Source organism: Streptomyces sp. NPDC025638 (assembly GCF_055558775.1).
The window spans coordinates 1-115343 of record NZ_JBVHLX010000001.1 but is presented as its reverse complement, the minus strand read 5'-3'; the positions used below and the strand labels follow the sequence as shown (position 1 = coordinate 115343).

Below are 115343 nucleotides of genomic sequence, written 5' to 3'. Positions count from 1 at the left end.
GTACGTTCGTTTGGAGATCGGCCAATACTGCGGCCAGTACCGTCGGCCAATCCTGTCGGCCGGAGGCCGACGCCCTCGGCCGGTACCGGAAGGTGAGGACCCCATGGACGCCTGCACGCTCGGCGACCTCCTGGACGTCATCGGCGGTCCCTCCGTACGCCTGCACACCGCCCCCGCCGGACTGACCGTGCCGGTCACCGAGGCGGTGCTGTACGACGCCCACGCCCCGCTCCCGCAGTTGCCCGGCGCGCTGCTCCTCGCGGTCGGGGTGCGCGCGGCGGCGGCCGGGCCGCTGGTGCGGGCGGCCGCCGAGGCGGGGATGACCGGGGTGGTGGTGCGGGGGGCGGACGGTCCGGTCGGCGAGGCGGAGGCGCGGGGCGTGGCGCTGCTGTCGGTCGACGAGGACGCGGCCTGGCACCACATCCATCTGCTGCTGGCGTCCGCGATCGGTGCCCGGCCCGCCGCTTCCGGCAGCGGGCTCGGCGATCTGTTCGCGCTGGCCGACGCGATCGCCGCGGCGGCCGGCGGGGCCACCGCCATCGAGGACACCCGGCAGCGGATCCTGGCCTACTCGACCGTCCCCGGCCAGGTCGTGGACGAGGACCGCCGGCAGGGCATCCTGGGCCTCCAGGTGCCGCCCAGCTCGGAGAACACCGAGCAGTACCGGGTGCTGTTCGCGGCCGACCGGCCGGTGCGGCTGCCCGCGCTGCGGGACGCGGACCTGCCCCGGCTGGCGATGCCCGTCCGGGCGGGCGGCGAGACGCTCGGCTCGGTGTGGGTGGTCGACGACGGCATGCTCGCGCCCGACGCCGAGGAGACCCTCGCGCAGGGCGCCTCCACGGCCGCGCTGCTCCTGCTGCGCGCCCGGGCCGCGCAGGAACTGGCCCGCCACCAGAACAGCGATCTGCTGCGCCGGCTGCTGGAGGGCACGGCCGACGCGTCGACGGCCGGCCACCGGCTGGGGCTGGAGGGCGCCGTGCGGGTGGCCGCGTTCGTCCTCGACGCGGCGGCGAGCGTGCCGGACTCCGAGCGGACCGCCCTGCGTCTGCTGGACGTCGTACGCCTGCAGTGCGAGGCGCGCTACGGGCGGCACGCGTGCGTGCTGGCCGACGGGGTGGTGTACGCGCTGCTTCCGGCGCCCGGAGCCCGCCACAAGAGGTTGGCGGAGGACATCGTGCTGCGGGCCGGGCAGGCGCTGCGGGTGCCGGTGCGGGCGGCACTGGGCGAGGTGGTGCCGGATGCCGGCGGGGCGGCCGACTCGCGGGCGGACGCGGACCTGGTGCTGCGGGTGCTGGGCCCCGAGCTGCCGGTCGCGACGGTGGACGAGGTGCGCCCGCGCATCACCCTGCTGCGGCTGAGGGAACTGCTGGGCGAGCGGCGGGAGTTGAGCGCGGGCGCATGGCGGCGGGTGCTGGCGTACGACGCGGAGCAGGGCACGGACTATGCCCGCACCCTGGTCTGCTGGTTCGACGCGGGCTGCGACATGGCGGGCGCCGCCAAGCTGCTCGCCGTGCACCCCAACACCTGCCGCTACCGGCTGAAGCAGGCCCAGCAGCACATCGGGATCGACCTGGACGATCCCGACGAACGGCTGGTGCTGTGGCTCCAGTTGAGGGTCCTCGCGGGCCTCAGAGGAGCCACTTCCTGAGGCGGTCCTCGCACTCGCGCAGGTGCGCCACGGGGACGTACTCCCCCGCCGTGTGCGCGAGTGACGGGTCCCCGGGACCGTAGTTGAGCGCGGGCACGCCCAGCGCGGCGAACCGGGCCACGTCGGTCCAGCCGAGCTTGGGCCGGGGCTCGGCGCCGAGCACGGCGACGAGGTCACCGACCTGCTCCAGGCTGGGCAGCGCCCCCGGCACGACCTCGGTGACCCGCACCTCGTACCCGGGGAACAGCCCGCGGACGTACGCCTCCGCATCCTCGGCCGAACGGCTCGGTGCGAAGCGGGAGTTGACCGTGACGACACACTCGTCGGGCACGACGTTCCCGGCGACCCCGGCCCGTACGGCCACCGCGCCGAGCCCCTCCCGGTACTCCAGTCCGTCGATGACGACGCGCTCCGGCACGTGGTCGTCGAGCCGCTGGAGGACACGGGCGGCCTTGTGTGCGGCGTTGACGCCCTTCCAGGCACGGGCGGTGTGGGCGCGTTCGCCCCGTACGACGATGTCGGCGCTGAGGATGCCCTGGCAGCCCGCCTCCACCCCGGCGTCGGAGGGCTCCATGAGGATCGCGAGGTCGGCCTGTTCCAGGAGGCCGGGCCGTTCGGCGGCGATCCGGCCGAGCCCGTTGCGCTCGCCCTCGACCTCCTCGCACTCGTAGAAGACGTAGGTGAGGTCGAGCGCCGGGTCCGGGACGGTGGCCGCGAGCCGCAGCGCCACGGCCACCCCGCCCTTCATGTCGCAGGCGCCGAGTCCGTGGACGCGGTCGTCGGCGAGCCGGGAGGGGAGGTTGCCGGCGGCCGGGACGGTGTCCAGGTGCCCCGCGATCACGGCCCGTCGGGGGCGGCCGAGCCCGGTGCGGGCGACGACCGAGTTCCCGACGCGTTCCACGGTGAGGTGGGGCAGGGCGGCCAGGGCCCCCTCCACGGCGTCCGCGATCGCGGCTTCCTCGCCGCTCTCGGAGGGGAGGTCGACGAGGGCCCGGGTCAGGTCGACGACGTCGGCGGTGAGATCCAGGGAGGTCATGCGAGGTCATGCGGGGACTGGTTGAGATGGTCGAGCTGGTTGAGCTGGTTGAGCTTGGAGTGCCGGATGCCGTAGCAGCCGTAGACGACGAGGCCCACCGCCATCCACACCCCGAAGGCGATCCAGGTGTCGGCGCCGAGGCTGAACAGCATGTAGGCGCAGAAGCCGACGCCGAGCAGGGGCGTGACCGGGGAGAAGGGGACGCGGAAGGAGCGGGAGGCCCCGGGGCTGCGCCGGCGCAGGATGACGACCGCCAGGTTGACCAGCATGAAGGCGAAGAGGGTGCCGATGCTGGTGGCGTCGGCGAGGCTGCCGAGCGGGACGAGCGCGGCGAGCACCGCGATGAAGCCGGAGACGATGACCGTGTTGGCGCGCGGCACTCCGGTGCGCGGATGCACCTTGGCGAACAGCGGTGGCACGAGACCGTCCCGGGCCATGGCGAACAGGATGCGGATCTGCCCGTACTGCACGGTCAGCACGACGCTGGTGGTGGCGACGACGGCACCGATGGAGAGCAGGACCGGCCAGACGTTCCCGCCGCCGACGGCGTGCACCAGCACCTGGCTCAGTGTGGCCTCGGTGCCCTCGAACTTCGTCCACGGCATGGCGCCGAGCGCGGCGACGGCGACGAGGACGTACAGGGCGGTGACGAGGACGAGGGACAGGATGATGGCGCGCGGCAGGTCCCGCTGCGGGTTCTTGGCCTCCTCGCCCGCGGTGGAGGCGGCGTCGAAGCCGATGTAGGAGAAGAACAGGGAGGCGGCACCGGCGCTCATGCCCGCGGCGCCGAGCGGGAACAGGGGCTGGAAGTTGCCGGCGTGGAACGCCGTGAAGGCGACCGCGCAGAACATCACCAGGGCGGCGATCTTCACCGCGACCATGATCGTGTTGGCGACGGCGCTCTCCTTCGCGCCGCGCAGCAGCACGACCATGGCGAGGACGACGATGAGGGCGGCGGGGATGTTGAGCGTGCCGCCGAGTCCGGGCGGGGCACTGAGCGACTCGGGCAGGGTGACGCCGAGGGTGAGGTCGAGCAGTTCGTTGACGTACTGCCCCCAGCCCACCGCCACGGCGGCCACGGACACCCCGTACTCCAGGATCAGACACCAGCCGCACACCCAGGCGACGAACTCCCCGAGGGTGGCGTAGGCGTAGCTGTACGACGAGCCCGAGCCCGGGATCATGCCGGCCAGTTCGGCGTAGGAGAGGGCCGAGAAGAGCGCGGTCACCCCGGCGAGCACGAAGGAGACGACGATGGCCGGGCCCGCTTCGGGGACGGCCTGCCCGAGCACGACGAAGATGCCCGTGCCGAGGGTCGCGCCCACGCTCAGCAGCGTGAGCTGTGCGACCCCCATGGTCCGCCTGAGCGGGCTGCCCTCGGCCTCACCGACGAGCGAGCCGACGGCCTGCCGCCGGGCGAGGCGGCCTGCCGGCCTCGTTTCCTGTCCGGCTCTGGGCCGTGTTCCGACTGTCTCCACCGTGTCGTTCCCTCCGCCGTGGGGCTGTTATGGCCCCTGATGATGCGGAGGGACGACGAAGCCGGGGTGAGGGGATCGGCCAAAGGTGGAGCGGGCCTATTTGTGGATCGGCCAAAGAATTCACGCTTGCCGTGCCGGGAGGATCCACTAGCGCAACGCTTCGGCAACCTCCCGGGCCGCGTCCACGACCCGCGGCCCCACCCGCTCGGGCACGGAGTCCGCCAGCATCACGACACCGACGCTGCCTTCCACGCCCGTGACGCCGAGCAGGGGCGCCGCCGCCCCGCTGGCACCCGCCTCCAGCTCACCGTGCGTCAGGGTGTATCCGGGCTCCGTCAGCGGCGACTGCCGTGCCGAGAGGATCGCCCGGCCCGCGGCTCCCCGGTCCAGCGGATGCCTGAAGCCCGCGCGGTACGCGACGTGATAGTCCGTCCACGTCGGTTCGACCACCGCGACGGCCAATGCCTCCGTGCCGTCGACGAGCGTGAGATGGGCCGTCGCCCCGATGTCCTCGGCCAGTGCTCGCAGGGCGGGCAGTGCCGCCTCGCGTACCAGCGGATGCACCTGCCGGCCCAGGCGCAGCACTCCCAGCCCGACCCGGGCTCGCCCGCCCAGATCGCGCCGTACCAGCGCATGCTGTTCGAGCGTGGCCAGCAACCGGTACACGACGGTCCGGTTCACGCCCAGTTTGTTGGAAAGCTCGGTGACGGTCAGCCCGTGGTCCGTGTCGGCCAGCAGCTTGAGGACGCGCAGTCCCCGGTCGAGCGTCTGAGAGGTCTCCGCGGTCACGACGCCCACTCCTTAAGTGGTGAGGTCGGCAACCCCTTCGCGGCGGATGCGTCGCAGAGTCCCGTCGGCGACGCGCTTCAGAGGCCGCCGATCGGCATGGCGGCCCGGAGGCTCCGGGCCAAGTCGCTTCACGGCTGCGCTCCGCGGCGGCGCTGCCACGGGGCGTGTGCGTAGCGGGACATTAGCGAAGCCGGTTCGCTGAGCGGAAGCCTCCGTCCAGAATCCGGGCAAGACCAGATCCGGCCTGCCTACATTCGTCCGGATACGCACACGGCTCCGCGCGGCAGGGGTTCGGGGCGAAGCCCCGTCACGATCACCTCTTGACCCGCCGAGACGGGCGAGTACGTGGGAAGAATCGCTGAACCCAGCGGAGCGTCACCGCATGCGGGTGGCCCACTCCTGCACCTTGGCGATCCGCTGCCTCAGCTGCCCGGCCGTCGCCTCGGCGCTCGGCGGCCCCCCGCACACCCGGCGCAGCTCGGTGTGGATCACCCCGTGCGGCTTGCCGCTCTGGTGGACGTAGGCGCTCACCATCGTGTTGAGCTGCTTGCGCAGCTCCATCATCTCCTTGTGGCTGACCACCGGCCGCCGCTCGGCGGGCAGTTCGAGCAGGTCGGCGTCGGAGTCGGGCTTCTTGCGGCTGTGCGCGATCTGCCGGGCCTGCCGCTTCTGGAGCAGCAGCTGCACCTGGTCGGGTTCGAGGAGCCCCGGAATGCCGAGATAGTCCTGCTCCTCCTCGCTCCCCGGGTGAGCCTGCATGCCGAACTCGGCGCCGTCGTAGAGCACCCGGTCGAAGACGGCATCGGATTCGAGGGCCTCGAAGGGGAGCATGTCCTGCTCGCCGGTGTCCTCGTCCTGCTCCTTGTTCGCCTCCTCCATCTCCTTCTCGGACTCGGCGTACGGGTCCTCCTCGCCCTCCTTCTTCGGCTTGTCGAGGGCGTGGTCCCGCTCCACCTCCATCTCGTTGGCGAAGGTGAGCAGGTCGGGGATGGTCGGCAGGAAGACGGAGGCGGTCTCGCCGCGCCGCCGGGACCGTACGAAACGGCCGACCGCCTGCGCGAAGAAGAGCGGTGTGGAGATGGTGGTGGCATAGACCCCGACGGCGAGCCGGGGCACGTCGACGCCCTCGGACACCATGCGGACGGCGACCATCCAGCGGTCGTCGCTCTCGCTGAACTCGTCGATCCGCTTCGAGGCGCCGGTGTCGTCGGAGAGGACCAGCGTGGCCTTCGAGCCCGTGATCTCGCGGATCAGCTTGGCGTAGGCGCGGGCCGAGTCCTGGTCGGAGGCGATGACGAGGGCGCCCGCGTCCGGGATGCCCTTTCTGACCTCGGTCAGCCGCTGGTCGGCTGCGCGCAGCACGCTGGGCATCCACTCGCCGCGCGGGTCGAGGGCGGTGCGCCAGGCCTGGCTGACGGCGTCCTTGGTCATGGGCTCGCCGAGCCGGGCGGCGATCTCGTCACCGGCCTTGGTCCGCCAGCGCATGTTGCCGCTGTAGGAGAGGAAGATCACCGGCCGGACGACATGGTCGGCGAGCGCGTTGCCGTAGCCGTAGGTGTAGTCGGCGGCGGACCGCCGGATCCCGTCCGTCCCCTCCTCGTACGTCACGAAGGGGATGGGGTTGGTGTCGGACCGGAAGGGCGTACCGGTGAGCGCGAGCCGTCGCGTGGCCGGCTCGAAGGCCTCCAGACAGGCCTCGCCCCAGGACTTGGAGTCACCGGCGTGGTGGATCTCGTCGAGGATCACGAGGGTCTTGCGCTGCTCGACCCGGTTGCGGTGCAGCATCGGGCGCACGCCGACACCGGCGTAGGTGACCGCGACCCCGTCGTAGTCCTTGCCGAGCGGTCCGGCGCTGTACTCGGGGTCGAGCTTGATCCCGATCCGCGCGGCCGCCTCCGCCCACTGCTTCTTCAGGTGCTCGGTCGGCGCGACCACGGTCACCTGCTGCACGACGTGGTGGTGCAGCAGCCAGGAGGCGAGGGTGAGGGCGAAGGTCGTCTTGCCCGCGCCGGGGGTCGCGACCGCGAGGAAGTCGCGCGGCTGCTCCTGGACGTACCTCTCCATCGCCCCCTGCTGCCAGGCACGCAGCTTGCTGGCGGTGCCCCAGGGAGCGCGGCCCGGGAAGGCCGGGGAGAGGTGGTGGGAGTGGGAAGCGGCGGTGGTAGTCACGGTCTCCGTGGGAAGGTTGGGCGGGTCGGCTACGTATGACAACCGGGCCACCCTACCGGCGGCCCCTCGGTGTCAACGCCCGGACGAGGCCCGGTCCCCCGTGGGTGGGATCCACGTCACAGGGCACGCAACCGCCGCGCGATCACCGCGACATCGCTCTCCTCGCCGGAGGCAACGTCGATGACCAGCTCGTACGCCGCGTCCTGGTCCACGCCGTCGAGATCGACGCCGTTGACGGCCAGGAAGGTGGCCGCGGCCAGCCAGGCGGTGCGCTTGTTGCCGTCGACGAGGGGGTGGTTGGTGGCGACGGCGTGGAGCAGCGCGGCGGCCTGTTCGTACCGGTCGCGGTAGGCCGCCGTACCGAACATCCGGGCGCGGGGCCGGTGTACGGCCGAGGCGAGCAGCCCCGGCTCCCGGGCCTCGGGCGCCCGTCCCCCGAAGGCGACCTCGGCGAGCGCGGTGACCTCGGCGACGGTGAGGTGACGGGTCATTCGCCGAGCCTCCTCAACAGCTCGGCGTGCGCCCCGGCCAGCCGCTCGGCGACGGCACGCACGGCGTTCTCCTCGTCATGGAGATGCCTGCGTACGGCGTCCAGCGCGACGTCCTCCGGCGTGCGCCCCTGGGCGTCCGCGAGGTCGTCGAGGGCCTGCCGGGTGACGGGGTCGAGGGGGAGGGTCAGCTCGGGCCGGTGCATGCGGGGAGGGTAGGCCGGGAGGTCGGGGCCGGGCGATCGGTTTACGACTGCTGCCAGGCGATCGGTTTACGGCTACTGCCGGGCGATCGCTTTACGACTGCTGCCGGGGCGCCCGCCACGTACGGCTGCGGAGCGCCCGCCAACGTACGCCTGCGGGGCGCCCGCCACGTACGGCTCACTCACCGCTCCCGCAGCCGTGTGGTCACCCACGCCCCGATCAGGGCCACCCCGGCCATGGGCAGGAACACGGCGGCGAAGGCTGCCGGATGCGACCCGGAGCCGTCGCCCGCCGCCGTGGCCGTGGCGTGTGCCGCGCTGCCGCCGCCCAGGGTCGCGAACGCCGCGCCGGCCACCGCGAGGAGGACGACATTGGAGAGGGCGTCGGAGATCTGCAGGGCGGCGGAGTTGGCGCCGGCCTCCTCCGGGGCGGAGAGGTGCAGCAGGAGCACCCCGGCGGAGGCGATCACCAGCCCCATGCCGAAGCAGCCGAAGGCCCAGGCGACGGCGAGGATCCACACGGGCACGGTGTGGATCAGCACACTGGGCGCAGCGGCGATCGCGGCCGCGACCAGCACCATCCCCACGGTCATCAGCCGCTCCCGGTACGGCTCCACCCGCGGCCGCGACTGCACCCACGACCCGAGCGCCCAGGTCACCCCGCCCGCCGCGAGCGAGAACCCGGCCAGGGTCGGCGACAGCCCCCGTTGGGTCACCAGCATCAGCGGCACGAACGACTCCGCGGCGATGAAGGACCCCGCGGCCACCCCGCGCAGCAGCACGACGGACGGCAGCCCGCGCGCGGCCCGGTAGGTACCGCGCGGCAGGAGCCCGAGCACGGCCGGCACGAGGAGGGCGGCACCCGCGAGCGCGGGGAGCACGGAGAGCCACCGCAGATCCTGCGCGGCGTACTGGAGCAGCCCGGCGCCGAGCGAGATCCCGAGGGCGAGCCGGATGCGCCGCCGGTCGAACGAGGGACCAACGGCTTCCGCCGCGCCCGCGTCGACCGGCCCTCCGGCCCGCTGCCGTATCTGCGGCGTGGCGAGCGCCAGCGGGAACACGACAAGCACCGGTATCCCGATGAACACCCACCGCCACCCGAGATGCTCGGTCACGGCCCCGGCCGCGAGCGGCCCGACGATGGACGGCACGACCCACCCTGCGGCGAACGCCGCCAGGATCGCGGGGCGCAGCCGCTCCGGATAGGCACGCCCCACGACGACGTACAGCGCGACGATCACCAGGCCGCCGCCGAGCCCCTGCACGGCGCGCCCCAGGATGAACAGCCACATCGCACCGGCGGTCCCGGCCACGACCAGTCCGGCGGCGAAGGCCGCGATGCCTGTGGTCAGCGGCCCCAGCGGGCCCCGCCGGTCCGACCACTGCCCCGAGAGCACCATCCCGAACAGACTGGTGGTGAAGTACCCGGAGAAGGCGAACGCGTACAACGCCAGCCCGTCCAGTTCCCGCGCCGCGACCGGCATCGCCGTCCCCACGGCGGTCGCCTCGAAGGCGATCAGCAGGACGACGGACACGATCCCGATACTGAGCGCACGGTACGACCGCCCCAGCACACTCTCGTCGGCTCTGTCGGCGGGTTCCTCGGCGACTTCGGCGTCGCGCGGCTCAAGGGCGGTCATGGTCGCCAGGGTAAGCCGCACAGCCCCGCTTTGCCCCTGTCGCGAGCCGCCCCCGACCTCGGACCTTGGTCCTGGACCCCTCGTTCATGAACGCCACATGGCAGTCCCATTGCAGCCCCCACGCTTCCCTTGAACCGCCCACGGACCCCGCCCTACGTTCATCCCACGCACACGGCCGTGTGCCCGAGTGGATCAGGGGCTCGCCTGCACTGCATCCATCAGCGAGCTCCGCCCGCGGGGAGTTACGTGGGTTCGAATCCCGCCACGGCCTCTGAATTCCGTGTCGTGCGGCGTGCCCACAGCCAGGGCGCCAGTTGGGCGGCGCCGAATGCCGTTTCCGCGGTGAAGAAGATCCACAGGAGGTCGACGCCGCCGTGGGTCGCGGCGTAGGACTGCCACAGGGCGAACAGGGTGCGGGCCAGGCCGTCCAGGAGGCCGTGCAGTGGGAGGGGGCTGGTGATCCGCAGGAGGGCCCAGACGACCACCACCGAGCCCAGCAGGTTGGCGTACAGGGTCTGCATCGGGTCGAGGGCGGGCAGGGTGCCCAGGCCCGTGGCCTCGCCCAGCGAGGACAGCGCGTCGTGCAGCAGGGCGTAGGTCCACGGTGTCGCGAACCCCGCCGTGATGACGAGGTCGTACCAGGCGCTCGCGCGTACGAGGCGCAGATAGGCGGGGTGGGACGGGGAGGGGAGTCGGTGTCGGTGCCGATTTCGGTTTCGGTTTCGGTTTCGGTTTCGGTTCACGATGACCGACGCTAAACAGTGGAGTACTGTCCAAGGTCAAGCCCAACAAGCCCACCAGCCCGTCGAGTCAAGGATCCGGGGGAGGGTCGTGCGTATCGGGGAACTGGCCGCACAGGCCGGTATGACCAGGGACACCATTCGCTTCTACGAGAAGATCGGCCTTGTTACGGGGCGGCGGCTGGCCAACGGCTACCGTGACTTCCCGCCGGAGACGGTGCCCTGGCTGTACTACGTCCGTACCGCCCAGACCCTCGGCTTCTCCCTGGCCGAGATCGCCCGGCACGGCGAGGAGTTGCGTGACGCCCCGGACTCCGCCGAAGCGCTGTCTGCGCTGTTGGAGGAGAAGATCCGGGTCATCGACGCGCGGATGGCCGAACTCGCCGCCCTGCGCGCCGAACTGGACATACGAGTCGGCACCGGCTGCCCCCTGCGGGCGGCCGACGGTCAGAGGACGCCGCCCGCCTCGTCCTGGAACAGTTCCGTCCAGTAGTGCCAGTCGGCGTCGGACGCCGTGCCCGTCGGGTCGACCGCCGACAGCACCTGGATCATCGTCGCGGCCAGCTGGTCGTAGACGTCGGTGGTCAGTTCGCCGCCCAGGTCCGCGTCGATCGCCCGCTCGCGGTGCAGCAGCCAGAGGGTGAAGGCGAGGGTGGAGACGTCCGTGTTGAGCGGGTAGAGGGTCGCCTCGGGCTCGCTGAAGTTCAGCACCGCGCCCGTCGTGCCGTCCACCACAAGGCTGTTGTCCTCGACCAGGTAGCCGAGGCGTATCAAGTGGTCGGAGTGCGCGGGGAGTTCGTCGAGCAAGTACTCGTCGGCGCGTTCGTCCGTGTAGTACTCCGTCAGCGTCGGCAACGGCACGTCCGTGTCGAGGTGGAAGAGGACCGCGGCCTCGGGCAGGCCCGTCTCGCGCAGGAAGCGGCGGGTCGGCTCGTGGGTGAGCGTGGCGGGGAAGTCGACCTCCTCGAAGCGGGCCACGCGGCCGTGGCCGAACTCCTGGTCCAGAAGACGCGTGGGGACGTCCAGGGTGAGGGCGGAGTCCTTGCCGGGGCCCGCCGCGAGCGCCAGGGGGCGGATCAGCGCGGCCGCCTTCCAGTACGGCGGGACATCACCGTCGGTGTCCTCCTCGAAGAGGGCGAGGAGCCGGCGGGACGCCTCGGTCGCCGTCTTGGTGCCGTAGTGGCCCGCGAAGGAGGCGAACCGGCCGCGCAGACCGGCCAGTTCCTCGGTGACCGCGGCGAACCGCAGCAGCGTCGTCAGGGAGGGCGCGAGCGGGCGGCTGTCCGACGGGTCGACGAGGTACGTGGTGGTGATCTCGCCGGTGCCGCCGTCGAGCAGGATCGACTCCGTCTCCATGCCCGCCGGGCCGAGCAGTTCCCCTATCACCAGCCGGTCCCGCAGTTCCTCCGCCAGCCGGGCCGGGCCGTCCGTGGCGTCGGCGAGCGTGCGCAGACCGGCCGTGCGCAGCGATGCGAACGTCAACAGGTCGCCGTCGCACGGCAGTCCGGGACCGGTCAGCAGGCCGCGCGTCGGGACGTGCGTGACGTAGGGACCGAGCTCGTGCTCGGTCAAGGTGATCGCCGCGACACCGGCGTCGGTCGTGCTCATCGCTCCCCCGCGATTTTTGTAGTACAGCGTCGTACGGCGGTGTGTCCGCCCGACAGCCCCCACTGCCCAGAACACTACGCCGCACCACTGACAACGGCCCGCGGATAAAGGACGTAGGACGCCCCCGGCCCGTTCCACCCTCAGGTGAAGTACACGCCGCCCAGCACGACGAGCACCGCCGCGAACACGAACAGCAGGATCCAGATCAGCAACTTGCCGATGCTGGGCGGCGGTTCGTAGCGCGGCTCGTCCTCGGGCCCGCTCACTGGCCCGTCACCACCGCGGCCTGCGGGCGGATCGGGAGGCGGTTCACGGGGCGGCCGGTCGCGGCACGTACGGCGGAGGCGATCGCCGCCGGTGAGGTCACCACCGGCACCGCGCTGACGGCCTTCGCCCCGAAGGGGGCGACCACGTCCCGCTCCTCGACCAGCTTGACGATCCGGATGTCCGGCACGTCCAGGGCGGTGGACAGGGCGTATCCGGTGAGGTCGGGATGGCGGACCAGGCCGCGCGCGGTGCGCAGGTTCTCGGTGAGGGCGATGCCGACGCCCTGGGTGACGCCCGCCTCGATACGGGCAGCGAGCTGCACCGGATTGAGGACCCGGCCCACGTCCTGGGCGACGGCCAGCTCCACGACCCGTACCGAGCCGAGTTCGATGTCGACGTCCACCACAGCGCGGATCGCGCAGAAGGCGAGGCCGACGAAGGCATCGCCCTGGCCCTCGGCGTTCAGCGGCTCGGTGGGGTGCGGGCGGCACTGTGCGGTTGCCCACAGTTCCTTGCCGTCCATCGCCTCGGTGACGGTGGTCGACAGCACACCGTCGTACGACGTGATCTTGCCGTCGGTGATCTGCAGCAGCTCGGTGGACATGCCGAACTTGTGCGCCAGGGGCTGGAGCAGCTGGGTGCGGACCATCTTGGCCGCCCGTTCCACCGCGCCGCCCGAGACCCAGGTGTGCCGGCCCCGGCAGCCCGCGCCGGCCGGGGGCTGGTCGGTGTCGACGGGCGCGACGTGCACCTCGTCGATGCCCAGGGTCTCCTGGACGATCTGGCGGGCCAGCGTGGTGAAGCCCTGGCCCGTTTCCACGGCCGCGCACAGCACGGTCGCGACACCGTCGTGGACCTTCACCGTCGCCGTGGAGACCTCGTCGGCGCCCTCCGCGCCGAGCATGTGCACCATGCCCAGGCCGTAGCCGACACCCCGGCGCACCGCGCCCGGCTCGCCCGCGCCCTCGGGGCCGCCGGGCAGCAGCCACTCGTCCTCGGGGGTGTCCTTGGGCAGCGGCGGAAGCGGGAAGTCCCGTACCGCCTGGAGGAGTTCGGCCACGGGGGCCGGGCAGGTCACCGTCTGGCCGATCGGGAGTACGTCCCCGGTGGCGAGCACGTTGCGCAGGCGCAGCTCCGCCGGGTCCAGGCCGAGCTTCTTGGCGAGCTTGTCCATCTGTGCCTCGTAGGCGGCGCACACCTGCATGGCGCCCTCGCCGCGCAGATGGCCGGAGGGCGGGTTGTTGGTACGGACGGCCCAGCCCTCGATGAAGGCATTCGGGACGACGTACGGGCCGCAGGCGAAGGAGACCGCGGCGGCCAGGGCCTCCGAGGAGGTGTCGGCGTACGCGCCCGCGTCGAGCAGGATCTGCGCCTCGACCTTGACCAGATTGCCCTCGGCGTCGGCGTGGTGGCGGTAGCGCAGGAGGGTGGGGTGCCGGTGGACGTGGCCGAGGAAGGATTCCTCCCGGGTCGCCGTCAGCTTCACCGGGCAGCCGGTCTTCAGCGCCAGCAGGCCGAGCGGGAGCTGGAAGCCCTGGTCCTCGCGGTCGGCGGTGGCGCCGGGGACACCGGTGACGACGATCTTCACTCGGTCGGGGGTCAGGCCGTAGACCGCGGCGGCGGTGTTGCGGTCGGTGTGCGGGTCGGTGGAGGCCAGATAGAGCTCGACGCCGCCGTCCGGGCGGGGCACGGCGAGGCCGGCCTCGGCGCCGATGGGGGCGGGGTCCTGGCGGCCGATGCGGTACAGGCCCTCGACGACGATCTCGCCGGCCGCGTCGGGGTCGCCGTGGCGCAGCGGGATGTGCCGGATCAGATTGCCGTCGGGGTGCAGCGGCTCGGCCTCGAAGGCCTGCTCCGGGTCGGTCACCGGATCGAGTACTTCGTACTCGACGATGACGGCCGCCGCTGCCATCCGCGCGGTGTCGGGGTGGTCGGCGGCGACGGCCGCGATGGGCTCGCCGTGGTGGCGTACGACCTCGGAGGCGAACACCGGGCGGTCGGGCGTGCCCCGGCCGTACCGGGGGGTGCCGGGCACGTCCTCGTGGGTGACGACGGCCCGTACGCCGGGCATCTCGCGCGCGTGGGTGGTGTCGATGGACAGGATGCGCGCGTGCGGGTGCGGGGAGCGCAGTACGGCCGCCCACAGCAGGCCCTCGGCCCACAGGTCGGCCGCGTACGGGAAGGTGCCCTCGGTCTTGGCGCGGGCGTCGGCCGGGAGCAGGGAGGCACCGAGGCCGTGCGGCAATGGCTCGGGGGCGGGGGCGGCCTCCGCGGCGCCGGCCGCGGTGGCGGCTTCGTTGCTCACGCCTGGCCTCCGTCCTGTCCGTAGGACTGGTCCTGTCCGTAGGACTGGTCGTGCCCGTAGGACTGGTCGTGCCCGTAGGACTGGTCGTGCGGGACCGGCGGTCCGGACGCCTCGAACGCCGACGGGTTGACGCCGCCGGCACCCGGGCCCGCCTGGTGCGGAATACGTGCCTCGTCCGCGTCCGTCTCGGCCTCCGCCGCGGCGTGCGCCTCCCGTTCGGCGACGACGTCCTGGACGGCGTCCAGGACGCCCCGGTAGCCGGAGCAGCGGCACAGGTTGCCGCACAGCGCCTGGCGCGCCTCCATCTCGGTCGGCGCCGGGTTGCCCGCAAGGAGGTCGTGCACGGTCATGGCCATGCCGGGCACGCAGAAACCGCACTGCACCGCACCGCACTTGGCGAGCGCGCGCTGTACGTCGGAGGGCTGGCCGTCGACGGCGAGCCCCTCGACCGTGCGGACCTCGCTGCCGGCCGCGGTGACCGCGGGCACCAGACAGGAGGCGACGAGTCGGCCGTCCACCTGGACGTTGCACGCCCCGCACTCGCCCTGCGAGCAGCCGTCCTTGGCGCCCGCGAGGCCGAGCCGCTCCCGCAGGACGTACAGCAGGGACTCGCCGATCCAGGCGTCGGTGACCGGGCGGTCGACGCCGTTGACGCGGAGGACGAAGGAGGCGAGGGGGTGGTCGTCGTGCGCGGGCGCCCGGTCCTGCGGGGCCGCGTCGTCGTCGCCCGTGGCGGCCGTCTCCCGGGCTTCCGGGGCGGGTTCGGCATCGGCGGTGGCGTCGTGGTCCGCGGGGCTGCCGGTGGGCCCTTCAGGGGCCTCCTCGGCCCCGTGGGCGTCCTCGGCCCCGATCCCCTCGGCCGGTTCGGCGTCCTCGGCCGGCTCCGACGTCCCGTCGGCCTCGTGCGCGGCGTACGCGGGCGCGGGCCGGGACGCGTGGTGGGCGTCGGGTTTTTCGCCGGGTGCCGCCGGGCTGTCGGCGTCGTGTCCGGCCCGGGTTCCGGTGTCGTGGTCGGTCGGCGGCTCGGGGTATCCGACGCCGGTCGCGCCGCCTTCCGGGACGGACCGGCCCGGAGCGCCCGGGTAGCCGCCGTCGGGTGCGCGGTCCGGGTGCTCCACGACGGCGTGTCCGGTGCCCGCCCGGGTCTCACCCGCCTGCGGGCCCGCCGTCTGCTGCCCCCAGGGCTGCCCGGCGCCCTCCGTCGCCCAGGGCGCGGGCGCGCCGCCGGGGAGGGTGGCCGGCGGGGTGCCGCCCCACTGCTCGACCAGGGAGGACGTGGTGAACTCGCCCGATTCGTCCGGAAGATCACCACCGGCGACGGGGATGGACCACCGGCCGGTCACGTCGTGACCGGGACCGGACGCGGCAGGCGCGCCGGGCGCGGCGGGATCGTCGAAGGTCCACTGCTGCGTGGACATGGGGTTGTACGTGAACCGGTCGTCCCCGCCCGCCTCCTGGGGCATGGCGTTCGGGTCGGGCCACTGCGCGCCGTCGGCCGGGATGGACCAGGTGCCCGTCGCCCCCGGGTCGGTCACGGCGTCCGGGCCGGGGGCCACCGCTATCTGCGGCGGTACGTAGCCGTGACCGGGCGCGGCGAGCGGAGTGTCGCCGGCCAGGAGGGCTTCGATGCCCCCTTCGGGGAGTTTCACGAAGGCGGTGGCGCCGTCGTCGTAGTCGCCCTGGGGCAGCGGGTCCCAGCGGCTACGGCCCCGGGACGCGCCCTCTCCGTGCTGGTCGTCGGTCACGACAGCGCCCTCCCCAGTGCTCGTCGGGCCAGTGCGGCAACGGTGCGCCGCAGGTGCAGTACGGCGGGCGGAAGCGGTGGTACGGAGCCGTCCTCCTCCGGGGCCGGGTCGGGGATGCAGGCCGCGGCGACGTACTCCCCGAAGGCGTTGAGCGCGTCGGGGACGATCGCGCGGTCGTTGTCCCAGTCGATGAGCCGGGAGACCCACTGCTCGGCGTCCAGGGGCCGGAGCGGCATCGGCGCTATGGCCCCGACGGCGCATCGCACCCCGCGCCGGGCGGGGTCGAGGACCAGGGCCACGGAGGCGGTCGCACGGCCCGGTCCGGTCCGTCCGGTCGCCTTCAGGAAGACCTGCGGGGCGTGCAGCAGCGGCACGCGCACGTAGCCGATGAGCTCACCGGCGCGCAGCATCTCCATGCCCGCCAGCAGGTGCGACACCGGGATCTCCCGCCGGGACCCGCCCGGGCCCGCGACGATCAGCGCCGCCTCCAGGGCGGCGAGGACCGGAAGCGCGTCCCCGGTGGGCGCGGCCGAGGCGATGTTGCCGCCCAGGGTGCCCGCGTTGCGGATGTGCGGCGGGCCCGCGGCGCGCGCGGCGGCGGCGAGCGCGGGGATCAGGGCGGCGAAGTCGGGGCGGCCCATGCGCGCGTGCGTGAGGCCCGCGCCGAGCAGCGCGTGGCCGTCCTGGTACTGCCAGCCGCGGATCTCGCTGATCCGGCCGAGGCCCACCAGGGCGGCGGGCCTGAGCTGGCCGGAGTTCACGGCCGCCATGAGGTCGGTGCCGCCCGCCACGGGAACGGCCGCGGGCATGGCGCAAAGCGCTGCCACGGCCTCGTCCAGAGTCGTGGGCAGCGTGACGGCCTGCGCCGCCTGCGGTGCGTGCGTGGTCAAACCGGCTGCCCCTTCCCGCTGCCCCCTGGTCCCACCTGTGTGGCCGTACGGTACGTGCTCACAGGGCGGACGTGGCAACTCTGGCACATCATCGCAACACTCGAGCGCGGGGGTCCGCTAGGAGCCGTTCGCCCACTTCATCGGGTAGATGGTCCGTTTTCATACCCCATCGCCACCGAGGGCCGATTGACACTCTTCGGTGACACTTGGGGCCTTTTTCCATCACTTGTTCGGAGGCGTCCCGTCGACGGGACGGCCGGGCACACCGGGGCGCCGCTGCCAGGGCCGGGGCCCGGCGGGCGGGCGGTAGGCGACACCGAGGGCGTCAAGTCGCGGATAGTGCACGGCCATCCGGTGTTCGAAGGCGGCGAAGTCCCGTTCCCCGGGGGCGGGCAGACGGCTCCAGGCCACCTCGGCGAAGGCGGCGAGGCGGGGAAACGTCTGGTAGTCCACGCGTGCGTGGTCCTCCATCACCTCGGTCCACACGTTGGCCTGGGCCCCCAGGATCCGGCCTCTTTGCTGTTCGTCCAGTTCCGGCGGAACCGGCTCGAACCGGTAGACGTCCTCCAGGGTGCGCACGTACCCGATCGGTACGGGCTCGTCCGCGCCGGCCGCCTGCCGGTGGTCCAGGTAGACCTGCTGCTCGGGGCACATCACGACGTCGTGCCCGGCCCGCGCGGCGGCGACCCCGCCCTCGTAGCCGCGCCAGGACGACACGGCCGCGCCGTCCGGAAGCCCGCCTTCCAGGATCTCGTCCCAGCCGATGAGTCTGCGCCCGCGCGCGGAAAGCCACTTGGCGAAGTGGCCGATGAACCATGACTGCAGTTCGTCCTCGTCGGCGAGACCGAGTTCCTTGATGCGGGACTGTGCCGTGGGCGACTGCTTCCACTGGTCCTTGAGGCATTCGTCACCGCCTATGTGAAAGAACGCCGAGAACTCGGCGGCATCCGCGGGGAAGAGACCGAGGAGTTCCTCGAAGACCCCCTCGTAGAAGCGCAGCGTGTTGTCAGTGGGGGCGAGTACGTTCGGAGAGATCCCCCAGTTGTCCCAGACGGAGAGGGCGGTGGTGTCGATGACGTCGGTGTTGCCGAGTTCCGGATACGCGGCGATGGCCGCCTGTGAGTGGCCCGGTACGTCGATTTCGGGGACGACGGTGATATGCCGCTCGGCGGCGTAGGCGACGATCTCCCGGATGTCGTCCTGGGTGTAGTGACCCCCGTGCGGCTTCTCCTCCCAGAGCGGCGAGGCCCGGTGTCCGAATTTCGTGCGCGCCCGCCAGGATCCGGTCTCGGTCAGCTTCGGGTACCGCTTGATCTCGACGCGCCAGCCCTGGTCGTCCGTCAGATGGAAGTGGAAGACGTTCAGTTTGTGCGCGGCCATCAGGTCGAGGTACCGAAGGACGCCTTCCTTGGGCATGAAGTGCCGGGCGACGTCGAGCATCAGTCCACGCCAGCGGAATCGGGGCGAGTCCTGGACATGGATCAGCGGCAGCCGCCAGGGGCCGGAAATCGGGGCTCGCCGGAATGCGCCGGGGCCGAGCAGTTGACGCAGCGTCTGGGCGCCCCAGAAAAGCCCGGCAGGACCGCCGCCGACCAGATGCACGCCGGTCGGCATGACGGCGAGACGGTAGCCCTCGGCGCCGAGATCCTTGGTGACCAGCGGATGGATGGACAACCGAATGACATCGTCCCCACTCGACTCCTTCGATGCGAGCGGCAGCCCGGTAGCCGCCCCCAACGTCGCCCGCAGCCAGCGCTCCGTCCGCTCCGCACCCTCACCGGCCGCCAGTCCGGTTCCGGGGCCCAACGCGAACCAGTTGGCGCCGTAGGCAGTCACATGACGGGGCTCGGGAATCAGATCCACCACGCCAGTAAACATGTTCTGGCGAGCGCCGAGGTGACGATCTCAGGACTGTCCGAGTTTCCCACCTCACCCACGAAAGGAAGCCAGAACCAAATTCCGCCGACCGTGTGCTTCCTCGCTCGGGCTCGTATGTCCCCCGCGTACAGCACTGGCCGCGGCCCCCGCAGGGGCACCGCGGCCATGCTTCGGCCCGTGGTGCGGTCTGTGCGCGTCGGCGCGCCGTGCCGGACCGGGTCGGCGTGCTACTTGTCGCCGCCCTTGCCTTCGTCGCCGGCGCTGCCCATGGAGTCGTAGATCTCCTTGCACATGGGACACACCGGGTACTTCTTCGGGTCGCGGCCCGGCACCCACACCTTGCCGCACAGCGCCACGACGGGCGTGCCGTCGAGAGCGCTCGCCATGATCTTGTCCTTCTGGACGTAGTGGGCGAAGCGCTCGTGGTCGCCGTCGCCGTGGGACACCTGCGGCGTCGGCTCTACGAGGGTCCCCGTACCAGTCCCGCGCTCGGGCTCGAGAGTGCTCATATCGCCAAGAATACTGAAGCTCGCACGTATCAGTTGAGCGACGGGTCGTCCGGATACGTCGCCACCATCGCCAGCTCGTTCCGCTGGCGGCGCAGCACCTCGCGCCACAGTCGCTCCGGGGCCGGGGACGAGACGTCGCCCGGTTCCGATTCCACGACGTACCAGGCGCCCTCCACCAGCTCGTCCTCCAGCTGTCCCGGCCCCCAGCCGGCGTACCCGGCGAAGATCCGCAGCGAGCCGAGAGCCGAGGCAAGCAGCTCCGGCGGGGCCTCCAGGTCCACCAGCCCGATCGCACCGTGCACCCGGCGCCAGCCGAGCGGGGCCCGGTCGCCGGACGCGCCGCCGGGGATGACCGCGACACCGAGCGCGGAGTCCAGCGACACCGGACCGCCCTGGAAGACGACACCGGGCTCACCGGCCAGCTCCGCCCAGCCCTCCAGGATGTCGCCCACGTCCACCGGGGTCGGACGATTGAGGACGACACCGAGGGAGCCCTCCTCGTCGTGGTCGAGAAGGAGCACCACCGCACGGTCGAAGTTCGGGTCCGCCAGGGCGGGCGTGGCCACGAGCAGCCGCCCTGTGAGCGAGGACACCTCGGTCATGCCAGACATGATCCCGCATCTTCCCTTCGTGTGGGGAGCCAATGCGGGTACGGGAGTGAATGCAGCTCAGGGCGCACCGGTGCGCCCCACGCGCACAACCGCGCCGGTGACCCCATGTGCCCGGGAGCGAACGGTTCGTGTTGTGACAGAGCTGTGGCGATGCTGGGTGGTACTTGGACTTACGGCAGGGGGGCGGTGGGCGATTACCCTGTCTCTCCGGCCCCTGCCCAACTCCACGGAACGCGAGATTCATGACCGTCAACGACGATGTCCTGCTTGTCCACGGCGGAACCCCGCTGGAGGGTGAGATCCGTGTCCGCGGTGCGAAGAACCTCGTGCCGAAGGCGATGGTCGCCGCCCTGCTGGGCAGTGCGCCGAGTCGACTGCGTAACGTACCCGACATCCGCGACGTTCGTGTCGTACGCGGCCTGCTGCAGTTGCACGGGGTGACGGTCCGTCCGGGTGACGAGCCCGGTGAGCTGGTGCTCGATCCGACGCACGTGGAGAGCGCCAACGTTGCTGACATCGATGCCCACGCGGGTTCCTCGCGCATCCCGATCCTCTTCTGCGGCCCCCTGCTGCACCGCCTCGGCCACGCGTTCATCCCGGGCCTCGGCGGCTGCGACATCGGCGGCCGGCCCATCGACTTCCACTTCGACGTGCTGCGGCAGTTCGGCGCGACGATCGAGAAGCGTGCCGACGGCCAGTACCTGGAGGCGCCGAACCGGCTGCGCGGTACGAAGATCCGGCTGCCGTACCCGTCCGTCGGCGCGACCGAGCAGGTGCTGCTGACGGCCGTACTCGCCGAGGGCGTCACGGAGTTGTCCAACGCGGCCGTCGAGCCGGAGATCGAGGACCTGATCTGCGTTCTGCAGAAGATGGGCGCGATCATCGCGATGGACACCGACCGGACGATCCGCATCACCGGTGTGGACAAACTCGGCGGCTACACCCACCGCGCCCTCGCGGACCGCCTGGAGGCCGCGTCCTGGGCGTCGGCGGCGCTGGCGACCGAGGGCAACATCTACGTCCGCGGCGCGCAGCAGCGCTCGATGATGACGTTCCTCAACACCTACCGGAAGGTGGGCGGTGCCTTCGAGATCGACGACGAGGGCATCCGCTTCTGGCACCCCGGCGGCCAGCTGAAGTCCATCGCGCTGGAGACGGACGTGCACCCGGGCTTCCAGACCGACTGGCAGCAGCCGCTCGTCGTGGCCCTCACGCAGGCCACGGGCCTGTCGATCATCCACGAGACGGTCTACGAGTCCCGGCTGGGCTTCACCTCCGCCCTGAACCAGATGGGCGCCCACATCCAGCTCTACCGCGAGTGCCTGGGCAGCTCCGACTGCCGCTTCGGAGCGCGCAACTTCCTGCACTCCGCGGTCGTGTCGGGCCCCACCAAGCTCCAGGGCGCCGACCTGGTCATCCCGGACCTCCGGGGCGGCTTCTCGTACCTCATCGCCGCGCTGGCGGCCCAGGGCACGTCCCGGGTCCACGGCATCGACCTCATCAACCGCGGCTACGAGAACTTCATGGAGAAGCTCGTGGAGCTGGGCGCGAAGGTGGAACTGCCGGGCAAGGCGCTCGGCTAGTACCCGGTACGACAATGGGGCGGCCCCTGTGGAAAGGGGGCCGCCCCGTTTGTCGTTGTCCGCATCCGCGGCGGACGCGCCCCCGAAGGGGCGCGGGACTGTGTCGATCTGCGGCTCCGCCGCGCGGGCGCGACCAGCCACGACGGGCGCTCAGTCACCCACTGCGCCCTCAGCGCCATGACCATGGGGCGGCCCCTGGCGAAAGGGGCCGCCCCATCGTGATATGTCCGCGCCCGCCGCGGACGCGCCCCGCAAGGGGCGCGGGGAACTGCGCGACCAGCCACATGCGGCGCGCAGTTACCCACCGCGCTCTCAGCGGAGCGCTTACTTGCCCTTGGCCGCTTCCTTGAGCTTCGAGCCCGCGGAGACCTTCACGCTGTAGCCGGCCGGGATGTTGATGGGCTCACCGGTCTGCGGGTTGCGCGCGGTGCGAGCGGCACGGTGGGTGCGCTCGAAGGTCAGGAAGCCGGGGATGGTGACCTTCTCGTCGCCCTTGGAGACGACGTCGCCGACGACCTCGGCGAACGCGGCCAGAACGGCGTCGGCGTCCTTGCGGGTCACCTCGGCGCGGTCGGCCAGCGCGGCCACCAGCTCACTGCGGTTCATGTTGTTACTCCCGTGTTCTTCTTGCCGTTGGGGTGTGCCAGGCGGCGGTGCCGCACTCTGGCACAGCGAAGCCGATGCGCTCGCGCCCGTGGACGCATCCTGCCCCTACCTGCGGCGGGAAAGCCAATCCGGCACCCGCAGGAGTCGTGAGAACACCCTAGGGAGTCACACGAAAAGCGCCTGTCGGCCGTCACCCTAGAGGGCGCCCGGCGGTAGGGGGTTCCGCGACGCGCCGCTGTGAGGGGCCGCCGTGGCGATCCTCACAGCACTTGCACACTACGGCACGGTGGGGTGCGCCGCCGCCCCGGCCGCCTTCGCCGCGTCCCGCACCGCACCCGCCACCGCGCCCGCGACCTTGTCGTTGAAGACGCTCGGGATGATGTAGTTCGGGTTCAGCTCGTCCTCGGTCACCACGTCCGCGAGGGCCTTCGCGGCCGCGAGCATCATGGCCGTGTTGACGGTGCGGGACTGCGCGTCCAGCAGGCCGCGGAAGACACCCGGGAAGACCAGCACGTTGTTGATCTGGTTCGGGAAGTCGGAGCGGCCGGTGGCCACAACTGCGGCCGTCTGGCGGGCGATTGCGGGGTCGACCTCGGGGTCCGGGTTCGCGAGCGCGAACACGATGGCACCCTCGGCCATGGCGGCCACGTCGTCGCCGTCGAGGACGTTCGGGGCGGAGACGCCGATGAAGACGTCGGCGCCGCGCACGGCCTCCTTGAGCGTGCCGGTCAGGCCCTCGTGGTTGGTGTTGTCGGCGATCCAGCGCAGCGGCGAGTCCGCGGCGGCGTCCACCAGGTCCTCGCGGCCGGCGTGCACGACACCGTGGATGTCGGCGACGACGGCGCTCTTGACGCCCGCCGCGAGCAGCAGCTTGAGGATGGCCGTACCGGCCGCGCCGGCGCCGGACATCACGACGTGGATGTTCTCAATCGCCTTGCCCGCGACGCGAAGTGCGTTCGTCAGGGCGGCGAGGACGACGATCGCCGTGCCGTGCTGGTCGTCGTGGAAGACGGGGATGTCGAGGGCCTCGCGCAGCCGGGCCTCGATCTCGAAGCAGCGCGGCGCGGAGATGTCCTCCAGGTTGATGCCGGCGAAGCCCGGGGCGATCGCCTTGACGATCTCGACGATCGCGTCGGTGTCCTGGGTGTCCAGGCAGAGCGGCCAGGCGTCGATGCCGGCGAAGCGCTTGAAGAGGGCCGCCTTGCCCTCCATGACGGGCAGTGCGGCCTTCGGGCCGATGTTGCCGAGGCCCAGCACCGCGGAGCCGTCCGTCACGACCGCAACGGAGTTGCGCTTGATGGTGAGGCGGCGGGCGTCCTCGGGGTTCTCGGCGATCGCCATGCAGACGCGGGCCACACCCGGCGTGTAGATCATGGAGAGGTCGTCACGGTTGCGGATGGGGTGCTTGGACTGCATCTCGATCTTGCCGCCGAGGTGCATCAGGAACGTACGGTCGGAGACCTTGCCGAGCGTGACGCCCTCGATGCCGCGCAACTGCTCGACGATCTCGTCGGCGTGCGCGGTGGAGGAGGCCGCGATGGTGACGTCGATACGGAGCTTCTCGTGGCCGGACGCAGTGACGTCGAGGCCGGTCACCGAGCCTCCGGAGGACTCCACGGCGGTGGTGAGCTGCGAGACGGCGGTTCCGCTCGCGGGCACCTCCAACCGGATGGTCATCGAGTAGGAGACGCTGGGCGCCGTTGCCATGGCCGACTTCCTCTTTCACCGTGTCGCGAAGATGTGCCGTCCGATCGTCGCACCTACCGTCGAGTAGGCGTTAGCCGGTCCTGAATTGCGAACGTTTTGTTCGCGGGGCCTGCCGAAAATGTCGCGGGGCACTGCCAAAAAAGGAGACCCACGTCACGGATGACGTGGGTCCCCTCACCGTTCATGACACCGACCCGCCATGCTCGCCTCGCGGCAAGTGGTCGCTCGTAGCGACAATGGTTGGGCCCGGGGGCTTGGATCGAGCCGGTGCCACAGCCAGGCTAACAAACCGATCGCGTGGAACCATTCCCGTACGGAGAGTTCACAGGATTCACCCCCGTGATTCAGTCCCTGAGCAGATCGGGCACTCCGTCCGCGTCCGGCTCGTCGCGTTCGTCCGAGACCACCGTCAGCTGCTGCGTGGCCCGGGTCAGGGCGACGTACAGCACCCGCAGGCCCGCCGGCGACTCGTCGGCGATCTCCGCGGGTGAGACGACCACCGTGGCGTCGTACTCCAGGCCCTTGGCCTCCAGGCTGCCGAGCGCCACCACCCGGTCGCCGAGCCCGGCGAGCCAGCGCGCGGCCTCCTCGCGCCGGTTCATGGCGACGACCACGCCGACCGTGCCGTCGACCTGGTCGAGGAGCCGTTCGGCCTCCGCCCGCACGGTCTTCTCCAGCGAGCCCCGGACGACCGTGAAGCGCGGTTCGACCCCGGTGGAGCGTACGGCCGACGGGGACTTCGAGCCGGGCATGGCCAGGGCGAGCACCTTGCCGGCGAGCTCGGCGATCTCCGCCGGGTTGCGGTAGTTCACCGTGAGCTCGAAGCGGCGCCGGGGGCGGGTCCCCAGGGCCTCGTCACGGGCCTCGGCCGCCTCGTCGGGGTCGGACCAGGAGGACTGGGCCGGGTCGCCGACGACCGTCCAGGTGGCGTGCCGGCCGCGGCGGCCCACCATGCGCCACTGCATCGGCGTGAGGTCCTGGGCCTCGTCCACGATGACGTGCGCGTACTCGGTGCGCTCCTGCGCCAGCCGCTCGGCCCGCTCCCGCTGCGACTCCTCGCGTACGGGCATCAGCTCCTCCAGGCCGGTGAGCTGGTCGAGCGGGTCCAGCTCGCGTCTCTTCTTCGGGCGGGCCGGGGAGCCGAGGACGGCCTGGAGCTCGTCGAGCATGGCGATGTCGTGCACGGAGTGGCCGTCGCGCCGCAGCGACCGGGCGACCCTGCGCACCTCGCCGGGGTTGAGGATGCGGCGGGCCCAGCGGCCGAGCCGGCGCTCGTCCGCCATGGCCGAAAGGACGGCCTTGGGGGTGAGCTCGGGCCACCAGGCTTCGAGGAACCGGATGAAGCTGTCCTCGGAGGTGACGTCCTCGTCGAAGGACGAGCGCAGCTCGGCGGCCAGCTCCGGGTCGGAGTGCCGGCCGGCCCCGCCGGACTGCGCCCACAGGGCGTCGAGGAGCAGCTTGCGGGCGCGCGGGCGGAGCAGATTGACGGGCGCGGTGCCGCCCAGGGCGTTGCGTCGGATTCGTTCCAGCTCGGCCGCCGCCAGCTCCAGCCGGCGCCCGAAGGCGACGACCCTCAGCCGGGTGGGCGGGCCGGCGGGAGCGCTCTCTTCCGCGCCGGCGCCCTCGTCACCGAAGGCGAGCTGTCCGGAGCCGACGGGGCGCGGACGTGCGGCACCGGATCCGGCACCGTCCGGACCCAGCTCCAGCGCGCCCCGGGCCGCCTTCCGCAGCACCTTCAGCATGCGGTACGACCCCTTGGCCCGGGCCACGGACGGGGAGTCGTACAAAGTGGCCCCGACGCCGTCGACCAGCGAGCCGATCGCCCGGATGGCGACCTGGCCCTCCTCGCCGAGCGAGGGCAGCACGCCCTCGGTGTACGCCACGAGCAGCGGGGTCGGCGAGACGATCAGGATGCCGCCCGAGTACCGGCGCCGGTCCTGGTAGAGGAGGTAGGCGGCCCGGTGCAGCGCCACGGCGGTCTTTCCGGTCCCCGGTCCGCCCTCGACGTAGGTCACGGAGGCCGCGGGGGCGCGGATGACCAGGTCCTGCTCGGCCTGGATGGAGGCGACGATGTCCCGCATGGTGTGGCTGCGGGCCTGGCCGAGCGCGGCCATCAGGGCGCCGTCGCCGATGGCGGGCAGCTCGTCGCCGTCGAGGAAGGCCGTGAGCTCGGGGCGCATCAGGTCGTCCTCGACGCCGAGCACCCGGCGCCCCTTGGAGCGGATGACCCGGCGCCGTACGACCCGTCCCGGGTCGACCGGGGTGGAGCGGTAGAAGGGGGCGGCGGCGGGCGCCCGCCAGTCGATGACCAGCGGGGCGTAGTCCTGGTCGAGGACACCGATGCGGCCGATGTGCAGCGTCTCGGCGATGTCGGCGGTGTTGTCGGCGCGCACGGCGCCCTCCGCCGGCTCGACCGCGGTGTAGGCGCCGTCGGGCCCCTTCTTGCCGTCCTTGCCGAGCAGCAGGTCGATGCGCCCGAAGAGGAAGTCCTCGAACTCGTTGTTGAGCCGGTTGAGGTGGACGCCCGCCCTGAATACCTGGGCGTCCCGCTCGGCGAGCGCGCCGGGCGTACCGACCTGGCCGCGCTTGGCCGCGTCGTTCATCAGGAACTCGGCCTCGTGGATCTTCTCCGCAAGGCGCCGGTACACCCGGTCGAGGTGTTCCTGTTCGACACTGATCTCTCGGTCCCGTACGGAGTCGTGTACCTCGTCGTGAACCGAGCCGACCGCAGATTGTTGAGCCTGAGCGGCCACCGGGCCCCCTTCTGACGTGCTGGGCAGCCGTCAACCGTACGCGAAGGGGACCCGCGGAAGCTACGCGTCTACGTTCACGAGCTTCTTGCCGTCGAAGGTCATGACCTCGAAGTGGTCGATCTGGTTCGGGGAGAAGGCCGCGCCGCCGTGCACATAGAGGGGGTTCTTGGCCTCCTCCGACTTGGCGTTCGCGATGCCGTAGCCCCAGTTCGGGACGGACCAGGAGGTCACCGTCTCGCGCTCGCCGTTCTTGCCCACGGCGATGAGCGAGCACTTCTCCGGGCCGGTGACGTTCTTGAGCTGGAGGACCGCGTGGGTGCCCCAGTTCTTCGTCTCGACGGCGACGGTCGCGGTGACATGGGTCGCCGGGTCCGTGGCCGTCTTCTTGTCGGTCATGGTCTGGAAGGCCGCCTGGGCGGGTCCCATCGCCATGTTGTCGTTGCCGCCGTTGTCCGAGCCGCCGCCGGCCGCCAGCACGGCCAGCGGGCCGCCGACGATCAGTGCCGCGGATGCCGCGAGCATGAACATGGTCCGGCGGCGCTTGACCGCACGGCGCTCCGAGACCTCGACGACCAGCTTCTCCGCCAGCCGTGGGGTGGGCCTGGCGGACAGCGACTCGCCGATCGCGGGTGTGCTGCCGGAGCCCGGCAGGTCCGCGAGCGCGGCCAGCATCGGCTCCATCCCGGCGAGCTCGTCGAGCTGCTGGGCACACCATTCGCAACCCGCGAGGTGGGCCTCGAAAGCGGTTGCTTCGGCGTCGTCCAGAATCCCGAGGGCGTAGGCGCCTACTGTCTCGTGCTCATTGGGCACCGCGGATCCCTGATTGGGGCTCATGGGTCCAGACATACCCGGACCACCCGTGCCGAATCCGCCGTGTCCCCCGTATCCACTCATCACGCCGTCACCCCCCGCTCCTCCAGTGCCAGCTTCATCGACCGAAGGGCGTAGAACACCCGAGAACGGACAGTGCCGCTGGGAATACCCAGCGTCTCGGCCGCCTCGTTGACGGTACGCCCCTTGAAGTACGTCTCGACGAGCACCTCCCGGTGGGCCGGGGTCAGGTCGTCGAGCGCGTCAGACAGCGTCATCAGCCACAGCGCCTTGTCGATCTCGTCCTCCGCGGGGATGACCTCCAGCGGCGACGGATCGACCTCCTGCGGCCGGGCCTGCCGGCTGCGGTGGCCGTCGATGACGATGCGGCGTGCGACCGTCACCAGCCAGGGGCGTACCGATCCGGTCGCTCGATTGAGCTGGCCGGCGTTCTTCCAGGCACGGATGAGCGTCTCTTGCACGACGTCCTCTGCTCGCTGCCGATCACCGGCGACCAGCCGAAGGACATACGCAAGGAGTGGTCCGGCGTGCTCTCGATACAGAGCACGCATCAGCTCCTCATCAGGCTCCGAGGGCTGGGACATGCGATGTCGGGCCCTCGATCCACGTTCATTGGCCACGACGGAATCCTTGCGCACGCCCACCTCCGATGTCCGGGGGTTCCCCCAGTCGGTCGCTCGCCCACATGTACGCAGGTGGGCCGCGACGTGTTCAAAGTGACGTGACACTTTTCTCAGGGGTGCCATGACGAGAGGGACATGGCCGCACATTCCCACCGTGTGATCTTTACATTTCCGACACATTGCCTGCGGCGCGCCGACTGCCCGTGCAACACCGAAGACAAACGCGGTGTTGTCGAAATCACTTCGGCGCCGAAGCGGTCACCGACGTACAGAAGCCGCCAAGCAGACATCTAGGCTCGCGTCAGGGCCGCCCTGCGGCGGTGCCGGGCCACCCGTTCACGGTTCCCGCAGACCTCGCTGGAGCACCAGCGGCGCCGGCGCCCCCGGGACGTATCCAGGTACACAATGGGGCAGTTGTCCCCTTCGCACTCCCGCACGGCCGCCCACGCGACGGGATCGGTGAGCAGCTCCACGGCGTCCCGGGCGACGGCCCCGAGCAGCGCCGCGCACCCGGGCGGCCCGTCCAACTCCCGCACGAGCGTGCCGTCCTCGCCGCGCACGGCACGCGGGGCGGGGGGCGCGATGCGGGCGATCTCGTTGAGACGGCCGAGCGCCGGACCGTACGACCGTCCGTCGGCCGCCGCGAGCTCGCCCCGCACCAACAGCTCGACGTGCCCCCGCAGTTCACGGAAGCCCACGAGCCAGCCGCTGTCGGCGTGCGCCAGCTCGGTGCCCGCCGGGACGAGCCCACAGCCGACGATCCAGGCACGCAACGGCCCGACCGAGTCCAGCCGTTCACCGGGATGGCTCGTCGCAAGGAGATCCAGGCAGATCCGCCCGGCGTCGAACCGCAGCTCGTACGGGGCCGTGGCCGTACCCAGTGCCATGTGCCTGTCACCGCCTAGGGCAGGGAACCGTTCCCTCTCTCACAGTGCCTGCCCGCTCGCGCGTCCGGAACCCCTCGTACCGGCGCTGGACGCACACGTATGCGGGCGCGCTTCTCGGCCATGTCCTGTCGGTGATCACGCGGGTTGACTGAAAGACATGACAGAGAGCATCAGCATGCGACGGCGGACGACCGCCGGTGCCGTCCTGGGCGCGGCCACGGTCACCATGGGCCTGATCGCCGGGGTCTTCTACATCTTCGCGTGCGCGGTCATGCCCGCCCTGCACCGCAGCGGCGACCGCGTCTATGTCGAGGTCATGCGGAACATCAACGACGTGATCCAGAACCCCGTGTTCTTCCTGAGCTTCATGGGGGCGCTGGTACTGACGGGCGTGTCGGCGTGGTAGCTCCGGCACGCGTCCTGCGCCCGGTGGGTGTGGGCGGGGTTCGCCGCGTACGCCGTGACGTTCCTCGTCACGATCGCCTTCAACATCCCGTTGAACGACGCGCTGGCCAAGACCGGGGACGCGTCGGACCTGCGGGACCGGTTCGAGAGCGCGTGGGTGGCGTGGAACGCCGTACGGGCCCTGCTGTCGACGGTGGCGCTGGGGTGCCTGGCGAGGGCGCTCGCGCTGTACGGCCGCTCCTGGTCCCCGGCCGGCCATACCAGCCCGTCCGGCGCTTGAGGACGAGGCCGTTCAGGCCGAAGCGGGGGCCTGGGGGCGGCAGCCCCCGGGGACGGTCGCACCAGCACCCCGCACCAGCTCACGCGTCCGCATACTTCGCATCCGCCGCCGGATCCAGCGCCAGCCGGTACCCCCGCTTCACCACGGTCTGGATCAGCTTCGGCGCGCCAAGTGCCGTACGCAACCGAGCCATCGCCGTCTCCACCGCGTGCTCGTCCCGCCCGGCCCCCGGCAGCGCCCGCAGCAACTCGGACCGGGCGACGACCCACCCCGGCCGCCGCGACAGCGCCCGCAGCAGCGACATCCCGGCCGGCGGCACCGGCTTCAGGGCCCCGTCCACCAGCACCGCATGCCCCCGGATCTCCACCCGGTGCCCGGCGATCGGCAACGACCGCGCCCGGCCGGGCAGTTCCTGGCACAGCAGCTGTACGAGGGGACCGAGCCGGAACCGCTCCGGCTGGACCGTGTCGATGCCCCGCGCCTGCAGCGGCAGGGCGGTGACCGGCCCCACGCAGGCCGGCAGCACATCGTGGTTGAGGGCGGCGAGCAGCTCACCGACCAGCCCCCGCTCCTCGGCCCGGGACAGCAGGGACGCGGCGGCCGGGGCGCTGGTGAAGGTGAGCGCGTCCAGCCCGCGCGAGACCGCCGCGTCGATCAGCCGGTCCACCGGCCCGATGTCCTCCGGCGGCATCCACCGGTACACCGGCACCGGAAGCACCTCCGCTCCCCCGACCCGCAGCGCCTCCACGAACCCCGGCAGCGGCTCGCCGTGCAGCTGTACGGCGATACGGCGCCCGTCGACCCCCTGCTCCAGCAGCCGGTCCAGCACCTCGGCCATGGACTCGCTCGACGGCGACCACTCCTCGGTGAGCCCGGCGGCCCGGATGGCGCCCTTGACCTTGGGCCCACGGGCCAGCAGCTCCACCCCGCGCAGCCGGCCGAGCAGCTGCTCGCCGAACCCCCAGCCGTCGGCGGCCTCGATCCACCCGCGGAACCCGATGGCGGTCGTGGCGACGGCCACGTCCGGTGCCTGGTCGATGATCTCCTTGGTGGCCGCGAGGAGTTCACCGTCGTCGGCGAGCGGCACGATGCGCAGGGCAGGCGCGTGCAGCACGGCGGCACCGCGCCGCTGGAGCAGCGCGCCCAGCTCGTCGGCCCGGCGCGCGGCCGTCACGCCCACGGTGAACCCCGCGAGGGGCCCGTGTTCTGGTCGCTGCTGTTCGTCGTACATGGCTCTCGTCCCGCTGGATACCTGGATGTCGAACGAGCCTGTCAACGGTGCGTGACAGGCTCGGTTCGACTTGATGTCACCGGTGTTACGTCACACCTCGGCGTAGCTGAGCTGCGGCTTTGCCTCGGCGGCGGCCGTGGTCTGCGCCACTGCGGCCGGGCGGCGAAGGTATACGGCCCAGGTCACCACGAAGCAGAGGCCGTAGAAGGCGAGGAAGGCGACGAAGGCGCCGGTGCCGGAGCCGTAGGAGAGGTACGACTGCCGGAAGGCGAGGTTGATGCCGACGCCGCCGAGCGCGCCGACCGCCCCGATGAGCCCCATGGAGGCACCGGACAGCCGCCGCCCGTAGGAGGCCGCCTCCTCACCGGTGAGGCCCTTGGCCAGGGCCTTTGTCTGGAAGATGCCGGGGATCATCTTGTACGTCGAGCCGTTGCCGAGCCCGGTGAGCACGAACAGGGCGACGAAGACGGAGACGAACAGCGGCAGCGACTTCTGCATGCTGGCGACGACGAGGCCGGCGGTTGCCGCGGCCATGGCCACGTAGTTCCAGAGGGTGATCTTCGCGCCGCCGTACCGGTCGGCGAGCCAGCCGCCCACGGGCCGGATGAGCGAGCCGAGGAGCGGGCCGATGAAGGTGAGGTACGCGGCCTGCAGCGGGGTCCGCCCGAACTGGACCTGCAGAACCTGCCCGAAGGCGAAGGCGTAGCCGATGAACGATCCGAAGGTGCCGATGTAGAGGAAGGACATGATCCAGGTGTGGGCGTCCTTAACGGCCTCCTTGGCGGCACCGGTGTCGTTCTTCATGGTGGAGAGGTTGTCCATGAAGAGGGCGGCGAGGACGGCGGCGATCAGGATCAGCGGGATGTAGATGCCCAGCAGCACACGCGGACCGCCACTGGCTCCGATGATCGCGAGGGCGACCAGCTGGATGACCGGCACACCGATGTTGCCGCCGCCGGCGTTCAGCCCGAGCGCCCACCCCTTCTTCCGCAGCGGGAAGAAGGCGTTGATGTTGGTCATGCTCGACGCGAAGTTCCCGCCGCCGATGCCCGCCAGCAGGCCGACCAGCAGGAAGGTGTCGAAGGAGGTCCCCGGCTTCATCACGGCGAAGGCGGCCGCGGTCGGAAGGAGCAGCAGCCCGGCCGAGATGATCGTCCAGTTCCGCCCGCCGAAGAGCGCCACGGCGAAGGTGTAGGGGACGCGGACGACGGCGCCGACCAGCGTGACCATCGAGGTCAGCAGGAACTTGTCGGCCGGGGTCAGCCCGTACTCCGGGCCCATGAAGAGCACGAGTACGGACCACATGGTCCAGATCGAGAACCCGATGTGCTCGGACAGCACCGAGAAGACAAGATTCCGCCGGGCGACCTTCTCGCCGGTCGCGTTCCAGAATGCCTCGTCCTCCGGATCCCAGTGCTCGATCCAGCGGCCTCCCCTGCTGTTGGGGGCGGGGGCTGTACTAGGGGCTGTCATGACGCCTCCACTGTGCTCCGGGGCTCGGTCTTTCCACGAGTGACTGAGCCCGAAGGTAGGGAGGACGCGTTTCCGCGCTGTGGCTGTGGGTGACCGGAAGGGAACGTTGCTCTCACTCGGCGAGAGGGGCGTCGGTGAGGGCGATTGCGCGGGGGTGCGGGGGCGCGGGGGGCGAGCGGGCTGCGGGAGGCCTCGGGATCAGTGCTGGGGAGGCTGGGAAGACTGCTGCTGCCGGCTCGGGTACTGCTGGGGGCTGTACGGCCCGGGGGCGGCCGCTTGGCCGTAGCCGCCGGGGTTGCCGTAGTTGCCGGGGTTGCCGTAGTTGCCGTAGTTGCCGTAGGGACCGCCGGGGTAGGCCGCTGCTTGCCCGTATTGCGGCTGGGGCTGCTGCGGCGGCTGAGGCTGCTGCCATTGCTGTGGCACGTGCTGCTGCGGTTGCTGCGGCGGCTGAGGCTGCTGCCATTGCTGTGGCACGTGCTGCTGCGGTTGCTGGGGCGGCTGGGGGTGCTGCCATTGCTGGAGTCCCGGAACCTGGGTGCCGGGCGGCAGATAACGCAACCGCCCGCCCTCATCGGTCACCGGCATGAACCCGGCGGCCTGGAGCCGGGCGGCGAACTTGGGGTTGCGGCGCCGGGTGACGAGGAACCCGATGCCCATGATGCCCATGAAAATGACCCAAACAGCTCCGGCAGCAATGAAGTTGAAGGCGCCGCCCCCCTTCCGCACCGTGTAGAGAATCAGCCCGAGGGTGATGCCACCGGCGCCGTACAGCATCCGCTTCTCGGCGTTCTTGCCGGTGAGGTCGAACTGGATGCGGGCCTTGAGGAGTTCGAGGGCGTCGGGCACGACGGGCGGCAGCGAGGCGCCGTCCGCGGCGTTCGGATACTGCGCCCAGTTCTGCGCGGCGCGGGACCGGGCCTGCGGGCTGTGGTCCGGCACGATCAGCATCTTCAGCACGTTGTTGCGCGACCCGGTGTACTGGGCGTCGGCGTACTCGTACCCGAACTGCTGGGCGATGAAGGCGAGTCGGGCGATCTTCTTCACAGAAGCCATCGAGTTGGTGAGCGCGACGGGCTCACCGCCCGCCATCAGCTGCAACATCTTCCGTACTTGCCGCTTGCTCACTGTGCCCACTCCCCCGCCGACGGCTTCACTCTCTTCACTTGCGCAACGAGGGTAGTTTTCCATGCCGGTACGGGTCGAGGCAGCCGAGGGGCCCCGGTTGACGGGAACTTGGCAGAGCCTTGGAACAGTCACTGCCCACGGCACAATCACCGCAGGGGAACCGACATCCACGGTCTGATCGAATGCCGCGCCTGGGCCCCCGGCCTCGACGTCGGCGAAACGTCCTGGCACCCGGCGATCGACCTCACGATGCTCGGCATGGTGACCAGGGACTACGAGGCCTTCGCCTGCCTCTTCGGCGTACGCAACTACAGCGGCCCGTGGCGCCCGGTCGCAGCCGACCGCGGCCTCCCACCCGACGCGTCAACCACGACCCGCACCGAACTGTCCTCCTGGGGCGCCGCGGCATTCGGCACCAACTGGCCGACCTGGACGGAGACATCGGCCATCGACTGGAACGAGCCGGCACCCCCCGGAGCCACCCGAATAGCCCGCTGCCACCGCGCCCCCGACGGCACGCTCCACCTGACCGACCCCACGGTCTGGTCCCGCGGAGAACGTCCGCTTGGTGGTGTGGTTCGACGAGTAGTCCCCACCCACCGACCGGCGCCGGGGTGGGAGGCGAACGGAAGATTCGGGCCACGCGAAACCCCTGCATCCTGGCCACTCCGTGCTCCTGCGTGACCCAAACCTTCCAATGACCTCAGGGAGTTTCCTGGTTATCCGGACCTCGCGTTGTCGGCTGTGCGTGTAGACGGTTCCTCAAAGGTGACCAGTTCGCAGATGCGGCGTAGCAACATGCGATAGCTGTCGCGGTGGAGCGTGGCGGTGGTACTCAGGGTGAGCAGCGCCAAGCCGGTGCCGTCCGGGTGTGGCAGGTGGGAGTAGAACTGGAGCAGCGGCACTGCAGGAAGATCCGATTCCGGAATCGGTGTGCGCAATGCCTCACTGAATGCTGCTGGGCCGCAGGCCAGTTCGGCGTATGAGATATGCGTGTGCCCCTGAGAGGTTGCAAGGGCCCGAGCAGCAATGACGGCTCTTGGGGCCCAGGAGGTACCCACCCAGGTGATGGTGAACAGGGAGAACAGAACATCTGCATCACCATGCCCGCTGTCATCGCGATGCAAGCCCAACGAGCAGTGGACCGTACCACTCACTCGCAACGCGCGAATCATCCGCTGAGCAACAGCCAGGTTTACGGCCACCTGTTCACATGTTGCTTCGTCTGGTGCCGAGGCAAGGATGGACGCCACTGCCCTATTCAACTGTTCCGCCTCGGGAGAGTCCGGGCGGGCAAGGAGGCTATCGATCGGCAGTGGGGTGAACCCGGGAGGGACGGCAAACCGGAGGCCATCTTCCTCGGACCAGGAATTCGCGAAGGCCCCAGTGCTACGCATGGGACTGCGGCACCGTCTCGACATACGCGGCGCCGGCTCGGCGAGCACGCTCAACGTCAACAGCACTGGCAGCCCAACTTGCAGGCGTACAACGGCTATCGAAAACCGAGCGCTGGTAGAGAAGGTGAAGGCGCTTCGGTGCCTTGCCCCCTGCGGTGGGCGCGGCAACCACGGCGAGGTAGCGCGGGTCGCCTGCAAACCAGAGAGGTTCAATCTGCCCTCTGCGCTCGGGTTTGGTACGAGGTCCGTCCAGGCGCTTCAGCCACCAGTAGGATCGCTGATGCTTGATGAAGATCAAGGGAATCTTCTGGTCGCAGTCGACCGGATTCCGGAACTCGAACCACATTCCATTGTCTCGGGCAGCGGGATACTTACCAAGGCCACTTGGAACCTTCTCGAGTAGTTGCCAGGGGTATTCGCACAATACGCGGCGCATACGGAAGGCCGCAGGGAAGTAGGTGAGCTGATTGAAGAAACGATAGAAGCCATAAAGGAAGTAGGGCATGAAGATCCACACGGCCCAGTTCGGTGTGACCGTCGAGAAATCGAGCAATACAATCCAGCCTACGGGCCAGGCGACGAGCCCGACCACGTTCATGAACATGTGCCGCATCCAGGCGCCACGGGTCCCTGAATGGTCCCACGCCGCGGTGTGGCCGGTGGAATACATTGGCGGTTTCCTCGTTCTCGATCGGCAAATCAGAGCGGCTGATCATTGACGGAATACACGGCTGGCAAGATCGATGGTTTCTCCCACATCGACTGGCCCGAGGAAATAGCCGTCCAGGGCAGTGCCGATGTTTGCTGCCGTGTCGCTGTCCATCGCGTCGAGCTTGCTCGTGGCCAGCCCGTAGGAGGCGGTGGCGAAGCCGGCCCACGGGGCTGCGGTCTCGGTGGCCTCGAAGGTCGACCTCAATCGGGGCGCCCTCTCCACCACCCACGTCGCGATGGGGTTGTGCAGATCGGTGAACTCCCTGGCACTCGTCATTGTCTCGCCGCCGGCAGCAGCAAGTCTTTGTCCGGCCGTGAGCGCCTCGCCCGCCTCGCCAACTCCCCTCAGGAGAGCAGGCGCACCCTTCACGACGGCTCCCAGCCCGGGCAGCGTGCCCAGCCCGTCTGCCGCCAAGCCGACCGCGTTGCTCCAGAAGTCCGCATCGAACTCTCCATGCCGGAGTCCGTCCCACAAGGATGCGCGCACCACCGGATCGGCCAGCCTTCCGGCGACGGCTCCCGCGCTCAAGGCAGCGGCGGTCAACAGTAGGGCCGCTGCGGCGGTTCCGCCGGTGGCCACGAACAGGGCGAGGATGCCGATGAGGGCCGCGGTCCAGCTGAGGATGTCAGGCAGATTGTCGCCCACCCAGTCCAGGAACTTGTCCCACGCGCCAGGCTCGTGCGGTGCCAGTTTCCTGGTGGCGTCGTGGATCTTTGCGGCCCGGTATTGAGCCTGCTCCCTGTGCTCCTCGGCCAGCTTCTTCGCCTTGCCGATGATCTTGTCCAGGTCGGCCTGGGCGTTCTCTGCCGCTGTGTTCAGCTGGGTGAGGGCCTTCTGGTCCAGGTCGGGGGTACTCTTCGCCTTCGTCGCCTGGCCCTTGGCCTTGGCCTTGGCCAGGGTGACCTGGGCGTCCTTCGCCTCCTCGTTGAGGCGTTTGGCGCGGCGCTGGAAGTCGTCGAGTTCGGCCTCCCAGCGGGCGAGTTGCCTGGCCGCCTTTGTGACCGAGTGCGCGGCGTTCTTGAGGTTGAGGGCCAGCGGTCCGCCCTGGAGTTCCTCCCGGAAGGCCACGGCGGCGTCGCCCTTCCAGTAGCTGCCGTCCATCAGCTTGGCGACCAGGCCGTGCGTCTCGTCCAAGGCCTTGGCGCAGGAGGCGAGCTTCTTGTGCAGGGCCCGTACCGTCTCGGTGCTTCCCGGGGCGGGGTTGAAGCCGAGGTGGGGGCAAGAGCTCTGGGTGTCCGAGCCGGGATCGGCCCCGACACCTGCGGTGGTCGTCACCTCCCGGCCCCGCCCTTGCCGTGGCCGCCCTTCCTCAGCGCCGCTTCCAGCGCCTTGTCGACCTCTTGGTAGCTGTCCTTGCACTGACCGATGATCTTCGCAAGGCTCTCGGTCTGCTCGCCGATCTGTTCGGTGCCGTACTTCCAGTCGTCCTGGAAGTCCTCGCAGGCTGAGTCCAGGTCATCCGTGCCGAGACCGGTGACCGTCGCTTCGCTGAGCGCCTTGCGCAGGCCCTTCAGTGAGTCGCTCGACTTGTTCAGCAACTTCATGAAGTGCTTCAGCTCGTCGTCGTCGACGGTCAGTCGGTCTGCCACGTGTTCCGCTCCCCTGGGTTGTCAGCCCTCGCCCGAAAGCGGAATCACGCTATCCATGTTTTCGTCCGGCTATACCTCGGCTGTGCTGCGGGCTGTCATCGGTTGACGGCCTGGATCTCCTGCACGACCACATTCTGGGTGGCCCCGAACGTGCCGTCAGGCAGGTCATCGCCCACCCCGCCAGTGCCCGTCCAGTGGATCTTCCAAGTGATGGTGGCTTTCAGGGGGTACGAGTCACTCCCCGAGGAGCGCAGGTATTTCACTCCACAGGGTGGCGTCTCGTCGGCCTTGCCCTTGGCGTACGGCTCGCCGATGCTGCCGTTGTTGATCCGGCAAACGCCCGAGGCCGGGTAGGTCTCCGCATCCGACGTGCCAGGGTCGATCTTGAGGGAGACCGGTTCGGCGGTGGTCGTTGCCGCGATGCCGAGCACCGGGACGGAGGCGGTGACCGAGACGGGCTTGAACGCGGCGCCGTCCAGCCAAGCCCAAGTGGGCAGGTTGACCTTGGTCGCGTTGGCAGGGGCCAAAGTCACCTTCGTAGTTGGGACCCGGATCTCGTTGTATGCGAGTTCGGCCAGGATCTTCGGCGTCACCGCGTTTTCGATGTCCGGCGGCGGGGGGTCACCCTTGTCCACCCAGAAAATGGGCTTGCCGCACTTGTCCCAGCCTGGCGGGAACGACTTGTTGACGAACGAGTCCCACCAGTAGCCCTTGTCGGCCTTGTCCTTGTTGAAGTCCTTATACGGATGGCCGTTGACATAGCGATCGCGCTGCTCAGCGTCCCACTGAGGGCCTGTGGAGCCTGCCTCCCAGATGGGTTCCAGGTATGCCTTGAGTTGGTCGGGGGTGAACTTCGGGGCATACCAGCAGGCCGGTGGGGTCCAGGAGGTGGTTGAGGTGACGGGGCCGACCGAACTGCCGGAGCCGTTCTTCGACCGGTCGAAAACTATGCCTGAGGCGCTGGCCGCGATAGTGCCGTCGGGGCTGCTGTCACCCTTCGGTCCTGGCTCGGAGTTCTGGGTGCCGCCGGGCAGCGTGTCGTCGGCATGGGCTACGCCGGGAAGAGAAAGAAGCGACAGGCACGTCCCCATGGTGACCAGAAGCGGGAGGGTCTTCAGTTGGCGCATCAGGGCTGACACTCGGCACTCCCACTCTGCGAAATGATCTTCTGGATCACCCAGACACCCTTGCTGTTCTTCTTGAGCGACGTGTGGTAGCTGACGTAGCTCTTTGCGGTGACCTCGGTCTTCTTGATCTTCTTGGGCAGGTACTTGACGTACGCCTTGCCCTGGTCCTCGCAGTAGCTGAGGGAGGCCGTTCCGTCCTTGGAGACAGCTACCGCAGGAGAGTAGAAGCGGTATGCACCGGTGATGCTGGCCTTGTGGTCCACATAGTTCTGGATGAACTTCTGCGTGCCGGCGGCAGCTTCACCTTCGTAGTAGTAGAGGTACGGCTTGTCGAGCGCGTTCTGGTGAACGATCGCAAGGTCCACCGCCTTGATGGACTGCTCGCTGTCGGACAGGACCGCATCCTTGTCCGTGTCGCCCGTCTTGGGCCAGTCAAAGGTGTACGACAAGTCGGACGGCATCTCGATCTTCGGGCGGTCGCCGTTCGCGGAGGCCGAAGCGCTGGGAGAAGCAGACGCATTGCCCCCCGTATCCGCCCCCGGAATCTTGTCATTCGACTTCCCCCCGCCCCCACCCCCACCGCAACCGGCAAGCAGAAGTACGGCCGTCACACCGGCGGTGGCAGTCGTGAGCAGGCGGGGTCGGCGGGTCACGGTGGGCTCCTGGTGGGGCGCTTGGGGTCTGAGAAGCAGCGTTATACGGTATCGGGCCCGACTGTCGCTGTACCAGAGCGAATTGCTCTGCGGACGGTATGACGAATGGGGCACAGGAGGGCAGAGGGTGGGTAACTGGCGCTTCAGTAAAGGGGGATGATTACCCATCTGTGACAATGGGGCAGTACGGCGCCGCCCAGCGGTTGACCGCTGCAAAGGTTCCGTGAAGGCGCGCCACGTAAGGGCGTCACGCCCTGCGGTGTGCGCGGTTCCTCGGACCGTTCGGCCACGGCCTCGGGCTTCGTTTTGCCGCCATGTCCTCGATCCAGCCGAATGCCGCGATCGTCAGACCGATCAGGGGCCAGATCAGGACGGACATCCAGATCATGTACGTCGAGTCCAGGGCCGACGCCGCGCGGTCGCTCTGCATGAACGGGAGGTTGTACGCCTGGTCGATGATCGGAACCGTCGCCATGATGAGCATGTTGTGCCACGGATAGATCGTCACCGCACGGTTGTTGGACAGGGTGACCAGTTTGTCCCGGCGGCGCAGTCGGCCCGGGAGTTCCTGCCAGGACGGGGAGTACTGGAGCAGGATGACGACGAACCCGAAGGACCAGGCGGCCTGGGCGAGGGGGATGTCGTTCAGGTCCCAGCCGTCGGGGCCCCGGTGGCCCGACGCCCACCACAGGCCGAAGGCGGCGCCCCCTCGTACCACAACGTGCTCAGGCCGCGAATGTAGCGCACACGTCACGATGTTCGTGGTGTGTCATTTGTGGGCATTCATAAATGCCTCGTCCATGGCGTGAATCCATCCATCGGTCGGCCGTATCAACCAGCCCTCTGACCGGGTGGTCTCCGCCGCTGCCCGTCGAAGGGCATCGAACCCGGGATGGACCAGCCCCTTTCGCCACACGAGTGACACAGGCGACAACGGGACGGGGTCGACGAGAGGCCTCAGCACCGTCCGAGGCATGGCCGGAAAGTCCACCACGGCGAGGATGGGGTTGCGCGTCTTCGCCATGATCCGCTCGAACTCCTCGTCCCCGACGGCCAGCGGAAGGGGGGAGGCGACCCGGATGCCGCGTCCCTCGAAGAGGTGGTGGGCGAGGTCGGTCCACTCGGGCGTGCGCGGATTCCCGGCACCGGCGTACACGGTCTCTCCGGCCAGCGCGGCCAGCGGTACCGCCTCCAGCGGGGCCAGCGGATGGTCGTCGGGGAGGACGACGGCCATCGGCTCGTACCGCACGGGCTGGTGCGCGAGACCGGCCCGCAGCGCGGGGGCCAGGCCCGCGAACCGCCCGAAGGACGCGTCGAGGCGCCCGGCGAGCAGTTCGGCGGCCGCGCCCGTCAGTCCGCTCTCGTAGCGGGCCATCAGCTCGCAGTCGGGCGCGAGTTCCCGGGCCCGGTGCAGCACACGGCGGCCGGTGGCCAGGCCCGGGGAGTTCAGGTCCACCAGCAGGGGGCGGGCCTGTCCGAACGCGGCGAGCAGTTCGTCCTGGGCGGCGAGGACCCGGCGGGCGTACGGCAGCAGCCGCTCGCCGTCGGCGGTCAGCGTGACCTGCCGGGTGGTCCGTACGAACAGCTCGGCGGCCAGCTCCCGCTCCAGCCGCCGTACGTCCCGGCTGAGCGCCTGCTGGGCGACGTACAGGCGGGCCGCGGCGCGGGTGAAGTGGAGCTCCTCGGCGACGGTCACGAAGGCGCGCAGGAGGCGGGGGTCCAGATGGGCGGGGGTGGGCATCCGGCGAATTTACAACGTGGGTGCGTCAATCGGCAGGGATCAGGTGTTGGACCCCTTGATCCACTCCGGGTCACGGTGGGGTCATGCCTCAGCTCACCGTGCCCCGGCTCCGCCTTGCCCCGTACCGGCGTCTCTTCGCCCGCCCCGGCACCCGTGCCTTCACCGCCGGGAATCTGATCGCCCGGCTCCCCATGGGCATGTTCGGGGTGAGCGCGGTCGTCATGATCGCCGGTGCGCGGGGCTCGTACGCGCTCGCCGGCGCCGTCACCGCGACGGGGCTGGCCGCAACCGCGGTGGCCGGGCCCTGGGTCGCCCGGCTCGTCGACCGGCACGGACAGGCGCGGGTCGCCGTACCGGCCACGGTCACCGCCGTGCTGGGCAGCCTCGCACTGCTGCTCTGCGTCCGCCTCGGCGCCCCGGACTGGACCCTGTTCGCCGCGTACGCCGCCACCGCCACCACCCCCAACATCGGCGGCCTGTCCCGCGCCCGCTGGGCCCATGTGCTGCACGACGATACGGACGCGCTGCACACCGCGAACTCCTTCGAACAGGCCGCCGACGAGCTGTGCTTCATGCTCGGCCCGGTGCTGGCGTCCTTCCTGACCGGGGCGCTCTTCCCGGAGGCGGGCACGCTCGTGGGCGCCGCGCTGCTGCTGGCCGGCATGCTGCTGTTCACCGCACAGCGCGCGACCGAGCCGCCGCCCCGGGGGCGCACCCGGGCCGCTTCGCCGCTGCGCACCCCCGGCATCGCGCCCCTGCTGGCCTGCTTCGTCGCCACGGGGGCGGTGTTCGGCGCGATGGAGGTCGTCACCATCGCGTACGCGGACGGGCAGGGCCACCGTTCGGCGGCGGGTGCGGTGCTGGCGCTCCAGGCGGCGGGTTCCTGCGCGGCGGGGCTGCTGTACGGGGCGCTGAAGCCGGCCGCCCCGCAGCTGTCGAGGTGTCTGCTCGCGATGGCCGCGCTGATGTCCCTGCCGCTGCTGGCCGCGCGCACGAGCGGCTCCCTCTGGGCGCTGGCCGCAGCGCTGCTCGTCGCGGGCATGGCGACCGCGCCGACCATGGTCACGGCAATGACGCTGGTCCAGCGGCTCACACCCGAGGACCGTCTGAACGAGGGCATGAGCCTCGTCGTCACCGGCCTGCTGACCGGCATAGCCTGCGGTTCGGCGGCAGGCGGCTACCTGTCGGAACACACCTCCCCGACAACCGCGTTCGCGACACCGGTCACGGCGGCGGCCCTGGCCCTACTGATCAACTCCTCGGCAACGGCACTTCGTTCGGCTCGTCGAAGTGCCTCCGAAGCCCGGGGCTCAGCTCTCGCGCGAGGCGTACCCGAGGAAGGCGGTCCAGGCGTCCGAACGGACGGCGAAGCGGGGGCTTCGGGTGCCTAGCTTGGAGTCTCGGATGTGGATGGTGTGGGGGCGGACGGCGACTTCGAGGCAGGCGCCGCCCTGCGAGTCGCTGTAGCTGGACTTGAACCATTTCAACGGCTCGGTCATAGCTCTTCCGCCACCTTCCCGATGAACGCAGCGGACTCCTCAACTCCGAGGGCCTGCATGCGGATCATGCCATGGACCTGCGCAAGGTCGCTGGTCTTGCCGATATCGGAGTGCAGCACACTCGTCTCCGGACCCTCAACGTAGGCGAAGCGCTCGTGATCCGCGGTCTCGAGCAGGATGAACGAGCCATTGAGCGCCAGTCCGCCGCACTTGCCGAACGGCAGCACCTGAATGGAGACGTTGCGCAGCGCGCCGACGTCGAGAAGGTGGTCCAGTTGCTGCCGCATGGTTGCCCGTCCACCCACCTCCGTCTGCGGAGCGGCCTCGTAGATGACGAAGCCGTACACCGTCTTGGTACGGCGTGCCCGCGCCTCCTGCCTGACCAAACGCGCGCGGACCCGCTCGCCCACCGTCTCGTCGTCCAGCGGAGGACAGCTCTCGCCGATCAGCGTCTGCGCGTACGTCCTGGTCTGCAACAGACCAGGAATAAGCGCGAGCGAATAGTCGTGCACGGCGATCGCCTCGGCCTCGATGGCCATGTACTCCTGCGACCGCGCGGGAAACGGCTCAGGCTTCAGAAACTCATGCGCGGCGACCAACTTGCTCCGTGCGCCGCACAGTTGATCCGCAATCTGCAGCAGACGCAGCGTGGGGCGCCGCCTTCCGCAGTCCATCGACTTGACGTACTCGCCGTCGTATCCGGCCTCCTCGGCCAGCGCCTGACGGCTGACCCCCGCCTCCTCCCGCCACCACTTGATCTGGCCGCCGCAGTACCGCCAGTTCTGCTGCGTCTGCTGGGACTCCCCCGAAGCCACGCACTCACCCGCCTCCCGCTGCCACACCGTGTACAAGCACGCTGCGTACCCGTTCCGCTACTCCCGAGGTCAGGCGGCAACCACCAGCCTGATCACGGCAAACGACGGAGAATCTCACGCAAGGAACCCCGCGAGCATGGACATCGAGTGGCGCCTCCCCCGGCACGCCCGCAGCGTGGGCCGGGCCCGAACCCTCCTCCGGGAACAGGCGACGTCCTGGGAACTCCCGGACGACGTGACGCAGACGGCGGTCCTCCTGCTCAGCGAGCTGATGACGAACGCCTACCGCCATGCGAAGGCCTCACCCGGTCGCGAGATCCGCGCGCGCTGCGCCCTGGAGGCGGGTCGGCTGCGCATCTCGGTGGCCGACGCGTACGACATGCTGCCGACCCCACGCGAGGCATCACCCGACGAGGAGTCCGGCCGGGGGTTGACACTGGTGGCAGCTCTGGCGGACGACTGGGGCGCCGGCCCTCGTCCCGGTGGCATCGGCAAGACGGTCTGGTTCGAGCTCAAGGCTCCCGCGCCGCAGTCCTGGTAGGTGCCCGTCGGACGGGATTCTCCAGGGCAAGGACGGGGCACGTTGCCGGTGGAGCGAGGGTCCCTGGTTCTTCTCGCCGCTCCGCCGGCCACCTTCGGCTCGCGCTCACAACTGCCGGTCTCCCTGCCAGCTGATCGATGTCAACGCGGCCGGACCGCCATGGGCCAGACCTTTGTAGGTAACTGTCCGGGCGGGGCCGAGCTCGTGGGCGATTCGTCTCGCCAGCTCCGTCCCTTCGCGGAACAGCCGCTGCCACTGGCCGTCGTACTTGCCTTCCTCCCGGTCCCGCAGGTCCAGGTTCAGCGTGCTGTCGATGCTCTCCGCCCATGTGTACAGATCGGCGACGAGGTCGTCGGACAGGGCCAGCCCGGCGGCGGGGTCGTCGGGGAAGAAGTCCCCGAATCCCTCGGAGCGCAACGGACCGTACTTGAACTCGCCTTCGACCGTGAGGTCGACCGGGTGCGGCGGTGTGCCGTGGCCGTCACGCTCCCAGTGCAGGCGGTCGCAGCCCCAGCACACCCATTTCGCCGTCCTGTGGCGCTCGTCCCAGTAGCGCACCGACCACGACGGGCCGAGCCACCTGGCCAGTCGCTGTGCTGTCTCCAGCCCCTGCTTGGCGTGCTTGCGCAGATCGGGGCGGGAGGGGAAACCCGCAGGGGGACGGGCCGACGACCAGGAGCGCAGTACGTCCACGAGTTCTGCCGGCAGGGCCAGGCGGTCGTCGTCCGGCGGAACATTGCGGGTGAAGGCACCGAGGTCGTCGTGGGCCTCCGGATCCACTGGGTCGTACAGCGGGGAGGGCTCGCCCCGGGCATGCACGAGCACGCTCCGCGGTTCTTCGAACGTCATGCGATGTTCGCTCCGATCACGGGTTGAGTCCGTCCTGCGCGACGCCGTAAACGGCCGGGCCGCCCATGCGCAGCACCTCGGACATCGGGCGAGGCCGAATCCGGGCATGACGAAGGCCTCGTCGCCCGAAAGCGACGAGGCCTCTGCCCACATGGGATGAGTGGAGATGGCGGGAATCGAACCCGCGTCCAACGGTGCGGAACCAGGGCTTCTCCGTGTGCAGTCCGCTTCGATTTTCTCGGCCCCGGAGATCACGCGGACAAGTCTCCGACGGGCCCAGTCACTGTTTGGTTTCCCTCTTCACCCCGTGACCGGGATCAAGGTTTAGTCCCCTAGCTGATGCCAGGATCCGGGTCGGGAACAGCCCCGGGCTGACACTCCCATTAAGGAGAGTTTCGCTGGTCGCTACTTATCAGGCAGCGAGCGCGAAACGCTCGGGAGAATCGCTCTTAACAGTGGCGATTATTTTTTTCGGCCTGTGGTTTACGAGATCATGGCCGCTTTCTCGACACGCTTCCCCTGCCTCGACAGCCGCTGTCGAAACCGATCATCCCCATGTTGATTTTTCAAACCCTCCGAAGAGGGCCTCACACCTGCTGTGCGGTGCAGATGTCATCGTACGTGAACAACGCCGGTCGGTGCCAGCGCATTCCCCGCCGCTAGGCGCCGCGCTGCTTGCGCTTCGCCGCCGCGATGGCGCGGTCGGCCTCCCGGCGGTCCTGCTGGGTACGCAGCGTCTGCCGCTTGTCGTACTCCTTCTTGCCTCGCGCGAGCGCGATCTCGGCCTTGGCCCGGCCGTCCTTGAAGTACAGGGCGAGGGGCACGATCGTGTGGCCGGTCTCCCCGGACTTGGCCTCCAGCTTGTCGATCTCCTCCCGGTGCAGCAGCAGCTTGCGCTTGCGGCGCACCGAGTGGTTGGTCCACGTGCCCTGGCTGTACTCGGGGATGTGGGCGTTGTGCAGCCACGCCTCGTTCCCGTCGATCTGCACGAAGCCGTCGACCAGCGAGGCCCGCCCCTGACGCAGCGACTTCACCTCGGTGCCGGTCAGCACGAGACCCGCCTCGTAGGTGTCGATGATCGCGTAGTCGTGGCGCGCCTTCTTGTTCTGCGCGACGATCTTGCGCTTGCCGCCCTTCTCGCCGTCCCGGGACTTGGCGGCCGTCCCCTGCTTCTGCTGGGACTCCTTCGGTACGTACATTCCCTTGCTCATAGTGCCGTCCATTTTCGCACTACCGAGGGGGTGCGAGGGAAGCCGATTAACAACGGGCGACGCGTCTAGGAGGCGTCGCCCAGGCCGCCGAGGATGCTCTCCGCCCGCTGCAGCGGCTGCCGCCCGGCCTCCAGGTCGGGAGTGATGCCGCGGCCGTCGACGGAGTGCCCGGAGGGGGTGCGGTAGTGGCCCACGGTCAGCTCGGCCACGGAGCCGTCGGGCAGCCGGGTGGGCATCTGGACGGAGCCCTTGCCGAAGGTGCGGGAGCCCACGACGACCGCGCGGCCGCGGTCCTGCAGGGCGCCGGTGAGCATCTCGGCCGCGCTCATCGTGCCGCCGTCGACGAGCGCGACCAGGGGTCTGGTGGTGTCGCCGTCGGCGTCGGCGTGCAGGGCGCGCTGCTCGCCGTCGACGTCGTAGGTGGCGACCAGGCCGCCGTCGAGGAAGGCGGAGGCGGTGGTGACGGCCTCGGTGACCAGGCCGCCGGAGTTGCCGCGCAGATCGAGGACGATCCCGGCGCCGGCCGGGGCCTGCCGTACGGCGGTGCGGACCACGTTGCCGGAGCCCTTGGTGAAGGCGGCGATCCTGATGACGAGGACATCGCCGGGGAGCCTGCGGACGGTGACGGAGTCGGTGGACAGGCGGGCCCGGCGCAGCGTCCGGCTCCACGCGCGCGTGCCGCGTTCCAGGCCCAGGCGGACGGAGGTGCCCGCTGGGGCGTCGTGCGCGTCGCCGCGCAGTAATGAGACGACTTCGGTGACGGGCCGCCCGTCGACCTTCTCGCCGTCGACGCTGCGCAGCCGGTCGCCCTTGCGGATTCCGGCCTCGGCCGCGGGTGACCCGGACTGCACCCGGGTCACCTCGATCCGTCCGTCGCGCTCACGCCGTGCCCACAGGCCGACGCCGGTGTACTCGCCGTCGAGGGCCTCCTGGAACTCCTCGTACTCGCCCTCGGAGTAGACGGCGGCCCAGCGGTCCCCGCTGCGGCTGACGGCGCGCTCGGCGGCCTCCATGGGGGACGTGCCGTCGGCCATGGCCGCGGCGGCGGCCTGCTGGACGGCGTCGTGCCGGGGGGCCGTACGGGCCGAGTCCGGTGCGGGCCCGTGCCCGGCGTGATCGAAGTCGAAGGCACCGGTCGCGGCGCCGGCGGCCAGCACGCCGGCGAAGACCAACGTCAGGGCCGCCCCGCGGCGGATACGGCGGGGCTGACAGAACAGGTCACGGCCTGACATGCGGGTGAGTCTAGGACAACGCGGAGGGCCGCACGGTTGGTTGACCGTACGGCCCTCTTGGCATGCATCACACCTTCAGGTACTTGCGCAGCGCGAAGAATGCGGCAAGGGCGGGCATCAGCACGCTCGTGGCGAGGATCAGCGGGAGCTTGGTCAACACGGCGTCCCAGCCCACGAAGTTGATCAGATTGAGCTTCGAGGACAGGGCCATGCCGTGGTCGATGGTGAAGTAACGCCCCACGACCAGGAAGAAGCACGCGAGTCCGCCGCCGATCAGACCGGCGACCGCGGCCTCCATGATGAACGGCGCCTGGATGTAGAAGCCGGAGGCGCCGACCAGTCGCATGATCCCGGTCTCGCGCCTACGGCTGAACGCGGAGACACGCACCGTGTTGACGATCAGCAGCAGTGCGACGATCAGCATCAGCGCCATCACGCCGAGCGCGGCCCGGTTCATCAGGTTCAGCAGCCCGAAGAGGTTGTCCAGGATCCCCTTCTGGTCCTGCACGGACTGGACACCGTCACGTCCGTCGAAGGCGGTTGCGATCACCTGATATTTCTGCGGGTTCTTGAGCTTGATCCGGTACGACTCCTGCATCTGGTCCGGCGTGAGCGAACTGGCCAGCGGGGAGTCGCCGAACTGCTCCTTGTAGTGCTTGTACGCCTCGTCCTGCGACTCGTAGCTGACCTTCTCGACGACCGACATCTTCTTCAGGTCGGAGACGATCTGCTTCTTCTGGTCCTCGGTGACCGCACCCTTGGCGCAGTTGGGATCGGAATCGGCGTCGCTCTTGTTGCAGAGGAAGATCGAGACGTTGACCTTGTCGTACCAGTAGCCCTTCATGGTGCTGACCTGGTCGCTCATCAGCAGCGAACCGCCGAACAGGGCCAGGGACAGGGCGACGGAGACGATGACGGCGAAGGTCATCGTCAGATTGCGGCGGAGACCGACACCGATCTCCGACAGAACGAACTGGGCGCGCATGGCGTCTGGTTAAGCCTTTCCGTCGTGGAGCGTCGGGGCGGTCAGTGCTGGTAGCCGTAGACGCCGCGGGCCTGGTCGCGGACGAGGCGGCCCTTTTCCAGCTCGATGACGCGCTTGCGCATCTGGTCCACGATGTTCTGGTCGTGCGTCGCCATCACCACGGTGGTGCCCGTCCGGTTGATCCGGTCGAGCAGTTTCATGATGCCGACGGAGGTCTGCGGGTCGAGGTTGCCGGTGGGCTCGTCGGCGATCAGCAGCTTGGGCCGGTTGACGAAGGCACGGGCGATCGCCACCCGCTGCTGCTCACCGCCGGACAGCTCGCCGGGCATCCGGTCGTCCTTGCCGCCGAGCCCGACGAGATCGAGCACCTGCGGCACGGACTTGCGGATCTCGCCGCGGGACTTGCCGATCACCTCCTGTGCGAAGGCCACGTTCTCCGCGACCGTCTTGTTGGGCAGGAGCCGGAAGTCCTGGAACACCGTTCCCAGCTGGCGGCGCATCTGCGGCACCTTCCAGTTGGAGAGGCGGGCGAGGTCCTTGCCCAGGACGTGCACCTGACCGTGGCTGCACCGCTCCTCGCGGAGGATCAGCCGCAGGAAGGTGGACTTTCCGGAGCCGGAGGACCCCACGAGGAAGACGAACTCGCCCTTCTCCACTTCCAGGGACACATCCCTGAGCGCGGGGCGGGTCTGCTTGGGGTAGACCTTGGAGACATTGTCGAATCGGATCACGGATGCACCACGGGTCGCCGGGGGTAGGTGTGCGTGACCATACGCGAACCAGGTGCGTGAGCGCAGTCGCCGGTAGGGGTTGCGTGTGGGTTGTGTGCTTTTGTGCCGGGGAGGTCTCTCCGGACGACCGCGCCCTTTGCCTTGGAACCTGGCACAGTGGAGGAGGAACGTTCTCGTTCCGGGAAGCGTTGTGTAGGTGTAGGCCGGTGCAAGGAGGGCGAGCGCATGACGTACGACCGGTTGGTGTGCGCGAACTGCGCGGCGCCCGTGAACGAGGGCCGGTGCCCTGTGTGCCGCGCCAACCGCGAGCGGCTGCAGCAGGAGAACTTCCTCGCGGGACTGAACCCGATGGCGCTGATCGCGCTGCTGGCGGTGCTGATCGCCGCGGTGGCGCTGCTGGCGCACCAGACCGCGTAGAGCGGCGGCAGGACGGCTGAAGGGCCCGGAGCGGCAAGCTCCGGGCCCTTCTACGTACGACGCGCGTACGTTCCGTAATCGTGCGGCCACCGTCAGGCGGCCGCACCGCCCCGGCCGCCCACGAGGCGCGGCAGGATGCGGAAGCCGATACCACCGGCGATCATGGTGGCGGCGCCGACGATCAGGAACGTGGTCTGCCCGGCACCGGTCTCGGCGAGCTGCTTGCCGTTGCCCTGGGTCTGGGTGCCGGAGGACGTGTCGGTGAGGGCGGAGCTGCCCTCCTCCTGGGCGGAGGTGCCGGAGCCGCCGTCGGGGTCGGTGTTGCTGTTACCGCCACCGTTGCCCTGGCCATTGCCATTGCCATTGCCGTTGCCGTTGCCGTTCCCGCCGCCGTTGCCGTGCGTCGGGTTGGAGGTGGGCTGCTCGGAGGGCTGGTCGGTGGTCGGCTCCTCGGTGGGCTCGGTGGGCTCCTCCGTGGGGTCCGTCGGCTCGTCGGTGGGGACCGTGGTCTCCGTCGGCAGCTGGGTCGGGACGCCCGTGTCGGTCGGGTCGGGGCTCGGCGACTCGTCGGCGCACAGCACGCCGAGCACGCAGTCGTCCGACTCCGCGGCGGAGGCGGCGCCCGCGGCGGTCAGCGAGGCGCCCGCGGCGATCACGGCACCGGCAGCTATCCGCGCGATCCGGATCCGCGTCTTGTTGGTCATGTGTTGCTACCCCCAGTAGCTGAGTGTCGATGAGCGGCGCCTGGGGACGGCGGTGATCGACGGGGGCGGCTGACGAGATCCGCTACAACTCAAGTCCCCCGGTTCACATGCGCCCCAGAGATACGCATGCCACGCTTTACCCTTCCGATTTTTCAAAGCAACGTCAAGGCCGTTGCGCGCGTGATGTCCACTTGCGGGGCGTTTGCCGGTGGTTGGGACTTGTGACTGTGATGTAAAACCCAGACAAATGACAACTGCCGCCTCGGGGGGCGGCAGTTGTCGCGACTTACCAAGTCGACAAATGTACTTGCCTCGTCTACTTCTCTTGCTGCTTGCGCCAGCGAATGCCGGCCTCCAGGAAGCCGTCGATCTCACCGTTGAACACGGCCTCGGGGTTGCCGACTTCGTGCTCCGTCCGCAGGTCCTTGACCATCTGGTACGGGTGGAGCACATACGAACGCATCTGGTTGCCCCAGGAGTTGCCGCCGTCGCCCTTGAGGGCGTCCATCCTGGCCTGCTCCTCCTGCCGGCGCCGCTCGAGCAGCTTGGCCTGCAGCACGTTCATGGCGGTGGCCTTGTTCTGGATCTGCGACCGCTCGTTCTGGCAGGAGACGACGATGCCGGTGGGGATGTGCGTGATGCGCACGGCGGAGTCGGTGGTGTTGACGCCCTGGCCGCCGGGGCCGGAGGACCGGTAGACGTCGATACGCAGGTCGGACTCGTCGATCTCGACGTGGTCGGACTGCTCGACGACGGGCAGGACCTCGACACCCGCGAAGGAGGTCTGGCGGCGGCCCTGGTTGTCGAAGGGCGAGATGCGCACGAGGCGGTGCGTGCCCTGCTCGACCGAGAGCGTTCCGTAGGCGTACGGCACCTGGACGGCGAAGGTGGTGGACTTGATGCCCGCCTCCTCCGCGTACGAGGTCTCGTACACCTCGGTCTTGTAGCCGCGCTGCTCGGCCCAGCGCAGATACATGCGCTGAAGCTTTTCGGCAAAGTCGGCGGCGTCGACGCCACCGGCTTCCGCCCGGATGTTGACGAGCGCCTCGCGGGAGTCGTACTCACCGCTGAGCAGCGTCCGGACCTCCATCTCGTCCAGCGCCTTGCGGACGGCGGCGAGCTCGGACTCCGCCTCGGCCCGGGTGTCCGGGTCGTCCTCCTCCTCGGCCATCTCGAAGAGCACGGCGAGATCGTCGATCCGCCCCCGCAGCGCCTCGGCCTTCCTGACCTCGGCCTGCAGATGGCTCAGCTTGCTGGTGATCTTCTGCGCCTCGTCCGGGTTGTCCCACAGGGACGGCGCGGCCGCCTGCTCCTCGAGCACGGCGATGTCTGCCCTCAGCTTGTCGAGGTCCAGAACGGCCTCGATCGACTCCATGGTCGAGGAGAGGGACTTGAGCTCTTCGGATACATCGAGGACTGCCACGCCTCCAGCGTAACGGCTCCGCCGCCCGACCCCGCCCGAGAGTGGCCCGGCACCCTCCCTGCCCGCCCCCCGGGGGCTGCCGCCCCCGGCCCCCGCATCGACCTGTACGACCTCACGGCCGGAAGCCGGACGGGCGGGGGCGGGAACTGGCGACGGGGACTGCCGCCGGGGGTGCGGTGACGTGCGGGGATGGGGGCAAGATTGCGCTGGGGTGCCTCGATGGGGTCTGGGGCGGAGCCCCGCGGGGCCGGGGGAGCGAAACCCCGCCGGGGTCTGGGGCAGGGGCTGCGCTGGGGTACAGGGGGGGCGGGGCCCCGGTGGGGTCCGGAGCAGGGCCCCGCAGGGGGCGTGGGGGCAGGGCCCCATACGGGGCGCAAGGGCGAAGCCCCGCCGGGATCTGGGGCGGAGCCCCTGGTGGGGACCTGACAGCCGACCGAGGCGGGCCGGGTGGGTGGGCGAACGGGGCGTGGCCCCGGGGTGGGGTTCCGGCCCGGTGAGGTGGGGTGGGGTGGCTCAGGGGGTCGACGACGTGTGGGTGTCCTGTGGGGGCGTCTCCGTGTCGTCGTTCGATGTCGCCAGCCATGCCCCCACGCCGACCGCCGCCGCCAGCACCACCCCCGCCACCCCCAGGGTGATCCTGCGGCGTCGGGCGACGGCGCGATGGCGGGCGGAGCCGGGGCGGGGGGCTCCGGAGGCCCGCGGGGCCCGGGCCGTCCCCCGCGCGCCCCCGGCCAGCTCGTCGGGGCCCGGCACCCTCATCGACGTATGCGTGTCCCGGTTGGAGTCCGGCCGGGCGCCGGGGACGAGGGACACCGCTCCCCGCCGTCGTACCGGCTCGCCCGCCGACGCGGGAACCGGCTCCGCGGACTCCGTCTCCTCGGCCGCCTCCGCGTCCGGCTCGTCCACGTCCAGCGGCGGCATCCCGGCCAGCAGGGGCAGCTGCTCCCGCAGCCGCGACGCCAGCTCGGACGCCCGCAGCCGCGACGCCGGCCCCTTCGCGAGGCACTGCACGATCAGCTGCCACAGCTCGTCCGGAATCCCCGGCAGCGGTACGACCGTCTCGGTCACGTGCCGCCGCAGCACCGCCCCGGGGTGCCCGCCGCCGAACGGCGTGAAGCCGGCCAGCAGCTCGTAGAGCACGGTCGCCAGGGCGTAGATGTCCACCGCCGCGCGCGGGGGCAGCCCCTCCACGATCTCCGGGGCCAGATAGTCGGGCGTGCCGATGATCTTCGTGGCACGGGTCCGCTTCGGGGAGTCGATCAGCTTGGCGACGCCGAAGTCCGTCAGCAGGGCGGGGTGCGCGCCGCCGGGGCCCAGCGGCCCCTGCATGTCCAGCAGCACGTTCTCCGGCTTCACGTCCCGGTGCACGATCCCCGCCGCGTGCGCAGCGGCCAGCCCGTCCGCGACGTCCGCCACGATCGCCACCGCCGCCTCGGGCGCCAGCCGCCGTTCCCGCTCCAGGCGGGTGCGCAGGTCCGTGCCCCGCACCAGGTCCATGACGAGCGCCAGGTCGTTGCCGTCCACGACCAGATCGCGCACCGACACGACGTTCGGGTGCTCCAGTCCGAGCAGCGCCGTGCGCTCCTGCACGAAGCGTCCGACGAGCTCCTGGTCGGACGCGAGATCCTCGCGCAGCAGCTTGATGGCGACGGGACCCTCCGGTCCCTCGCCCAGCCACACCGTGCCGGCGCTGCCCCGCCCCAGGATCTGGTTGGCGGTGTACCGGCTGCCGATCTTCCGTGCCAAGGCTGCTCCTACAGACGCGTGTTGTCGTTAAAAGTACGCGTCCGACGTGCCGACCTTCACCACGGAGACAGAAATCACCCGCCAGATGTCGACAAATCCACAGACTGGCGATCAGTTGCCGCTGGTGGCGTTGCCCAGATCCTTGACCCAGCCGCTCACCGTGCTCACCAGGTCACGCAGCTGGTGCCAGTAGCCCTTGCCCTGCCCGATCCAGGTGTGCAGCGGGGTCAGGTCCCAGATGAGCCAGCCCGCGACGACCAGGATGACGATCACGAACAGGCAGCCCTTGAGACAGCCGAGCCCGGGGATCTTCATCGGGTTGGCGCTGCGCTGCCGGGGCTCGCGCGCCGGGCGCCGGGGCTCCGCCGGTGCGGCGGGCGGCGCGTACCGCTGGGGCTGCTGCTGCGGGGCGTACTGCTGCGGCCGGCCGTAACCGGGCGGCGGGCCCTGCTGCTGCCGCGGCTGCGGACGCTGCTGGGGCTGCTGCCGCGGCTGAGGCTGCTGGCGCGGCTGCTGCTGGGGGCGGGCCACCTGCCGCTGGGGCCGGCGGCGCAGCGGGTCCTCGTTCGGGTCGAGGTACTGGATCTGCGTCTGCTCGTTGCGGTCGCGGGCCGCGCGCAGCTGGGTCTGCCAGGGGTGCGGCTGCTCGGGCTGCTGCCCGCCGCCCGGCTGGTGCTGCGGCACCGGCGGCATGACGGCGGTCGGGTCCGCCGCCCCGGTGTTCGGCAGTACGGCGGTGGGGTCGGCCGCGCCCGCCGGACCACCGGTGTGCGGCAGGACGCTGGTCGCCGCGTTCGGGTCGTACGCGCCCGGTGCCGAGCCCGTCGGCAGCACCTGGGTCGGGTCGGCGGCCCCGGGCGCACCGGGTACGGCGGCCGGTGCCGGGTCGGGGGCCAGCAGGGCGCCCACGCCCTCCGCGGCGGCGATCTGCGCCGAGTTCGCGTGCACCCCGATGCCCTCGGCGACGACACGCAGCCCGCGCGCGAGGTTCTCGGCGCTGGGCCGTTCGTCCGGGTTCTTGCGCAGGCAGCGCTCTATGACCGTCCACAGCGGGTCGGGCACGGTGGAGGGGCGGCGCGGCTCGGCGCTGAGGTGCTGGTGGAGCACCTCCAGGGCGCTCCCGCCGCCGAACGGCGGACGGCCCGTGACCAGCTCGTACAGCAGGATGCCGGCGCCGTAGATGTCGACCGCGGAGGTCTGCGGGCGGCCCTCGGCGGACTCCGGCGCGACGTACGCGGGCGTGCCGACGAACTCGTGGGTGCGGGTGAGGCCCGGGGAGTCGGCGAGGCGGGCGATGCCGAAGTCGGTCAGCAGCGGGTGCATCTGGCCGTCGCGCTGCTGGAGCAGCACGTTGGCGGGCTTCAGATCGCGGTGGACGACGCCGTCGGCGTGGCTGGCGGCGAGGGCGTCGGCGATCTGGGCGGTCATCAGGGCCGCGGCGACGGGTGTGAAGGGGCCGTTCTCGCGCAGATAGCGATGGAGGTCGGGGCCCTCGACGAGGTCCATGACCAGGGCCAGCAGTTCGCCCTCGACCACCAGGTCGCGGACCCGGACGATGTTGGGGTGGGTCAGCCGGAGCAGGACGGACCGTTCCCGCAGGAACCGCATCACGATGTCCGCGTCGCTCGCGAGCTCCTCCTTGAGGACCTTGATCGCGACGGTCTCACCGGGCTGTCCGGGCACGGCCGCCTCGGCGCCCGCGGTCTCACGCTGGCGGGCTCGCCAGACGGTCCCGGTGGCGCCGCGTCCGAGCGGCTCCTCCAGGAGGTACTTGCTGCCTACCGGCCGCACGTCATGCGCTCCCTGCTGATGGCTGGTGTTCCGGTCCACTCTAGTGCCGCCCCGTAGGGCACTACGTAAGCCTTCCCCCGCACGTTCGATGGAAAGACGCTCGCCTTGGCCGCCCGGTTGCCGGGCCCGCACGTGACCGATCTCAAGTGATCGTCGGCGAGGTACTGGTCAGGCACTTTTAGGGGCAGAGTTGACCAATCAAGATCACTTGATACCGGGTCGCGGGCGGATTGTCAGTGACAGGTGCGAGGATGCCTGCAGTACTGGCCGACGTGCTCGTGGGGTGGGGGGTAGTCCGCGCCCGTGCAGAAGGGACCGCTGACGGCGATGCAGATCCGGCTGACCGTCGTAGACCCGCTGGGCCCGGCCCCGGGGCGGGGCCGCGTCGCGAGCCGCGACGTGCTGGTCACGGCGCCCGCCGGCACGGACCTGGCGGCGGTGGCGTCGGCCCTGGCCTCGGCGGTCTCCGGAGACGGCAGCCTGGGCCGCGAGTCCGCGGCCGCCGCGGTCGTGCTGTACGCGGGGGCGGAGCGGCTGGACGCCCGGCGCCGCACCCTCGGCGAGCCCCCGCTGGTCGACGGCGCCGTGCTGTCCCTGGGCGCACCGGCCGAGCCCGAGGCGCATCCCGAACTGGACGACGCCCCGACCCAGTTGCACGTGGTGGCGGGACCGGACGCGGGCGGGGTCCATCTGCTGCACGGCGGGCAGGTCACCATCGGCCGCTCCGCCGACGCCGACGTCCCGCTCGACGACCCGGACGTCTCCCGGCTGCACTGTGCGGTGACCGTGGCCGCCGACGGCCGTGTCTCGGTCGCCGACCTCGACTCCACGAACGGCACGGCCCTGGACGGCACCCGGGTGGACACCCGCCCGGTGCGCTTCCCTCCGGGAGCCCTGCTCCGGATCGGCGAATCGGCTCTGCGGCTGACTCCGTCCGGGGGGCCGGGGGCGCGGGTGGAGACCGTGCCCGACGGGGAGGGGTGCGTCCGGGTGACCCCGGGCGAACCGGGGACCGCTCCCGACGGTCCGGCACCCCACGCGCGCGAGGACGGCACCAAAACCGGCGACGCTCCCGGCGCACGCACGCATCACGCGTACGGCCCGGCCGGCTGGGACTCCCCGGGCGGCGGTCCGGGCGCCCAGGAACACCTCCCCGTGGAGCCGCCGGTCGTACCGGAACAGGGCGGCGCGCCCAGGATCGAGAGCAGGGGCGGGGACACCCACGCCGGCCGCTTCGGAGCCGGCGCCACGGGCGCCGCCTTCTCCGGTACGACGGGACACGACACGGCACCGGACGGCCCCCACTCCGACGCACGCGCGCGTGAGGACGGGCTTCCCGCCGGGCGCAAGGGCACTCCCCTGCGTGGCACCGAGGTGCCCCAGGGCCTGCGCAGGCGCGGCGGCATAGGCGCGTGGGCGCGGCGGCTGACCGGTGGCCGCGGGGAGCAGCCGGACACCGGGCGGGAGGCGTACGGCGCGGAGGGTGCCGGTGACGCCACCGCCCCGGCGGCCGACGTCCCCCAGCAGCCCGACACCTGGCCGGACCCGGCCGCGCTGCTGCTGACGGCGCTGGGCCCCGGGCCGCGGCTGTGGGAGCGCGGGCCGGGACACCCCGAGACCCTCACGGTCCGGCTGGGCACGGCCGACCGGGCGACCCCGGACGGCGCGGACCTGCTGCCCGGCGTGCCGGTGACCGCCGATCTGCGCGAGGCGGGCGCGCTGGGCCTGGCCGGACCGCGCGCGCGGCTGTCCGGGCTGGCTCGCGCGGTGCTGGCGCAGCTCGCCGCGCTGCACTCCCCCGACTCGCTGGAGATCGTCCTGATCAGCGCGGACCGCACGCGCACCCTGGAGGAGCGCACCGCCGAGTGGTCCTGGCTCGGCTGGCTCCCGCATGTGCGCCCGGGCCACGGCCAGGACTGCCGTCTGCTCCTCGCCCACGACCGCGAACAGGCCGCGGCCCGCACCGGGGAACTCCTGCACCGCCTGGAGGAGCAGATGGCCGACGGGACGGCGGCGCGGCCCGCGGCCCATGACGTCCCCCGGTCCGCGGCCCTCGACGGTGAGCGGCGTCCGGCCCGGCGGCCCTCCTGGGCGCGGGACGACTTCGGCGCGGACGGGACGGACGGCTTCGCCGGGCCGTACACCGTGGTCGTCGTGGACGGCGACCCGGGCGGGGCCGGTGTGCGAGAGGCGGTGGCACGGCTGGCGCTGGAGGGTCCCCGGGCCGGGATACATGTCGTGTGTCTGGCCGAGACGGACCCCGCCTCGCCCGCCTCGCCGGTGACGGAGACGTACGAGGCGGCGTGCGCGGTGGCGCCGACGTTCCGTGAGTGCGGTGCCGTGGCGCTGCTCGGCGGCGACGTGGCCACGGCGCTGCATCTGATGCGGGTGGCGCGTACGGACTCCCACAGCGGCTCGGCCGTTCCCGTGGGCCCCGGCACGGTCGCCTCGGTCGACGCGGTCTCCCCGGCCTGGGCCGAGCGGTTCGCGCGGGCGCTGGCGCCGTTGCGCACGGACGGTGCCGTCGGCGAGCGGCACGCGCGCGTGGCCGCGCCGTTGCCGCTGTCGGCACGGCTGCTCGACGAGCTGGGGCTGGCCCGGGCCACCCCGGCGTCGCTGATGGCGCGCTGGGCGGACGCGGCCGACGACACGGAGTCGCCGGCCGGTCGGGCCGTGGCCGTGCTCGGCGCGGGTCCGCGCGGCCCGCTCGGCGCGGACCTGGTGGCCGACGGGCCGCATCTGCTGATCGAGGGGCCGTCCGGCAGCGGCCGTACGGAGCTGCTGCGCGCGGTCGTCGCCTCGCTCGCCGCCGCCGAGCGCCCCGATCGGCTGGGCGTCGTCCTGATCGACGGCCGGGACGGCGTCGGCACGGCCGGCGGCCACGGCGAGGGCCTGCGCGTCTGCACGGACATCCCGCACGTCACGACCCACCTCACCGCGAACGACCCGGTGCGTATGCGGGAGTTCGCCCAGTCCCTGAGCGCCGAGCTGAAGCGGCGGGCCGAACTGCTCGGCCGGGACGGCTTCGCCGAGTGGCACGCGCACCGCGCGCTGTCGGGCCGTATGGTCACGCAGCGCACGGCGAGCGGACGCCCCGCACCGTCCGGGGCCGGGGACCTCGACACCCCGCCCAGCTCCACGCTGCGACTGCGGCCCGCGGCGACGTCCCGTCAGCAGACCGAGGTGGCACCGCCGTTGCCCCGCCTCGTGGTGGTCGTGGACGACCTGGACGCGCTGGTCTCCCCGGCGCTGGGTTCGCCGGGGCGGCCCGCGGCGGGGTCCGTGATGCGGGCGCTGGAGGCGGTGGCCAAGGAGGGCGAGCGGCTCGGCGTCCACCTGGTGGCCGCGTCCGGGCCCGGCGGCCGTACGGCGGAGACGGAACCGGCCCGCCGGGCCATCCTGCGCGTCGCCCTGGACGCGCCGGCCTCCGGACCCGACGAACCGGCGCCGGGGCGCGGGCGGTTGACCTCGGCGGACGGACGCGTGACCGTGTTCCAGGGGGGCCGGGTGACGGGCCGTATCCCGCGCACCGCGACGCAGCGCCCCACGGTCGTCCCCCTGGACTGGCACCGCATGGGCGACCCGCCGGCCCGCCGGCCCGTGCGCGAGCTCGGCAACGGCCCTACCGACCTGGCGCTGCTGGCCAGCGCGGTGGAGCGGGCGGCGCGGGAGGTCGCGGCGGTGGAGATACCTTCGCTCCTGTAACGGGAGGCACCCCAGCCCGTACAACGGGAGACACCCCAGCCCGCCGATCACGACGCGGTCACGATCCCCCACTTGACAGTGTTGGCGCTCTTGCCGCGTTCAAGCAGCCGGGCGTAGACCGGACCGCACGGCACAGCGCTCGGACGTTCAACGGAGAACGAAGAACGGGGCAGTGATGCGTAGCAAGAGCAACACCATCCGGACAAACAGGGCCGTCACCACACTCGCCACCCTCCTCGCGGGAGCGCTCGCGCTCACCGCCTGCTCCAGCAGCGACGACAAGAAGGGCGGCACCGACAGCAGCAGCACCACCGCGACCGGCTCCGGCCTCGACCTTCCCAAGCTGGACGGTGTGAACCTGGAGGTCGCCGCCGTCTGGACCGGCCAGGAACAGAAGAACTTCAAGCAGGTCCTCGGGGAGTTCGAGAAGCGCACCGGCGCGAAGGTCACCTTCGTGCCCGCCCAGGACCCGATCATCAACTTCCTCGGTTCGAAGATCGCCGGCGGTCAGCCGCCGGACGTCGCGTTGCTCCCGCAGCCCGGCGCCATCAAGCAGGCCGTGGACAAGAAGTGGGCCAAGCCGCTGGGCGCGCAGGCGCAGGCGGAGCTCGCCAAGAACTACTCGCAGGGCTGGCAGGACATCGGCAAGGTCGACGGCAAGCAGTACGGCGTCTACTACAAGGCCGCCAACAAGTCGCTGATCTGGTACAACGCCAAGGCGTTCGAGAACGCGGGCGCCAAGGAGCCGAAGACCTGGCAGGAGCTGCTGACGGCGGCCCAGGCGGTGTACGACTCCGGTGTCACCCCGTTCTCCGTCGGCGGCGCCGACGGCTGGACCCTCACGGACTGGTTCGAGAACGTCTATCTGTCCCAGGCTGGTCCGGAGAAGTACGACCAGCTCGCCCAGCACAAGATCAAGTGGACGGATCCGTCGGTGAAGCAGGCGCTCACCACGCTCGCCCAGATCTGGGGCAAGAAGGACTATGTGGCGGGCGGCGCGGACGGCGCGCTGCAGACGGAGTTCCCGGCATCGGTCACCCAGACCTTCACGGGCGGCGACCAGCCGAAGGCGGCCATGGTCTACGAGGGCGACTTCGCGCAGGTCAACATCGTTGAGACCAAGGCGAAGGTGGGCACGGACGCCAAGGTGTTCCCGTTCCCGGCGGTGGGCTCCACCGCGCCCGTGGTCTCCGGCGGCGACGCGGCCGTCATCCTGAAGGACTCCAAGGGCGCCCAGGCGCTGGCCACCTTCCTGGCCTCGCCGGACGCGGCGACGACCCAGGCGAAGCTGGGCGGCTATCTCTCCCCGAACAAGAACGTGCCGGCTTCGGCGTATCCGAACGCGGTGCAGCAGACGATCGCCAAGGCGCTCATCGCCTCGGGCGACGACTTCCGCTTCGACATGTCCGACCAGGCCCCGCAGGCCTTCGGCGGCACGCCCGGCAAGGGCGAGTGGAAGGACCTCCAGGACTTCCTGAAGAACCCGAAGGACGTCGCGGGCACCCAGGCGAAGCTGGAGAAGGACGCGGCGGCGGCGTACGGCAGCGGAAGCTGATCCGGCGATGTCGTCGGCCGCGGCGGCAGGGGTCCCACCGGCCCCTGCCGCGCCGAAGCGTCGCAAGAGCGTGACCGGCACCCGCAGGACCGTGGCGGCACTCTTCCTGCTGCCCGCCCTGGTGCTGCTCGGCGCGCTCGTGGTCTACCCGATCGGGTACTCGCTCGTCCGCAGCTTCTACAACTCCTCGGGCGACGGCTTCACCGGAGTCGACAACTACAAGGCCCTGTTCACGGATGACGGCATCCGCACGGCCCTGAAGAACAACATCATCTGGGTGGTGTTCGCGCCCACGGTCTCCACGGCCCTCGGTCTGATCTTCGCGGTGCTGACCGAACGGGTGCGCTGGGGAACGGCGTTCAAGCTGGTCGTCTTCATGCCGATGGCGATCTCGATGCTGGCCGCCGGGATCATCTTCCGGCTGGTGTACGACCAGGATCCGGACAAGGGTGTCGCCAACGCCGTGTGGGTCGGGGTCCACGACACCTTCGCCCAGTCGTCGGCGTTCCCGAAGGCGCACCCGGGACGCCAGTCGCCGCTCGAGCCCGACGCGGGCGGATTCCTCACCTCGGCGACCGTGCACACGGGCGAGACGGTCGCGCTGCCCCTGGTGGGCGTGGCCCCGGACCAGATGCCCGGCAGCGCGAAGAAGGCCGTGGCGGCGAAGCCCGAGCCGGGGAAGATCACCGGCACCACCTGGCAGGACTTCACGCGCGGCAAGGGCGTCGGAAGGCTCGGCGTCCCCGACCCGTCCGAACTGGGCTACGCGGGGATGAAGATCGAGGCGGTGAAGGACGGCAAGGTGGTGGCCTCGGCCAAGGCGGCCGCCGACGGCACCTTCACGCTCCCGGCCGCCGCGGACGGCGCCCAACTGCGGCTTCCGGCGAGCAACTTCAAGGCGCCGTACAACGGCGTCGACTGGCTCGGCCCGTCGCTGGTCACCCCGGCCATCATCGGGTCGTACGTCTGGATGTGGGCGGGCTTCGCGATGGTGCTGATCGCGGCCGGACTCGCGGGCGTGCCACGGGAGTTGCTGGAGGCCGCGCGCGTCGACGGGGCGAACGAGTGGCAGGTGTTCCGGAAGGTCACGGTGCCGCTGCTCGCCCCGGTCCTCGCGGTCGTCACCGTCACACTGATGATCAACGTGCTGAAGGTCTTCGACCTGGTCTTCATCATCGCGCCGGGCTCCTCCCAGGACGACGCCAACGTGCTCGCCCTGGAGCTGTACCGGAAGGGCTTCGCGGAGGACCAGCCGGGCATCGCGAGCGCGATCGCGGTGTTCCTGCTGCTGCTCGTGATCCCTGTGATGTGGTTCAACATTCGGCGGCTGAGGCGGGAGGGCAGGCGATGACGACGCATGCCGGAAGCATCGGCAAGACGGCTCGCGTCGAGAGCGTGAAGGCGAGGCAGTCGCTGGGCTCTCGGATCGCCGGGCGGCTCAGCGGGGGGCTGGTGCGTGCCTTCCTGCTGGTCGTCGGCCTGTTCTGGCTCGTGCCGACGATCGGTCTGCTCATCTCCTCGCTGCGCTCGCCCGAGGACATGAGCGCGAGCGGCTGGTGGAAGGTGTTCACCAAGCCCTCCCAGCTGACCTTCGACAGCTATCAGAAGCTGCTGGAGAACGGCGACATCACCGACTCCCTGTGGAACACGGTCCTGATCACGGTTCCGGCGACGGTCCTGGTCGTGGTCATCGGCTCCCTCGCGGGCTATGCGTTCGCGTGGATGGAGTTCCCGGGCCGCGACTGGTGGTTCCTGGGCGTGGTCAGTCTGCTGGTGGTGCCCGTGCAGGTGGCGCTGATCCCGATCGCCGAACTTTTCGGAAAGATCGGCCTGTTCGGGACGATCTTCGGGGTGATCCTGTTCCATGTGGGCTTCGGTCTGCCGTTCGCGGTGTTCCTGCTGCGGAACTTCTTCGCGGAGATCCCCCGGGAGCTGCTGGAGGCCGCCCGGCTCGACGGCGCGGGTGAACTGCGCCTGTTCGCACGAGTGGTGATGCCGCTGGGCGGGCCCGCGATCGCGAGTCTGGGCATCTTCCAGTTCCTGTGGGTGTGGAACGACATGCTGGTCGCCCTGGTGTTCACCAAGTCGGGCACACAGCCGATCACGGTGGCGCTGCAGACGCAGGTACGTCAGTTCGGGAACAACATCGACGTACTGGCACCCGGGGCGTTCATCTCCATGGTGATCCCGCTGGCCGTGTTCTTCGCGTTCCAGCGACAGTTCGTGTCGGGCGTGATGGCAGGGGCGGTCAAGTAGCCGTCAAATCGCAGCAAAAAGGGCATATTCGAAGGGCGGGTCGGCTATCGGCCCGCCCTTCGCGGTTCATCGGACATCCCCCACATGCCGTACGAACCGTAACCAAATCACTCCAGCGGCCGTTCCCGGGCACAACGCCCGCGCCGACCGACCCATGGATGTGTTGTGCCCAGGTTCAGTGTCATCGTCCCCGTGTACAAGGTCCAGGCCTATCTGCACGAGTGCCTGGACTCGGTGCTCTCGCAGTCCTGTGCCGATCTCGAACTGATCGCCGTCGACGACTGCTCACCGGACGCCTGCGGGGCGATCATCAACGAGTACGCGGCCCGCGACGCGCGCGTACGAGCCGTGCACCTGGCGGAGAACCAGGGCCTCGGCGGCGCCCGCAACGTGGGCATGAAGCACGCCCAGGGCGACTACCTGATCTTCCTCGACAGCGACGACACCCTCACTCCGCACGCCCTGCGCTCCATCGCCGACCGGATCAAGGAGACCGGCGAACCGGACGTCCTGGTCTACGACTACGCGCGCACCCGATGGACCGGCGAGGCCACCCGCAACAAGTTCGCGCTGGAGCTGGCCGAACAGGGCCCGGCCCCCTTCCGCCTCGACGACCGCCCGGGGCTGCTGCGGGTCCTGATGGTGGCCTGGAACAAGGCCTGCCGAAGGGAGTTCGTCGAGGCGAACGGCTTCCGCTTCCCACCGGGCTACTACGAGGACACCCCCTGGACCTACCCGGTCCTGATGGCGGCGGAGTCCATCGCGACCCTCGACCGGGTGTGCGTGCACTACCGGCAGCGCCGGCAGGGCAACATCCTGTCCACCACCAGCCGCAAGCACTTCGACATCTTCGAGCAGTACGACCGGGTGTTCGCGTTCCTCGACGAGCGGCCCGAACTCGCCCGCTGGCGGCCGGTGTTGTTCCGCCGCATGATCGACCACTTCTCGACGGTGTTCACCAAGCGCGACCGGCTGCCGCGCGGCACCCACGCCGAGTTCCTCGTCAAGGCCCGCGCCCACTACCGCCGTTACCGCGCCCCCGGCGCCCGTGTCCCCCTGCGCTCGCGCCTGCGCCACACCCTCGTCCGCTTCGGCCTGCACCGCACCTACCGCGCCCTGCAGTCGGCGATGTCCGCGCGCCGCCGCACCCTCAATCTCGCCGCCCGGCTCGCCCGCGTCCTGAAGGCCGCCACCCTCCAGCTGCACTACCGCATCCAGCTGCGCCTCCCGCTGCGCGCCGACCGTGCCGTCTTCGCCGCCTACTGGGGACGCGGCTACGGCTGCAACCCGGGCGCGCTGGAGGCCGCGTTCCGTACGCACGCCCCGCACATCCGCACGGCGTGGATCGCCCACCCCGAGCACCAGCACACGATCCCGCCGGGCCCGCGCCGGCTGCGCCCCGGCACGGCCGCCTACTGGACGGCGCTGGCCCGCTCCAAGTACCTGGTCAACAACGTCAACTTCGACCGCCGGCTGCGCAAGCGCCCCGGCCAGGTGTTCGTCCAGACCCAGCACGGCACCCCCCTCAAGCACATGGGCCTGGACCTCCAGGAGCGCCCGGCGGCCGCCCGTGACACGGACTTCGCGGAGCTCCTGCGGGGCGTCGACAAGTGGGACTACGTCGTGTCCGCCAACCGCCACACCACCCTGACCTGGGAGCGCGTCTACCCCGGCAGCTACACCACGCTGGAGTACGGCTATCCGCGCAACGACGTCTTCCAGCGGGCCACCTCGGCGGACGTGGCCCGGCTGCGCGAGCAGCTCGGCATCCCCGACGGCTCGGTCGCGATCCTCTACGCCCCCACCCACCGCGACCACCGCCGCACCCAGCGCCTCGCCCTTGACCTGGAGCACGTCCTGCGCTGTCTGGGCCCGCGTTTCGTGATCCTCACGCGCGCCCACTACTGGCACGACGGCCCGCTCGCCGAGGCCCACGACCGGATCATCGACGTCAGCGACCACCCGAGCGTCGAGTCGCTCTGCCTCGCCTCGGACGCGCTGGTCACCGACTACTCGTCGATCATGTTCGACTACGCCAACCTCGACCGGCCGATCATCGTGCACACCGCCGACTGGGATGTGTACGAGGCGGCCCGCGGCACCTACTTCGACCTGCGCGCCTTCCCGCCGGGCGCGATCGCGCGCAGCGAGGACGAGCTGATCGACATCTTCGCGTCCGGCCACTGGCGCGGCTCCAGCTCGGCCCGGCTGCGCTGGGCGTTCCGGGAGCGCTTCTGCCCGTACGACGACGGACGCGCCGCCAAGCGGGTCGTCCAGCACGTCGTGCTGGGCCGGACCGGGGGACAGCCGCCGTTCACCCCGCTCGACGAGCGCCGCCCGGCGCCGTCGGCGGCCTCGGCGCTCGCCCGCACCCCGCTCGCCACCCTTCCGCAACCTTCCGGCCCCCTCCCCGTCACCGAGGGCCACTGAACGCCGTTTCCCCTACCGGGAGTTCCCATGCCCCTCAGCACTTCGCGGCCCACCCCCACCCGGCCGTCCACCTGGCGGCCGACCGGGCGGCCCGGCCGCGTCCGTATCACTACAGAAAGAGCAGAATGCCCCGCTTCAGCATCATCGTCCCGTCCCATGGGGTCGCGGGCCGGCTGTCCCAGGCACTGGACTCGGTCCTCGCACAGTCCTTCGCCGACCTCGAGCTGATCCCGGTCTGCGACGAGCCCGGGTCCCCGGCCGCCGGCGTCGCCGCCGGTTACGCCGAGCGGGACTCCCGGGTGACCCCGGTGCACTCGCCGCCGGCCGCCGGTCTGAGCGGGGCGCGCAACACCGGGCTGCGGGCGGCGACCGGCGCGTATCTGCTCTTCCTCGACGGCGACGACGTGCTGATGCCCGGGGCGCTGACGGCCCTGGCCGCGCGGCTCGGGGAGACGGGCGACGTCGATGTCCTGTACTTCGAGTACGAGCGGACGCCCTGGTGGGACGGCGAGCCGAGCAATCCGGCGGAGCCGGTGCTGGCGCGGACCCCGGCCGGGGCGTTCTCCCCGGCCCAGGCACCCGGGCTCACCGGAGTCCAACTGCCGGCCTGGAGCGCCGCCTACCGCCGCTCCTTCGTCGCCGCGCACCGACTCACCTTTCCTGCGGGCCACTTCACGGACCTCGGCTGGGGCGGGCTGACGACGGTCGCCGCGGACCGGCTGGCGGTCCTGCGCTCGGTGCTCGTCCGCCACCGGCTGCGGCGGCAGGGCAGCAGGCTCAATCTGCCGGGCGCCCACCAGTCCGAACTGCTGGACCAGGTGGACCTGGTGCTGACCCGGGCCGCCGAGCGGAGGCTGACCGGCGAGCGGACGCGGCCGCTGTTCGAGCAGCTCTTCGCCACCGTGCTGAAGACCGCCGCCCACCCCGAGCGGCTGCCCTCCGGGCACCGGGCCTTCTTCCGCCGCGCCCGCCATCTGCACCGACGCCATCGCCCGGCCGGTTTCCGGATGCCGGGCGGGAGCGTGGGTGTTCAGCACCGGCTCCTTGCGGCGGGGGCGTACACCGCGTTCCACGCGCTGCGCGCCGCCAACCAGTCCGCGGCGAGGGCGGTCGAGCTGGTCCCGCGCCCCCGCATGCTGCGCACCCGCCTGCGCTACCGGATCCAGCTGCGCCGCCCCCTCGATGCCAACCTCGCCGTGTACTGCGCCTATTGGGGCCGCGGCTACGCCTGCAACCCGGCCGCGATCCACGCCAAGGCCCGTGAACTCGCCCCGCACATCCGCTCGGTGTTCCTGGTCGAGCCCGGCCAGGCGCACGCCATGCCCGACGGCGTCGACTACGCGCTGATCGGCAGTCGCCGCTACTGGGAGGTGCTGGCCCGCGCCAAGTACCTGGTCAACAACGCCAACTTCGCCGAGGAAGTCGTCAAGCGCCCCGGCAGTGTGCACCTCCAGACCCAGCACGGCACCCCGCTGAAGAAGATGGGCGTGGACCAGTCGACGTACCCGGTGGTGGCCGCCCAGACGGGGAGCTTCGCCAAGCTGCTCGGCCGGGTCGACCGCTGGGACTTCAACCTCTCCTCCAACCGCCACTCCACCCAGATGTGGGAGCGCGCCTTCCCGGGCTCGTACGAGGCCCTGGAGTACGGCTATCCGCGCAACGACGTGTACTACACGGCGACCGCCCACGACGTGGCGCGCATCCGCCGGGACCTGGGCGTGCCGGAGGGCAGCACCGCCGTGCTGTACGCACCCACCCACCGCGACCACCACACCGGCTTCGAGACCGGACTCGATCTGGAGGCCTTCTGCGAGGCGGCCGGCGAGGACGTCGTCGTCCTGCTGCGCGCGCACTACTTCTACGACCGGGGGCTCGGCAGGAGCAGCGGCCGGATCATCGACGTCACCGGGCACCGCTCCTCGGAGGACGTCTGTCTGGCCGCGGACGCGCTGGTCACGGACTATTCGTCGATCATGTTCGACTACGCCAACCTGGACCGGCCCATCGTCGTGTACGCCGACGACTGGGAGGTCTACCGGGAGACGCGCGGCGTCTACTTCGACCTGATGGAGGCCCCGCCGGGCCCGGTCGCCCAGACGCCCGAGGAGCTCGCCCGCGTCTTCCGCGACGGCTCGTACGCGGGGCCGGAGTCCAAGGCGCTGCGGGCCGCGTTCCGCGAGCGGTTCTGCCAGTTCGACGACGGTCTGGCCGCGGAGCGCGTCGTACGGCGGGTGCTGCTCGGCCGGCCGCCGGAGGCGATCCCGCCCGTGATCCCGCTCGCGGAGCGCATCCCCGCCCCCGCCGCCGCGACCCTCGTGAGGAGCTGACCGAGCCGTGCCCCGCTTCAGTGTCATCGTCCCCTGCTTCAAGGTGCAGGGCTTCCTGCGCGAGTGCCTCGACTCGGTCCTGGAGCAGTCGTTCCACAACATCGAGCTGATCGCCGTGGACGACTGCTCGCCGGACGGCTGCGGCGCGATCCTCGACGAGTACGCGGCCCGCGACCCGCGCGTGAAGGTGCTCCATCTGCCGGAGAACGTCGGCCTCGGCCGCGCCCGCAACGCCGGACTCCCCCACGCCACCGGCGACTACCTGTTCTTCCTCGACAGCGACGACACCCTCACGCCCGGCGCGCTGCGTGCCATGGCCGACCGGCTGGAGGAGACCGGCGACCCGGACGTGCTGGTCTTCGACTACGCGCGCACCTACTGGTGGGGCGGGACCCGCCGCAACGTCCTGGCCCATGTGCTGACCGAGGCGGGCGACGGCACCTTCACGGCCGCCGAACACCCGGAGATCCTCGACCTGTTGATGGTGGTGTGGAACAAGGTCTACAGCCGGGAGTTCGTCGAGCTGAACGGCTTCCGCTTCCCTCCCGGCTACTACGAGGACACGCCCTGGACCTTCCCGGTGATGCTCAGCGCCGGGCGGATCGCGGCCCTCGACCGGATCTGCCTGAACTACCGGCAGCGCCGCCAGGGCAACATCCTGTCCACCACCAGCCGCAAGCACTTCGACGTCCACGACCAGTACGCGCGGGTCTTCGCGTACATCGACGACCATCCGGAGCTGTGGAGCTGGCGGCCCTATCTGCACCGCAAGATGGGCGAGCACTGTCTCGACATCCTCGCCAAGCCGGACCGGCTGCCGCCCGGTGACCGGGCCGAGTTCTTCCGCCGTACCGCGGAGATGTTCCACCGGCACAGGCCCGCGAACGCGCAGGTCGACGGCGAGGTCGCGCTGCTGACGGGCTCGTACCCGGCCTACGTGGTGAGGCGGCAGTCCGGACGGGCGGGGCGGGAGCTCGGGCGACGGGGCCTCCAGGTCCGCCGCGCGGTGGCCGGCCGGGCCAAGCGGGGCTGGTCCGGAGTGCACTCCCGCCGCCCCCTCGACCCGGACCTCGCCGTGTACGCGGCGTTCTCGCACCTCGGGGTGCTCGGCGACCCGGCGGCCGTGTACCGCAAGGCGCGGGAGATCGCCCCGCACATCCGGGGGGTGTGGGTGGTGCGGGACGAGGAACAGGCGGCCCAGCTGCCCCCGGACGTCGAGCACGTACTCCTCGACACCCCGCGCTGCCACGCCGTCGCCGCGCGGGCGAAGTTCTTCGTCAACAACGCCAACTGGCCCGCCACCCTGCCCAAACGCCCCGGCAGCGTCGACATCCACACCCACCAGGGCACCCCGCTGAAGTACATGGGCGCCGACCTGCTGGACAAGCCGGGCGCCCGGCACGGCGTCGACGTGCCGTTCATGCTGCGCCGGGCGGACCGCTGGGACTACAGCCTGGTCGCCAACCGCCACTCCGAGCTGGTGTGGGAGCGGGCCTACCCCTGCCACTTCAGCTCGGTGCGCACCGGCAGCCCGCGCAACGACGTACTGGTGGACCCGGCCGAGGGCGCCGGTGCCGCGTTCCGCTTCCGGTACGGCATCCCGGACGACCACCGGGTCGTGCTGTACGCGCCGACCCGCCGCGACTACTGCCGGGGCGGCCATGTGGACCGGGTGGACCTGGCCCGGTTCGCGGCGGACCTGGGCGAGGGCAGCACCCTCGTCGTACGGCTGCACCCCACCCTCGCGACGGGTCCCGCGCGCGGGATGGGCCTGGCCGAACTGCACCGCCGGGGCGTGGTGGTCGACGCGACGGACGAGCCGCAGGTCGAGGAGGTCATGCTCGCCTCCGACGTGCTGGTCACCGACTACTCGGCCCTGATGTTCGACTACGCCAACCTCGACCGGCCGATCGTGGTCCACGCCGACGACTGGGACGCGTACACGGCGAGCCGGGGCGCCTATCTCGACATCACGGCGGAGGCGCCGGGCCATGTGTCGCGCTCCTACCGGGAGCTGGCGTGGCTGTTCACCTCCGGGTCGTGGCGGGACGAGGAGTCGGCGCGGCTGCGGGCGGAGTTCCGGGCGCGGTTCTGCGAGTTCGACGACGGGCGGGCGGCCGAGCGGGTCGTACGGACCCTGCTGCTCGGGGAGTCCGTGCCCGGGCCGGACGCCGCGCGGGTGCCGGGGCCGGCCGCCGGGCACGACCTGCTCGCCTCCACATGAGGCCGCGCACCTGGGTCCTGGTCCTGGCCGCCGTCTTCGCGGTGCTCCAGCTCGCGAACGTCACCGGCCGGGACACGCCCGACTCCAGGAACTATGTGTCGTACACGCTGAGTCTGGCGGGCGAGAGCAAGCGCGCGGCGGCCGCGGCCACCGTCGACTGGGTCTGCGCCGGCCGGGCGTCCCTCGCGCGCCGCAACCAGAGCGTGAACGTGGTGCGCTTCCATGGGCCGAGCCCCACCCGGCGGGTGGTCGCGCAGTGTGAGGCGGACGAGCTGCGGCTGGTGGACCGGCGGCTGCGGGCCGGGCAGACGGACGGGCACATCCCGCCGTTCAACGCCCCCCGTCTGCGGCGGATCTTCGAGGTGCGGCCCGGATATCCGCTGTTCCTGGTGCCGTTCGTCGCGGTGTTCGGCGTGACCTGGGGCGTGTGGCTGGCGAGTGTGGCCGTCACGGCCGCGGGCGGGGTCCTCGCGTTCCTGATCCTGCGCACCCTCGCGGTGCGGCTGCCGCTCGCCCTGACCGGCCAGGCCCTGTACTACGTCCTGCCGTGCGGGGCGACGGCCATGCGCCCGATGGCCGAGGGGCTGATGCTGGCGCTGACCCTGGGGGCGGTGTGGGGCTGCGCGCTGGCCCTGAACCGCCGGCCCCGGGCCGGGACGGCACTGGTCGCCGGCTGTCTGCTCGCACTCTTCGCCGTGAAGCACTCGCAGTCGCTGTTCCTGGGGCTGTGCCTGGGCACGGCGGCCACGGCGGTCGCGGTACGGCGCAGGCGACGGGGGCGTGCCGTGGGGCGCGGGGTCGCGGTGATCGCGGCCGCGGGCTGGTGCGCGGCGCTCGGCACGGTGCTCCTGGCGCGGCTGCTGCACTACCCCTCCGAGTCGGAGAGCCTCCAGGACCTGCTGACCGACCACTACCAGCGGCCGGACCGCGCGCGTCCGTGGCCGGAGTTCCTGCATCTGGAGTCGAGCTTCTGGATCGAGTGGGTACGGCGGCAGTTCATGGAGCCGCTGTTCGGGACGGCGCTGGCGGCCGGGGCGTGGGGCGCGCTGCGGCGGCCCGCGTTCGGCTGTTTCCTGCTGGCGGCCGCGTTCACCGGGATCCTCACCCAGGCCGGGCATCCCGACATCAACGTCTGGGGCGGGCGGCTGCTCGTGCTGGCCTGGCTGCTGCCCGTGGTCGGGGTGCCGCTGCTGCTGGAGCCGCTCGCACGGCACCGGCCGGCGCTGCCGGCGCAGGGGAAGGGCGAGCGCCAGGTTCACCCGGTGGGGTGAAGGGCAGCCGGGCTCGGCCGGGGTGACGGGAGCCGCGGCGGGCCGGGGCCGAGTCCCTGCCCCCGCTGCCCGCGTCGGCCCGCGCCGAGCGCCCCGCTGTCGTCCGTCGGCACCGGGTGCGCCGGCGGCCGCTCACGCGCCGGCGCGATGCGCCCGAGGAGGCGGGCGGTGCCTGGTGCCGACCGGACGGGGAGGCGCCGGCACGGGTCGTTCAGGGATGAGGTGTCACTCGATGACGAGGGTGACCTCGATGTTGCCGCGGGTGGCGTTGGAGTAGGGGCAGACCTGGTGGGCCTGCTCGACGAGCTTGCGGCCGGTCGCCTCGTCCACGGTGTCGGGCAGCTCGATGCGCAGGGTGACCTTCAGCGCGAAGCCCTCGCCCTGCTTGCCGATGCCGACCTCGGCGGTGACGGCGGCGTCGCTGACGTTCACCTTGGCCGCGCGGCCGACCAGGCCCAGCGCGCTGCCGAAGCAGGCGGCGTAACCGGCGGCGAAGAGCTGCTCCGGGTTGGTGCCCTCGCCGTTGCCGCCCAGCTCCACCGGCGGGGCCAGCTTGAGGTCGACCCGGCCGTCGGAGGAGACCGCACGGCCGTCGCGGCCGTGGGTGGCGGTGGCGACAGCGGTGTAGAGCGCGTCCATGGAAGACCATCCCTCTCGAAGTCACGTTCCGGCGGCTCTGGTCCGGCCGCCCTCACGACCACAAGTAGAGCACACAATTAAGTTGTACACAACTGAATGGGCCTCGGCAGAGCTACCCTGGACCCATGACCGCCACGCCCGTTCCCGCCGCCGAGGCCGACTGGCTCCGCCTGGACCGCCAGATCTGCTTCTCCCTGCACGCCGCGTCCCGCGCCTTCAACGGCGTCTACCGCGTGGTCCTCAAGGACCTCGGGCTCACCTATCCGCAGTACCTGGTGATGCTGGTGCTGTGGGAGCACGGTGACCTGCCGGTCAAGAAGCTCGGCGAACACCTGCGCCTGGACTCCGGCACGCTGTCACCGCTGGTGAAGCGGCTGGAGGGGGCCGGTCTGGTACGACGGGAGCGCAGCGTGCGCGACGAGCGCTCGGTGGATGTGCGGCTGACCGACGAGGGCGCGGCGCTGCGCGAGCGGGCGCTGCAGGTGCCGCGTCGCATCGCCGCCTCGACCGGTTTCGGGATCGACGAGATCAACGACCTGCGGGACCGCCTCGACCGGCTCACGACCGCCCTGGACTCGGCCGCGCTGGAGGGCGCACCGGACTCCCCGTAGCGAGGTGGCGGCGGACGTACAGCCGGATCGCCACCCGGTTCCGCACCGTCTCCGCGCCGACCGCGAACTGCCCGTTCAGGACGTCGAGTTTGACCCGCTCCACGGGATTGCGCGGCCGGCGGGGCGCGTCGAGCATGTACCGCTCGGCGACCACCCACACCCGGTCGAGCCCGGCCAGCCGACGCCGCAGGAGGTGCGCGTCCACCTCGGTGCCGTACAGCGTCCCCGACTCGGGCGCCCCCACCGCGAGCGCCACGTCCCGCGTGCCCCGGAATCCCGCCGGATACGTCAGTGCCGCGCCGCGCGCGTGCGAGGGCAGGAACAACACCGGGTCCCCCGGCCGAAGTTCGTGGGAGGCGGCCACGGAGACTGCGGCCAGGTTGTCGGGGCGGTGGCGCGGAAGGCGGTCATCGCGGAGCAGGGGCAGCTGGTGGGTGAAGGCTAGGGCGAGGGCGAGGACACCCGTGAGAGTGAGGAACGAGGAACCGGATCGCACCCGAAAGGGTGAACCGGTCCACAGTCGCGCCAGTGCCACGGCCACCCGATCGGCGCCGGTCGCGATCAGCAGCGGCGCCCCCGCGAGCGCGTAGAGCACATACCGGTCGACGTACAGCGGCGAGGACTGCGAGGCGAGCATCAGCGTCACCGGCGGCACCACCGCCAGGGGCAGCGCGATGCCCGCGCAGGTCACCTCCCCGCGCCGCCCGGCCAGCCGGGTCATCCCGACCACGGCGAACGCCAGGCAGGTCCAGTACACCTGCGACGTCGGCCCGGCGAACGCCCGCAGCAGGCCCTGTGCGCTCTCCAGCGTCGGCTCGGTGAGCCACGCGAGCTGGGCCGACTGGGCGTGCGAGACGGCCACCATGGGGAGCAGCGTCAGGGCGACGGCGCCGGCCGCGCAGCCCCAGCCCCGCCACACCCGCCGGCGCACCCGCGCGATCGCGAGCGTCACGGCGTGGGCGAGGAGCAGCAGGACCGCGAGTTCGTGCAGCCAGCAGGTGACGCCGAGGACCGCACCGTACGTCCACCAGGACCGGCCGCCCGCCGTGACGGCCCGTACGAGCAGCAGGGTCGCGCCCGTCGCGCCGGCCGCGACCAGCGCGTACGAGCGGCCTTCCTGCGCGTAGTGGCCGGCCATCGGGGTGATGGCGTACAGCAGCCCGGCCCACAGCCCGACCCGCGGCCGGACCAGCCGGGCGCCGAGCGCGGCGACCAGGCCCGCGGTCGCCGCCGCGCCGCACACCGACGGGAGCCGGAGCAGGACCTCGCCGGGGTGCGGGGCGAGGACGGCGTGCATGAGCAGGTAGTACAGGCCGTGCACCGCGTCCACGCCGTGCAGCAGCCGCCAGATCTGCGGCACCGTGCGCCGTGCGACCTGGAAGGTGACGGCCTCGTCGCGCCACATGGCGCCGCGGTCGAGCCCCCACAGCCCGAGTAGGGTCATCACGGCCACGGGGACGGCCACGGCCAGTGCCTCGGCACGGCGGACGACACGGCCCGGCGACGGATTCGCCGGCGGTGCCGACCGTGCTCTCGGCAGCCGTTTCCGCGCCGGGTCCAACGGCGGTCTGAGCGGGGGCCCCATGTTCACCACGGCCCGATCTTGTGCGATTAGCCAACCTTTGCCGGGTATTGACGGCGTATCAGCACTATTACACCATCCGCGCGGCTTACGCTCCGGGGTGATGAACCGCCGTCACTTTCCCCTCGCGTCCCTGGCCGTCTCCTGGCTCGCCACCCGCGCCCTGATGCTGTGGCTGCTCGCCCACAACACCGAGCCCGTGCTCGGCCGGGGCGCGGTGGCGCGCGAGGTGTGGCGACTGTACTTCCACTGGTACGAAACCCTGTCCCACGGCTCCTTCCCGGCGCACGACACGCTGTGGCAGTACCCGCCGGGCGCGGGCGCGGTGCTGCTGTCGCCCGGACTGCTCCCGGACCTGACGTACTTCCAGGCCTTCGTGGTCCTCACGCTGGCCGCAGACGCGCTGGTCACGGCGGCGCTGGCCCGCGCGGGCACGCGGCCAGGGCGGAGCCTGCTCGGGGCCGCCCTGTGGATCGGCGGGCTGCCGCTGCTGCTGCACCTCCCGCTCGCCCGGTACGACGTGCAGGTGACCGCCCTCGCCGTCCTCTCCCTGTTGACGATGTCCCGCTCCACACGCGTGTGCGGGGCGTTCGCGGCGCTGGGCGCCCTGGTGAAGGTGTGGCCCGCGCTGGTGCTGCTGGGGACGCCCAGGGGGCCTGCGACGCGCTCCGCGTGGACGTGGGCGGGCGTGACCGGGGCCGCTTCGCTGGGGCTGTTCCTCGTCTCGTTCAACAATCCATGGGCCTTTCTGCGGCAACAGGGCAACCGGGGCGTGCAGATCGAGTCGCTCGGCGGTACGGCGCTCAGCCTGGCGCGACACGCCGGCTGGCCGGGCAGGGCCCGCTACCAGTACGGCGCGATCGAGCTCGTCGGCCCGTACGTCTCCGCCGTGGCGACCGCCTCCCTCGCGCTCACGGCGGCCGCCTTCGCGCTCCTGCTGCTGTGGCGGGTGCGGGCCCGGCACTGGACCGAGGCGACACCGTTCGACGCCGCGCTGTGCGCCGTCCTGCTGTTCACGGTCACCAGCAGGGTCATCAGCCCGCAGTACATGATCTGGCTGGTCGGTCTGGCCGCCGTCTGTCTGACCTCGCGGCACACCGTCCAGCGGCCGGTCGCCGTGCTGGTGCTGGCGGCGACCGCGGTGAGCGCGGTGGCGTACCCCGCGCTGTACGCCGAGGTCGTGGGCTGCACCTGGACGGGCTGTCTGCTGATGCTCGTCCGCAACGGTCTGCTGGCGGCCGCCGCCGTACTGTCCTTCGTGCGGCTGTGGCGCTCCGCACGGCCCCCGGCCGGAGGGCCCGCGCCCATGACCGAGCCACGCTCCGGCTCCGGCCGGCTCGCGCATCGAGCGCTGAGCGCGCCCTGACGGGAGTTCGCGCACATGTCCGCCCCTCCGGATGCCTCGTCCCGCGCCCCTCGCGCGGGTGTCGTCGTCATCGGCCACAACGACGCGGCCCATGTGAGGGACGCGGTGCGCTCGGCGCTCGCACAGGGGACCGCCGTGCGGGAGGTCGTCGCCGTGGACGACTGCTCCACGGACGGCAGCGCCGAGCTGCTCGCGGAGCTGGCCGCCGGGGAGCCGCGGCTGACGGTGGTGCGCCGGCGGGTCAACAGCGGGGGCTGCGGCAGCCCGCGCAACACCGGCCTCGACGCGGTGACGGCGCCGTACGTGATGTTCCTGGACAGCGACGACGTACTGCCACCGGGCGCGGTGAACGCCCTGCTCATGGCCGCGACCGGGACGCACGCCGAGGTGACCGGCGGGCTGTGCGTGCGCCGTGAGCTTCCCTCGGGGCGCGAGCGCCCGTGGCAGCCGGCGCTGTACCGGGCGCACTCGGTCGTCGTACGCCCTTCCCTGCGCCCCCGTCTCGTCCACGACACCCTCTGCGTCAACAAGCTCTACCGCACCGGCTTTCTGCGCGAGCACGGCATCCGCTTCCCCGAAGGCCGCTTCCTCTACGAGGACTTCGTCTTCACCGCGCGCGTGCTGGCCGCCGGACCGCGCATCGCCCTGGTGCCGGACCCGGTGTACGTGTGGCACGTGCGCCGCACCGCCGACCGGCTCTCGCTCTCCCTGGACCGTTCCGCCATCGACAACTGGCAGGCGCGCACGGAGGCCTGCGCGCTGGCGTACGACATCCTGCTGGGCGCCGGGCAGAAGGAGTTGGCACGGGCGGCGCGCGCCAAGTTCCTCGACCACGAACTGCGCATGTACGCGCGCGAGCTGGGGTTGCACGACGTGCACTACCAGCGCGCGTGGTGGGCGCACACCCGGGCGTATCTCGCGCGCTACGACGCGACGGACTGGGAGCTCGATCCGGCCGCCCCCGGCCGTCTGCTCGCCCGGGTCGTCCTGCAGTCCGCCGAACCGCGCGACCTCCCCCGCCTGAGGGATCTGGCCGCCCGCCCGGCCCGGCTGCGCCCTCCCTACGCCCGTGCCCCCGACGGCACCCCCGTCTGGTCCGACACCCTCCCCCAGGTCACGCTGGCTCCCCTTCTGACCCGCCCCGTCCACGTCCTTCCCCTGGCCGTCGACGCGGAACTGCGCCCACGCGCGCGTGCCACCCGCCTGCGGCTGCGCCTGCACGAGTTGTACGGGCGGGTGGCACAGGCGGGCCCGGAGGCGGTGGAGGTGGAGTGGCGGGGCCGGGAGGACGGCCGTACGTCCCTCTCCCGCACGTCGCCGCTCGTCCCGTCCCGCGACGGCACATGGTCCGCGGAGGTACCCCTCGAACTCGACGCCCTCGGCACGGGCACCTGGGATCTGCGGCTGCGGCTGCGCTTCGCCCACGGCGTGCACCGGGACGTCACGGCGCACGCGGTCGCGGGCGCCGGTCTGCTGCGCCGGCGGGCCGTTCCGAGCGCCCGGCACGGTGTCCTGCTCGTACAGCCGTACGCCACGCACTCGGGGGCGCTGGCACTGCGCGTGGCAGCCGGGACACGGGGAGTCGTGGCCGTGGCCCGCGGAAGGCTGCGGCGCCTGCTTCACTGAGATCCGATCGGGTCACTCTACGAGGGGACGGCCGCACATGACCTGGCTGATCACCGGCGGCGCCGGCTACATCGGGGCACATGTCGTACGGGCGATGGCCGAGGCGGGCGAACGGACGGTGGTGTACGACGACCTGTCCACCGGCCTCGCCGAGCGCGTGCCCGACGGAGTCCCCCTGGTGGCGGGGTCGACGCTGGACGGAGACCGGCTGGCGCGCGCCCTCGCCGAGCACTCCGTCACCGGTGTCGTGCATCTCGCGGCGAAGAAGCAGGTGGGCGAGTCGGTGGACCACCCGCTGGAGTACTACCGGGAGAACGTGGAGGGTCTGCGGGTCCTGCTGGAGGCGGTGACGGCGGCGGAGGTGCCCTCGTTCGTGTTCTCGTCCTCCGCGGCCGTGTACGGCATGCCGGACGTCGACCTGGTGCGGGAGGAGACGCCGTGCGTGCCCCTGTCGCCGTACGGCGAGACGAAGCTGGCGGGTGAGTGGCTGGTCCGCGCCACCGGCCGGGCGACCGGGCTGTCCACGGCCTCGCTCCGCTACTTCAACGTGGCCGGCGCGGCCGCCCCGGAACTGGCCGACGAGGGCGTCTCCAACCTCATCCCGATGGTGTTCGAGAAGCTCACGGAGAACCTGGCCCCGCGCATCTTCGGCGACGACTACCCGACCCCGGACGGCACCTGCGTGCGGGACTACATCCACGTGGTGGACCTGGCCGAGGCCCATGTGATTGTGGCCCGCGCCCTGCAGTCCTCGGCCGGCCACGATCTGACCCTCAACATCGGCCGCGGGGAAGGGGTTTCGGTCCGGGAGATGATCGACCGCATCAACGCGGTCACCGGCTACCACCGTCCCCCGACCGTCAGCCCGCGCCGCCCCGGCGATCCGGCCCGGGTCGTCGCCTCCGCCGACCGTATCGCCGTTGAGCTGGGCTGGGAGGCCAAGCACGACGTCGAGGACATGATCACCTCGGCGTGGGAGGGCTGGGTCCGCACACATCCGGAGGCGGCGCGCGCCTGACCGTAACCGGAGGGCCTTAGTCTGCCCGGATGACCGAGTCTCCGCGCATCGAACGCGCCATCGGCGCAGTGATCGGCTCCGCGGTCGGCGACGCCCTGGGCGCGCCCTTCGAGTTCGGCCCCGAGGGGGCCTTCTCCGCACGCTTCCCGAAACCGGGACAGGGCGGCGAGATGTGCGGTGGCGGCGGCTGGGACCCCGGCGAGGCGACCGACGACACGCAGATGGCCGTGCTGGTCGCCGAATCCCTGCTGGAGTGCGGCGGGCTCCGACTGCCCGACCTGTTCCGGCGGTTCCAGCGGTGGGCGGCCGCCGAGCCCAAGGACATCGGGCTGCAGACCGAGGCGGTGCTGGGCAGCGGCGACCCGTGGGACATGGCGGCCGCGCTGCACTTCCAGAGCAGTCAGCGCGGCGCAGGAAACGGAGCGCTGATGCGGGCCGCGCCCTCCGCCGTGCACTTCGCGAGCCTCGGGCGGGACGGCACCATGGACGCCGCCCGGCGCATCTCCGCCCTCACGCACGGGGACCGGGCGGCATGGGAGGGGACCGCGCTCTTCCACGAGCTGGTGCGGGTCGGCCTGGACGGCGGCGACCCGCTGGACGCCGTACCGGAGGCGCTGCGGCAGGTCCACCCCGATCACCGGGTCCGGTACGCGGACGTCCTCGCACCCGACTGGCACCCCGACCTGGCCACGGAGTTCAACGGCGCCGTCTGGCCCTGCCTGGGCTCCGCCGTCTGGGCCCTGCGGACCACGTCCACCTACGAGGAGGCGATACGCACGGCCGTCGACCTCGGCGGCGACACGGACACCGTGGCGGCCGTCACCGGGGGCCTGGCCGGCGCGGTATACGGCATCGACGCCGTCCCGACCCGCTGGACGGAAACCGTGCACGTCCCACTCCCGGGCTTCGGGGGGCGGGTACTACGGGCAGAGGAACTTGCGGAACTGGCACGACGCCTGAGCCAGTAGCTGCGGGTAGTCGCGCCTCCCCCAAGCTCTTCGAGCAGGGGGACCCCCAGGCGGCACGGGTGGGCGATGGGGTCCCCCCTGCTCGAGCGAAGCCGAGAGCTTGGGGGAGGCACCCCGCAAGCGCCGGGCTGCGCGACCCGCTCCCGCCCAACAGCAGCCCCGGGCACCAAGACAACGCCGCCCAGCCTCACAACGCCTTGAGCGCCGCCGCAGTGGCCCGCGCCAGCGCCTCCAGATACCCCTTCGGCAGCTTCGGACTGCGGATGACGACCGACCGCCAGTACAGCGGCCCGGAGATCAGATCGAGCGCCAGCTCCTCATCGACACCCCGGCGAAGCTCACCCCGCTGCTCGGCCGCCGCAATGATCTTGCTGGCCACCCCCTCCTGTCCGTCGCGCAGCGCCTTCTGCATGGCCTCGGCGATCTCGGGGTTGCGGGCCGCCTCGGCCTGGAGGTCCGGGATGATCTGCGAGGCGACGGGATGACGCAGCGCGCGGGACGTCACCTCGTACAGCAGCCGCAGGTCGCCCTCCAGGGAGCCCGTGTCCGGGACGGGCAGGCCCAGCACCGCGAGCGCCGACACCACGTCGAGAACCAGGTGCAGCTTGGACTTCCAGCGCCGGTAGACGGCGGTCTTGCCGACGCCCGCGCGGCGCGCGATGCCCTCGATGGACATCCGGGCGTAGCCGACGGACGCGAGCTCCTCGAAGACGGCCGCCCGGATGGCCTCGGTCACGTCCTCCCTGAGCACGGCCGCCCCGGCGGGGGTCCGTCGGCGCGGGCGCGTCTGCGGCTCGTCGGCGTTCGTCGTCATGGCGTCAAGCATAGGGCGTTACGACGAAACGGTTGCGTTCCGACGTCGATTGGGCCTACGCTCCCGTTGCGACGATACGGTCCCGTCCCGACGTAAGAAAACGTGAAGAGACGCGTAAGGAAACACCGGGGGACGGACCCGCCGGCCGGACGCACGCACCCCCACTCCCCCCGAGCGAAAGCAGCGGATGTGAGCCAGGTCCTCGACACACCGCCCCCGACACCGGCCCCGGCCGACGACCTCGCGGCGCTCGCCGCGCGCCACGGGCTCTCGGTCAGCGGCGCGCGCCCCACCCTGCCCGAGTACGTCCGGCAGCTGTGGGAACGGCGCCACTTCATCACCGCCTTCGCCACCGCCAAGCTCACCGCGCAGTACAGCCAGGCGAAGCTCGGCCAGCTGTGGCAGGTCATGAACCCGCTGCTGAACGCGGCGGTGTACTACTTCATCTTCGGTGTCCTGCTGGGCACCAAGCACGGTGTGCCGGACTACGTCCCGTTCCTGGTGACGGGCGTGTTCATCTGGACCTTCACCCAGAGCTCGATCCTGGCGGGCACCCGGGCCATCTCCGGCAACCTCGGCCTGGTGCGGGCGCTGCACTTCCCGCGGGCCGCGCTGCCGATCTCGTTCTGTCTCCAGCAGCTCCAGCAGCTGCTGTTCTCGATGGCGGCACTGATCGTCATCCTGCTCTGCTTCGGCGTGCCCGTCGCCGCCTCCTGGCTGCTGGCGCTCCCGGCGCTGGTCCTGCAGTTCACATTCAACGCCGGCGTCTCGATGATCATGGCCCGGATGGGCGCGAAGACCCCGGACATCGCCCAGCTGATGCCGTTCATCCTACGGACCTGGATGTATGTCTCCGGCGTCATGTGGAGCATCGACAAGCTGACGAAGAAGGACCATCTGCCGCACCTGCTGACGGTCGCCCTGGAGACCAATCCGGCCGCCGTCTACATCGACCTCATGCGATACGCGCTGATCGACAGCTTCCATGCCGGCCAGCTGCCCCCGCACGTGTGGGCGGCGGCGTTCGGCTGGGCCCTGCTCGCCGGGGTCGGCGGCTTCATCTACTTCTGGAAGGCTGAGGAGACGTACGGCCGTGGCTGACAACGTGAACGACCGCATTCCCGGGAGCGGAATCCCGACCGTCGTCGTCGACAACGTCGACATCGTCTACCGGGTCAACGGCACCGGCGCCGGACGCGGCTCCGCGACGGCCGCCCTGAACCGGATGCTGCGCCGCAAGCAAGCGGAGAAGGCGGCGGGTGTGCGCAAGGTGCACGCGGTCAAGAAGGTCTCCTTCGTCGCGTACAAGGGCGAGGCGATCGGTCTGATCGGCACCAACGGCTCCGGCAAGTCGACGCTGCTGAAGGCGGTCGCGGGGCTCCTCCCGGTGGAGAACGGCCACATCTACACCGACGGCCAGCCCTCCCTCCTCGGCGTCAACGCGGCCCTGATGGGCGATCTGACCGGCGAGCGCAACGTCTTCCTCGGCGGTCTGGCCATGGGCATGTCCCGGGAGGAGATCAAGTCCCGCTACCAGGACATCGTCGACTTCTCCGGCATCAACGAGAAGGGCGACTTCATCACCCTCCCGATGCGGACGTACTCCTCCGGCATGGGCGCCCGGCTGCGCTTCTCGATCGCGGCCGCCAAGGACCACGACGTCCTGCTGATCGACGAGGCTCTCGCCACCGGTGACCGCTCCTTCCAGAGGCGCTCGGAGGAACGGATCCGCGAGCTGCGCAAGCACGCGGGCACGGTGTTCCTGGTCAGCCACAACAACAAGTCGATCCGGGACACCTGCGACCGGGTGCTGTGGCTGGAGCGCGGCGAGCTGCGCATGGACGGGCCGACGGAGGACGTCCTCAAGGAGTACGAGGCGTTCACCGGCGACAAGGGGCCCAAGAAGGCGCCGCCGAAGCAGGCGGCTCAGCCGAAACCGGCGGCGGAGAAGGTCCCTCTCCCTTCCTGAGCCCCTCCACCGGCGCAAGAACTTTTATCCCTTTCATCCGCTCAATGACACTATGGCGGGAAAGGTGCGGCCGGAGACGACGAGGCGAAGGAGTCCACTGCGATGCCCGAACTCAGCGTCGTCGTCCACGGCCCGAACACCCAGGACCGGCTGACCGCACTGCTCGACTCGCTCGACGCCCGGCCCCTCCCGGACGCCGAGGTGATCGTGGTCGCGGTCGGCGACTGGGCCAGGGAGACGGCCGAGGGGCACGCCCCGGAGACGGTGGTGCTGCCCCTGCCGGACGGGACGGGCGACGGGGCGGCCCGGGCCGCGGGAGCCGCGCGGGCCACCGGCCGCTGGCTGCACTTCGTCCACGCCAAGGACGGCCTGCCGGCCGGCGCCGTCCGCATGATCGCCGAGCGCGCTGCGGAACTGCCCGACACGGTGGACGTCCTGCTCTTCGACCATGTCGCCACCACCTGGCAGACGTCCGGCACGGCATCCGGCGACGGCCGCGTCCTGGCCCGCGCGGGCCGCGCCGGCCTCGCCCTCGACGACGCGGCCGACCTGCTGCGCACCACCCCGCTCCTCGGCAACCGCGCCCTGCGCACGGAGTTCTGGCGGGCGCACGAGCGGCGACTCGGCCGCGACGACGAGCAGTACGTCGCGTACGCCACCCTCCTGGACGCGGGCCGGGTCGCCTGTCTCAACCAAGTCGCCTACGAGGACCGCCGGTTGCGCCCGGAGAGCCTCCCGCCGCTCACACCCGAGCAGCACTACGCGCTCATCGAGCGGTACGAGACCCTCCTGCCCCGGGTCAAGGAGCGTCCCGCCGCGCGCGCCGTCCTCTACGACGTCATGGTCCGCGACCTGCTGCGCACCTTCACCCGTGCGGACATGCCCGACCCGGTGGCCCGGGAGTTCTTCCGCCGCTCCTCCCTGGCCGCGGTCCGCTGGCGGCCCGAGGGCCACCGCCACCCGGCAGGCGTCGAAGGCATCCGCCGCGTCCTCCTCGAAGAGGGCGCCTACACCAAGTACCGCGCCTTCCAGGCCGCCAACCGCACCCGCCGGGCGGCAAGGTCGGCGCTGCGGACGCGCAAGCGGCGGCTGGGCGCGAAGCTCCGCGACCACCGGTACCGCCGGGCACTGGACCGCCCGGTCGACCCCGACCTGGCCGTCTTCTCCGCCTACTGGGACCGTGGGGTCGCCTGCAACCCGGCCGCGATCGCCGCCAAGCTCGCCGAACTCGCCCCGCGGATCCACCCGGTGTGGGTGGTGACCCGGGACAACGCGCCGCTCCTGCCGCCCGGCACGGACCATGTGATCCCCGGCACCCGCCGCTACTGGGAGGTGCTGGCCACCGCCAAGTACCTGACGAGCAACGTCAACTTCCCCAACACGGTGGTCAAACGCCCCGACGCGATCCATATCCAGACCCACCACGGCACCCCCCTCAAACGGATGGGCCTGGACCAGATGCAGCACCCGGCCGCCGCCAAGGGCATGGACTTCGCCGCGCTGCTGGCCCGCATCGACAAGTGGGACTACAGCGTCTCCGCCAACAGCCACTCCACCCGCATGTGGGAGCGCGCCTATCCCTCCCGGTACGTCTCGCTGGACCACGGCTATCCGCGCAACGACGTCTTCTACTCCGCCACCGCGTCCGACATCCGCGCGATCCGCGCCCGCCTGGGCATCGCCCCCGGCGCGACGGCCGTCCTCTACGCCCCCACCCACCGGGACTACGAGGCCGGCTGGACCCCCCGCCTCGACCTGGCCGCACTCGCGGACCGCCTGGGCGAGAACACCGTCCTGCTGGTCCGCGGCCACTACTTCTACGGCGGCGCAGCCTCCCCCCTGGCCGGTCTGCGCCGCACGGGCAGGGTCGTGGACGTCTCGTCGTACGACCCGGTCGAGGAGCTGTCCCTGGCCGCCGACGCCCTGATCACGGACTACTCGTCGATCATGTTCGACTACGCCAACCTCGACCGCCCGATCGTCATCTACGCCGACGACTGGGAGACGTACGCGACGACCCGCGGTGTCTACTTCGATCTGATGTCCGAGGCACCGGGGCAGGTGGCCCGCACCCAGGAGGAACTGGCGGAGATCTTCACCTCCGGCGCCTGGCGCGACGAGACCGCGACCAAGGCGCGGGCGGTGTTCCGGCGCCGGTTCTGCGAGTACGACGACGGGCGCGCCGCCGAACGCGTCGTACGACGGGTCTTCCTCGGGGAGAGCGAGGAGTCGCTGCCACCGGTCGTCTCGGTGGAACAACGCACACCGGCACCGACCCCCGAGGAGGCCACCTCATGACCCCCGACGTCACGGTGACGGTGATCGTCCACAACGACGCGGCACGCCTGCCCAGGGCGGTCGCCTCGGTACACCGCCAGACGCATCGCAACCTGGAGATCGTCATCAGCGACGACCACTCCACGGACGAAACCCCGTCGGTGGCCCGGGAGCTGGCGGCCCAGGACCCCCGCATCCGCTGTATCCGTCTGCCGGAGAACAGCGGCGGCTGCAGCGCCCCGCGCAACCGGGCCCTGGAGATCGCCCGGGCGCCGTATCTGATGTTCCTGGACAGCGACGACGAGCTGCCGGCGAACGCCGTCGAACTGCTCCTGGCCGCGCACCGCGAGCGCGAGGTCGACTTCACGATGGGCGCGGTACGGCGCATACGGGTGGACAGCGGCCACCGCTCGACCTGGATGCCACACCTGGTGTCCGCGCGCCGGACGCTCGAGGGCATAGCGGCGGACCCGCGGCTCCTCTTCGAGCACCTGTCGACGAGCAAGATGTACGCACGGGCCTTCCTGGACCGCCACGACCTGCGCTTCCCGGAAGGCATCCACTACGAGGACCAGCTGTTCTCGGCACAGGCGTACTGCCTGGCGCGGGCGTTCACGATCATCCCGGAGCCCGTGTACATCTGGTACATAGCCCCGTACGCGACCGGGGACACCGCGTCGATCTCCAACCAGCGGCACAAGCTGAGCAATGTCGGCGACCGCGTCCATGTCCAGCGCCTGATCGACGACTTCCTGGCCGGGAGCGGGCACGCGTCGCTGCGCGAGGACAAGGACTACAAGTTCCTCAAGCACGACTTCCGGATGTACGCCGGGGACCTGCCCCACCGGGACGAGGAGTGGCTGCGGTCCTTCGCCGGGATCGTGACGCCGTACCTCGACACCCTGACACCGGCCGCGTACGCCCGCCTGCCCCGCCCGGAACGGGTGGTCCTGCAACTGGTCCGCGACGGCCGCCTGCCCGAGGCACAGCTGGCGGCGCGCGGTCTGGGCCACGGGGTGGCACCGAGGCGGGTGACGACGGACGGGGCGGACGGCGGCACGTACTGGGGCGACCGGATCCCGGCCTCGGCCGAGGCCCGCCGCGAACTGGACGTGACGGACCTGGAGCTGGACACCCGCCCCTTCCCGAGCGCCCAGTTCCGCCACGAGATCACCGGCATCACGCGCGGCCCGGGCGCCTCGCTGGACCTCGCGATCCGCAGCTACGACCCCGGTCTGCGCCTTCCGCCGGGCCCGCACCGCGCAAGCATCCTGCTGGCCACGGGCCGGCGCCGGCTCACAGTGCCCTTCCGGCTGACGCCCGTCCACCCCGGCGTCTTCGAGGGCCGGGCCCGTCTGGACCTGTCGGCGGCCCCCGTCCCGCTCCACGGCTTCGCCGGCACCCGTCACCCGTTGCTCCGCATCGAACACCACGGCCTGGCGCACACGGGCCTCCTCCTGGCCCCGCTGGACTTCCCCTCCCTGACCGCGCGCATCGACTACCACTCCGGTGCGGCCCCGCACCGAATCACCGTCGAGCCCGAGGGCCGCGGCCCCGGCCGCCTCCAGATCCGCTGGTGCCCGGTGGGGGTGACGGCACGGGTGATCCGGCCGGTCGTACGGCGGGTGGCGCGGCCGCGGGTGCGGCGCGTGGTGCGGCTGGTGGCTAGCGCGCTGAGGTGACGCGGGCAGGTGGCCTCCCGGCTCGGGTGACGCGGGCCGGCGGCCTCCCGGCTCAGTGCCGTACCGCGTACAGCACCTGGCCGCCCGGCCCCTGGGCCACCGCCCGCAGCCCCGTGTCCCGAAGGGCGTTCCCGGTGTCCACCACCCACCGCACCCCGTACTCCCGTGCGATCCGCTGCCGCTCGCTCTGTGGCGTCCCCGCAGCGAAGTAGCGCCGGACCGCGGCAGTGCGCCGCCCCTCGTCCGGCAGGAAGACATCGGGATAGCCGGGAGCGACGGTGTACGGCCCGTAGGCGGGGATCTGCCGGGCCGGGAACGTCCGGGCCATGACGACGTCCCCGTACTTCACCCACGGCGTGATCCAGCGGTACCCGGCCCACGGAGCCCGGTACTCGGCCGCGACCACGCGCGGCAACGTGCTCTTCGGCACGACGTACCCCACCGTCCCGACCTGCGTCCACGCCCCCACGGCCAGCGCGGCGGCCAGCACACCCGCCCACCCGGTCCGTACCGCCCGCGTGCGCCCTTGCACCGGCAACACCTCCAGCGCGGCGGCGAGCTGAGCCGGGATCAGCGCGGCGGGCAGCGCACGCCCCCACGAGTAGTGGCCGCTCACCCCGCCCAGGACGAACACGGCCGCTCCCAGCACGAAGAAGATCACCAGGGGATCCCGGCGGTCCCTCCGCCACCGCAGCACCAGCGCGGCCACTCCGAGCAGCACCAGCCCGAACCGTCCGGGCAGCTGCCGGTACAGCGACCGGTGGATGGCCTCAAGGTCCGCACCGGCCGAGAAGAGCGAGAAGAAGGCGTAGTACGGCCATGCCCACAGCACCACCAGTCCCAGTGCCACCCCGGCACCCAGCCGCAACAGCGCCTGCCGGTCCGGTCGCGCCACGGCCACGGTGGCGAGGGCGCCCAGCGAGGCCACGACCCCGGAGAACTGGTGGACCAGCAGGATCACCGCCCACAGCACGCCGAGTCCCAGCCACGCCGCCCAGCCCGCGCCGGTGCGCAGCGCCCCCGTCAGCCATGCCCACAGATGGAAGGAGAGTCCGAGCGCGAACACGCTCGGGTACGACACCGTCAGCGCGAGGGAGTTCAGCCCGAGGAAGCCGCTCCAGTTGAACAGCACCGGCCCCCACAGGAACAGCAGGCACAGGAGGGCGAGCGCGGGCGCGGCCCGATGCGCGCTCAGCGTCCGGACGTACCGCCACACCCCCGTGACGAGCAGTGTCAGCCCGGCGACCGCGCCGATGCGCAGCACCACGAACACCGACAGTCCGGTGATCCGGGCGATGCCGCCGAGCACCAGCATCCACGGCGAGTAGTACGGGCTCGGGGTGTCCGCGTCGACGAGCGGATTGCCGGGGTGCAGGAGGCTGTGCCGCAGGCGTTCCACGGTAGCCGCGTGCATGCCGAGATCGCCCGCCCAGGGGAGGCGGACGATCACCAGGAGCAGCAGGACCAGGACGAGCGCGGCGGCGGCCTGCGGGAGCGCTCTGCCGACGGGCGCCGCGGTGCTACGCGACTCGGCGCGCATCCTGCTGGAAGACCCAGGTGCGGTAGACGAGGAAACGGAACGCGGAGGCGAGGACGATCGACAGCGCCTTGACCATGTTCGACTCCAAAGGCCCGTGCAGGCCGAGGCCGTGATATCCGGCGTAGAACAGACCGCTTTCCATGACGACACCAAGGCCACTGAAAACGAAGAACAGTACGATTTGCCGCCGGGTTCGGGAAGCCCGGTCACGGTAAGCAAAAAAGCGGAAGCCCACATAATTCGTGGCCATGGCAATACAGCTCGCCAGCACCGTGGCGACCATCGCCCGCCAGCCCAGGCCGTGCAGCAGCAGATTGAACACCAGGAAATTGACGAGCACGCCACTGCCGCCGACGACCCCGAATTTCACCACTTCGAGGACGACTCGGGCGACCGGCCGGGCATCCGGGGCGGGGGCCGGCGCGGTCACTGCCGGACGGGTCTCGGTTAGGTTCACTGTCACGCGGCAGACCTTATCCGAAACACCACGATTAGCAGGAAACGGTAAATTCGTCGCCCGGTTTGCCCTAAGCGACGGCAAGAAGAGAACGTGACGGGCGCACGAAAACGGGGGCGCCCCGGGCCATGACGGCCCGGGGCGCCCCTGTCCAGGTATCGCCTACGAATGCGTGCGCAGCAGCGTCCGCATCGTCCGCATGGCCACCGACAGGTTGGCCAGGTCGAAGGAGTCCGAGCTGCGGATCTCCTCCAGGGTGGTGCGCGCCCGGCTCAGGATCGCGCCGTTCTTCTGCTCCCAGGCCTTGAAGCGCTGCTCGGGAGTCGAGCTGCCGTTGCCGACGGCGAGGACGTCCGCGGTGAGCGCCGCGTGGGCCGCGTACAGGTCCTCGCGGATGGAGGCGCGGGCCATGGACTGCCAGCGGTCGGCACGGGGCAGCTCGATGATGCGGTCCATGAGCTGGGTGATGCCGAGGCGGTCGGCGATGTCGTAGTAGACCTCGGCGACCTCCAGCGGCTCGGTGCCCGTGCGGTCGGCCACCGAGACGATGTCCAGCGCCGGGAAGGCGGAGGAGAAACCGGCCACGCGCGTCGCCAGCTCGTCCGGCACACCGGCGCCGGACAGCTCGTCGTACACGTGCTGGTACCACTCCAGGTCCGCGCCGCGCAGCAGCTTCGGCATCTGCTGCCAGACCTGCTCGACCCGCTCCGAGAAGAAGTCGACGGTCTCGGCGAGCGCCAGCGGCTGCGGCCGGTTGTTGAGCAGCCAGCGCGTGCCGCGCTCGACCAGACGGCGCGAGTGCAGCCGGATCCGGGTCTGGACGGCGGCCTCGACCTTGTTGTCCAGGCCCTCGACCGCGTCCCACACGGGCGCCGAGCGGAAGATCGTGCGGGCCACGGTCTGGGCGCGGACGATCTCCTCCAGCGACGCGCCGGTCTCCTCGCGCAGCCGGTGCAGGTACGTCGTACCGCCCGTGTTGACCGTGTCGTTGACCAGGACGGTGGTCGTGATCTCACGACGCAGGGGGTGGCTGTCGACCCCGTCGGCGAACCGCTCGCGCAGCGCCGTCGGGAAGTACGCGTGCAGCAGAGTGCGCAGATACGGGTCGTCCGGCAGCGAGGTGTGCAGCAGCTCGTCGGCGACCGTGATCTTCGTGTACGCCAGCAGGACGGCGGTCTCCGGGCTGGTCAGGCCCAGCCCCAGGTTGAGCCGCTCGCGGATCTGCCGGTCGGTGGGCAGGAACTCCAGGGCCCGGTCGAGGTGGCCCTCGCGCACCAGGTGGCGGATGAACCGCTGCTGGGCGTGGAGCATGTCCTTGGACTGGGCCAGCGCGTTGGCGATCGCCACGTTCTGCGCGTAGTTGTTGCGCAGCACCAGGGCGCCGACCTCGTCGGTCATCTCGGCGAGCAGCTTGTTGCGCTGCTTCACCGTCATGTCGCCGTCCGTGACCAGACCGTTGAGCAGGATCTTGATGTTCACCTCGTGGTCGGAGGTGTCCACACCGGCGCTGTTGTCGATCGCGTCGGTGTTGATCTTGCCGCCGTGCGTCGCGAACTCGATGCGGCCCAGCTGGGTCAGACCCAGGTTGCCGCCCTCGCCGACGACCTTGACCCGCAGGTCCTTGCCGTCGACGCGGATCGCGTCGTTGGCCTTGTCACCGACATCGGCGTTGGACTCGGTGGAGGCCTTGACGTACGTACCGATGCCGCCGTTCCACAGCAAGTCCACCGGTGCCTTGAGGATCGCCTTCATCAGATCGGCCGGGGTCACCTTGGTGGCGCTCATCTCGATGCCGAGGGCCTCGCGGATGTGCGAGTTGACCGGGATCGACTTGGCGCTGCGCGGGAAGATCCCGCCGCCCGCCGAGAGCAGCTCGGTGTTGTAGTCGGCCCAGCTGGAGCGGGGCAGCTCGAACAGACGGCGGCGCTCGGCGTAGGAGGTGGCCGCGTCCGGGGTCGGGTCGATGAAGATGTGCCGGTGGTCGAAGGCGGCGACCACGCGGATGTGCTCGCTCAGCAGCATGCCGTTGCCGAACACGTCACCGGACATGTCGCCGATGCCGACGACCGTGAAGTCCTCGGTCTGCGTGTCGACGTCGAGCTCGCGGAAGTGCCGCTTGACGGACTCCCACGCGCCGCGGGCGGTGATGCCCATGCCCTTGTGGTCGTAGCCCGCGGAGCCGCCGGAGGCGAAGGCGTCGCCGAGCCAGAAGTTGTACGACTGCGCGACCTCGTTGGCGATGTCCGAGAACGTCGCCGTGCCCTTGTCGGCCGCGACCACCAGGTAGGTGTCGTCCTCGTCGTGCCGGACGACGTCCGCCGGGGGCACGACCTCGCCGGCCACCATGTTGTCGGTGATGTCGAGCAGCGCCGAGATGAAGGTCTTGTAGCTGGCGATGCCCTCGGCCAGCCACGCGTCCCGGTCCACGCTCGGGTCCGGCAGCTGCTTGGCGACGAAGCCGCCCTTGGCACCGACCGGCACGATGACGGTGTTCTTCACCATCTGCGCCTTGACCAGGCCGAGGATCTCGGTACGGAAGTCCTCACGCCGGTCGGACCAGCGCAGACCGCCTCGCGCGACCTTGCCGAAGCGCAGGTGCACACCCTCGACGCGCGGCGAGTACACCCAGATCTCGTACGCCGGGCGCGGCGCCGGAAGGTCGGGGATCGCCTGCGGGTCGAACTTCATCGACACATAGTCGTGCGGCTTGCCGCCCCGCGACTCCTGGAAGAAGTTCGTGCGCAGCGTCGCCTTGATGACGGTGAGGAACGAGCGCAGGATGCGGTCCTCGTCGAGGCTCGCCACCTGGTCGAGGGCGGCGTCGAGTTCTTCGAGGAGCGCGTCGACGATCTCCAGCCCGGCGCGCTGGCGGTCCGGGGACATCCGCGCCTCGAAGAGGGAGACGAGGAGCCGGGTGGTGTGGACGTTGGTTCGGAGGGTGTCCTCCATGTAGTCCTGGCTGAAGGTGGAGCCGGCCTGCCGCAGGTACTTGGCGTACGCGCGCAGCACCGTCGCCTGCCGCCAGGTCAGCCCGGCGCCCAGCACGAGGGCGTTGAAGCCGTCGTTCTCCGCCTTGCCGGTCCAGGTCGCCTCGAAGGCCTCCTGGAAGCGCTCGCGGCCGTCGTCGCCGAGGTAGTCGCCGTTGCCGCCACCCAGCGACTTGGGGATGCGCAGGCCGAAGTCGTAGATCCAGGCGGTCGTCCGGTCCGCGCAGCGCAGCTCGTACGGCCGCTCGTCGATCACCTCGACGCCGAGCCGGCTGAGGACCGGCAGCACGGCGGACAGGGAGATCGCGGCGCCCTTGCGGTAGATCTTGAAACGGCGCTCGTCGGGGGCGGCACCCACCGGCTCGTACAGGCTGAACGAGAAGTCGTTGCCCTGCGCCTCGCTGATCCGCTCCAGGTGGACGAGGTCGGCGACCGCGGCACGCGGGGTGTGGTCGGCCTTGTAGCCCTCGGGGAAGGCGTTGTTGTAGCGGCGCAGCAGCTCGGCGGCGCGCTCCTCGCCCAGCTCGGCGTTGAGCGCCTCGGCGAATCCGTCGGCCCAGGAGCGGGCCGCCTCGACGAGTCGCGCTTCGATGCGCTCCTTGTCGCCGTCGCTGAGCTGGGGCAGCTCGGTGCCCTGCGGGACGCGGATGACGAAGTGCAGCCGGGAGAGGATCGACTCGGTGTTCCAGGCGGTGAAGTCGACGCTGGTGCCGCCGAGCTCCTCCTTCAGGATGTCGATGATCCGCAGCCGGACGCCGGTGGTGTAGCGGTCGCGGGGCAGATAGACGAGGGCGGAGTAGTAGCGGCCGTACTCGTCCTGGCGCAGGTAGAGGCGCAGCCGCCGCCGCTCCTGCAGATACAGGACGGAGGTGGCGATGGCGCGCAGCTCGTCGGCGGGCGTCTGGAAGAGCTCGTCGCGCGGGTAGGTCTCCAGGATCTGCAGCAGGTCGCGTCCGTCGTGGCTGCTGGGCAGGAACCCGGCGCCCTTCAGCACCTCGTCGACCTTGCGCCGGATGACCGGCACGCGGCGGACCGACTCGGTGTAGGCGGCGGAGGAGAACAGGCCCAGGAAGCGGCGCTCCCCGATGACGTTCCCGTCCTTGTCGAACTTCTTCACTCCGACGTAGTCGAGGTACGACGGCCGGTGCACGGTGGCACGGCTGTTGGCCTTGGTCAGGACAAGGAGCTTGTGCTCGCGGGCCTTGGCGCGGGCGTCGGCCGGGAGCCGCTCGAAGGAGGGGCTGACGGGGTGGCTCTCGTCGGTCGCGTGGTGCGGGTCGGAGCGCAGTATGCCGAGCCCGGTGCCCGGCACCGCCGCCAGCGAGTCGTCCTCGCGCAGCTGGTACTCGCGGAATCCGAGGAAGGTGAAGTGGTCGGCGGACAGCCAGCGCAGCAGCTCGCGGGCCTCTTCGACCTCGGCGGCGGGGAGGTCGGCGGGGAAGGCCTCGCCGTCGAGCCCCTCGGCGATGCGCAGCGCCGCGTCCCGCATCTTCTCCCAGTCCTCGACGGCCTCACGGGCGTCGGACAGGACACGCAGCAGATCGGCGGTGATCTGCTTCAGGTCGGCGCGGTCGGTCTCACGGTCGATCTCGACGTGGATCCAGGACTCCACGTGCGCGTCGTGCGGGAGGTCGCCGCCGGCCTGCGGGGCGGGCAGCACCTCGATGAGCTTGCCGGTGAGGTCGCGCCGGACGACGATCTGCGGGTGGATGACGACGTGGATGCCGCGGCCCTGTCGGGTCAGCTCGTTCGTCACGGAGTCGACGAGGAAGGGCATGTCGTCGGTGACGACCTCGACGACGGTGTGGCTGCAGGTCCACCCGTTCTCTTCGACGGTCGGGGTGTGGACCCGCACATTGGCCGTGCCCTGGGGACGGCTCTCGGCGAGACGGTAGTGCGAGACCGCGGCTCCGAAGACATCGACCGGGTCGCGGTCGGAGAGGTCTTCTGGGGCGGTGTGCAGGTAGTAACGCTGGAGGAACGCGAGCACGGATGCCTGGTCCGGGGTGCCCGGAGTGCCCTCGCTCGTCGTCCCAGTCGGTAGGTGCCCCCCGACCGGGCTGTTCTCAGCTACCCGGGCGGCCCGTTCGAGCAGCTCGGCCTTGGCTTCGTCCAGCTTGGTCTGCATTGTCCTCTGGCTCCTGTCGCGCGCCGTTGCGTGACGTAGAAGGAAGTACGGTCCCTTCCCCTGCGGCTCGACGCCACGGCCCGGGGTGTCCGGTCCGTTCCGACGCTATGCCGCAAGGTGAGATGAGCGGGGGGTATTCAGCCATTCTCGACGCGCCCACCGGATGTGACGCTGCTCTCCGCGACGCCCTAGCCGGGGGTGAGTGTGGCGCCTCGGGGGCACTTGCGCCCCCGTCCCGCCCGGGAAGACCAGCGATCGCCGCCCGGTCACGGATGTCGTCCGTGTTCACCGGGCGCAAGGCAGGGGCGACGGTGCCCCCGCGAGCTATCGCGCTGATCACGCCACAAGGCTATCGCTCATTACCCGGGGCCCGTCATGAGCCGTATGTGTACAAAACCAGGGGTCGAAGTTTGACGTTCTGCACAGGGGCGGAGACGCCGCGGGAGGCGTATCCGCGCCGTCGGTGACCGGAGCGACGGGCGTGGCTGCCGGGGTGACCTGGGCAACCGCGCGATGACGGTGGGGCGGCCGGGCACGGGTCGGGTGGGACCGGGGTCCAGCCGGTGTGGTGGGGGCGGTCCAGTGGTGGTGCGGCGGAAGTCCAGCGGGGGCCGAGGCCGGCTGTACGACTCAGGCCGCCAGGCGCTCCGCCTCCGCCACAGCCTCCGCCAGGCTGTCCACCACCGGCACCCCTGCCTCTTCGAGGCTGGCCCGGCCGTGCGACCCCCCGGTGTACAGCACGGCCTGCGCGCCCACGTAGCGCGCGGCCACCGCGTCGTCGGCGGCGTCCCCGATCACCACCGTTCGCGAGGGCTCCACCCCGGTCAACGCCTCCAGGTGCCGGACCATGTGCTCGGCCTTGCTGCCCCCGGACGGTCCGACCCGGCCCTCGACGCGTATGAAGTGCGCCTCGATCCCGAACCCCCGCACCAGTGGCACGAGTTCCTCGTGCACATACATGCTCAGCAGCGACTGACTGTGCCCCGACGACCGCCAGCCCGTCAGCAGCTCGACCGCGCCCTCGGTGAGCGCGCAGCGGAGCCGGTGCTCGGCGTAGTACCGGTGGAAGACGTCGTCCATGGCCTCCCACTCGGCCCGGGTCGGCAGCCGCCCCATCAGCCGCTCGTAGAACCTGGGCACCGGCACGCAGTACAGCGTCCGGTACTGCTCCAGCGTGATCGGCTCCAGGCCGAGCTCGGCCGATGCCGCGTTCGTCGCGCCGATGATCGCGTCATTGTCGTGGAACAGCGTCCCGTTCCAGTCCCAGACGATGTGCGCGCCTGTGTGCTTCCCCATGCGCTTCCCCATGCCCAAAAACGTACCCGCCGCCACTGACAATCATGAATGCCCGCAGGTCAGAGGCGCCTGGGGCGTATGAGGCAAGGGACGTCAGACGAGCCCGACCAGGTTGGGGATCTCCTGGGTCGCGAACCACAGCAGCTCGTGGTCCTCGGCCTCGTCCACCACGAACTGGGCGTCGTCGTCCCCGCCGTCCGCCGCCTCCAGCGCCTGCGCCGCGGCGGCCACGTCCTGCTCCGCGTCGTCCGCGTCGACGTGCACCGCGGCCGCCTTGGCCAGCCGCACCGCCCCGGCCACCCGTACCTCGCCCAGCGCCGCCGGCTCCAGCGCGCGGTCCGGGTCCGCCGACGCCGCCGAGTCGGCCACATCGACGGCGACCACGACCCGGCGCCGGGCCGCCTCGGGGTCCGCCGCCAGCAGCCGCAGCGAGGCCACTGCGGCCCGGCTCAGCGCCGCGTACTCGAGTTCCTCGATGTCGTCCGAGAGGTACCACTCGCGCAGCGCGGGCGTGACGGCGTACGCGACGAACGGACCGGCCCCGAGCTCGCCCGTCTTGTACGCCTCGGCGAGACCGGGGAGGGTCAGGGGGACGTAGACGCGCATGGCTGGCCGCTCTTTCGTGGTCGGAGGCTCCGCTCGAGACCCCCGGGAAGGGCGGTCCCGCGTCTCCCGGAGGGCCTTCAGGATACGTGTGGGCGTCCCCTTTCGGGTCCCTGCCCGCGCCCCCGGACGCGTCCACCCGGCGCCCCGGGACTCACCCGGTGCCGCCCCGTACCCGCCGGGTTCCGCACCCTCGCGACCACTCGGATAGGTGAACCCTGCGGCCCCCCGACGCGGGCTCCGGCTTCCTTGCCGCCGCCGTCGGCGCCCCCGTACAAGATCCCCACGAGCAAGTTACCGCCCGGTATCCGCCGGGCCCGCCGAACGGGGACCTCCATGAACAAGGTCATGACCAGGACAGCCAAGCCCCGCCCGGGCACCCGCCCACCGAGTCGCCGCGACCCCCGCCGCCCCGGCGGTGCGGCCCCCAGGACACCGGTCAGCGGGGCCGCACGCGGCCCCCGGACTCCGGGGACGACCGATACGGCCCCGGCCACCGGGACGGGCCGTACGACGCCAGGCACAGCGCCCGGACCCGTCAGGGCTCCCCGGCCCACCGACCTCTTCGCCGACCGCCTGCTCGCCGTCCTGAGCGGCCAGCGCCCCGTCCACTGGATGCTCCGGCACACCGCCGGCCGCGCCTACGACGAACTCGCCCGCCTCGCCGAACGCGGCCCCCTGCGCACCCGCGGGGCCCGCCCCGTCGTCCGCGACATCGGGTACTACGTCCCGCGGACCGGCGCCATCGAGGCCTTCGCCCGCATCGGCGCCGGCGACCGGGTCCGCGCCATGGCCTTCCGCCTGGAACAGGGCCCCGACCTTCGCTGGCGCTGCACCGCGGTGGAACTGGGCGGCCCGCGCACCCCACGGACGGACGACGACTAGGCGCAGCCGGCACCGGACGGGTGGCACAGCCGGCACGTAACGACGGGCGCAGTCGGCACCTGACGACCAGCGCAGCAGCCGGCGCAAACGGCGAAGGGCCGGGCACCCGACGGGTGACCCGGCCCTTTCAGGACGCCACGACCATGACGGCCGCGTGCAACGTCACTTCTTGCGGCGACGGCCGCCCTTGGCCTGCTTGCGGCGCTCCGCGCGCGTGAGGCCGTCCGCCTCGGAGCGCACCGGCTCGTCGTCGTCATAGGTGAAGTCGCCCTCGACGAGGCCGCCCTCACCGTCCACGGTCGCGGCGGAGAAGTGCAGGCCGCGCCGCTGCGGTGCGTCCAGGCCCTTGGCACGGATCTCCGGGCGGGAGCCCGCCTGGGCAGGCACCGCGTCCTGGACGCCCTCGGCCACCGGCTGGGCGTCCTCGACCGGGACCTCCTCGACCTGCTGCTCGACCTGGACCTCCAGGTTGAACAGGTAGCCGACGGACTCCTCCTTGATGCCGTCCATCATCGCGCCGAACATGTCGAAGCCCTCGCGCTGGTACTCGACCAGCGGGTCCTTCTGGGCCATCGCGCGCAGGCCGATGCCCTCCTGGAGGTAGTCCATCTCGTAGAGGTGCTCGCGCCACTTGCGGTCCAGGACCGACAGCACGACCCGGCGCTCCAGCTCACGCATGATCTCGGAGCCGAGCTGCGACTCGCGCGCCTCGTACTGCTCGTGGATGTCGTCCTTGATCGACTCGGAGATGAACTCCGCGGTCAGACCGGCACGGTCACCGGCCGCATCCTCCAACTCGTCGATGGTGACCTTCACCGGGTAGAGCTGCTTGAACGCGCCCCACAGCCGGTCGAGGTCCCAGTCCTCCGGGAAGCCCTCGGCGGTCTCGGCGCCGATGTAGGCGTCGATCGTGTCGTCCATGAAGTGGTGCACCTGCTCCTGCAGGTCCTCGCCCTCCAGGACGCGGCGGCGCTCGCCGTAGATGACCTCGCGCTGGCGGTTGAGGACCTCGTCGTACTTCAGGACGTTCTTACGGGTCTCGAAGTTCTGCTGCTCGACCTGCGACTGGGCGGAGGCGATCGCGCGGGTGACCATCTTGTTCTCGATCGGCACGTCGTCCGGCACGTTCGCCATGGACATCACACGCTCGACCATCTGGGCCTTGAACAGCCGCATCAGATCGTCGCCGAGGGAGAGGTAGAAGCGGGACTCGCCCGGGTCGCCCTGACGGCCGGAACGACCGCGGAGCTGGTTGTCGATACGGCGCGACTCGTGCCGCTCGGTGCCCAGCACGTAGAGGCCGCCGCTCTCCTCGACCTCGTCCTTCTCGGCCTTGACCGCCAGCTCCGCACGTTCCAGGGCGGCGGGCAGGGCGTGGGCCCACTCCTCGATGTGCTCCTCGGGGTCGAGGCCGCGCTGGCGCAGCTCCGCCTCGGCGAGGTCCTCGGGGTTGCCGCCGAGCTTGATGTCCGTACCACGGCCGGCCATGTTCGTGGCGACCGTGACGGCGCCCTTGCGGCCGGCCTGGGCGACGATCTGCGCCTCGCGCTCGTGGTGCTTGGCGTTGAGCACCTCGTGCTGGATGCCGCGCTTGCTGAGCTGCTGCGAGAGGTACTCGGACTTCTCGACCGAGGTGGTGCCGACCAGGATCGGCTGGCCCTTCTCGTGCTTCTCGGCGATGTCGTCGACGACGGCCTCGAACTTGGCGACCTCGGTGCGGTAGATCAGGTCCGACTGGTCCTTGCGGATCATCGGCTTGTTCGTCGGGATCGGGACCACGCCGAGCTTGTAGATCTGGTGGAACTCGGCGGCCTCGGTCATCGCCGTACCGGTCATGCCGGAGAGCTTCTTGTAGAGGCGGAAGAAGTTCTGCAGGGTGATCGTGGCGAGCGTCTGGTTCTCGTCCTTGATGTCCACCCCTTCCTTCGCCTCGATCGCCTGGTGCATGCCCTCGTTGTAGCGGCGGCCGGCGAGGATACGGCCGGTGTGCTCGTCGACGATCATGACCTCGCCGTCGATGACGACGTAGTCCTTGTCCTTCTTGAAGAGCTCCTTGGCCTTGATGGCGTTGTTCAGGTAGCCCACCAGCGGGGTGTTCACCGACTCGTAGAGGTTGTCGATGCCCAGCCAGTCCTCGACCTTGGAGACGCCGTTCTCGTGGATGGCGACGGTGCGCTTCTTCTCGTCGACGTCGTAGTCGCCGGTCTCCTCGATGCCCTTGAGCGGGTTGCCCGCCTCGCCCCTCTTCAGGCGCGTGACCAGCTTGGCGAAGTCGCCGTACCACTTGGTGGCCTGGTCGGCCGGGCCGGAGATGATCAGCGGCGTACGGGCCTCGTCGACCAGGATGGAGTCGACCTCGTCGACGATGGCGAAGTTGTGGCCGCGCTGGACGAGCTCGTCCTTGGACCACGCCATGTTGTCGCGGAGGTAGTCGAAGCCGAACTCGTTGTTCGTGCCGTACGTGATGTCGCACTCGTACTGCTCGCGGCGCTGGGCCGGCGTCATGTTGGCCAGGATGCAGCCGACGGTCAGGCCCAGGAACTTGTGGACGCGGCCCATCATCTCGGAGTCGCGCTCGGCCAGGTAGTCGTTGACCGTGATGAGGTGGACGCCGTCTCCGGAGAGGGCGTTCAGATAAGCGGGGAGGGTGCCGACGAGGGTCTTGCCCTCACCGGTCTTCATCTCGGCGACATAGCCGAGGTGGAGGGCGGCGCCACCCATCATCTGCACGTCGTAGTGCCGCTGGCCGAGGACGCGCTTGGCGGCCTCGCGGACGGTGGCGAACGCCTCGGGGAGCAGGTCGTCCAGGCTCTCACCATCTGCGTACCGCTGCTTGTACTCATCGGTGAGGGCCCGCAGCTCGGCGTCGGAGAGGTCGACGAAGTCCTCTTCGATGGAGTTGACCTGGTCCGCGATGCGGTGCAGCTTGCGCAGGATCTTGCCTTCGCCTGCACGCATGATCTTCGAGAGGACGGACACGGGGGCTGGTCTCCTTGCCGGTCGGGCCTGGGACGGTCGGTTTCCATTTCACGTACTGAGCAACGGCCATCGTATGCGAGGACCCGGGCACGCCGGGAGGCCTGGCGGTCCGACGGCCGTCCACGGTTGTTCTGCCGCTGGCTTTCACAGGGGACAACGGGCGGGATGCGCGGATAGTGCCGCGTCGCTCCGGGGAATTGCGCGAAATGTGATCGCGCGTTCACACACGGCACAAAGGCGTGTCGGCGACCCGGGGATTGGCGCCGTTCCGGATGCCCGAGCAGAATCGGCCGATGGACCCCGTCACGCTCGCCACCAGCCGTCTTCTGCTGCGCGCCCCCGGCCCGCAGGACGCCGAGGCGGTGTACGCCGCCGCCCAGGACCCCGACGTCCAGCGGTGGATCTCCCAGTTCCCCTCGCCCTACCTCCGGGAGCACGCGCGCGGCTTCACCGAGCAGGTGGTGCCCGGCGGCTGGGCGGACAACGCGATGTTCACCTTCGGCCTCTTCCTCCCCGAAGGGGAGCTCGCCGGCATGCTCGCCCTCACCATGCGCGCCCTGGGGGTCGGCGAGATCGGCTACTGGGCGGCCAAGGAGCACCGCGGCAACGGTTATGTGACCGAGGCCACCCTCGCCGCCTCCCGTTGGGCCTTCACCCAGCTGTGCATCGACCGCGTGGAGTGGCGCGCGGAGGTCGGCAACCGAGCGTCCCGCGCGGTGGCGGAACGCGCCGGCTTCACCGTCGAGGGCATTCTGCGCTCCGCCACCAACAACAAGGGGGTGCGCAGGGACTGCTGGGTGGGCTCGCTGCTCCCGTCGGACCTGGGCCTGCCTTCGACGGCCCCGTATCTGCCCGCGCCGGCGCATCTGTCGTAGCACCGGCCCGGGAACCCGCAGCTCAGCCCGCGTTGTCAGTCCCGCCGTCTATCGTCCCTACCCATGACGACCCTCCCGCGCCCCGCCACCGAACTCTCCGCGGACGAGGCCCGCCGCATCGCCCTGCGGGCCCAGGGTTTCCTCGGCACGCCCGACCGCCGGGCCGGCGTCCGGGGCGTCCTGCGTCATCTCGGCGCGGTCCAGCTCGACACCATCTCGGTCCTCGCCCGCTCCCACGAGCTCATTCCGTACGCCCGCCTGGGCGCCGTGGGCCGCAGGACGGTGGAGGCCGCCTACTGGACGCCCGCGTCCACGGGCACGCTTCCGGCCCGGCCGCACGCCTTCGAGTACTGGTCGCACGCGGCGTGCATACTCCCCGTCGAGGAGTGGCCGCACTTCGCGTTCCGCCGCCGCGCCTACCGCAACCGCCCGCACTGGAACCATGAGCTCCCCGACGGCGCCTACGACCAGGTCGTCAAGCAACTCCGCACCGAAGGCCCGCTCACCGCCACGGAGTTGGGCGGCGCCAAGCGCACCAGCGAGTGGTGGGACTGGTCCGGCACGAAGGTCGCGGTCGAGCGCGCGCTGATGTACGGGGAGGTGGTCTGCGTGGAGCGCCGCGGCTGGAAGCGGGTGTACGACCTCGCCGAGCGCGCGATTCCGGACGCCCTGCTGCACGACGAACTCGACGACACCGAGTGCGTGCGCCGACTGGTCCGCCTGGCGGGCGAGTCCCTCGGCATCGGCACGCGCGCGGACATCGCCGACTACCACCGCCTCAAGGGGGAGCAGGTCGACGCGGTGATCGCGGACTCGGGTCTGGTCCCGGTCACGGTGGCGGGCTGGGGCAAGCCCGCCTGGGCGGACCCCGCGGCGCTGGAGACCCCTCCGCGCGGCCGCCACCGCACCACGCTGCTGTCCCCGTTCGACTCGCTGATCTGGGAACGGGCGCGCACGGAGCGGATCTTCGGCTTCACCCACCGGCTGGAGGCCTATGTGCCGAAGCCGAAGCGGGTGTACGGCTACTTCGCGATGCCGGTCCTGTCCGGCGGCCGTCTCGTCGGCCGTGTCGACCCGGCGCGCGAGGGCCGCACCCTGGTGGCCCGGCAGGCCACCCTGGACGGCACGAAGGCGGTCCCGGCCGTGGCCCAGGCCCTGGTCGAGGCGGCGAGCTGGGTGGACTGCACGGACGTACGCGTGGAACGGGTGGACGCACCGGAACTGCGCGAGCCCCTCACGAAGGAACTAGCCCGGCTCCTCACCTGATCCGTGCCGGCCGGTCGCCCGCCCCTATCGGATTTCAAGAATCTTTTCCCGCATCGCGTACACCACCGCCTCCATCCTGGAGTGCAGTTGCAGCTTCTCCAGGATGTTGCGGACGTGGTTCTTCACGGTGTTCTCGGAGATGAACAACTCCTTCGCGATGTCACGGTTGTTCATTCCCGTCGCGACCAGCTTGAGAACCTCCAGCTCACGGTCCGTCAGCCGGGGTGCGGGCACGAGCCTGCGCTCGTCCGTCCGCTGGATCATCGACTTGAACTCGGTGAGCAGTTTCGAGGCCATCGAGGGGCTGATCTGCGACTGCCCGTCGGCGACCGCGCGAATGGCGGTGGCCACCTCGTCCGTCGAGATCTCCTTGAGGAGATAGCCGGTCGCGCCCGCCTTGATCGCGTCGTAGAGGTCGGCCTCCTCGTCGCTGATCGTCAGCATGATGATCTTGGCGCTGGGGGCGACCTCCTTGATGGAGGTGCATGCCTCGATCCCGCCGCGCTTGGGCATCCGTACGTCCATCAGGACGATGTCGGGCAGCAGGTCGGCCGCCTTGTCCACGGCCTCGGCGCCGTCGCCCGCCTCGCCGACGACCTGGATGTCCTCCTCGGCGGCGAGCACGATCTCCAGGCCGCGGCGGAAGAGGGCGTGGTCGTCCACGACAAGGACTCTGATCGGCTCCTTGCGTGGAGTGCCCGCGTCCGGGCCCATGCCGACGACGCCGTCGTCGGCATCCCCGTTCTGCATCGGTCCGAAGCTGTCCGCCATCGTTCCTCCCCCTGAAGGCTGTGGCCTGTGGTCCTGTGCCATCGCCAACCCAAGGCAACGGCCCACCGGTTGGGCCGGTGCGGCCATGATTTCATGCCCGGCCGACACTGCGCCGACAGAGCGGGGCGCGAAGTGGTCGCACGCCGGTGCCCCTGGGGGCGCACACGCGCTCCAGGGGCACCGGCTCAGCCTGTGGCCGGGCGGGTCAGCCGCCCAGTGTGCCGCCTGCCGCGGGAGGTTGCGCCTGGGCGACCATCGGGTCCGTGCTGAGGTGGATGACACCGTAGTCGTAGGCGTGCCGCCGGTAGACGACGCTCGGTTCCTTCGTCTCGGAGTCGACGAACAGATAGAAGTCGTGTCCGACCAGCTCCATCTCGTAGAGGGCCTGGTCGAGGGTCATCGGGGAGGCGACGTGGGTCTTCTCGCGGACGATGAGGGGGCCTTCGCCCTTCACTTCCAGCGAGCCGATCTTCTTGGTGGGCACTCCGTCGCTGTCTTCCTCGTGGACGGGGCGGCCGTTCCCGTTGAGCGTTGCCGCGCCCGGGACGTGGTCGGGAACCTCCGCGGCCGAGATTCGGCGTGCGCCGCGCCGCGAGAAACGCTTGTCGTGCTGCTTGCGCAGCCGGGCGTCCAGCTTTTCCGCCGCCAGGTCGAGTGCCGCATACGGGTCGCTGGCCGCTGCCTCCGCCCGGATCACCGGACCGCGGGAGCGGAGCGTGATCTCCACTCGGTCGCACCGGTCGGCCTGCCGGGGGTTGGGCTCCTTGGACACCTCCACGTCGAGGCTGATCACCTTGCCATCGAGCTTCTGGATCTTCTCCAGCTTCAGCTTCTCGGCCACGTGCTTGCGGAACCGCTCGGGCACCTCGGTCTTGCGGCCCTTGACGACGATGTCCACGCAGAACTCCGTTCCCGGATCGCTCCGCTCCAGCGGCGGAGCATCTCCCTTTTGCACCAGGCTCCGGTCAGTCCGGAACCTCGGACTCGGTGACTTCCACCTCCTCCTCCCCCATGGGCAAGATCTCCACCCCAGCGCCGCGAGTGATTGCGGAAAACCCGCAGCACGGCATTCTGATATGAGAGGGATGGCCTGCAGCTTTCCCTCACAACCGAACATATCTCGCCCGGACGGATGTCGTCACCCTCTACTGCCGCGTACCTCCATTCAGGTGAATTGGCCCTCTCACTACCTGCAACGATGCAACTTCGCAGTCAGTTCCGGTTTATTTCGAAGGAATCCGGCGGGGCTGCGACCACAGCCGCGCAGATCGACTGCCCGACGGCGTTCGCGCCTGCCATTCCCACCGCGCCGTGACTCCGCTTCGTCCTCTGTTCCCTTGATCCAGCCGCCTGTTCCTCCCTTCCTTCCCGAGTTGCACGCGCGTACACGGCCGTTGTTCCGCCATTGCGGTCGACCGCCTCCCGGACGGCTCGCGCCGCCTCCGTCAGGGAGGCACCCGTCGTCATCAGGTCGTCGACGAGCACGACCCGGCCGCCGAGGAGCGGCCGTGCGCCGCCCGCGGCCACCTCCAGGGCGCCCGCGAGATTGCGCAGTCGCTGCCGGGAGTTGAGCCCCGACTGGTCGGCCACGGCACGCCGCTGCCGCAGTACCGCCGCCACCCGGGCCGGCGTCCCGCCGCGTCGCAGCTCGCCGGCGGCCGCGAGCGCGATCCGCCGTACCGGATCGTGCCCCCGGGCCCGCACGGCCCATCGCGCGGACGGCACCGGCACGAGCAGCACAGGCACGTCACCCTGCCCGACCGGTACGCCGCTGTCCCACAACGACACGACCTGCACCCGGCGTGCCCCCGCAAGAACACCCTGTGCCGAACCGTCGCGCTCCGCCTGATTTCCCGCCGGACCATCGCCGCCCTCCGAGGGGATGCCGCAGTGCCCTGTCAGCAGCCCGGCGCGCCCCGTCAGCGCCCTGCCGGCCCCCGCTCCGGCATCCTGGAGCCCCGCTCGCACAGCTCCCGCCAGAGCCGCGCCCAGGGGGCCTGCGAGTGCCAGGGCGCCCCGTTCCTTGTGGGCGAGGAGCACCGCCCGAACGGCGTCCGCGTACGGCGCCGCCGCATGCACCGCCGGCAGCCCGGGCGGCTCGGGCACCGGTCGCACCCGGCACGGTGCGTCCCCGCTCAGGGCGGCACGGCACTCCTGACAGAGCACCGTGCGAGGCATCCCACAGCCTCCGCACTCGGCCGGCAGCACCAGGTCCGTGAGGTCCTGCCACCACCCCCGCATGCCCATCACTGTGCCAACACCCGGGCCGACCGGCCACCCCTGTGGAAAACTCCCTGTGGACAACTCAGAACAGGCCGTAGCACCCCACTACCCGTACGGGTGACAGGACGCAGCCGAACGGCCGACCGCACGGACCGGCCCCGACCGGCCGAAGGCAGAAACGGCCGCCCCGGACGGGCCGAGCCCGGACCGTGACGGCCGCTCCACGCGAGATGTCAGCCCGGGTAGACCGGCGCCGACCCTTCCTTGACGATCGTCTGCCACTGCCCCCCGGACGGCAGCCGTACGATCCCGTCGTCCGAATACGCCGCGAGCGGGGCCCGGTCGTCCTCGGACGCGGCGATCGCCTTGACTCCCGGCAGGGCCGAGGGCGCCAGACCGTCCGGCGTGGAGCCGTCGACCTGGACGTACCGCAGCTGCAGCACACCCCCCTGCTCACGCCCGACCACCACCAGCCGGCCGTCCCCGGCCCACGACATGGCCGTGACCTCTTCCAACGCAGGTGTCGCGGAGCGCAGTTCGAGAACCGAGACCACCGGCTTCTGCCCGGACTTCTCGTCCCGCTCGATCCTCCCGATGAGCAGGGACTGCTTGCCGTCCTTCTCCACGACGAGCGCTATCCGCACCCCGTCGGCGGCCACCCGCACATCCTTGATGCGTCCGGGCAGCTCCGGGGTCCGCACCTCCACCGGCGCGCCGGCCCCCTGCTCGAGCAGAAGCAGTCGGGGGTTGTCGGGGTTGCGGTCGGCCACCCACAGGTCGCCTCCGTCGTCCCAGCTGGGCGTCGTGAGCCGGTCGTCGGCGGTGGCGCCCTGGCTCCGGACGACGGGATCCCCCAGCGAACCGCCCGACGCGAGCGACGTGACGTACAGGGACTTGCCGTCCAGAGCGACCCCGGCGGCCGAGTGCTCGTCGCGCGCGACCGCCACCGACCGCAGTCCCGTGTCACCCAGGCCCAGCGCGCCGGGCACCGGAACTGCGCTGGTGCTGGCACGGGCTATCCGCACCAACCGGTGCTTGCTGTCGAGGAAGTACAGGTAGTCGGGGCTCTTGTCGGAGCCACGCCAGGCGACGGCGTCGGTGCCGCGCTCGTTGAGGTCGCACAGCCTCTTGCCGTCGGCGCCCTGCAGTTCGACCGAGTCCACCGTGGGGGACAGGTTCTGCAGGGTGAACAGCAGCTGGGTCGCCATCTCGCCGCACTTGGTCGCCCCGACCCGGGAGGCCTTGTCGTTCAACGGCACCGTCAGCTTGTTCTGGTCGTCGGGCGTCAGCGAGCTGACGCCCTTCTTCAGCGCCGTACCCGTCGGAAAACTCGACCTGACCACGGGCTCGAGCCAGCTCGTGGGCCCGGCGAGCAGGGAGCGCACCATCTGCGTCATCGGGTCCACGCGCTTGCGCACGAAGACCGGGTCGGCGACGGCCGCCGGCTGGCCGATCGTCGCGCCCGAGGTGTTCGACGCGAAGTAGTACTTGTTGACGGACGTGTAGTTCCGCTGGAAGTCGGACCTGCCCATGACGACGCCCTCCGGCAGCGCGTCGATGCGCCACTGCTTGGTCTTGGCGTCCTGGGTGAGGTGCACCTTCCTGCTGTAGGGACCGGCGGCGGGCGAGTACGCCTGCTGCGCGTCGACGGTGGCGACCCTGCTCCCCGCCAGCGTGTAGGTGAGGTTGTTGGTGTCCTCCCGGCCGCCCGGCAGGTTGTCCTGATCGGTGCTCGGCCCGTTGGCGAGCACCGTGGTGGACTGCTCGGGCTTCCACTTCCGCGCGGCCCCGGCGGTCAGATACTTGCGCGCCGTGTCGTAGTGCGGATCGTCGCTGGTCAGCGCCTCCAGGAAGCCCTGCACGATCTCCCCGGGCGCGGCATTGTCCTGGGGCGGCATGGCGAAGACACGCACCTGCGTGTCCTGGCGCGGCGTGGACTCGACGTCCCGCAGGTCCCCGCTGTCGGGCATGGAGGCGCACCCCGCCAGCACTACGGCACCGCAGGCGGCGTACGCCACCGCACGCACCGACCGGCGCCGGGCGCCTCCCTCGCGGTCAGCGCCCACGAAATGCCTCCCCTGGCTTGTTCGAGTCTTCCGTGCCGGCGGCCGGACCGGGCCTGCTGCCGTTGTCTTCGCGCGCCGCGTCGGAGGAGGGTGCGTCGTCCTGGCGCCGTGCGCCTCCGGTGGGCCGCGGCACCACGCGCGCGCCGTTGCCGGGCAGCGCGGTGGGGTCGGCGGCCGGGGACACGGATGCCATCCGCGAGCCGAGCTGTGGGCGCGGCGGCAGCGCGGCCTGGTCGCCCGCCTGCTGCACGGGAACCGTGGCGCGCTTGCCCTCGCCGCCGCTCGGCAGTCCGGCGTCGTCGAGTCCTCGGTTGCGCCGCGAGTCCTTCGGCTCCAGCGGTATCGGCGATCCCCGCAGCGGCTCGTCCGCGGTGCGCGGCAGCGTCAGCCGGAACTGTGAGCCGCCGCCCGGCTCGCCCCAGGCCTGCAGCCAGCCGCCGTGCAGCCGCGCGTCCTCCAGGGCGATGGACAGCCCCAGGCCCGTACCACCGGTGGTACGCGCGCGTGCCGGGTCCGCCCGCCAGAAGCGGCTGAAGACACGGGTCGCCTCGCCGGGCTTGAGCCCGACGCCGTAGTCGCGCACCGCGACGGCGACCGCGCCGCCCGCGGCGGCGAGCTTGACGACGACATTCCTGCCCTCGCCGTGCTCCACGGCGTTGACGACGAGGTTGCGCAGCACCCGCTCCACGCGGCGGGCGTCCGCCTCGGCCACGACGGGCTGCTGGTCGCCGACGACGCGTATCTGCGTGCCCTTGCGCTCCGCGAGCGGCTCGGCCCCGCTGACGACCCGCCGTACGACCTCCCGGAGGTCTATCGGCTCGGCCTCCAGCGCCGCCGCGCCGGCGTCGAAGCGGCTGATCTCCAGCAGGTCCGCCAGCAGCGACTCGAACCGGTCCAGCTGGTCGGCAAGCAGCTCCGCCGACCGCGCGGTCACCGGGTCGAAGTCCTCGCGGGCCTCGTGGATGACGTCGGCGGCCATCCGTACGGTCGTCAAGGGGGTACGCAGCTCGTGCGACACGTCGGACACGAACCGCCGCTGCATCCGCGACAGGTCCTCCAGCTGCTGGATCTTCAGCTGCAGGTTCTGCGCCATCTTGTTGAAGGCCTCGCCGAGGCGCGCGATGTCGTCCTCGCCGGTGACCTTCATCCGCTCCTGCAGACGTCCCGCCGACAGCCGCTCCGCGATCCCGGCCGCCATCCGCACGGGCGTGACCACCTGCCGCACCACGAGCCAGGCGATGGCCCCGAGGAGTACGACGACGAAGAGCCCGGCGGTCGCGAGCGTGCCCTTGACCAGGCTGAGGGACTTCTCCTCCTGCGTCAGCGGGAAGAGGTAGTACAGCTCGTACGGGTCACTGTTGGGGTCGTTGAGCTTCTTGCCGATGACCAGGGCGGGCTGCGACTCCTTGTCGCTGTCCTTGTAGATGATGCGGGTGTAGCTCTGGGAGGCCACCATGCCGCTGTTGATCCGCGCCCGCAGATCCTCGGGAATGCTCGACGTCGGGTCGACCTGGCCGGAGGCACGGGGACCGCGCCCACCGCCGCTGTCGTCGCCCGCGGGCAGCGTCACCACGTCGAAGGCGCCCTGGCCACCGCTGGAGAGCGACGAGACGAGCTCGCTCATCCAGGAGATGACGTTCTGGGACTGACGGCCGTCCACACCGGTGCCGTCGTCCGCGGTCCCGGCCGCCGCCTCGTCGGCCTTCTGCTTGGCCACGGCGAACCCGCCGGTGGCCTGGCTCTGCGAGGCCTTCACCTTGGCGTCCAGCAGACCGTTGCGCACCTGACCGATCACGACGAAGCCCAGCAGCAGGACAACGCCCAGCGACATCAGCAGCGTCGTGGCGACGACCTTGAGCTGGATGTTGCGCCGCCACAGCCGCATGACCGGCAGCAGCGGTCGGCGCACCCAGCGCATGAACAGGCGAAGGACCGGGCTGCCCTGGACCCCGCCCTGCAGCAGCCCGCCCTCGAAGAGGCGTCGCCGACGCGAACCCGTCGTCTTCCGGCCGACAGGCCGCTCCGGCCTGGCCCCGGACCGGCCGGGGGCCGAAGCGGCACTGTCCCCGGACATGTCAGCTCGGTCCAGCCTTGTAACCGACGCCACGGACGGTCACCACGATCTCCGGCCGCTCCGGGTCCTTCTCGACCTTGGAGCGCAGCCGCTGTACATGCACGTTCACGAGACGGGTGTCGGCCGCGTGGCGGTAGCCCCACACCTGCTCAAGGAGCACCTCGCGCGTGAACACCTGCCACGGCTTGCGGGCCAGCGCGACCAGCAGGTCGAACTCCAGCGGCGTCAGAGCGATCGACTGACCGTCCCGCTTGACGGAGTGACCGGCCACGTCGATGACCAGGTCACCTATGGCGAGCTGCTCCGGCGCGGGCTCCTCCGACCTCCGCAGCCGCGCCCGGATCCGGGCCACCAGCTCCTTCGGCTTGAAGGGCTTCACGATGTAGTCGTCCGCGCCCGACTCCAGGCCCACGACGACGTCCACGGTGTCGCTCTTCGCCGTGAGCATCACGATCGGCACGCCCGACTCAGCGCGGATGAGGCGGCACACCTCAATGCCGTCCCGGCCGGGCAGCATCAGGTCGAGCAGCACCAGGTCGGGCTTGGTCTCGCGGAACGCGGCCAGCGCCTTGTCGCCATCGGCTACGAAAGACGGCTCAAAACCTTCACCACGCAGCACGATGCCGAGCATCTCGGCCAGTGCGGTGTCGTCGTCGACGACAAGGACTCGTCCCTTCATAAACGACATCATCCCATTCTCGTAACGGTGACAGGCGTGCTGGTGAGGAGGGTCACTGGCCCGTGACGATAGTCGTACGCGACCGTCACTGTCTGCCCACGGGGTCAGACGGGCAGGACCGGAGGGCAGCCCGCCACGGCGCCGCCTCGCTCTCGGGGCTCCTGCCCTCAGTCGAGTGTCACCCAGCGGGACCTTGCGCACAGCTCGGCGAGAGCCCCGGCCGTCACGGGAGAAACGGCGCCCTCCTCGGTGACGATCGCCGTCACCAGCTCGGGCGGCGTCACATCGAACGCCGGGTTGTACGCCTGGGTCCCCAGCGGTGCCACCGGAATCCCGCCCCCCGCTCCTGCCACCGGCACCTGGGGTGCTGTGACCTCGGTCACCTCATACCCGGGGCGCTGCTCGACCTCGATCGACGCACCGTCCGGAGTGTCCGGATCCACCGTCGTCACGGGCGCCACCACGATGAACGGCACATGGTGGTACCGCGCCAGGACCGCGAGCGGATAGCTCCCCACCTTGTTCGCCACCGAACCGTCGGCCGCGATGCGGTCCGCCCCGATGAGCACCGCGTCCACCTCCCCCGCCGCGAACAGCGAACCTGCCGCGTTGTCGGTGAGCAGGGTGTACGCCATGCCGCTGCGGGCCGCTTCGTACGCCGTCAGCCGAGCGCCCTGCAGCAGCGGGCGCGTCTCGTCCACCCACAGGCGCCGCAGCTGTCCTGCCCGGTGCGCGGCGAGTGCCACCGCGAACGCCGTGCCTTCCCCGCCCGACACCAGCGATCCGGAGTTGCAGTGGGTGAGGATCCGGTGCCCGCCACCGGGGAGCAGTTCGTCGAGCAGAGCCAGCCCGTGCCCCGCCATCCGCGCACTCGCCTCGGCGTCCTCCCGGTGCAGCACCCGCGCCGCCGCCAGCGCCGCCGCGGCCGCCTGCCGGGCGTCCCCGCCCTTGGCGAGCGCGGCCTGGTGGGCGGAGCGGGCCCGGCGCACGCCGACGGAGAGGTTCACCGCGGTGGGCCGGGCAGCCTCGAGCGCCCTGGCGGCCTCCTCCACGTCGAAGCCCCGAGCGGCGGCCAGCGCGACACCGTACGCCCCGGCGATACCCAGCACCGGCGCCCCGCGCACGGCGAGCGAACGGATCGCCTCGACCAGCGCCGGCGCATCCGTGCACACCAGCTCGACCTCCTCGGCCGGCAGCCTCGTCTGGTCGAGAAGGACCAGTACAGGCCCTTCGGGCGGTTCCTCCCATCGGATCGTCGGTATCCCCGTCGGCCTCTTGTCCTCGCCGGTTTGCGCGTACTGATCAGCCATGCGGTCAGTCTGCCCCGTCCCCGGCGGACAATTGAAGGTGTGCAGCCCATACCGCGGCCGGTCCCCCGGAGACCACCCCATGGCACGATGGCTGCCAACCTGCCGCCGCGACTGCGGACGAGCACCGTGAAGGAGCTTTGATGAAAGACACTCCGGGCTGGGCCTCGCCCGGATCCGCCGCGTCCGACGGGCAGGAACCCGGCGCGACCGCCCCTGCCGAACCCGCCGACCGACCCGGCCCCGCACAGCCCGCCGAACAACCTGGCGCGGGCCCGGAGGACGCCGGCTCGAAGTGGTCCAAGGAGCAGCCGCCACCCGGCCAGTGGTCCGCGCCCACCGGCGCCCCGGCCCCGGGTCAGGCACCTCCGCCACCACCGCCCGGGCCGGGCTGGGGCGGCGGGCACCCCGGCGGCGGCCAGGGTGGCTACGGAGGCCACGGCGGATACGGCACCCCCGGTGGCTACGGAGGCCCAGGCGGCTACGGCGGCCCCGGCGGATACGCTGCCTGGGGTGGTGGCTGGGGCGGACCGCCGCCCGCGGCCAAGCCCGGTGTGATCCCGCTGCGCCCGCTCGGCGTTGGCGAGATCCTCGACGGCGCTGTCTCCACCATGCGCACCTACTGGCGGACGGTCCTCGGCATTTCGCTGACCGTCGCCGTCGTCACGGAGACCCTTGTCATCCTGCTGCAGCGCTTCGTCCTGAACGACAGCGCGAGCACCGATGTCCTCAACGACCCGAACGCCCCCCTGCGCGACGTCACCCGCGCCCTGGGCGAGGTCACGCTCAGCTCGGGCGTCGTGATCCTGATCTCCATGATCGGCACGATCATCGCGACCGCCCTGCTCACGACCGTCACCAGCCGCGCCGTTCTCGGCAAGTCGGTGACCACCGGTGAGGCCTGGCGCGATGCCCGCCCGCAGATCCCCAGACTGTTCGGCCTGATCTTCCTGCTGCTGCTCATCGCCGTCGGAGTGGTGTTCTGCGGCGCGCTGCCCGGCATCCTCGTGGCGGTGGCCGGCGGAGGAGGCGCCGGTGCGGCCCTCGCCGCCCTCGGTATCCTCGGCGCCGCCATCGTCGCCCTCTGGCTCATGATCCGCTTCTCCCTCGCCTCGCCCGCTCTGATGCTGGAGAAGCAGGGCATCGTGAAGTCGATGAGCCGCTCCGCAAAACTGGTCCGCGGCTCCTGGTGGCGGGTCTTCGGCATCCAGCTGCTCGCCGGGATCATCGCGAACATCGTCGCCTCGATCATCGTCATCCCCTTCGCCGCGCTCGCGGCCGCGCTCAGCGGTGAGGGAGTCTCCAACCTCCTCAACGGCAACAGCGGCCACCTGGGCTGGACGTTCCTCGTCGTCAGCGGGATCGGCTCGGTGATCGGCTCCATGATCACGTTCCCGATCACGGCCGGCGTGACCGTGCTCCTCTACATCGACCAGCGCATCCGCCGCGAGGCCCTCGACCTCGAACTGGCCCGCGCCGCCGGTGTCCAGGGCTACGGCGGCACCCCCGGCACCACACCGGGGAGCTGATGCGGCGGTGAGTCTGGCGGGGGGAGTTCTCACAACGGTGCCGGTCCTGCCACGCGCCGCCGCATCGGCCGTGCGGAGCCTGCTGCACGCCGGCGACACGGCCGTGCTCGCGCTGGCAGGCTCGGGCGACGAGCCGCCGGTGACCATCCCTCGCGATCCGGCGCGCGAGGCGGCACGGCGCGAGCTGTCCAAGCGGATGTACCACGAGAACGACCCCGGCCTGTTCCAGCGGGCCCTGGACGCGTTCTGGAACTGGCTCGGCCGGCTGCTCAGCGCCGCATCGGCGGCGACACCCGGAGGCGTGGTCGGCCTCCTCGTCGTGGTGCTGGCCGTCGTCGCGGTGCTGGCCGCGCTGTGGTGGCGCCTGGGCACCCCGCGCCGCCAACCCGCCTCCGTCCCCGCCCTGTTCGACGACCGCCCCCGCAGCGCCGCCGAACACCGCGCGGCCGCCGAGGCACACGCCGCCCAGGGCCACTGGAACCAGGCCGTCCAGGAACGGATGCGGGCCATCGTCCGCGCCCTCGAAGAGCGCGCCCTGCTCGACGTCCGCCCCGGCCGCACGGCCGACGAGGCGGCAGCGGAAGCCGGCCGCACCCTCCCCTCCCACGCCGACCGGCTGCGGGCCGCCGCCCGGGAGTTCGACGACGTGACGTACGGCGGACGCAGGTCGGGCGAGCAGTCGTACCACCGCATCGCCGAACTCGACCGTGACCTGGAAGGCACCAAGCCGGTCCTCGTGAGCAGCACCAACAGCACGGCCCACAACACCCGCCAGGGGGCCGCCGAATGACCACCGGGGCCACCACGCTCCCGTCCACCTCGGTCTCGCCCACCGCCCGCCAGGTGTGGACCCGCGCACGAGGCGTCGTACTCGCCCTCGTGCTGCTGCTGGTCGGTGCCGTCGCGATCGCCGTCGTCCGCTCCGACGTCCGGCACGGCGCCCTCGATCCGCGCTCCGTCGATCCCTACGGCAGCCGCGCCGTCGCCGAACTCCTCGCCGAGCGCGGCGTGACCACCCGCGTGGTCGGCACCCTGGACGAGGCCCGCGCCGCGGTCGGCCCGGACACCACTCTCCTGGTCGCCGTCCCCGACCTGCTGACGCACCGTCAACAGACCCAACTGCACTCCGCGACGGCCCATTCCGGAGGGCGCACCGTCCTCGTCGCCGCCGGCAGTTGGTCCGTCGAACGGCTCGCCCCCGGCGTCACCGCCGACCCCGCCACCAGCCTCGACACCACCCTCGCCCCCGACTGCACCCTGCCCGCCGCCCAGCGGGCAGGATCCGCCGACACGGGCGGCATCCGCTACACGACCGTCCACCTCGACGCCGACTCGTGCTACCCCAGCGAGCGTCTGGCCACTCTGCTGCGCATCCCCGCCGCGTCCGGGGACGGCGACACCGTCGTCCTCGGCGCGCCCGGCATCCTCTACAACGACCGCCTCGACAAGCAGGGCAACGCCTCGCTCGCGCTCCAACTCCTCGGCTCCCGCCGCCATCTGGTCTGGTACCTCCCCTCGCTCTCCGACACCTCGGCCACCGACACGGGCGACCGCAAGGGCTTCTTCGACCTGCTGCCCTCCGGCTGGCTCTGGGGCACGCTGCAGCTCTTCTTCGCCGCCGCCCTGGCCGCCCTCTGGCGGGCACGCCGGCTCGGCCCGCTCGTGCCCGAAAAACTCCCCGTCGCGATCCGCGCCTCCGAAACCGTCGAAGGCCGCGCCCGCCTCTACCGCAAGGCCAACGCCCGCGACCGCGCCTCCGCCGCACTGCGCTCGGCCACCCGCACCCGCCTGGCCCCGCTCGTCGGCGTCCCCGTGGCCCAGGCACACGCGCCTGAGGCTCTGCTCCCCGCCCTGTCCGCCCATCTCCACGGCGACGGACAGACCTTGCACTCCCTGCTCTTCGGCCCGCCGCCCGGCGACGACGCAGCCCTGATCGCACTCTCCGACCAACTCGACGCCCTCGAAAGAGAGGTACGCCGTTCATGATGGCCCCGACCACTGACAACGCCGGGTACGCCGGGGGTCCGGGTAGCGCCCGTGCCTCCCTGGAAGCCCTGCGCGCCGAGATCGCCAAAGCCGTGGTCGGCCAGGACCCCGCCGTCACCGGCCTCGTCGTCGCCCTCCTCTGCCGCGGACACGTTCTCCTTGAAGGAGTCCCCGGAGTGGCCAAAACGTTGCTCGTCCGCGCCCTCGCATCCACACTCGAACTCGAGACCAAACGAGTCCAGTTCACCCCGGACCTGATGCCGAGTGATGTGACGGGCTCCCTGGTCTACGACGCGCGCACCGCGGAGTTCTCCTTCCAGCCCGGCCCGGTCTTCACCAACCTCCTCCTCGCCGATGAGATCAACCGCACGCCGCCGAAGACCCAGTCGTCCCTCCTGGAAGCCATGGAGGAGCGCCAGGTCACCGTCGACGGCACTCCTCGCCCGCTCCCCGAGCCGTTCCTGGTCGCCGCGACGCAGAACCCGGTCGAGTACGAGGGCACGTACCCCCTCCCGGAAGCCCAACTGGACCGCTTCCTGCTCAAACTGACGATCCCGCTGCCGTCCCGGCAGGACGAGATCGACGTCCTCACCCGCCACGCCGAGGGATTCAACCCGCGCGACCTGCGCGCCGCCGGGTTGCGCCCGGTCGCGGGTCCCACCGACCTGGAGGCCGCCCGCGCAGCGGTCGCCAAAACCACCATCTCCCCCGAGATCACCGCGTACGTGGTGGACATCTGCCGTGCCACCCGCGAATCGCCGTCCCTCACCCTCGGCGTGTCACCGCGCGGGGCCACGGCCCTGCTCGCGACCTCCCGTGCCTGGGCCTGGCTGACCGGCCGCGACTATGTGATCCCCGACGATGTGAAGGCCCTCGCCCTGCCCACCCTCCGCCACCGCGTGCAACTGCGCCCCGAGGCGGAGATGGAAGGTGTGACGGCCGACGCCGTCATCAATGCGATCCTCGCCCACGTCCCGGTCCCCCGCTGATGGCCCTCACCGGACGCGCCGCCCTCCTCGCGGCCCTCGGCTCGATCCCCGTCGGCATCTGGGAACCCAGCTGGGCGGGCATTCTCGCGGTGAACGCCCCGCTGGCCCTGGCCTGCACCTGCGATTTCGCGCTCGCGGCGCCCGTACGACGCCTCGTGCTGACCCGCTCCGGCGACACCTCCGCACGCCTGGGCGAGGCCGCCGACGTGACACTCACCGTCACCAATCAGTCCCGCCGACCTCTGCGGGCCCAGCTGAGGGACGCCTGGCCGCCCAGCAGCTGGCAGCCGGGCACGGAGGTCGCGTCCTCCCGCCACATGCTGGCGGTGCCGGCGGGCGAACGCCGACGCGTGACGACCCGCCTGCGACCCACGCGCCGCGGCGACCACCAGGCCGACCGCGTAACCATCCGCTCGTACGGCCCCCTCCGGCTGTTCTCCCGTCAGGGTGCCCACAAGATTCCCTGGACGGTACGGGTTCTGCCCCCGTTCACCAGCCGCAAGCACCTTCCCTCGAAACTCGCCCGATTGCGTGAACTGGACGGCCGCACCAGCGTCCTGACGCGAGGCGAGGGCACGGAGTTCGACAGCCTCCGTGAGTACGTCCCCGGTGACGACACCCGCTCCATCGACTGGCGCGCCACGGCTCGCCAGTCCACGGTGGCCGTACGCACCTGGCGCCCCGAACGCGACCGCCACATCCTTCTGGTCCTGGACACCGGCCGCACCTGCGCGGGCCGCGTCGGCAATGCTCCTCGCCTGGACGCTTCCATGGACGCGGCACTCCTCGTCGCGGCACTCGCGTCCCGCGCCGGCGACCGGGTGGACCTCCTCGCATACGACCGCCGAGTCCGCGCCCTGGTCCAGGGCCGCGCTGCGGGCGACGTCCTCCCTGCCCTGGTCAACGCCATGGCAACACTCGAACCTGAACTCGTCGAGACGGACGCACGTGGCCTCACCGCCATGGCACTGCGCACAGCTCCTCGGCGCTCCTTGATCGTGCTGCTCACCACGCTTGACGCCGCTCCGGTCGAAGAGGGTCTGCTGCCGGTGCTCTCACAGCTCACCCAGCGCCACACAGTTCTGCTGGCATCGGTCGCTGATCCACACATCGCCCGGATGGCGACGGCTCGCGGAAGCGCAGATGCGGTGTACAAAGCCGCGGCGGCCGCTCAGGCCCAGGCAGAGCGTCAGCGCACAGCCGAACAGCTCCGCCGTCATGGCGTCACCGTCGTCGACGCAACGCCGGATGATCTGGCTCCGGCGCTGGCTGACGCATATCTGGCTCTGAAGGCAGCCGGCCGACTCTGATTCCGCCTGGCCCAGCGCCAAAATCCGTACCCATGCCGGAGTGGCGGGACGGTATTGGCCCTGAATATTGGCCCTGAATGCAGAAAACCCCCGCACCGGAAGGTGCGGGGGTTTTCCCAAAAATTGTTCGGCGGTGTCCTACTCTCCCACAGGGTCCCCCCTGCAGTACCATCGGCGCTGTGAGGCTTAGCTTCCGGGTTCGGAATGTAACCGGGCGTTTCCCTCACGCTATGACCACCGAAACACTATGAAACTGTGAACGCCGCGCCATGCAGGAAACATGGGGCTGTTCGTGGTTTCAGAACCAACACAGTGGACGCGAGCAACTGAGGACAAGCCCTCGGCCTATTAGTACCGGTCAACTCCACCAGTTACCTGGCTTCCATATCCGGCCTATCAACC

92 protein-coding genes, 1 tRNA gene, 1 rRNA gene, 1 other RNA gene and 1 pseudogene are annotated in these 115343 nt (G+C 71.0%); 34 read left to right on the top strand and 62 right to left on the bottom strand.

The features are described from left to right. Positions 1–103 precede the first annotated feature (103 nt). On the top strand, positions 104–1648 hold the full coding sequence (locus tag ACZ4EG_RS00480; RefSeq protein ID WP_467789011.1) for a PucR family transcriptional regulator: 1545 nt from the start codon (positions 104–106) through the stop codon (positions 1646–1648). Here the strand turns inward: ACZ4EG_RS00480 and dapE are convergent. The 7 genes from dapE to ACZ4EG_RS00445 form a co-directional block, all read right to left on the bottom strand. Further along, on the bottom strand, positions 1629–2684 hold the full coding sequence (gene dapE / locus ACZ4EG_RS00475) for a succinyl-diaminopimelate desuccinylase (protein WP_453557199.1): 1056 nt from the start codon (positions 2682–2684) through the stop codon (positions 1629–1631). The two genes, ACZ4EG_RS00480 and dapE, sit on opposite strands and share 20 nt — an antisense overlap. Further along, positions 2681–4162, bottom strand: coding sequence for an amino acid permease (locus ACZ4EG_RS00470; RefSeq protein WP_467789010.1), 1482 nt, complete (start codon positions 4160–4162; stop codon positions 2681–2683). Before ACZ4EG_RS00470 ends, dapE begins: the two co-directional genes overlap by 4 nt. Positions 4163–4309: 147 nt before the next feature. Next, positions 4310–4951 (bottom strand): IclR family transcriptional regulator, encoded by a 642-nt coding sequence (locus tag ACZ4EG_RS00465; RefSeq protein WP_316754028.1) that lies wholly within the window; start codon positions 4949–4951, stop codon positions 4310–4312. A 375-nt stretch (positions 4952–5326) separates the two neighbouring features. Beyond that, on the bottom strand, positions 5327–7120 hold the full coding sequence (locus ACZ4EG_RS00460; protein WP_453557195.1) for a DEAD/DEAH box helicase: 1794 nt from the start codon (positions 7118–7120) through the stop codon (positions 5327–5329). A 116-nt stretch (positions 7121–7236) separates the two neighbouring features. Next, positions 7237–7611, bottom strand: a complete 375-nt coding sequence (locus ACZ4EG_RS00455; protein WP_467789009.1) for a type II toxin-antitoxin system death-on-curing family toxin — start codon at positions 7609–7611, stop codon at positions 7237–7239. Further along, a complete protein-coding gene (locus ACZ4EG_RS00450; RefSeq protein WP_467789008.1) occupies positions 7608–7814 on the bottom strand; it encodes a hypothetical protein in 207 nt (68 codons plus the stop codon). Before ACZ4EG_RS00450 ends, ACZ4EG_RS00455 begins: the two co-directional genes overlap by 4 nt. A gap of 179 nt (positions 7815–7993) precedes the next feature. Next, positions 7994–9451, bottom strand: coding sequence for an MFS transporter (locus ACZ4EG_RS00445; protein ID WP_467789007.1), 1458 nt, complete (start codon positions 9449–9451; stop codon positions 7994–7996). A gap of 173 nt (positions 9452–9624) precedes the next feature. Here ACZ4EG_RS00445 and ACZ4EG_RS00440 point away from each other — a divergent pair. Beyond that, a tRNA-OTHER gene (locus ACZ4EG_RS00440) sits at positions 9625–9722 on the top strand. On the opposite strand, the gene ACZ4EG_RS00435 is transcribed toward ACZ4EG_RS00440, so the two are convergent. Further along, entirely contained in the window at positions 9694–10194 is a 501-nt protein-coding gene (locus tag ACZ4EG_RS00435; protein ID WP_467789006.1) for a hypothetical protein, read from the bottom strand. The genes ACZ4EG_RS00440 and ACZ4EG_RS00435 overlap by 29 nt on opposite strands. An 88-nt stretch (positions 10195–10282) precedes the next feature. Here ACZ4EG_RS00435 and ACZ4EG_RS00430 point away from each other — a divergent pair, with 88 nt between their 5' ends. Continuing rightward, positions 10283–10684: a MerR family transcriptional regulator gene (locus tag ACZ4EG_RS00430; protein ID WP_467789005.1), complete on the top strand. Its 402-nt coding sequence runs from the start codon at positions 10283–10285 to the stop codon at positions 10682–10684. On the opposite strand, the gene ACZ4EG_RS00425 is transcribed toward ACZ4EG_RS00430, so the two are convergent. The 8 genes from ACZ4EG_RS00425 to ACZ4EG_RS00390 all read right to left on the bottom strand — a co-directional run bounded on the left by ACZ4EG_RS00425 (position 10639) and on the right by ACZ4EG_RS00390 (position 19995). After that, positions 10639–11799: an SUKH-4 family immunity protein gene (locus ACZ4EG_RS00425; protein WP_467789004.1), complete on the bottom strand. Its 1161-nt coding sequence runs from the start codon at positions 11797–11799 to the stop codon at positions 10639–10641. The genes ACZ4EG_RS00430 and ACZ4EG_RS00425 overlap by 46 nt on opposite strands. 140 nt (positions 11800–11939) lie before the next feature. Further along, positions 11940–12065, bottom strand: a complete 126-nt coding sequence (locus tag ACZ4EG_RS00420) for a hypothetical protein (RefSeq protein WP_467789003.1) — start codon at positions 12063–12065, stop codon at positions 11940–11942. Next, positions 12062–14371, bottom strand: a complete 2310-nt coding sequence (locus ACZ4EG_RS00415) for a xanthine dehydrogenase family protein molybdopterin-binding subunit (protein WP_467789002.1) — start codon at positions 14369–14371, stop codon at positions 12062–12064. The genes ACZ4EG_RS00420 and ACZ4EG_RS00415 overlap by 4 nt, the downstream gene beginning before the upstream one ends. Further along, positions 14368–16116: a (2Fe-2S)-binding protein gene (locus tag ACZ4EG_RS00410; RefSeq protein WP_467789001.1), complete on the bottom strand. Its 1749-nt coding sequence runs from the start codon at positions 16114–16116 to the stop codon at positions 14368–14370. The genes ACZ4EG_RS00415 and ACZ4EG_RS00410 overlap by 4 nt, the downstream gene beginning before the upstream one ends. Next, entirely contained in the window at positions 16113–17006 is an 894-nt protein-coding gene (locus ACZ4EG_RS00405) for an FAD binding domain-containing protein (protein WP_453557176.1), read from the bottom strand. Before ACZ4EG_RS00405 ends, ACZ4EG_RS00410 begins: the two co-directional genes overlap by 4 nt. Positions 17007–17228: 222 nt before the next feature. After that, positions 17229–18884 (bottom strand): beta-N-acetylhexosaminidase, encoded by a 1656-nt coding sequence (locus ACZ4EG_RS00400; protein ID WP_467789000.1) that lies wholly within the window; start codon positions 18882–18884, stop codon positions 17229–17231. Between the two features lie 227 nt (positions 18885–19111). Beyond that, on the bottom strand, positions 19112–19393 hold the full coding sequence (locus tag ACZ4EG_RS00395) for a DUF3039 domain-containing protein (RefSeq protein WP_263209290.1): 282 nt from the start codon (positions 19391–19393) through the stop codon (positions 19112–19114). 29 nt (positions 19394–19422) lie between these two features. Then, positions 19423–19995: a YqgE/AlgH family protein gene (locus tag ACZ4EG_RS00390; protein WP_453557345.1), complete on the bottom strand. Its 573-nt coding sequence runs from the start codon at positions 19993–19995 to the stop codon at positions 19423–19425. A 251-nt stretch (positions 19996–20246) separates the two neighbouring features. On the opposite strand from ACZ4EG_RS00390, the gene murA reads away from it, so the two are divergent. Beyond that, the gene (murA, locus tag ACZ4EG_RS00385; protein WP_363295454.1) at positions 20247–21587 is read left to right on the top strand and encodes a UDP-N-acetylglucosamine 1-carboxyvinyltransferase; all 1341 of its coding nucleotides are present in this window, start codon (positions 20247–20249) and stop codon (positions 21585–21587) included. 324 nt (positions 21588–21911) lie between these two features. Here the strand turns inward: murA and ACZ4EG_RS00380 are convergent, their stop codons facing one another. From ACZ4EG_RS00380 to ACZ4EG_RS00355, 6 genes are all read right to left on the bottom strand, one after another. Further along, positions 21912–22193 (bottom strand): HU family DNA-binding protein, encoded by a 282-nt coding sequence (locus tag ACZ4EG_RS00380; RefSeq protein ID WP_263209294.1) that lies wholly within the window; start codon positions 22191–22193, stop codon positions 21912–21914. A gap of 276 nt (positions 22194–22469) precedes the next feature. Next, positions 22470–23900 carry an NAD-dependent malic enzyme gene (locus ACZ4EG_RS00375; protein ID WP_467788999.1) on the bottom strand — a complete coding sequence of 477 codons (1431 nt, stop codon included), beginning with the start codon at positions 23898–23900 and terminating at the stop codon, positions 22470–22472. 344 nt (positions 23901–24244) lie between these two features. Further along, positions 24245–26653 carry a HelD family protein gene (locus ACZ4EG_RS00370; protein ID WP_467788998.1) on the bottom strand — a complete coding sequence of 803 codons (2409 nt, stop codon included), beginning with the start codon at positions 26651–26653 and terminating at the stop codon, positions 24245–24247. 60 nt (positions 26654–26713) lie between these two features. Next, positions 26714–27487: an anti-sigma factor family protein gene (locus ACZ4EG_RS00365; RefSeq protein WP_467788997.1), complete on the bottom strand. Its 774-nt coding sequence runs from the start codon at positions 27485–27487 to the stop codon at positions 26714–26716. A 59-nt stretch (positions 27488–27546) separates the two neighbouring features. Beyond that, positions 27547–28068 (bottom strand): sigma-70 family RNA polymerase sigma factor, encoded by a 522-nt coding sequence (locus ACZ4EG_RS00360; protein WP_010039908.1) that lies wholly within the window; start codon positions 28066–28068, stop codon positions 27547–27549. Between the two features lie 329 nt (positions 28069–28397). Then, the gene (locus ACZ4EG_RS00355) at positions 28398–28994 is read right to left on the bottom strand and encodes a CGNR zinc finger domain-containing protein (protein WP_467788996.1); all 597 of its coding nucleotides are present in this window, start codon (positions 28992–28994) and stop codon (positions 28398–28400) included. A gap of 157 nt (positions 28995–29151) precedes the next feature. Here ACZ4EG_RS00355 and ACZ4EG_RS00350 point away from each other — a divergent pair, with 157 nt between their 5' ends. Both ACZ4EG_RS00350 and ACZ4EG_RS00345 read left to right on the top strand, forming a co-directional pair. Further along, positions 29152–29400, top strand: a complete 249-nt coding sequence (locus ACZ4EG_RS00350) for an anthrone oxygenase family protein (protein WP_467788995.1) — start codon at positions 29152–29154, stop codon at positions 29398–29400. Between the two features lie 54 nt (positions 29401–29454). Beyond that, the gene (locus ACZ4EG_RS00345; protein WP_467788994.1) at positions 29455–29679 is read left to right on the top strand and encodes an anthrone oxygenase family protein; all 225 of its coding nucleotides are present in this window, start codon (positions 29455–29457) and stop codon (positions 29677–29679) included. A gap of 79 nt (positions 29680–29758) precedes the next feature. Here ACZ4EG_RS00345 and ACZ4EG_RS00340 read toward each other — a convergent pair whose 3' ends face one another. The 11 genes and pseudogenes from ACZ4EG_RS00340 to ACZ4EG_RS00290 all read right to left on the bottom strand — a co-directional run bounded on the left by ACZ4EG_RS00340 (position 29759) and on the right by ACZ4EG_RS00290 (position 40727). Then, the gene (locus ACZ4EG_RS00340) at positions 29759–30910 is read right to left on the bottom strand and encodes a uroporphyrinogen-III synthase (RefSeq protein WP_467788993.1); all 1152 of its coding nucleotides are present in this window, start codon (positions 30908–30910) and stop codon (positions 29759–29761) included. Between the two features lie 90 nt (positions 30911–31000). Continuing rightward, on the bottom strand, positions 31001–32383 hold the full coding sequence (locus tag ACZ4EG_RS00335) for a nitrate/nitrite transporter (RefSeq protein WP_453557159.1): 1383 nt from the start codon (positions 32381–32383) through the stop codon (positions 31001–31003). Positions 32384–32581: 198 nt separating this feature from the next. After that, a complete protein-coding gene (locus ACZ4EG_RS00330) occupies positions 32582–33508 on the bottom strand; it encodes a hypothetical protein (RefSeq protein ID WP_467788992.1) in 927 nt (308 codons plus the stop codon). Positions 33509–34227: 719 nt separating this feature from the next. Further along, complete coding sequence (locus ACZ4EG_RS00325) at positions 34228–34761, bottom strand: hypothetical protein (protein WP_467788991.1); 534 nt, start codon at positions 34759–34761, stop codon at positions 34228–34230. Between the two features lie 136 nt (positions 34762–34897). Continuing rightward, a complete protein-coding gene (locus tag ACZ4EG_RS00320; RefSeq protein ID WP_467788990.1) occupies positions 34898–35575 on the bottom strand; it encodes a hypothetical protein in 678 nt (225 codons plus the stop codon). 42 nt (positions 35576–35617) lie between these two features. Then, positions 35618–36892 (bottom strand): hypothetical protein, encoded by a 1275-nt coding sequence (locus ACZ4EG_RS00315; protein WP_467788989.1) that lies wholly within the window; start codon positions 36890–36892, stop codon positions 35618–35620. Beyond that, entirely contained in the window at positions 36889–37206 is a 318-nt protein-coding gene (locus tag ACZ4EG_RS00310; RefSeq protein ID WP_467788988.1) for a hypothetical protein, read from the bottom strand. The genes ACZ4EG_RS00315 and ACZ4EG_RS00310 overlap by 4 nt, the downstream gene beginning before the upstream one ends. A gap of 95 nt (positions 37207–37301) precedes the next feature. Further along, positions 37302–38297 (bottom strand): hypothetical protein, encoded by a 996-nt coding sequence (locus ACZ4EG_RS00305; RefSeq protein ID WP_467789450.1) that lies wholly within the window; start codon positions 38295–38297, stop codon positions 37302–37304. A gap of 35 nt (positions 38298–38332) precedes the next feature. Next, positions 38333–38986, bottom strand: coding sequence for a hypothetical protein (locus ACZ4EG_RS00300; RefSeq protein WP_467788987.1), 654 nt, complete (start codon positions 38984–38986; stop codon positions 38333–38335). A 247-nt stretch (positions 38987–39233) separates the two neighbouring features. Next, positions 39234–39686: pseudogene (locus ACZ4EG_RS00295) on the bottom strand (acyltransferase family protein); the annotation flags it as partial. 69 nt (positions 39687–39755) lie between these two features. Continuing rightward, positions 39756–40727: a LysR family transcriptional regulator gene (locus ACZ4EG_RS00290; RefSeq protein ID WP_467788986.1), complete on the bottom strand. Its 972-nt coding sequence runs from the start codon at positions 40725–40727 to the stop codon at positions 39756–39758. A gap of 83 nt (positions 40728–40810) precedes the next feature. Between ACZ4EG_RS00290 and ACZ4EG_RS00285 the strand changes: the two genes are divergently transcribed. Continuing rightward, entirely contained in the window at positions 40811–42118 is a 1308-nt protein-coding gene (locus ACZ4EG_RS00285) for an MFS transporter (protein ID WP_467788985.1), read from the top strand. Here the strand turns inward: ACZ4EG_RS00285 and ACZ4EG_RS00280 are convergent. Further along, entirely contained in the window at positions 42038–42226 is a 189-nt protein-coding gene (locus tag ACZ4EG_RS00280; RefSeq protein ID WP_453557141.1) for a DUF397 domain-containing protein, read from the bottom strand. The genes ACZ4EG_RS00285 and ACZ4EG_RS00280 overlap by 81 nt on opposite strands. Then, positions 42223–43041, bottom strand: coding sequence for a helix-turn-helix domain-containing protein (locus ACZ4EG_RS00275; protein WP_467788984.1), 819 nt, complete (start codon positions 43039–43041; stop codon positions 42223–42225). The genes ACZ4EG_RS00280 and ACZ4EG_RS00275 overlap by 4 nt, the downstream gene beginning before the upstream one ends. Before the next feature lie 136 nt (positions 43042–43177). Here ACZ4EG_RS00275 and ACZ4EG_RS00270 point away from each other — a divergent pair, with 136 nt between their 5' ends. Continuing rightward, entirely contained in the window at positions 43178–43582 is a 405-nt protein-coding gene (locus ACZ4EG_RS00270) for an ATP-binding protein (protein ID WP_467788983.1), read from the top strand. 105 nt (positions 43583–43687) lie between these two features. On the opposite strand, the gene ACZ4EG_RS00265 is transcribed toward ACZ4EG_RS00270, so the two are convergent. The 6 genes from ACZ4EG_RS00265 to ftsE all read right to left on the bottom strand — a co-directional run bounded on the left by ACZ4EG_RS00265 (position 43688) and on the right by ftsE (position 48590). Continuing rightward, positions 43688–44431 (bottom strand): hypothetical protein, encoded by a 744-nt coding sequence (locus ACZ4EG_RS00265; protein ID WP_467788982.1) that lies wholly within the window; start codon positions 44429–44431, stop codon positions 43688–43690. Between the two features lie 158 nt (positions 44432–44589). After that, positions 44590–44986, bottom strand: a transfer-messenger RNA (tmRNA) gene (ssrA, locus tag ACZ4EG_RS00260). A 104-nt stretch (positions 44987–45090) separates the two neighbouring features. Continuing rightward, positions 45091–45630: an SsrA-binding protein SmpB gene (smpB, locus tag ACZ4EG_RS00255; RefSeq protein ID WP_453557339.1), complete on the bottom strand. Its 540-nt coding sequence runs from the start codon at positions 45628–45630 to the stop codon at positions 45091–45093. A gap of 77 nt (positions 45631–45707) precedes the next feature. Further along, positions 45708–46874: a S41 family peptidase gene (locus ACZ4EG_RS00250; protein WP_467788981.1), complete on the bottom strand. Its 1167-nt coding sequence runs from the start codon at positions 46872–46874 to the stop codon at positions 45708–45710. Between the two features lie 67 nt (positions 46875–46941). Beyond that, positions 46942–47859 (bottom strand): permease-like cell division protein FtsX, encoded by a 918-nt coding sequence (gene ftsX, locus ACZ4EG_RS00245; protein WP_453557133.1) that lies wholly within the window; start codon positions 47857–47859, stop codon positions 46942–46944. A gap of 41 nt (positions 47860–47900) precedes the next feature. After that, the gene (gene ftsE / locus ACZ4EG_RS00240; protein WP_194045450.1) at positions 47901–48590 is read right to left on the bottom strand and encodes a cell division ATP-binding protein FtsE; all 690 of its coding nucleotides are present in this window, start codon (positions 48588–48590) and stop codon (positions 47901–47903) included. A 225-nt stretch (positions 48591–48815) separates the two neighbouring features. Between ftsE and ACZ4EG_RS00235 the strand changes: the two genes are divergently transcribed. Further along, entirely contained in the window at positions 48816–49007 is a 192-nt protein-coding gene (locus ACZ4EG_RS00235) for a hypothetical protein (protein WP_316753993.1), read from the top strand. Between the two features lie 92 nt (positions 49008–49099). Here ACZ4EG_RS00235 and ACZ4EG_RS00230 read toward each other — a convergent pair whose 3' ends face one another. The 4 genes from ACZ4EG_RS00230 to ACZ4EG_RS00215 form a co-directional block, all read right to left on the bottom strand. Next, positions 49100–49711 carry a hypothetical protein gene (locus ACZ4EG_RS00230; RefSeq protein WP_453557130.1) on the bottom strand — a complete coding sequence of 204 codons (612 nt, stop codon included), beginning with the start codon at positions 49709–49711 and terminating at the stop codon, positions 49100–49102. A 316-nt stretch (positions 49712–50027) separates the two neighbouring features. After that, positions 50028–51134 carry a peptide chain release factor 2 gene (gene prfB / locus ACZ4EG_RS00225; RefSeq protein WP_453557128.1) on the bottom strand — a complete coding sequence of 369 codons (1107 nt, stop codon included), beginning with the start codon at positions 51132–51134 and terminating at the stop codon, positions 50028–50030. A gap of 513 nt (positions 51135–51647) precedes the next feature. Then, positions 51648–52880 (bottom strand): serine/threonine-protein kinase, encoded by a 1233-nt coding sequence (locus tag ACZ4EG_RS00220; protein ID WP_467788980.1) that lies wholly within the window; start codon positions 52878–52880, stop codon positions 51648–51650. A gap of 111 nt (positions 52881–52991) precedes the next feature. Next, positions 52992–54671 carry a serine/threonine-protein kinase gene (locus tag ACZ4EG_RS00215; RefSeq protein ID WP_467788979.1) on the bottom strand — a complete coding sequence of 560 codons (1680 nt, stop codon included), beginning with the start codon at positions 54669–54671 and terminating at the stop codon, positions 52992–52994. Positions 54672–54998: 327 nt separating this feature from the next. Between ACZ4EG_RS00215 and ACZ4EG_RS00210 the strand changes: the two genes are divergently transcribed. The 8 genes from ACZ4EG_RS00210 (at position 54999) to ACZ4EG_RS00175 (ending at position 70439) form a co-directional block, all read left to right on the top strand. Continuing rightward, the gene (locus tag ACZ4EG_RS00210; protein WP_467789449.1) at positions 54999–58376 is read left to right on the top strand and encodes an FHA domain-containing protein; all 3378 of its coding nucleotides are present in this window, start codon (positions 54999–55001) and stop codon (positions 58374–58376) included. Between the two features lie 175 nt (positions 58377–58551). Further along, on the top strand, positions 58552–59931 hold the full coding sequence (locus tag ACZ4EG_RS00205; RefSeq protein WP_453557122.1) for an ABC transporter substrate-binding protein: 1380 nt from the start codon (positions 58552–58554) through the stop codon (positions 59929–59931). A gap of 7 nt (positions 59932–59938) precedes the next feature. Continuing rightward, positions 59939–61282: a carbohydrate ABC transporter permease gene (locus tag ACZ4EG_RS00200; protein ID WP_453557120.1), complete on the top strand. Its 1344-nt coding sequence runs from the start codon at positions 59939–59941 to the stop codon at positions 61280–61282. Continuing rightward, complete coding sequence (locus ACZ4EG_RS00195; RefSeq protein WP_467788978.1) at positions 61279–62187, top strand: carbohydrate ABC transporter permease; 909 nt, start codon at positions 61279–61281, stop codon at positions 62185–62187. Before ACZ4EG_RS00200 ends, ACZ4EG_RS00195 begins: the two co-directional genes overlap by 4 nt. Before the next feature lie 165 nt (positions 62188–62352). Further along, positions 62353–64617 (top strand): bifunctional glycosyltransferase/CDP-glycerol:glycerophosphate glycerophosphotransferase, encoded by a 2265-nt coding sequence (locus ACZ4EG_RS00190; RefSeq protein ID WP_453557116.1) that lies wholly within the window; start codon positions 62353–62355, stop codon positions 64615–64617. Positions 64618–64742: 125 nt separating this feature from the next. Beyond that, positions 64743–66944, top strand: coding sequence for a bifunctional glycosyltransferase/CDP-glycerol:glycerophosphate glycerophosphotransferase (locus ACZ4EG_RS00185; protein ID WP_467788977.1), 2202 nt, complete (start codon positions 64743–64745; stop codon positions 66942–66944). A gap of 7 nt (positions 66945–66951) precedes the next feature. Next, the gene (locus ACZ4EG_RS00180) at positions 66952–69168 is read left to right on the top strand and encodes a bifunctional glycosyltransferase/CDP-glycerol:glycerophosphate glycerophosphotransferase (RefSeq protein WP_467788976.1); all 2217 of its coding nucleotides are present in this window, start codon (positions 66952–66954) and stop codon (positions 69166–69168) included. Next, on the top strand, positions 69165–70439 hold the full coding sequence (locus ACZ4EG_RS00175; protein WP_467788975.1) for a hypothetical protein: 1275 nt from the start codon (positions 69165–69167) through the stop codon (positions 70437–70439). Before ACZ4EG_RS00180 ends, ACZ4EG_RS00175 begins: the two co-directional genes overlap by 4 nt. 225 nt (positions 70440–70664) lie before the next feature. Here the strand turns inward: ACZ4EG_RS00175 and ACZ4EG_RS00170 are convergent, their stop codons facing one another. Further along, entirely contained in the window at positions 70665–71078 is a 414-nt protein-coding gene (locus ACZ4EG_RS00170; RefSeq protein ID WP_390706915.1) for an organic hydroperoxide resistance protein, read from the bottom strand. A 125-nt stretch (positions 71079–71203) separates the two neighbouring features. On the opposite strand from ACZ4EG_RS00170, the gene ACZ4EG_RS00165 reads away from it, so the two are divergent. Continuing rightward, positions 71204–71689 carry a MarR family winged helix-turn-helix transcriptional regulator gene (locus ACZ4EG_RS00165; protein ID WP_453557108.1) on the top strand — a complete coding sequence of 162 codons (486 nt, stop codon included), beginning with the start codon at positions 71204–71206 and terminating at the stop codon, positions 71687–71689. Here ACZ4EG_RS00165 and ACZ4EG_RS00160 read toward each other — a convergent pair. After that, on the bottom strand, positions 71637–73133 hold the full coding sequence (locus tag ACZ4EG_RS00160) for a glycosyltransferase family 39 protein (RefSeq protein WP_467788974.1): 1497 nt from the start codon (positions 73131–73133) through the stop codon (positions 71637–71639). The genes ACZ4EG_RS00165 and ACZ4EG_RS00160 overlap by 53 nt on opposite strands. Positions 73134–73374: 241 nt before the next feature. Between ACZ4EG_RS00160 and ACZ4EG_RS00155 the strand changes: the two genes are divergently transcribed. The 4 genes from ACZ4EG_RS00155 to ACZ4EG_RS00140 are packed head-to-tail and all read left to right on the top strand — an operon-like array spanning position 73375 to position 78249. Beyond that, positions 73375–74637: a glycosyltransferase family 87 protein gene (locus tag ACZ4EG_RS00155; protein WP_467788973.1), complete on the top strand. Its 1263-nt coding sequence runs from the start codon at positions 73375–73377 to the stop codon at positions 74635–74637. A gap of 15 nt (positions 74638–74652) precedes the next feature. Continuing rightward, the gene (locus tag ACZ4EG_RS00150) at positions 74653–76263 is read left to right on the top strand and encodes a glycosyltransferase family 2 protein (protein WP_467788972.1); all 1611 of its coding nucleotides are present in this window, start codon (positions 74653–74655) and stop codon (positions 76261–76263) included. A 37-nt stretch (positions 76264–76300) separates the two neighbouring features. After that, complete coding sequence (gene galE, locus ACZ4EG_RS00145) at positions 76301–77281, top strand: UDP-glucose 4-epimerase GalE (RefSeq protein ID WP_453557100.1); 981 nt, start codon at positions 76301–76303, stop codon at positions 77279–77281. 29 nt (positions 77282–77310) lie between these two features. After that, positions 77311–78249: an ADP-ribosylglycohydrolase family protein gene (locus ACZ4EG_RS00140; RefSeq protein WP_467788971.1), complete on the top strand. Its 939-nt coding sequence runs from the start codon at positions 77311–77313 to the stop codon at positions 78247–78249. Between the two features lie 187 nt (positions 78250–78436). Here the strand turns inward: ACZ4EG_RS00140 and ACZ4EG_RS00135 are convergent, their stop codons facing one another. Next, positions 78437–79063: a TetR/AcrR family transcriptional regulator gene (locus ACZ4EG_RS00135; RefSeq protein WP_467788970.1), complete on the bottom strand. Its 627-nt coding sequence runs from the start codon at positions 79061–79063 to the stop codon at positions 78437–78439. A gap of 189 nt (positions 79064–79252) precedes the next feature. Between ACZ4EG_RS00135 and ACZ4EG_RS00130 the strand changes: the two genes are divergently transcribed. The 4 genes from ACZ4EG_RS00130 (at position 79253) to ACZ4EG_RS00115 (ending at position 84991) form a co-directional block, all read left to right on the top strand. Then, positions 79253–80164, top strand: a complete 912-nt coding sequence (locus tag ACZ4EG_RS00130) for an ABC transporter permease (RefSeq protein WP_453557094.1) — start codon at positions 79253–79255, stop codon at positions 80162–80164. Beyond that, positions 80157–81032, top strand: a complete 876-nt coding sequence (locus ACZ4EG_RS00125) for an ABC transporter ATP-binding protein (protein ID WP_453557093.1) — start codon at positions 80157–80159, stop codon at positions 81030–81032. The genes ACZ4EG_RS00130 and ACZ4EG_RS00125 overlap by 8 nt, the downstream gene beginning before the upstream one ends. Before the next feature lie 102 nt (positions 81033–81134). Further along, the gene (locus ACZ4EG_RS00120) at positions 81135–83330 is read left to right on the top strand and encodes a CDP-glycerol glycerophosphotransferase family protein (protein ID WP_467788969.1); all 2196 of its coding nucleotides are present in this window, start codon (positions 81135–81137) and stop codon (positions 83328–83330) included. Next, positions 83327–84991 carry a glycosyltransferase family 2 protein gene (locus ACZ4EG_RS00115; RefSeq protein WP_467788968.1) on the top strand — a complete coding sequence of 555 codons (1665 nt, stop codon included), beginning with the start codon at positions 83327–83329 and terminating at the stop codon, positions 84989–84991. Before ACZ4EG_RS00120 ends, ACZ4EG_RS00115 begins: the two co-directional genes overlap by 4 nt. Positions 84992–85043: 52 nt before the next feature. Here ACZ4EG_RS00115 and ACZ4EG_RS00110 read toward each other — a convergent pair whose 3' ends face one another. The 5 genes from ACZ4EG_RS00110 to ACZ4EG_RS00090 form a co-directional block, all read right to left on the bottom strand. Beyond that, complete coding sequence (locus ACZ4EG_RS00110; protein ID WP_467788967.1) at positions 85044–86531, bottom strand: hypothetical protein; 1488 nt, start codon at positions 86529–86531, stop codon at positions 85044–85046. Then, the gene (locus ACZ4EG_RS00105; RefSeq protein ID WP_467788966.1) at positions 86512–86994 is read right to left on the bottom strand and encodes a GtrA family protein; all 483 of its coding nucleotides are present in this window, start codon (positions 86992–86994) and stop codon (positions 86512–86514) included. Before ACZ4EG_RS00105 ends, ACZ4EG_RS00110 begins: the two co-directional genes overlap by 20 nt. A gap of 156 nt (positions 86995–87150) precedes the next feature. After that, complete coding sequence (locus ACZ4EG_RS00100) at positions 87151–92103, bottom strand: NAD-glutamate dehydrogenase (RefSeq protein WP_467788965.1); 4953 nt, start codon at positions 92101–92103, stop codon at positions 87151–87153. A 630-nt stretch (positions 92104–92733) separates the two neighbouring features. Then, positions 92734–93399: an HAD family hydrolase gene (locus tag ACZ4EG_RS00095; protein ID WP_453557081.1), complete on the bottom strand. Its 666-nt coding sequence runs from the start codon at positions 93397–93399 to the stop codon at positions 92734–92736. Between the two features lie 93 nt (positions 93400–93492). After that, positions 93493–94005 carry a DUF6912 family protein gene (locus ACZ4EG_RS00090; RefSeq protein ID WP_467788964.1) on the bottom strand — a complete coding sequence of 171 codons (513 nt, stop codon included), beginning with the start codon at positions 94003–94005 and terminating at the stop codon, positions 93493–93495. 333 nt (positions 94006–94338) lie between these two features. Between ACZ4EG_RS00090 and ACZ4EG_RS00085 the strand changes: the two genes are divergently transcribed. Next, complete coding sequence (locus ACZ4EG_RS00085; RefSeq protein WP_467788963.1) at positions 94339–94887, top strand: Rv3235 family protein; 549 nt, start codon at positions 94339–94341, stop codon at positions 94885–94887. 162 nt (positions 94888–95049) lie between these two features. Here the strand turns inward: ACZ4EG_RS00085 and secA are convergent, their stop codons facing one another. After that, the gene (gene secA / locus ACZ4EG_RS00080) at positions 95050–97866 is read right to left on the bottom strand and encodes a preprotein translocase subunit SecA (RefSeq protein ID WP_453557077.1); all 2817 of its coding nucleotides are present in this window, start codon (positions 97864–97866) and stop codon (positions 95050–95052) included. Positions 97867–98159: 293 nt separating this feature from the next. Between secA and ACZ4EG_RS00075 the strand changes: the two genes are divergently transcribed. Beyond that, positions 98160–98741: a GNAT family N-acetyltransferase gene (locus tag ACZ4EG_RS00075; RefSeq protein WP_453557075.1), complete on the top strand. Its 582-nt coding sequence runs from the start codon at positions 98160–98162 to the stop codon at positions 98739–98741. A 63-nt stretch (positions 98742–98804) separates the two neighbouring features. Continuing rightward, the gene (locus ACZ4EG_RS00070) at positions 98805–100007 is read left to right on the top strand and encodes a winged helix-turn-helix domain-containing protein (protein WP_467788962.1); all 1203 of its coding nucleotides are present in this window, start codon (positions 98805–98807) and stop codon (positions 100005–100007) included. 24 nt (positions 100008–100031) lie between these two features. Here the strand turns inward: ACZ4EG_RS00070 and ACZ4EG_RS00065 are convergent, their stop codons facing one another. The 7 genes from ACZ4EG_RS00065 to mtnA all read right to left on the bottom strand — a co-directional run bounded on the left by ACZ4EG_RS00065 (position 100032) and on the right by mtnA (position 109130). Beyond that, a complete protein-coding gene (locus ACZ4EG_RS00065) occupies positions 100032–100778 on the bottom strand; it encodes a response regulator transcription factor (protein WP_316753958.1) in 747 nt (248 codons plus the stop codon). 205 nt (positions 100779–100983) lie between these two features. Further along, on the bottom strand, positions 100984–101676 hold the full coding sequence (gene hpf / locus ACZ4EG_RS00060) for a ribosome hibernation-promoting factor, HPF/YfiA family (RefSeq protein ID WP_467788961.1): 693 nt from the start codon (positions 101674–101676) through the stop codon (positions 100984–100986). 314 nt (positions 101677–101990) lie between these two features. Further along, positions 101991–103019 carry a ComF family protein gene (locus ACZ4EG_RS00055; protein ID WP_467788960.1) on the bottom strand — a complete coding sequence of 343 codons (1029 nt, stop codon included), beginning with the start codon at positions 103017–103019 and terminating at the stop codon, positions 101991–101993. A gap of 215 nt (positions 103020–103234) precedes the next feature. Further along, complete coding sequence (locus ACZ4EG_RS00050; protein WP_467788959.1) at positions 103235–105067, bottom strand: LpqB family beta-propeller domain-containing protein; 1833 nt, start codon at positions 105065–105067, stop codon at positions 103235–103237. Continuing rightward, positions 105057–107141 (bottom strand): MtrAB system histidine kinase MtrB, encoded by a 2085-nt coding sequence (gene mtrB / locus ACZ4EG_RS00045; RefSeq protein ID WP_467788958.1) that lies wholly within the window; start codon positions 107139–107141, stop codon positions 105057–105059. Before mtrB ends, ACZ4EG_RS00050 begins: the two co-directional genes overlap by 11 nt. 1 nt (position 107142) lies before the next feature. Further along, a complete protein-coding gene (mtrA, locus tag ACZ4EG_RS00040; RefSeq protein WP_015659998.1) occupies positions 107143–107832 on the bottom strand; it encodes a two-component system response regulator MtrA in 690 nt (229 codons plus the stop codon). A gap of 155 nt (positions 107833–107987) precedes the next feature. Beyond that, on the bottom strand, positions 107988–109130 hold the full coding sequence (mtnA, locus tag ACZ4EG_RS00035) for an S-methyl-5-thioribose-1-phosphate isomerase (RefSeq protein ID WP_467788957.1): 1143 nt from the start codon (positions 109128–109130) through the stop codon (positions 107988–107990). Between the two features lie 140 nt (positions 109131–109270). On the opposite strand from mtnA, the gene ACZ4EG_RS00030 reads away from it, so the two are divergent. From ACZ4EG_RS00030 to ACZ4EG_RS00010, 5 genes are read left to right on the top strand one after another with little or no spacing between them, the layout of a single operon-like run. Then, complete coding sequence (locus ACZ4EG_RS00030) at positions 109271–110656, top strand: DUF7847 domain-containing protein (protein ID WP_467788956.1); 1386 nt, start codon at positions 109271–109273, stop codon at positions 110654–110656. 7 nt (positions 110657–110663) lie between these two features. Further along, positions 110664–111446, top strand: a complete 783-nt coding sequence (locus tag ACZ4EG_RS00025) for a DUF4129 domain-containing protein (protein ID WP_467788955.1) — start codon at positions 110664–110666, stop codon at positions 111444–111446. Continuing rightward, positions 111443–112642, top strand: a complete 1200-nt coding sequence (locus tag ACZ4EG_RS00020; RefSeq protein WP_467788954.1) for a DUF4350 domain-containing protein — start codon at positions 111443–111445, stop codon at positions 112640–112642. The genes ACZ4EG_RS00025 and ACZ4EG_RS00020 overlap by 4 nt, the downstream gene beginning before the upstream one ends. After that, complete coding sequence (locus ACZ4EG_RS00015; RefSeq protein ID WP_467788953.1) at positions 112639–113631, top strand: AAA family ATPase; 993 nt, start codon at positions 112639–112641, stop codon at positions 113629–113631. The genes ACZ4EG_RS00020 and ACZ4EG_RS00015 overlap by 4 nt, the downstream gene beginning before the upstream one ends. Next, a complete protein-coding gene (locus ACZ4EG_RS00010) occupies positions 113631–114941 on the top strand; it encodes a DUF58 domain-containing protein (protein ID WP_467788952.1) in 1311 nt (436 codons plus the stop codon). Before ACZ4EG_RS00015 ends, ACZ4EG_RS00010 begins: the two co-directional genes overlap by 1 nt. Positions 114942–115066: 125 nt before the next feature. On the opposite strand, the gene rrf is transcribed toward ACZ4EG_RS00010, so the two are convergent. Next, positions 115067–115183, bottom strand: a 5S ribosomal RNA gene (rrf, locus tag ACZ4EG_RS00005). Between the last annotated feature and the right edge of the window lie 160 nt (positions 115184–115343).

Excerpts from the sequence above, each read along its gene's own strand:
- mtnA (WP_467788957.1), bottom strand. The coding sequence starts at position 109,130 with ATGGCTGATCAGTACGCGCAAACCGGCGAGGACAAGAGGCCGACGGGG.
- ACZ4EG_RS00270 (WP_467788983.1), top strand. The coding sequence starts at position 43,178 with ATGGACATCGAGTGGCGCCTCCCCCGGCACGCCCGCAGCGTGGGCCGG.
- ACZ4EG_RS00250 (WP_467788981.1), bottom strand. The coding sequence starts at position 46,874 with ATGTCAGGCCGTGACCTGTTCTGTCAGCCCCGCCGTATCCGCCGCGGG.
- ACZ4EG_RS00455 (WP_467789009.1), bottom strand. The coding sequence starts at position 7,611 with ATGACCCGTCACCTCACCGTCGCCGAGGTCACCGCGCTCGCCGAGGTC.
- dapE (WP_453557199.1), bottom strand. The coding sequence starts at position 2,684 with ATGACCTCCCTGGATCTCACCGCCGACGTCGTCGACCTGACCCGGGCC.
- ACZ4EG_RS00160 (WP_467788974.1), bottom strand. The coding sequence starts at position 73,133 with ATGACCCTACTCGGGCTGTGGGGGCTCGACCGCGGCGCCATGTGGCGC.
- ACZ4EG_RS00165 (WP_453557108.1), top strand. The coding sequence starts at position 71,204 with ATGACCGCCACGCCCGTTCCCGCCGCCGAGGCCGACTGGCTCCGCCTG.
- ACZ4EG_RS00230 (WP_453557130.1), bottom strand. The coding sequence starts at position 49,711 with ATGACCAACAAGACGCGGATCCGGATCGCGCGGATAGCTGCCGGTGCC.
- galE (WP_453557100.1), top strand. The coding sequence starts at position 76,301 with ATGACCTGGCTGATCACCGGCGGCGCCGGCTACATCGGGGCACATGTC.
- ACZ4EG_RS00110 (WP_467788967.1), bottom strand. The coding sequence starts at position 86,531 with ATGCGCGCCGAGTCGCGTAGCACCGCGGCGCCCGTCGGCAGAGCGCTC.
- ACZ4EG_RS00350 (WP_467788995.1), top strand. The coding sequence starts at position 29,152 with ATGACAGAGAGCATCAGCATGCGACGGCGGACGACCGCCGGTGCCGTC.
- ACZ4EG_RS00285 (WP_467788985.1), top strand. The coding sequence starts at position 40,811 with ATGCCTCAGCTCACCGTGCCCCGGCTCCGCCTTGCCCCGTACCGGCGT.
- ACZ4EG_RS00070 (WP_467788962.1), top strand. The coding sequence starts at position 98,805 with ATGACGACCCTCCCGCGCCCCGCCACCGAACTCTCCGCGGACGAGGCC.
- ACZ4EG_RS00355 (WP_467788996.1), bottom strand. The coding sequence starts at position 28,994 with ATGGCACTGGGTACGGCCACGGCCCCGTACGAGCTGCGGTTCGACGCC.
- ACZ4EG_RS00450 (WP_467789008.1), bottom strand. The coding sequence starts at position 7,814 with ATGCACCGGCCCGAGCTGACCCTCCCCCTCGACCCCGTCACCCGGCAG.
- ACZ4EG_RS00360 (WP_010039908.1), bottom strand. The coding sequence starts at position 28,068 with ATGTCCCAGCCCTCGGAGCCTGATGAGGAGCTGATGCGTGCTCTGTAT.
- ACZ4EG_RS00120 (WP_467788969.1), top strand. The coding sequence starts at position 81,135 with ATGCCCGAACTCAGCGTCGTCGTCCACGGCCCGAACACCCAGGACCGG.
- ACZ4EG_RS00075 (WP_453557075.1), top strand. The coding sequence starts at position 98,160 with ATGGACCCCGTCACGCTCGCCACCAGCCGTCTTCTGCTGCGCGCCCCC.
- ACZ4EG_RS00235 (WP_316753993.1), top strand. The coding sequence starts at position 48,816 with ATGACGTACGACCGGTTGGTGTGCGCGAACTGCGCGGCGCCCGTGAAC.
- ACZ4EG_RS00305 (WP_467789450.1), bottom strand. The coding sequence starts at position 38,297 with ATGGGGACGTGCCTGTCGCTTCTTTCTCTTCCCGGCGTAGCCCATGCC.
- ACZ4EG_RS00375 (WP_467788999.1), bottom strand. The coding sequence starts at position 23,900 with ATGGCAACGGCGCCCAGCGTCTCCTACTCGATGACCATCCGGTTGGAG.
- ACZ4EG_RS00095 (WP_453557081.1), bottom strand. The coding sequence starts at position 93,399 with ATGGGGAAGCACACAGGCGCGCACATCGTCTGGGACTGGAACGGGACG.
- ACZ4EG_RS00425 (WP_467789004.1), bottom strand. The coding sequence starts at position 11,799 with ATGAGCACGACCGACGCCGGTGTCGCGGCGATCACCTTGACCGAGCAC.
- ACZ4EG_RS00390 (WP_453557345.1), bottom strand. The coding sequence starts at position 19,995 with ATGACCGAGGTGTCCTCGCTCACAGGGCGGCTGCTCGTGGCCACGCCC.
- ACZ4EG_RS00085 (WP_467788963.1), top strand. The coding sequence starts at position 94,339 with ATGAACAAGGTCATGACCAGGACAGCCAAGCCCCGCCCGGGCACCCGC.
- ACZ4EG_RS00030 (WP_467788956.1), top strand. The coding sequence starts at position 109,271 with ATGAAAGACACTCCGGGCTGGGCCTCGCCCGGATCCGCCGCGTCCGAC.
- mtrB (WP_467788958.1), bottom strand. The coding sequence starts at position 107,141 with ATGTCCGGGGACAGTGCCGCTTCGGCCCCCGGCCGGTCCGGGGCCAGG.
- ACZ4EG_RS00100 (WP_467788965.1), bottom strand. The coding sequence starts at position 92,103 with ATGCAGACCAAGCTGGACGAAGCCAAGGCCGAGCTGCTCGAACGGGCC.
- ACZ4EG_RS00320 (WP_467788990.1), bottom strand. The coding sequence starts at position 35,575 with ATGTATTCCACCGGCCACACCGCGGCGTGGGACCATTCAGGGACCCGT.
- mtrA (WP_015659998.1), bottom strand. The coding sequence starts at position 107,832 with ATGATGTCGTTTATGAAGGGACGAGTCCTTGTCGTCGACGACGACACC.
- ACZ4EG_RS00065 (WP_316753958.1), bottom strand. The coding sequence starts at position 100,778 with ATGGCGGACAGCTTCGGACCGATGCAGAACGGGGATGCCGACGACGGC.
- ACZ4EG_RS00175 (WP_467788975.1), top strand. The coding sequence starts at position 69,165 with ATGAGGCCGCGCACCTGGGTCCTGGTCCTGGCCGCCGTCTTCGCGGTG.
- ACZ4EG_RS00015 (WP_467788953.1), top strand. The coding sequence starts at position 112,639 with ATGATGGCCCCGACCACTGACAACGCCGGGTACGCCGGGGGTCCGGGT.
- ACZ4EG_RS00480 (WP_467789011.1), top strand. The coding sequence starts at position 104 with ATGGACGCCTGCACGCTCGGCGACCTCCTGGACGTCATCGGCGGTCCC.
- ACZ4EG_RS00210 (WP_467789449.1), top strand. The coding sequence starts at position 54,999 with ATGCAGATCCGGCTGACCGTCGTAGACCCGCTGGGCCCGGCCCCGGGG.
- ACZ4EG_RS00400 (WP_467789000.1), bottom strand. The coding sequence starts at position 18,884 with ATGTTTACTGGCGTGGTGGATCTGATTCCCGAGCCCCGTCATGTGACT.
- ACZ4EG_RS00365 (WP_467788997.1), bottom strand. The coding sequence starts at position 27,487 with ATGAGCCCCAATCAGGGATCCGCGGTGCCCAATGAGCACGAGACAGTA.
- ACZ4EG_RS00195 (WP_467788978.1), top strand. The coding sequence starts at position 61,279 with ATGACGACGCATGCCGGAAGCATCGGCAAGACGGCTCGCGTCGAGAGC.
- ACZ4EG_RS00155 (WP_467788973.1), top strand. The coding sequence starts at position 73,375 with ATGAACCGCCGTCACTTTCCCCTCGCGTCCCTGGCCGTCTCCTGGCTC.
- ACZ4EG_RS00395 (WP_263209290.1), bottom strand. The coding sequence starts at position 19,393 with ATGAGCACTCTCGAGCCCGAGCGCGGGACTGGTACGGGGACCCTCGTA.
- ACZ4EG_RS00140 (WP_467788971.1), top strand. The coding sequence starts at position 77,311 with ATGACCGAGTCTCCGCGCATCGAACGCGCCATCGGCGCAGTGATCGGC.
- ACZ4EG_RS00115 (WP_467788968.1), top strand. The coding sequence starts at position 83,327 with ATGACCCCCGACGTCACGGTGACGGTGATCGTCCACAACGACGCGGCA.
- smpB (WP_453557339.1), bottom strand. The coding sequence starts at position 45,630 with ATGTACGTACCGAAGGAGTCCCAGCAGAAGCAGGGGACGGCCGCCAAG.
- ACZ4EG_RS00335 (WP_453557159.1), bottom strand. The coding sequence starts at position 32,383 with ATGACAGCCCCTAGTACAGCCCCCGCCCCCAACAGCAGGGGAGGCCGC.
- ACZ4EG_RS00135 (WP_467788970.1), bottom strand. The coding sequence starts at position 79,063 with ATGACGACGAACGCCGACGAGCCGCAGACGCGCCCGCGCCGACGGACC.
- ACZ4EG_RS00265 (WP_467788982.1), bottom strand. The coding sequence starts at position 44,431 with ATGACGTTCGAAGAACCGCGGAGCGTGCTCGTGCATGCCCGGGGCGAG.
- ACZ4EG_RS00150 (WP_467788972.1), top strand. The coding sequence starts at position 74,653 with ATGTCCGCCCCTCCGGATGCCTCGTCCCGCGCCCCTCGCGCGGGTGTC.
- ACZ4EG_RS00340 (WP_467788993.1), bottom strand. The coding sequence starts at position 30,910 with ATGTACGACGAACAGCAGCGACCAGAACACGGGCCCCTCGCGGGGTTC.
- ACZ4EG_RS00290 (WP_467788986.1), bottom strand. The coding sequence starts at position 40,727 with ATGCCCACCCCCGCCCATCTGGACCCCCGCCTCCTGCGCGCCTTCGTG.
- murA (WP_363295454.1), top strand. The coding sequence starts at position 20,247 with ATGACCGTCAACGACGATGTCCTGCTTGTCCACGGCGGAACCCCGCTG.
- ACZ4EG_RS00055 (WP_467788960.1), bottom strand. The coding sequence starts at position 103,019 with ATGCGGGGGTGGTGGCAGGACCTCACGGACCTGGTGCTGCCGGCCGAG.
- ACZ4EG_RS00205 (WP_453557122.1), top strand. The coding sequence starts at position 58,552 with ATGCGTAGCAAGAGCAACACCATCCGGACAAACAGGGCCGTCACCACA.
- ACZ4EG_RS00200 (WP_453557120.1), top strand. The coding sequence starts at position 59,939 with ATGTCGTCGGCCGCGGCGGCAGGGGTCCCACCGGCCCCTGCCGCGCCG.
- ACZ4EG_RS00020 (WP_467788954.1), top strand. The coding sequence starts at position 111,443 with ATGACCACCGGGGCCACCACGCTCCCGTCCACCTCGGTCTCGCCCACC.
- ACZ4EG_RS00380 (WP_263209294.1), bottom strand. The coding sequence starts at position 22,193 with ATGAACCGCAGTGAGCTGGTGGCCGCGCTGGCCGACCGCGCCGAGGTG.
- ACZ4EG_RS00090 (WP_467788964.1), bottom strand. The coding sequence starts at position 94,005 with ATGCGCGTCTACGTCCCCCTGACCCTCCCCGGTCTCGCCGAGGCGTAC.
- ACZ4EG_RS00185 (WP_467788977.1), top strand. The coding sequence starts at position 64,743 with ATGCCCCGCTTCAGCATCATCGTCCCGTCCCATGGGGTCGCGGGCCGG.
- ACZ4EG_RS00010 (WP_467788952.1), top strand. The coding sequence starts at position 113,631 with ATGGCCCTCACCGGACGCGCCGCCCTCCTCGCGGCCCTCGGCTCGATC.
- ACZ4EG_RS00280 (WP_453557141.1), bottom strand. The coding sequence starts at position 42,226 with ATGACCGAGCCGTTGAAATGGTTCAAGTCCAGCTACAGCGACTCGCAG.
- ftsX (WP_453557133.1), bottom strand. The coding sequence starts at position 47,859 with ATGCGCGCCCAGTTCGTTCTGTCGGAGATCGGTGTCGGTCTCCGCCGC.
- ACZ4EG_RS00445 (WP_467789007.1), bottom strand. The coding sequence starts at position 9,451 with ATGACCGCCCTTGAGCCGCGCGACGCCGAAGTCGCCGAGGAACCCGCC.
- ACZ4EG_RS00170 (WP_390706915.1), bottom strand. The coding sequence starts at position 71,078 with ATGGACGCGCTCTACACCGCTGTCGCCACCGCCACCCACGGCCGCGAC.